Source organism: Streptomyces sp. NPDC002889 (assembly GCF_042888425.1).
GTDB lineage: Bacteria > Actinomycetota > Actinomycetes > Streptomycetales > Streptomycetaceae > Streptomyces.
In genome coordinates this window covers 167,555-281,034 of sequence record NZ_JBIAPT010000002.1, presented here as the reverse complement: position 1 = coordinate 281,034, position 113,480 = coordinate 167,555, and the positions used below count along the sequence as shown (strand labels likewise).

The following is a 113,480-nucleotide window of genomic DNA, read 5'->3' as shown; positions in this document are numbered from 1 at the left end:
CGGGATCGCGTCGCCCGCGAAGGGGTTGGCAAGGACGAGGACCAGCGCGACGGCCACCACCAGGAGTCCGCCGCCGAGCCCGTACTGCACCGGGCGGTTGCCCTGGAGCACCGGCGGCACCCACCGGCTGCCACCACCGCCCCTGGTTCCCCGGTCGCCAACGCCGTTGCCACCGAGGAGTCTCGTCGCGTCGAGCGCGCTCTGGGGCGGCCTGGCGACCGACTCCAGGGTCTGCCTGACCTCGGTGGCATCGGGCCGCATCGCCGGGTCCTTGCGCAGCAGCTGCATCACCAGCGTGCCGAAGGCGCCGGACCCGCGGGCGGGCATCTGCGGTTCGGCCGAGAGCACCGCCTGGAGCGTGGCCGGAGTGTGCGAACGGCGGTACGGGGACATGCCCTCGACCGCCGCGTACAGCACCACACCGAGCGACCACAGATCCGACTCGGGCCCCGGGCGCTGACCCAGCAGCCGCTCCGGCGCGATGAATTCGGGCGATCCGACGAAAGCCCCCGTCTCGGTCAGCCCCTGCTCGCCCTCGACCTGCGCGATGCCGAAGTCGGTGAGCACGACCCGGTCCCCGCGCCCCAGCAGGACGTTGTCCGGCTTCACGTCACGGTGCAGTACGCCCGCCTCGTGCGCCGCCGAAAGCGCTCCGAGTACGGCGAGTCCGATCCGGGCCGCCTCGCGCACATCGAGGGTGCCGTCCTGCAAGCGGTCGGCCAGCGACTGGCCGTGCACCAGCTCCATCACGATCCACGGTTTGTCGTCCTCGACGACCACGTCGTGCATGGTGACGACCGAGGGGTGGTCGATCCTGGCTGCGGCGCGCGCCTCGCGCTGCATCCGCAGATGGACGCGTTCACGGTCGCGTTCGCTCAAGTGGTCGGGCAGGCGGGGCTCCTTGACCGCGACATCCCGGTCGACGACCTGGTCCCGGGCCCGCCACACCGTGCCCATACCGCCGTGGCCGAGGCGCGCGAGAAGCCGGTAGCGGCCGCCGATGAGCCGTCCGACGGCGGGGTCGTCGGCGGCCCCGGCTCCGGCGGCCGGTGCGGAGGACCCGCCCTCACCGGCGGCTCCGGCGGCCTGTGCGGGGACATGGGGCGCGGCGACAGGGCCCGAACCGGGCAGCCCGGCCGCCTGGGTGGGCTGGTACGCCGCCGTCCGCTCGGGCATCTGCGGGGCGTCCGGCGGCCGGAGCCCGTAGCTGGTCGGCTCGTCCACCCGTCCCCCATCGTTGGTCATGCTCACATCCTCGGCCACAGCCGGTTGCGGATGCCACCGGGGCCGGGTACCGGATGCAGACCCGTGACAGTCGCCCCGGCGCCCGGCATCAGGCCGGCCGGGGCCGCCAGCCGCGCAGCATGATGTCGAACTGCTGCCGCGTCGTAGCCCAGTCCTCGGCGGGGCCGGACATGTAGAGGGCGTACTCGGTGCCGTTGTCTTCGTAGTACATCTGGTCGATCGCCCGCCGCGGCCCCGGGTGGTTCTTGCTTTCGGTCCAGGTGAACTCCCAGAGCGCGGACTGCGTCTGGTCGCGGAAGGTGTTGGGATGCAGCTGGAGTCGCTTGTACTCCGGCAGCCGCTTCTCGAGACTCTTCTGGATGTCCAGCATGTGCATGTACGGGTTCTCGAAGTCGGGCGCCGGGTCGATGCTGATCCGGATGCGGTGCTTGCCGTTGTCGGGCGTGTAGTCGATCTGGTTGCCGTCCATCTGGCGCGTCCAGCCCTTGGGGACCCACAGGCTGAAGCCTTCGGGATCATCCGCCCTGTGCCAGCCCTGAGGTATGGCCGAGGAGTTGGTCGGCCGGGTCTGGTTCTGGGGCTCCGGGTGTACGCCTGTGCCGTCGCCGCCCCCGTACCTCATGGCCAGCAGGCCGGCACCGCCGCCGACCACCGCTGCGAGCACGATGACGATGGCGGCAGTACGCAGCCGCGCACCGCGGCGCCGCCTCGGGGCGGGTACGGGTGCGGGTGCGGGTGCGGGTGCGGCAGACGGTGTGGCTGATGGTGCGCGCGCGGGTGCCGTCGCGGAACCGGCGTCCGGCCTGGGCGTGTTGCGCGGCCCCCTGCCCTGCGACGCGGCTGTCGCGCTCGTCCGACCGCCCGTCCGGGTGGCCGGCTGCGTCAGCCGCTCCGTCATCCGCCGGGTCGACTGCGAGCGCGTCGTCGCGGACCCGCTCCCGTCCATGGCCTCCGTGAGCATCCGCTCGGCCTCCGCCGCCGAGGGGCGGGCCGCCGGGTCCTTCTGCAGCAGCGCCAGGATCACGGGGGCGAGCCGGCCGGCCCGGTCGGGATGCGGCGGCTCGTCGCCCACCACGGCCTGCATGGTGGCCAGCGGCGACGAGCGGCGGAACGGCGACTCGCCCTGCAACGCCGCGAACAGCGTCGCGCCGAGAGACCAGAGGTCGGACGCGGGGCCCGGATCGTGGCCGCGCGCCCGCTCCGGGGCGAGGTAGTCGATCGACCCGACGATCTCGCCGGTCCTGGTGATCGTCGCGTCGCCCTCGATCGCGGCGATGCCGAAGTCCGTTATCAGCGCCCGGCCGTCGCCGTTGAGCAGCACGTTGGCGGGCTTGATGTCCCGGTGGAGGACTCCCGCGGAATGCGCGGCACCCAGCGCCCGCAGGATGTGCAGCCCGATCCGGGCCGCCTCCGTCTCGTCGATGCGCCCGGACTCCTTGGCGGCGTCGGCGAGCGAGGGACCATCGACGTACTGCATGACGATCCAGGGCCGGTTGTCGTGTTCGAGCACGTCATGAACGGTGACGACTCCGGGGTGGCTGATCCGGGCCGCCGCCCGGGCCTCCTTCTGCGTACGGGCGTGAAGGACGACCCGGTCGGCCTCGGAGACGTACCGTCCTGCCGTCAGTTCCTTGACGGCGACTACTCTGTGTAGCACTTCGTCGTGCGCGCGCCAGACCTTGCCCATGCCGCCGCTGCCGATGGTCTCGCTCAGCCGGTAGCGCCCGGCCAGCAGCAGACCCGCGGCCGTGCTGTGTGTGTCTTCCACGTCCCCCGCCCATTTCCTTGGGATGCCAGGTTACGGAGGGGATGTACGAACGCGGAACCGAGGGCACTCAAGTGACCTGTCTGTAATGCGTGCCCTGCTGCTGCACGGCCACGCTCCGTGACCTGCCTCGGAGTTGGCGGCACGACACCGGGACCCGGGGACCCGAACAGGGCCTAGCGGGTGGCGCGGTACGTCGTCGTCGCCTGCTCGTAGATCTCGGTCACCTTGTCGCGCTGCTCCTCGGGGCCGATCACCTGGATGACGTGGTAGACGTCGCCGACGATGAGAGCCAGGTTGCGTACGTACACCTCGCGGCCGTTGCTGTCCTCCCAGGTGAACTGGCCCTCCGCCATGGACTGCTGTCCGACGTCGATCCGGCGCAGCCCCGTCGCCCCCGCCCAGGACGAGTCCCGGAAGGGTTGCAACTCCCGCTCGTTGTCCCGCTGATAGGTCAGCGGGTCGTCGCCGTTCTCCTTCACGGTGTCACGGCCCGGCACCACGATCAGGGTGAAGTCGTCACCGGTGTAGCGGACTTGTCCGACGTCGTTGATGGGACGCCGCTGCCAGGACTTGTCGACGGCGACCTGGAAGCCTTCGGCGTCCTTGCGCAGCACATAGCCACCCGGCAGGTTGTCCGCCGGGGCGGAGGTCTGCGGCTGCTGCGATCCGGGGGTGCCGGTTCCGGTACCGGCACTCCGGGTGGGCTCCGGGCCGCCCTCGGCGGAACGCCCGGGGGCCGGGCCCGTCGCTGACGCAGGCGTACCCGCGCCGCGCTTCTGCCCCTGCGACTCGGCTCTGGGCATGAACAGCGCGGCGTAGGCAACCGCGGCCACCAGCACGAGGAGGATCAGCAGCACCAGCATCCGGCCCAGCGAACGCGGCGCGCGCCCCGCGCTGCGTACCGGGCGCTCCTTCGGCCGCTTGTGGCGATGGCGGCCGTGGACCACGTCCGACGTTCCGGAGCGGCGCCTGCGGACCAGTTCGCCCCGGCGGCGTACCACCGGCAGTCTGCTGCCGTCGACCGCGCCGGCCGGCAAGGGCACCACATCCATGCCGGCCTCGGGCTCGGGCGCGGACCGCACGAGCGAGCGCAGCCAGCCGCGCAGCTCCTCGAAGTCCGGCCGTTCCGTGGGGTCCTGGCGCAGCAGGGACTCGACGACCGGGCGCAGCGGGCCGCACTCCTCCGCGAACGCGGGCGGCTCGGAGCACACGAGCTGCACCAGTTCGGCCGCGCTCTCCTCGGGATACGGGGCATGGCCCTGCACGGCCCGGTACAGGAGCGCGCCGAGCGCCCACAGGTCGGTGGCGGGGCCGACGGGGGCCGCCAACTGCCAGTTCTCGTGGACCGGACCCGCCTGCTCGGGGGCCCAGCGCTCGGTGACGGCGCCGACGACCGCGATCCGCGCCTGGCGGGCACGCTCGGCGGCCAGCGGGGTGGCGGGCCCCCGGTAGGCGGGGCTCTCACCGGGCACGACGATCTCGTCCCAGCGCCCGGACGGGGCATCGGCATCGGCCGCAGCGGGCCGGCGCTGTGCGTCGGCACGCAGGGCGTCCCCACCGCTTGTGCCGCGGTCCCAGCTGCCGCCGGTGACGCCCGCACCCGCACCCGCGCGGGGACCGGGCAGCGCGGGCCTGGCACTGCCGTAGGGCACGCTGCCGGGGCGGTCGCTCCCGGTCCGGCGCCCGGCGCCGTAGCCGTCGTTCCGGCCGGCCGGCCGGCCGCCCTCGGCCGCCGACTGCCGCACGCCGTACGGGTCGTCCCCGTACCCCGCGCCCGGCAGTGCGGGGCGTGCCCCGCCGTGGAGGCCGCCACCGCCGCCCGCCGGTAGGGAACCAGGTCCTTCGCGGCCCGGGAGCGGGGCATCGTGCCAGGTGCCGGCCAGCCGGGCGTGGCCCGGCCCGGAGTCGTACGGTCCCTCGTCATCGAAGTCGTCATCGAAGTCGGCGCCGCCGTCGGCTTCGTCGTCGGCCTCGACCGTGACCTGGATCTCGACCTCGTCGTCGTACCGGAACAGCTCCAGATGCTGTTCGTCGGGCCGCCTGGCCCACCAGTCCGGGTCCAGGCCGTTCTGTACGGGGCCGTCGGGGATGCCACCGCCGGCCCCGCCGCCCTGCCGCTGGTCCTCGGTGACGCGTGCCCCGGCCCGGGCACCGGCGCGGTACGCGGCGATCGCGCCCGCCCTCGCGGCCCGCACATCCGGCGCCCCGCCTCCCGCGACCGGGTCCGCCGGTCCCGCGGGAGCCGGCAGCACGGGCCTTCCGGAATCGAGCGTGCCCGGGCCTTCCGGGCTCGCCTGAGGTTCGGGCTCGCCGAGCCCGTCAGGGTCCGCATCGGGCTCCGGCACGGGGGCGTACCCGCACAGCGCCTCCTCGGCCGCGCCCGACGCCAGCCCGGTCAGCACCACGCGTCCGTCGTCGCAGACGAGGACCGTGCGGGCGGTGATGTTCCGGTGGGTCCAGCCGTGCGCGTGCAGCACGCGCAGCGCCGTGAGGACGTCGGAGGCGACCTCCGCCGCCCGGTAGGGGCTCAGCGGTTTCTCGGCGAGCAGGGCCGCGAGCGGCCGGGCGGCGACGCGCTCGCTCACGATCCAGAGCGAACCGCCCTCCGCGAACACGTCGAAGACCTGGTCCAGGCGCGGGTGGTCGGGGATCTGCGCGGCGGCCTGCGCGGCCTCCAGTGCCCGGCGCACCGCCGGGTCGGCGGGCCTGCGCGTCGGACGCCCCTGGGCCTGCCGAGGCACCGCGGCTCCGGCCGGGCCGTCGCCGTCGACGACCTCCGCGTCCACGACCTCCGGCAACGGCACCTGCCGCACCAGGACTTCCTGGCCGCTGTAGGTGTCGAACGCGCGGGTCTCGACCAGCTCAAAGGCGTCGGACGGCGGCAACGGCAGGCGGTAGCGGTCGGCGAGCACCCTTCCCGCATAGTCGTCCACGACGCCTCCCCACGTGCGCGCTGTCCCCCGCTCCGTTCCGAAAGACCGCACAAAGCCGTCAATTCCGGTCGCTCAACGGCTCCTTGTGGCTGCGTACCGTCCGCGAGTTCTCACGATACGTGCCCGTGGTCAGTCCTTGGGGCTGAATGTGGCGAACGCCGTCTTGCGCAGCGTCTCGCACTCCGTGCCGTCCCACTCGCCCGCCTTGCAGCTGATCATGATCGAGTAGCCGCGCCCGGCGTCGACCCTGAAGCCCCTGTTGAGGACACGTACCCGCTGGCCGTTCGCGTTGCGCTCGAACTCCCAGTCGGCGACCGTCGGATAGCCCTTGTAGTCGACCTTCCTGATTCCGAGGTGCTTGTATCCGCTGCTGGTGGCGCGGACCCCGGCGACGGCTCCCGCCCATGCGGCTTCGGCGTCGTCCTTGGGGCTGGCGTTGAAGTCGACCTGGACCCGCGGGTATCCGCCGCTCGCGCTGAAGATGCCGCCGGAGTTCTGGCCCGCGATGCCGGTGAGCTTGAAGTTCTCGGGCATGGCCATCGTGAAGTGGAACTGGTCGTTGGAGACCGTCACATAACCGGCCGGCAGTACGTCCGCGTCCTTGGTGTCGTCGGTCTTGCCGTCACCGGACGGCCGGCCGGTGGAGTTGCCGGAGCCACTGCCCCCCCGGTCGCCCTTGCCGCTGTCCTTTTCGTCGCCTTTGCCCTGGTCCTCGTCCTGGCCCTGGGTGCTTCCGGACTCGGTGTCCTTGCCGTCCCCGCCGCCCGCGTCGGCGCCCGCCGAAGCGGACGTGTCGCCCTTGGACTTGCCCTTGTTCTCCTTGTCGTCGCCCCCAAGGGCGAAGACGAGCACGGTCGTGAGCACGACGAGCACGGCGACGACCGCGATGATCACCAGGGTGCGGCGCGGCACCACGTCGGTGAGGGGCGCCCGCGCCGGAACGGGCCGCTGCGCGGACCGGTCCGGGGTCGCCTTCGGCGCCGCCTCCACCCTGGCGGCCGCGGCGGCGTTGCGCACGGAGCGCAGCGCGCCCCGCACCCGGTCCGCCGCCGGATCCTTGGGCTTGGCCCGCTGCGCGGCCGACGAAGCGGGCGGCAGGGGCGGTAGCGGCGTGACCCTGGTGGCATCGGGCTCCGGCTCGGTCGGCAGCTCCGGGGTCTCGGGAGCGTGCAGCACGTTGGTCAGCAGCGCCCGCGCGCCCGCGTCGTCGAGCCGCTGCTCGGGGTCCTTTGCGAGCAGGCCGTAGATGACCTCCTCCAGCGGGCCCGCGTTCTTGGGCGGGTCGAGGGGCTCGGTCATCACGGCGGTCAGTGTGGCGATCGCCGATCCCTTGTCGTAGGGCGGGCAGCCCTCGACGCTCGCGTAGAGCAGTCCGCCGAGCGACCACAGGTCGGCGGCGGGGCCGGGCTTGTGGCCGCGGGCACGCTCGGGCGAGATGTACGAGGGGGCGCCGACGAGCATGCCGGTGGAGGTGATAGACGGGTCGCCCTCGACCTGCGCGATACCGAAGTCGGTGAGCACGACGCGCCCGTCCTCGGCGATCAGGACGTTGGACGGCTTCACATCGCGGTGCAGGATGCCCTCGCGGTGCGCGGAGCGCAGTACGTCGAGGATCGCGAGACCCACCTCGGCGGCGCGCCTCGGCGTCAGCGTGCCGTCCTCGCGCACGGCCTCGGCGAGGGACTTGCCCTCGACGAGCTCCATGACGATCCACGGCCGGTCGTCCTCGTCGACGACGTCGTAGACGGTCACGGCGCTGTTGTTACGGATCCGGGCGATCGCCTTGGCCTCGCGGAGGGTACGCGTGATCAGGCGGCGCTTCTCGTCCTCGTCGATGCTGCTGGGGAACCGCAGCTCCTTGACGGCGACGGTCCGCCCCAGCGTCTCGTCCACGGCACGCCAGACGGTCCCCATGCCGCCGCGCCCGAGCACGCCGCCGAGCCGGTACCGGCCGGCGAGCAACCGCCCGCCGGTGTTCCCAGCACCTGCGCCCTTCGACGCCGTGCCGCGATCCGCGTCCTCGGCCTTGGCCGGGCTCTTCGGAGCGGCCGCCTTCGCGGGCCGGCTCGCGGCGACGCCGCTGCCCGCGTCCTGCACGCGCTCACCGCCCCGCCTCGCGCGTGCGACCCCGGAGCCGTCCTTGCCTTGCCCGCCATCCGCCGCGCCGCCCGTCGCAACCGACTTGGCCTCGTCGGCCGGGGTCCGGACCTCGGACCGGGGCTTGGCGTCGGACGTGGTCCCGGCCCGGGTCTTGCCCTGGGGCCTGGACCCGTGCTCGGACGTGGCCGGGGCATCGGTCCCGCTCGCGGACCCGGACTCGGACCCGGACTCGCCGGCCCGGGTCCCGGCTTCGGACCCGGACTTGGACCCCGGCCCGGACCTGGCCCGGGCCTGGGCCTGGGTCCCGGCCTCGGACGTGCCCCCGGGCTCCGCCTTGGCCTGGGGCCTGGACCCGTGCTCGGACGTGGCCGGGGCATCGGTCCCGCTCGCGGACCTGGACTCGGACCCGGACGTGACCTCGCCGCCCCGGGTCCCGGCTTCGGCCCCGGACTTGGACCCCGGCCCGGACCTGGCCCGAGGGCCGGCCTTGGCCTTGGACTTGGACTTGGACTTGGTCCCGGACTCGATCTCGCCCTGGGCCTCGGACCCGGACTCGCCGGCCTGGGTCCGGGCTTCGGACCCGGGCTTGGCCGGGGCCTGGGGCGTGGCCCCGGGCCGGGACTTGGTCCCGGTCCCGGTCCCGGCCACGGCCTCCGCGCCATCCGCAGCGTCGCGCTGAGAAGCCGTCACGTCCTCGGTCGTGGCCGCCCCCGCCGGCTCCGTCTTCGAGTCCTCGGCGGACTCGGTGTCGGCACCCGGTCCCGCAGGTGAATCCGTGACGCGTTCCTGGGGCTCGTCCCCGTGCGCCTCGGTGGACGCCGGCCCCGCGTCCTTCCGGGGCACCTCGGACTCCAGGGACTCGCGCTCCCGCGACTGCTCAGCCTCCGACATGCGTCCCCTCTGCGATCCCTGATCTTCGCCCGCGCCCGCCGCTTCCCGCGCGATGCGGTAACCCGCCCTGGCAGAGCCCCCATTGTCGCTCACTCCGGGACCGGCATTTCTCCCGGGTCCACCGTCCGCGCGGACACACCGGGAAACGACCGGGCGACGACCGGGCGCAGCCCGCCGCCGCGCTGGTCGCGGACATGGCCGCGACCAGCGGGCTGTCCGGCCAACTACCCCACCCCTGGCCGGTTTTCGTCGTATCAGGACCGACGGAGACCGACACCGGACCCTGGAGCCCCCGGGTCAGATCGGCACGATGTCCGGCGCCCCCAGCCTCGCCGCGTCCGCCGTCTGGTCGTCCGGCTGGCGCTGCGACTCCCGTTCCGCCTCCACCCGCTTCTGGTAGTGCTGCACTTCCTTCTCCACCTGTTCCTTGTCCCACCCCAGCACCGGCGCCATCAGCTCCGCGCATTCACGCGCGCATCGGGTCCCCCGGTCGAACGTCTCGATGGAGATCCGGGTGCGCCGGGTGAGCACGTCGTCCAGGTGTCGGGCCCCTTCGTGCGACGCCGCGTACGCGACCTCGGCCCGCAGATAGTCGTCCGCGCCGGCCAGCGGTTCACCGAGGGTCGGGTCCTCGGCGATCAGCGCGAGCAGTTCCTCCGCCAGGGCGCCGAACCTGTTCAGCAGATGCTCCACGCGCACCACGTGAAGCCCCGTCCGGGCCGCGATCCGCGCCCGTGTGTTCCACAGGGCCCGGTAGCCCTCGGCCCCGAGCAGCGGAATGTCCTCGGTGACACATTCGGCCACCCGATGGTCGAGCGCATGGACCGCGGCGTCCACCGCGTCCTTGGCCATCACCCGGTATGTCGTGTACTTGCCGCCCGCGACGACCACGAGCCCCGGCACCGGGTGCGCCACCGTGTGCTCGCGCGACAGTTTGCTGGTCGCGTCCGATTCGCCGGCGAGCAGCGGGCGCAGCCCGGCGTACACGCCTTCGACGTCGTCCCGGGTCAGCGGCACCGCCAGCACGGAATTGACGTGCTCCAGCAGGTAGTCGATGTCGGCGCTCGAGGCGGCCGGGTGCGCCTTGTCGAGATCCCAGTCCGTGTCCGTGGTGCCCACGATCCAGTGCCGCCCCCAGGGGATGACGAACAGCACGGACTTCTCGGTCCGCAGGATCAGCCCGGTCGTGGAGTGGATCCGGTCCTTGGGCACCACCAGGTGGATGCCCTTGGAGGCCCGCACATGGAACTGTCCGCGTTCCCCGATCAGCGCCTGCGTGTCGTCCGTCCACACTCCCGTGGCATTGACGATCTGCTGGGCCCGGATCTCGTACTCCCGGCCGGTCTCGACGTCCTTCACCCGCGCCCCGACGACCCGCTCGCCCTCCCTCAGGAAGCCGACCACGCGTGCCCGGCTGGCGACTTGGGCCCCGTAGCTCGCGGCGGTGCGCACCAGGGTGGCCACATACCGCGCGTCGTCCATCTGCGCGTCGTAGTACTGCAACGCCCCTACCAGCGCATCCTTCTTCAGCGCGGGCGCGACCTGCAGCGCGCGGCGCCGCGAGAGATGGCGGTGGACGGGAAGCCCGCGGCCGTGGCCCGACGACACCGACATCGCGTCGTACAGTGCGACTCCCGATCCGGCGTACAGCCTCTCCCAGCCCTTGTGCTGCAACGGATAGAGGAAGGGAACGGGCTTCACCAGATGCGGAGCCAGCCGCTCCAGCAACAGCCCACGCTCCTTCAGCGCCTCCCGCACCAGAGCGAAATCCAGCATCTCCAGATACCGCAGCCCGCCGTGGATCAGCTTGCTCGACCTGCTCGAGGTTCCCGATGCCCAGTCACGGGCCTCGACGAGCCCGGTCGACAGTCCTCGTGTCGTGGCGTCCAGCGCGGTCCCCGCGCCGACGACGCCTGCGCCGATGACCAGTACGTCCAGTTCACGCTCGGCCATTGCGGCGAGCGCCTCGGCTCGCTGCGCGGGTCCCAGTGTCGCTGTCCTCACTGTTGCCTCCCGTCGCCCCCGTGATGTCCCTGCGGTCGGGCTCACAACATCGATTCTGTCCGCACTCGGCGACTTCAGCCACTGCCTGTGGATAACACTCCGCCGACCACACGCACACAATCCGACATATCGGTCATATTTACGCCTAGTCTGACATTGCGCTTGCTCGTTCTGCCCACAGGGCTTGCGTTCACTGCCCCCTCCGGTTAATGGAAGGACAGCCACCGCCATGCCCGCAGATCTCGCCGTCATCGGACTCGGTCACCTCGGCCTGCCTCTCGCCCAGGCCGCCGTCTTCGCCGGCATCGAGACCATCGGCTACGACACCGCCCCGCACCGGCTCGCCGAACCGGCAGGCGGAGTCAGCCCCGCCGACATCCGCCGGATGCTGTCCGCCGGCTTCCGGACCGTCACCGATCCCGCCGTACTGGGGCGCGTACGCACAGCCGTCATCAGCGCGCCCACCCCGCTCGCCGCCGACGGGGCCCTCGACCTCACCGCGGTCGCCGACGCCGCCCGCACCCTCGCGGCCCGGCTGCGCCCGCACACCACCGTGCTGCTCGAATCGGCCGTCCCACCCGGCACGACGGAGGACTTCCTCCGCCCGCTGCTGGAGGACGGCTCGGGCCTGCGGGCCGGGCGCGACTTCCATCTGGCGTACTCCCCCAGCCGGGTCGACCCCGGCCGCCGCTCCCACGGGTATGCCAACACCCCCAAGGTGATCGGTGGGCTCACCCCGGCCTGCACCGAATCCGCCGCCGCCTTCTACGGCCGCCTCACCGACAAGGTGGTCCGCGCCCGCGGCCCGCGCGAGGCGGAGACCGTGAAGGTCCTCGAGACGAACTTCCGGCACGTCAACATTGCCCTCGTCAACGAGATGGCCGTGCTCTGCCACGACCTCGGCGTGGACCTGTGGGACGTCATCCGCTGCGCCGAGACCAAGCCGTTCGGCTTCCAGGCCTTCCGGCCGGGCCCCGGTGTCGGCGGCCACGGCGTCCCCCTGGACCCCGGCTGTCTCCCGCACCCGGGCCGCACCCCCGGTCACCCGCTGCGCATGGTCGGCCTCGCCCAGGAAATCAACACCCGGATGCCGCAGTACGTGATCCAGCGCTGCGCCACCCTCCTCAACGAGCACGGCAAATCCGCCCGCGGCGCCCGCGTCGTGCTCCTCGGCGTCACCTACAAGCCGGACCTGGCCGACCTGGCAGGCTCCCCCGCCCACGAGATCGCCCGTCGCCTGATGGATCTGGGCGCGGTGGTCAGCTACCACGACCCCTACGTCCCGGACTGGCGCGTGGGCCGACTCCCGGTCCCCCGGGCGGACTCCCTCTACGAGGCCGCGGCGGGCGCGGACTTGACGGTGCTGCTCCAGCACCACCGCACGTACGACCTCCAGGGCCTCGCGGTCAAGGCCCAACTCCTGCTCGACACCACGGGTGCCACTCCGGGCGGAGCGGCACACCGGCTGTGAGCAGGGCCGGCCCGGCGACCGCTGCTCCGCCTCACGGCAGCCGCCGGGCCCGGCGCCGCCGGGGCAGGGCAGGGGCACAACCGCCGGTGCGGCAAGGACACAACCGGATAACCCGGTGCCGCACCGTCCGAGCGGACTGCTAGTCTCCGGGACCGCCGATCGCACGCTCGTGCGACGCGCTTCACCCTGGGGGAATTTCCACATGAGTCAGCCTGTTCCGCCGCCGTCCGGCAACCCGTTCGCCGGCGGCGACCAGTTCGCCCCGGCCCCGCCGCCGGCGCCGGTACGCGACAGGGTCGGCCTGGGCATCGTCGCCGCTGTCGTCGCCGCGCTCGTCGCCGCCGGTGCGTACGGGGCCATCGGCGGTGCCATCGAGCGCGAGATCGGCTACGCGGCCGTCGGTGTCGGCTTCCTCGTCGGCTTCGCCGCCGCCAAGGTGGGCGGCCGCAACCCCGCGCTGCCGGTCATCAGCGCGGTGCTCTCCATCGGCGCGGTGTACCTGGGCCAACTGATCGTCACCGCCGTCATGGTCACGAAGTTCGGCGGCGCCTCCTTCACGGAGGTCTTCTTCGGCCACTTCGGCGACCTGATGACGCTGTGGAAGAGGGACGCGGAGGGCATGACGTACGTCTTCCTCGGTATTGCCGCCATCACCGCGTTCGCCGGCGCCAAGAAGGCCGACGCCTGATCGACGCCACACGCACGTGGGGCCCGGCACCAGAAGGTGTCGGGCCCCACGCGTACGTATCGGGCGGTCAGCGGCGGTGCTGCGAGTCCGCCACGGTCACCTCGACCCGCTGGAACTCCTTGAGCTCGCTGTAGCCCGTCGTCGCCATCGCCCGGCGCAGCGCGCCGAAGAAGTTCATCGACCCGTCCGGGCTGTGCGAGGGACCGGCCAGCACCTCCTCGGTCGTACCGACGATGCCCAGGTCCACCAGCTTGCCGCGCGGCACGTCCTCGTGGACGGCCTCCATGCCCCAGTGGTGCCCCTTGCCCGGCGCGTCCGACGCGCGGGCCAGCGGGGAGCCGATCATCACCGAGTCCGCGCCGCAGGCGATCGCCTTGGGCAGGTCGCCGGACCAGCCCACGCCACCGTCCGCGATGACGTGCACGTACCGGCCGCCGGACTCGTCCATGTAGTCGCGGCGGGCCGCGGCCACATCGGCTACGGCGGTGGCCATCGGCACCTGGATGCCCAGCACGTTACGGGTGGTGTGCGCGGCGCCCCCACCGAAGCCGACCAGGACGCCGGCCGCGCCGGTGCGCATCAGGTGCAGGGCCGCGGTGTAGGTGGCGCAGCCGCCGACGATGACCGGGACGTCGAGCTCGTAGATGAACTGCTTGAGGTTCAGCGGCTCGGCGGCGCCGGAGACATGCTCGGCGGAGACGGTCGTGCCGCGGATGACGAAGATGTCCACACCCGCGTCGACGACGGCCTTCGAGAACTGCGCGGTGCGCTGCGGCGAGAGCGCGGCGGCGGTGACGACGCCCGAGTCGCGCACCTCCTTGATGCGCTGCCCGATCAGCTCTTCCTTGATCGGGGCTGCGTAGATCTCCTGCAGGCGGCGGGTCGCGGTCTCGCTCTCGGTGGGCAGTTCCGCGATCTCGTCGAGCAGCGGCTGCGGGTCCTCGTAGCGGGTCCACAGGCCCTCGAGGTTCAGCACGCCCAGACCGCCGAGCTCACCGATGCGGATCGCGGTCTGCGGGGAGACCACCGAGTCCATCGGGGCGGCCAGGAAGGGCAGCTCGAACCTGTAGGCGTCGATCTGCCAGGCGATCGAGACCTCCTTCGGGTCCCGCGTGCGCCGGCTCGGTACGACGGCGATGTCATCGAACGCGTACGCCCGGCGGCCGCGCTTGCCGCGCCCGATCTCGATCTCAGTCACGATGTGTGGCCTTTCCCTTTACGTCTGCGCCTACCAGTATCCCCGACACACATGCCAGGGGCGGTCCCGGTGGATCCCCGGAACCGCCCCGCGCAAAACGTCCGCGACTACTTCCTGCTGTAGTTCGGTGCCTCGACCGTCATCTGGATGTCGTGCGGGTGGCTCTCCTTGAGGCCCGCCGACGTGATCCGGACGAACCGGCCCCGCTCCTGGAGCTCGGGCACCGTACGCCCGCCGACGTAGAACATCGACTGGCGCAGACCGCCGGTCAGCTGGTGGACCACCGCGGAGAGCGGGCCGCGGTAGGGCACCTGGCCCTCGATGCCCTCGGGCACGAGCTTCTCGTCGGAGGCGACGCCCTCCTGGAAGTAGCGGTCCTTGGAGAAGGAGCGCTGCTCGCCACGGGACTGCATCGCGCCGAGCGAGCCCATGCCGCGGTAGGACTTGAACTGCTTGCCGTTGATGAACATCAGCTCACCCGGGGACTCCTCGCAGCCGGCGAGCAGCGAGCCGAGCATGACCGTGTCCGCACCCGCCACCAGCGCCTTGGCGATGTCGCCGGAGTACTGCAGACCGCCGTCGCCGATCACCGGGACACCGGCCGCCTTGGCGGCGAGGGATGCCTCGTAGATCGCGGTGACCTGCGGGACGCCGATGCCGGCGACCACGCGGGTGGTGCAGATGGAGCCGGGGCCCACGCCGACCTTGATGCCGTCGACGCCGGAGTCGATGAGCGCCTGGGCGCCGTCGCGGGTGGCGACGTTGCCGCCGATGACGTCGACGGCCGCGTTCGACTTGATCTTGGCGACCATGTCGCCGACCAGCCGGGAGTGGCCGTGCGCGGTGTCGACGACGATGAAGTCGACGCCCGCCTCGATCAGCGCCTGGGCACGCTCGTACGCGTCGCCCGCGACACCGACGGCCGCGCCGACGAGCAGGCGGCCTTCCTTGTCCTTGGCCGCGTTCGGGTACTGCTCGGCCTTGACGAAGTCCTTGACCGTGATGAGGCCCTTGAGAATGCCCGCGTCGTCGACCAGCGGAAGCTTCTCGATCTTGTGGCGCCGCAGCAGCTCCATGGCGTCCACACCGGAGATCCCGACCTTGCCGGTGACCAGCGGCATCGGGGTCATGACCTCGCGAACCTGCCGGCTGCGGTCGGACTCGAAGGCCATGTCACGGTTGGTGACGATGCCCAGCAGCTTGCCGGCGCGGTCGGTGACCGGCACACCGCTGATACGGAACTTGGCGCACAGCCGGTCGGCGTCGCCGAGCGTCGCGTCCGGGTTCACCGTGATCGGGTCGGTGACCATGCCGGACTCGGAGCGCTTGACCAGGTCGACCTGGTTGGCCTGGTCGGCGATGGAGAGATTGCGGTGCAGCACACCGGCGCCGCCCTGGCGGGCCATGGAGATGGCCATGCGCGCCTCGGTCACCTTGTCCATGGCGGCCGACAGCAGCGGGATGTTCACCCGTACGTTCTTCGAGATGTACGAGGAGGTGTCGATCTGGTCGGGCGCCATGTCCGAGGCGCCCGGCAGCAGCAGCACATCGTCGTAGGTCAGCCCGAGTGTCGCGAATTTCTCGGGCACTCCGTCGACGTTGGTCATGACACCTTCCCCAATAGCCTTGATCGGTGCGGATGTCCATGCTAACGGGCTCAGCAGCCGTCTCATTCCACGATCAAGATCGGCAAGCAGCTTTGTGCTTTTCTACGTACGCGAGGGGCATCCGGTTCACCGCCCGGTCGGCTGCTCGGCTCACCCCGCTCGATACACCGCTTGGTTCACCCGCTATCACTGCTCGGCAAGTGCCCGCAGCCTGCTGAGCGCACGGTGCTGCGCCACCCGGACCGCGCCCGGGGACATCCCCAGCATCTGACCGGTCTCCTCGGCTGTCAGCCCGACCGCGACCCGCAGCACCAGCAGCTCCCGCTGGTTCTCCGGCAGATTGGCGAGGAGCTTCTTGGCCCACTCCGCGTCGTCGCTGAGCAGCGCCCGCTCCTCGGGACCGAGCGAGTCGTCGGGGCGCTCCGGCATCTCGTCGGACGGCACGGCCGTCGATCCCGGATGCCGCATGGCCGCACGCTGCAGATCGGCGACCTTGTGGGAGGCGATGGCGAAGACGAACGCCTCGAACGGCCGTCCGGTGTCCTTGTAGCGCGGCAGAGCCATCAGCACCGCGACACAGACCTCCTGTGCGAGGTCCTCCACGAAGTGACGCGCGTCGCCGGGCAGCCGGTTGAGCCGGGCGCGGCAGTAGCGCAGTGCGAGGGGGTGGACATGCGCGAGCAGGTCGTGTGTGGCCTGCTCGTCGCCGTCGACGGCACGGTGAACGAGTGCACCGATGGCCCCCTGGGCGGTCGCCGCCTCGTCGTCACGCATCGGTCCATGGTGCCTTGGCGGCTGCTGGTCCGTGGCACTGCGTCCGTACTTGTGCACCGAAGCGTTATGAGTAGGCGCACCGGAAGTCATCTCGAACGCCCTCCCCTCCCGCTCGACCGACTCGTCCCCGAGGAACTCCACATCTCAAGGATGCGGCATCGCGCGGGAAACGGATGCCCTCCGGCATCCGTCACCCCGCCCGCGGGTGAGCGGGCGGGGTTTGCCGTACCCCCGGGGCAGCCCACTCGTTCGGTCCTATCGGACCAGGCCCCAGCGGAATCCGAGCGCCACGGCATGGGCCCGGTCCGAGGCTCCGAGCTTCTTGAACAGGCGCCTGGCATGCGTCTTGACCGTGTCCTCGGACAGGAAGAGCTCGCGTCCGATCTCCGCGTTCGACCGGCCGTGGCTCATGCCTTCGAGCACCTGGATCTCGCGCGCGGTGAGCGTGGGCGCGGCGCCCATCTCGGCCGAGCGCAGCCGCCGCGGGGCGAGCCGCCAGGTGGGGTCGGCCAGCGCCTGGGTGACCGTCGCACGCAGCTCGGCGCGCGATGCGTCCTTGTGCAGGTAGCCGCGGGCGCCGGCGGCCACCGCGAGCGCGACCCCGTCGAGGTCCTCGGCGACCGTGAGCATGATGATCCGGGCGCCGGGGTCGGCCGAGAGCAGTCGGCGGACGGTCTCTACGCCGCCCAGTCCGGGCATGCGCACGTCCATAAGAATCAAATCCGAACGATCGGCGCCCCAGCGGCGGAGTACTTCCTCGCCGTTGGCCGCGGTCGTCACGCGCTCGACACCGGGCACGGTTGCGACCGCGCGGCGGAGCGCCTCTCGGGCAAGCGGGGAGTCGTCGCAGACGAGGACGGATGTCATGGCCGCCCTCCGCAGCTGATGCGCGTCACCTTGTGCCTCCAGGCTGGGTACGTTTCGTCACCTGTGCGGTTGAACGCTCTCGGACATGTGCCCTAGAGCTTGTTCTTTCAACCGCCATCCGCACTCTCAACGATGGTCACTCGAAAGAGTTACGGGTCGGACGGACGCCTTCGGCACCTCACGCGAAGGGGCATGCGCGGGGGCAGGTGCCGCAGATCATCCACCCGTCACGCAGAGGCTATGCCCCATTCAGCGGCTTTCCTTCCCTTTTTGCAGTGTCTATGACTAGATTCGCAATGAGTCATATTTACATCTACTTACACAGTAGATGTACGGTCGTTGGCACGGTGCGGGTGCCCGACCCGGCACGCATGGGGCCGGGATCCCGTCCGCTCGACTTGTCCTGTATCCACTCAGCACGGTTTCAAGGGGACATGCGCTATGGCAGATTTCTCTCGCCTTCCCGGACCCAACGCCGATCTGTGGGACTGGCAGCTCCTTGCGGCATGCCGCGGGGTCGACAGCTCGCTCTTCTTCCACCCGGAGGGTGAGCGGGGCGCCGCGCGCAGCGCGCGCGAGAACTCGGCGAAAGAGGTCTGCATGCGGTGCCCGGTCCGGGCGGAGTGCGCGGCGCATGCGCTGGCGGTGCGCGAGCCGTACGGGGTCTGGGGCGGGCTGACGGAGGACGAGCGCGAGGAGCTGATGGGCCGCGCACGCCATCGATTGATCCCGGCCACCAGCGGGGGAGGTGCCGCGCCGGGCTGACACCGTGGCCCAACAACCGACCGAAGAAACGTTTCTGCATCGACTCCCGGCGCGTCCTGGGAGTCGATGCGGCGCCTTGGTCGCCCACCCCGGCTGCCGCGCCGCACGCGTGCGGCCTTGCGCTTCGGGCGTGCACCCCGGGCCCCTTCCCCCGCGGGCAGGTCCGGCGGCAGCCGACGCCTGACGAGCACCCAGCAGGTCGGAGCAGGCCCACGTGTCGGTGGTCGTAGCGCGTGCGACCGCGGCTCGGCCGAGACGCCCGTCAGCGGGACGCCGCGCGTGTCAGCTGGTCGAGCGTCGCCGCGACCGCCGGAACCTGGGCCAGGTCCGGGAGGGTCAGGGCCACGATGTCGCGGGCGACGGCCGGTTCCACGATGACCGTGCGCGCCCCCTTGGGGCGTACCGACTCCATCGCGAGCGCGGGCAGCACCGCGACGCCCAGGCCCGCTCCGACCAGGCCGATCACCGCCGGGTAGTCGTCGGTGGCGAAGTCGATGCGGGGAGTGAAGCCCGCGGCCTGACAGACGTCGACGAGCTGGCGGCGGCAGCGCGGGCAGCCCGCGATCCAGGGCTCGTCCGCGAGGTCGCCGATGGCGACGGTGCCCGTCTCGGCGAGGCGGTGACCCTCGGGGACCAGTCCGACGAGTCGGTCGGTGAGCAGGGGACGTACGACCAGGTCGTCCCACTCCGAGTCCGCGCCGCCCGCGCCGCCGTACCGGAACGCGAGCGCCACGTCGCAGTCGCCGTCCCGCAGCATCTCCACCGAACGCGGCGGCTCGGCGTCCACGAGTGAGACCCGGGTTCCGGGGTGAGCCGCGCGCAGGGCGGCCAGCGCGGTGGGCACCAGTGTCGAGCTGCCGCTGGAGAACGAGACCAGCCGGACCCGGCCCGCCCTCAATCCGGCGATGGCCGCGATCTCCTCCTCGGCGGCGGTGAGCCCGGCGAGGATGCCCGAGGCATGCCGTACGAGCGCCTCGCCGGCCTGGGTCAGGCGCATCTCACGGCCCGTACGGATCAGCAGAGGCGTGCCCGCCGAGGACTCCAGCGCCTTCATCTGCTGGCTGACCGCGGGCTGGGTGCAACCCAGCTCACGCGCCGCAGCGGAGAACGAACCGCCGGCTGCCACGGCGCGCAGGACTCGGAGATGACGGGCTTCGATCACGCTTCGAATATAAGGGACCCTTGGAGACGGCAGGCATATCCGGCTGGTTCCTTTGAGGTGCGGGCATTAGCGTGACCGTATGAAGCTTCTGACCGTGAACGTGGGGCGGCCGAAGGCCGTTGACTACACCGATGCCGCAGGCGGCGTGACCGGGATCGACAAGCGGCCCGCCGAGGGGGTCGTCCGGGTGGCGGATCCGGGCCCCAAGGGCCGGGGGGCGAGCGGCCTCGCGGGCGACGCCGTCTGCGATCTGCGCCATCACGGCGGCACCGACCAGGCTGTGTACGCGTTCGCCCGTGAGGACCTGGACCGCTGGGAGAAGGAGCTCGGCCGGCCCCTCACCAACGGCTCGTTCGGCGAGAACCTCACCACGAGCGGACTGGATGTGAGCGGTGCGCGGATCGGCGAGCGCTGGCGGATCGGCTCCACCCTGGTGCTCGAGGTGACGAGCGGCCGTATCCCCTGCCGCACGTTCGCGAGCTGGCTCGGTGAGAAGGGCTGGGTCAAGCGCTTCACGCAGGACTGCGCGCCCGGCGCCTATCTGCGGGTGATCGAGCCCGGTGGGATCCGCGCGGGCGACCCGGTCGAGATCGTGCACCGGCCCGACCACGATGTCACCGTCGTGCTGTCGTTCCGGGCCGGGACGGCCGAGCGGACGCTGCTGCCGCAGGTGCTGGCGGCCGGCGAGGCGCTGCATCCGAAGCAGTTGAAGGACGCCCGCGAGTACGTCGCCAAGCACGGCGGCGCGCCCGTCCCTGCGGCCGGACGGGCCGTCGCCCGGACGGCCGACGGACTCGCGTAGGGGAAATCCCCGAGAGGCCCCGGGAGTTGAATCGGGGGCGGCTGAGGGCCGTCCCCGATGTGGCCGCGAGTGCCGGTCGGGACGCTGGCTGTATGTCTCGCCTCAAGCGCGTCCTCACCCTTCTCACCACCGTCACCGTGGTCGTCGGCCTGGCGCTCGGCGGCGGTTTCCTCTGGCTGTACTCGGACGCCAAGGTGTCCACGGCCGGCACCCGGTTCAGCCAGGAGCTGGCAGTACCGCCGCTCGCGAAGTCGACGGTGAAGAGCGACGGGACCCGGGTCTTCGACCTGACGATGCGAGCCGGGAGCAAGGAGTTCAGGTCCGGTCGGCAGACGCCCACCTGGGGATTCAACGGGGACTTCCTCGGACCGACCCTGCGTGCCGAGCGCGGCGAGAAGGTCCGGGTGAGGGTCAGGAACACGCTGGGCGAGGAGTCCACCGTGCACTGGCACGGCATGCACCTGCCCGCGAAGATGGACGGCGGCCCCCACCAGATGGTCGCGCCGGGCGCGACCTGGACCCCGCACTGGACCGTGGACCAGCCCGCTGCCAGCCTCTGGTACCACCCGCATCCGCACGGCCGGACGGAGACGCATGTGCAGCGCGGACTGGCCGGGATGTTCCTGCTCGACGACGACACGTCGGCCCGGCTCGCGCTGCCGAAGCGGTACGGGGTCGACGATCTGCCGGTCATCGTGCAGGACGTCCGGTTCGACGGGGCGAAGTTCGACCACGGCCACAAGATGATGAGCGACACCGGCTTCCTGGGCGACCGGACGATGGTCAACGGCACCCTCGAGCCGTACAAGGAGGTGGGCGACGAGCTCGTACGGCTGCGACTGCTCAACGCGTCGACCGCCCGCGTCTACCACTTCGGATTCGCCGACAGCAGGCAGTTCTCGCTGATCGGGACGGACGGCGGGCTCCTGGAGAAGGCGGTCGCCATGGACCGGATCCAGCTGTCGCCGGGCGAGCGGGCCGAGGTCGTGGTGCGGATGAAGCCGGGTGAGCGCACCGTGCTGCGCAGCTACCCGCAGAAGAACTACGGGGACTTCTGGCAGAGCCGGTTCGGCGGCGGGGACGACACGTTCGACGTACTGGAGCTGCGGGCGAGGAACACGCTGCGCCCCTCCCCCGGCCTCCCGGCCGAGCTGGGCCGGCTCGAGTTGCCGAAGGGCTCGGACTCCGAGCGGACACGGTTCTTCGGACTGATGACGTCCGGGATCAACGGCCGGCGGATGGAGATGGGCCGGGTGGACGAGACCGTCACCCGCGGCACCGCCGAGACCTGGACCGTACGCAACGACGACGGCGTCCCGCACAACTTCCATGTGCACGATGTGCAGTTCCGGGTGCTGGAGGTGGACGGCAAGCAGCCGCCGCCGGAGCTGCGCGGCGCCAAGGACACGGTGTTCGTGCCGGCGGGCAGGACCGTGAAGCTGGCGATGCGCTTCACCGGACCGGCCGATCCGGACACTCCGTACATGTACCACTGTCATCTGCTGTACCACGAGGACATCGGGATGATGGGCCAGTTCGTGGTCGTGGAGAAGGGCCAGAAGGCGGGCAGCGTGCGTACACCGCACACACACCCGGGGCACTAACGTGCCGCCTATGACGACTGCACTGATTACGGGAGCGACCGCGGGCATCGGCGCCGCGTTCGCGCGGCGGCTCGCCGCCGGGAGCGCCTCCCAGGCCGGAGGCCTGGGCGGAGGACACAACCTGGTGCTGGTGGCCCGCGACACCAAGCGGCTGCAGGAGCAGGCCACCGAGCTGCACGACCGGCACGGTATCGAGGCGGAGGTGCTGACCGCGGACCTGTCGGAGGACGACGGGATCGCGGCGGTGGAGGAGCGGCTGGCCGACCGGAAGAACCCGATCGATCTGCTGGTCAACAACGCGGGGTTCGGGAACAAAGGCCGGTTCCTCGAAGTCTCGATGGCCGATGAGCTGATGATGCTCAAGGTGCACTGCGAGGCCGTCCTGCGGCTGACGGCGGCGGCGGCGGAGGCGATGCGGGAGCGCGGCCGGGGCGGTGTGGTCAATGTGGCCTCGGTCGCCGCGTTCGTGCCGCGCGGCACGTACGGCGCGTCCAAGTCGTGGGTGGTGCAGTTCACCCAGGGCGCGGCGCGGGATCTGGCGGGGTCGGGGGTGCGGCTGATGGCGCTGTGCCCGGGCTTCGTACGGACCGAGTTCCATGAGCGGGCCGGGATGGGGACGGACAACGTCCCGCGGTGGATGTGGCTCGACGCCGACAAGCTGGTGGCGGCGGCGCTGTCCGACCTGGAGCGGGGCAAGACGGTCTCGATCCCGGACCCGCGGTACAAGGCGCTGATGGGTGTGGCGAAGCTGGTGCCGCGAAGGCTGCTCGGCGGGGTCGGTTCCCGGGCGGGCCGCAAGTACGGTCCGCAGTAGGGACACCCGTAGTCGGGCGTCGCCTCCGCCCTGCCGGGTCGCCGGGAAGGTCCGCGGCGTACACCCGGACAGGGCAGCCGGACGGCAGGCCCGGGCGCCCGCGGGCCCCAGCCGCGCTCGATCACGGCCGTCCTCGATCACGGCCGTCGATCCGCGTTCGTCACCAGGCAGACGAGGAGCCCGAGTTCCGCCATGCATCACGTCACCGACGACCGCCCCGCACTGCTGCTGTCGATGGGCCCGGGCACCGCCGAGCGGCTGCTCGCCGAGCGCCATCGCGACGGCCTCGCCGCGCTCACCCGCACCGACCCCCACCTGGTCGCCCATGACCTGGCCGCCCCCGGCCCCGGCCGTCGCGGCCTCGCTCGCCGACGCCGAGGTGCTGCTGACCTGCTGCGGCGCGCCGTCGCTCACCGCTGAGGTACTGGCCGCCGCCCCCCGTCTGCGCGCGGTCGTCCACGCGGCGGGAAGCGTCAAGCACCACATCACCGAGGCCTGTTGGGAACGGGGTATCGCCGTCGCGTCGGCGGCCACCGTCAACTCCCTGCCGGTCGCCGAGTACACGCTCGCGGCGGTCCTGTTCGCCGGAAAGCGGGTGCTGCACTCGGCCCGGCGGTATGCGCGGCCGCGCGCGCCACGACTGGCATCCGGAGTTCGAGAGCGCCGGCAACTGCCTCCGGACGGTGGGGATCGTGGGGGCATCCCGGATCGGCCGGTGGGTGATCGAGCTGCTCCGTCCGTTCGACCTGCAGGTTCTGCTGTACGACCCGTATGTGGACGCTGCCGGGGCCGCCGCGCTCGTAGTCGTATGCACAAAGCTGGACGAACTGTGCGCCCGCGCGGATGTCGTGCGCCGGAGGTGCGGGCGACCCGCCACATGATCGGCGCCCGGCAGCCGGCGCTGATGCGGGACAGGGCAGCCTTGATCAACACCGCGCGCGGTTCGACGAGGACGCCCTGCTCAGGGAACTCGTCGCCGGCCGGCTGGATGCCGTACTGGATGTCACGAACCCCGAACTGCCGCCTCCCGGTTCCCCGTTGTACAGCCTGCCGAATGTGCTGTTCACCCCGCACGTCGCGGGTTCACCGGGCGGCGAGCTGCACCGGCTGGCGGACCACGCGCTGGACGAGGTGGAGCGGTTCACGGCCGGTCTGCCGTTCGCCGAGCCGGTGCGGCGGGACGCCCTGGGCCACTCGGCCTGACCCGGCAGGAGCGGCAAATCTCACTAAAATGGACGTATCCCATTCGAGCGCTGGGAGGCGCCATGAAATTCGTACAGGTGATCGACTACAAGACCAGCAAATTCGACGGTGTGAATGAGCTCATGGACAGGTGGGCCGAGCAGACCCAGGGCAAGCGGACCGCCACGCACGCGCTCACCGGCAAGGACCGCGCCGACGCCTCTCACTACATGGAAATCGTCGAATTCGAGTCGTACGACGACGCGATGAAGAACTCCCACCTTCCCGAGACCGAGCAGATTTTCCAGGAGATGGTGGCCCTCTGTGACGGCATGCCGTCCTTCACCGACCTCGACGTGGTCCGCGACGAGCAGCTGAACACCGCGGCCGTCCGCCGCTTCTTCCACGAGATCGCCGCCGGCGGCAATCTGGACGCCCTGAGCGAGGTGTTCGCCCCCGACTACAAGGACCACGACCCCCTCAGGGAAGAAGGCGAACCCGACGTCGGGCTCGACATGATGCGCGCCGATGTCACCGGATGGCGCGACGCCTTCGACTTCACCTTCGACCTCGAGCGCCAGGTGACCGAGGGCGATGACGTCGCGACGTCGTGGAGGTGGACCGGGCGGCACAAGGGCGAGTTCCAGGGCATCGCTCCCACGCGCCGGCAGTGCACGATGACCGGCACCACGATCTTCCGTTTCGAGGACGGGATGATCAAGGAAGGCTGGTGGCACTACGACATGCTGGGCCTGCTGCGCCAACTCGGCGCGCTCGGCTAGTCGTACACGGCCCCGCGCAGCCGACACGCGGCCGACACGCAGTCAGCCGCACGGACGCGGCGGTCCCACAGCCCGCACACCACGGCGAAGGCCCCCGCTCCCGCACACGGCGGGAACAGGGGCCTTACGCATATGCGCTACGGCGTCACAGCCTCACGGCGCCACGACGTCAGTGGCTGTGCCCGTGGCCGCCGTGACCGTGGTCGGCCTCTTCCTCGGCCGGCTTCTCGACGACCAGGGTCTCGGTCGTGAGCAGCAGCGAGGCGATCGACGCGGCGTTCTCCAGCGCGGAGCGGGTGACCTTGACGGGGTCGATGACACCGGCCTTCACCAGGTCGCCGTACTCGCCGGTCGCGGCGTTGAAGCCATGGCCCTGCTCCAGCTCCGCCACCTTGGAGGTGATGACGTAGCCCTCGAGGCCGGCGTTCTCGGCGATCCAGCGCAGCGGCTCGACGGCGGCACGGCGGACGACGGCGACACCGGTGGCCTCGTCGCCCTCCTTGCCCAGGTTGCCCTCGAGCACCTTCACGGCGTGGACGAGCGCGGAGCCACCACCGGAGACGATGCCCTCCTCGACCGCGGCGCGGGTCGCGGAGATGGCGTCCTCCAGACGGTGCTTCTTCTCCTTCAGCTCCACCTCGGTGGCGGCGCCGACCTTGATCACGCACACGCCGCCGGCCAGCTTCGCGAGGCGCTCCTGGAGCTTCTCGCGGTCCCAGTCGGAGTCGGTGGACTCGATCTCGGCCTTGATCTGGTTGATGCGGCCCTTGACGTCCTCGGAGTTGCCGCCACCGTCGACGATGGTGGTGTCGTCCTTGGTGATCGTCACGCGGCGGGCGGTGCCCAGCACGTCCAGGCCGGCCTGGTCGAGCTTGAGGCCGACCTCCTCGGCGATGACGGTGGCACCGGTGAGGGCGGCGATGTCGCCGAGCATCGCCTTGCGGCGGTCGCCGAAGCCGGGGGCCTTGACGGCCACCGCGTTGAAGGTGCCGCGGATCTTGTTCACGACCAGGGTCGACAGGGCCTCGCCCTCGACGTCCTCGGCGATGATCAGCAGCGGCTTGGAGGCACCCGCCTGGATGACCTTCTCCAGCAGGGGCAGCATGTCCTGGATGGAGGAGATCTTGCCCTGGTGGATCAGGATGTACGGGTCGTCGAGGACGGCCTCCATACGCTCCTGGTCGGTCACCATGTACGGGGACAGGTAGCCCTTGTCGAAGGCCATGCCCTCGGTGAAGTCGAGTTCCAGGCCGAAGGTGTTGGACTCCTCGACGGTGATGACACCGTCCTTGCCGACCTTGTCCATCGCCTCGGCGATGAGCTCGCCGACCTGCTGGTCCTGGGCGGACAGCGCGGCGACGGCGGCGATGTCGGACTTCTCGTCGATCGGACGCGCGGTGGCGATCAGCTCGTCGGAGACGGCCTTGACCGCAGCGTCGATGCCCTTCTTCAGGGCGGCCGGGGAGGCACCGGCGGCGACGTTGCGCAGACCCTCGCGGACCAGCGCCTGGGCCAGCACGGTGGCGGTGGTCGTACCGTCACCCGCGATGTCGTTGGTCTTGGTCGCCACCTCCTTCACCAGCTGGGCGCCGAGGTTCTCGTACGGGTCGTCGAGCTCGACCTCGCGGGCGATGGTGACACCGTCGTTGGTGATGGTGGGGGCGCCGAACTTCTTGTCGATGACGACGTTGCGGCCACGGGGGCCGATCGTCACCTTGACCGTGTCGGCAAGCTTGTTGACGCCGCGCTCGAGGGCGCGACGGGCGTCCTCGTCGAATTTCAGGATCTTCGCCATGGAGCTTTCAAGTCCTCTCACATGAACTGCGCCCCTCGCCGCCCGGCAATCAGCGGGGTGACCAGGGGCGCAGCTCAGAGCAATCTGGGTGAATTACTTCTCGACGATCGCGAGTACGTCGCGAGCCGAGAGGACGAGGTACTCCTCGCCGCTGTACTTCACTTCGGTGCCGCCGTACTTGCTGTACAGCACGACATCGCCGACGGTCACGTCGAGCGGAAGACGCTCGCCGTTCTCGAAGCGGCCCGGGCCCACGGCCAGGACGACGCCCTCCTGGGGCTTCTCCTTCGCGGTGTCCGGAATAACCAGGCCAGAGGCCGTGGTCTGCTCGGCGTCGAGCGGCTGGACCACAATGCGGTCCTCGAGCGGCTTGATGGCAACCTTGGAGCTGGCGGTCGTCACGATCCGACCTCCCCCTTCGGAGATCTCACGGGGTTAACTGATCTGAGGTGGCGACCAGGTCGATCCGTCGTCGCGGGTGCCGGACCTGCCTGTCGCTGTGTTGGCACTCTCACTTGGTGAGTGCCAGAAGCGAGACTATGACTGCGATTAGCACTCGGTCAAGCGGAGTGCCAATGTGACTGTGCGCGTCGATCGGATCCCGACACGGACAACGCCTCTGCGGGCCCATCGGTTCCGCACGAAAACGCTGCTGTCGAGCGCCCGTTCCGACACGGGTCCCGACGCCGGTCCCGACCTGGCGCTGATCCGAGTCGCGATCCACGCGCGCCTCGCCGCCCCCGCGGCCGGTCCCGCCCACGAAGTCGTCGCCGCCGGCTGCGCCGATGTCTTCCCGGATGCGCTTCCTCGCGGCAGCGGCACACCGCCCTGTTCTTCGTGGGCTCATCGGCATGGGGCCGGACGCACCAGGAGCCGTTACCGTACGCGCCCGCAGGGAGCGGCCGCGTCGGCTGCGCCGGGGGCCGACGGGTCCGACGGGTCCGACGCCGGGGGTCGCACCGACCGGAGCACGTGCCCGTCCCGGGAGGGACACCGACGAGGGGCGACACGCTCCGGGCCCGCACCGGGGGTCCGCGCCGCGCGAGGAGGGCCCGCCCCCGGGGCCCGCGCCGCCGGACCGGCCTTCTGCGCGGCCTTGCGACCCAGCCGTTCGATCGGGTCGACCGACTGCGCGCACCCGGCCGAGGCGAGGAGCGCACCGGCCGCAAGCGCTCCGGCGAGCAGCCGGTGCGCGCAGCTCACGCCCGGTCCCCCGTCATACGTAGTCCTCGAGCTTCGCCACCGCGTACCCCTTCGCGGTCACCGTCTTCATGACCTGCCGGATCATGTCGGGCATCGTGCCCTTCCACTCCGCACGCCCCCGGAAGTGCGTGAGGATGATGTCGCCCGGGTGCAGATCCCGGTCCCACTCGCGCCACTCCATGTGGTCGGGGAAGGCCTCGGCGGCCCACAGCGGCACGGCCTCGACCCCGCAGGACTTGGCGGCGCGCAGGGTGTCCTTGTTGTAGTTGCCGTACGGCGGACGGAACAGTGCGGGCCGCTTGCCGTAGCGCTCCTCCAGCTTGTCCTGCTGGACGCAGATCTCCCGCTGCTGCTGCGCGAACGAAAGACCGGGCAGATAGCGGTGGTTGATGGTGTGGTTGTGCAGGGCAACCCCGTTGGCCTGCATCTTCTTGAAGTAGCCGTAGTTGTCTCTGATCACGTAGTCGCTGAGGAAGGCGCTGTACGGGATCTGGAGCTCGGACATCATCTTGAGCAGTTCGGGGTCCTTCTCCGCGCCGTCGTCGATCGTCAGGAAGACGACCTTCTCCTCGGTGGGAACGGTGGTGAAGACGGGCGGCAGACCCTCCCCGTCTTCGACCTCGAAGCCCTTGCGGGTGGTGATCTTCGGCTTGACGGCGGGCGGCGGGGGCGCGGCGAGCGGGGGCTTCAGCCCCCACTTCTTTGCGGCGGCAGCGCGGACGGCCTGCTTTCGGACCTTCTCCACGTACGCGGCAAGCGCACCCGCCGCGCCGGGTTCCTGCGGCAGGGCATGCTCGGCCTGCTGGCCGGCGGCGGGCTTGGCGGGCTTGGCGGACTTGGCGGACTTGGCGGACTTGGCGGGCCGGGAGGCCCTGGCCCCCTCGGCCTTGGGTGTCCCCTCGGCCGCACAGCCGGAACCGACAGCGGCGGCGAGGAAGAGCGTCAGAATCGTATAAGCCCGTACATTTACCTTTTTTCGGACTAGCTGCATGGCGTCGCATCCTGTCAGCGCAAGTCCCGCTCACCCGGCCGACACCGCCACTGCGGGCGCACCATCCCCCGCCTGGCCCACAATGAGTCGGTGAACGACCTCGACCCCCTGGCCGCCTTCGCCTCGCTCCGCACCGAGGAGGGCCGGGCCCTGCTCGCCGGCCTGGACTCCTACGACCCCTCCCAGGAGCTGGCCGTAGCCACCCGGCTGCGCCGCGAGCACCCGGCGGAACTGGTCTCGGCGGCACTCGGACAGGCCCGGCTGCGACAGCGGGCGGTGGCGAAGTTCGGCGCGCAGGACGCCCGCCGGATGTTCTTCACCCCGAACGGCGTGGAGCAGTCCACCCGCCGCTCGGTCGCCGACCACCGCGCCGAGCGCTTCGCCGCCCTCGGCGTACGCAGCGTGGCGGACCTGTGCAGCGGCATCGGCGGCGACGCACTCGCACTCGCCCGCGCCGGCATCTCGGTCCTCGCCGTGGACCGGGACCCGCTGACGGCCGAGGTCGCGCGCGCCAACGCCGAGGCGCTGGGACTCGCGGACCTGATCGAGATCCGCTGCGCGGATGTGACGGAGATCGACACGGCGCCGTACGACGCGGTCTTCGTGGACCCCGCCCGGCGCGGGGGCCGCGGCAGGATCTTCGACCCGGAGGCCTACTCCCCGTCCCTGTCCTGGGCGATCGGCGCGGCTCACACCCGCCCGCACGCGGCCCTCAAGATCGCCCCCGGCATCCCGCACGAGATCGTCCCGGACGAGGCCGAAGCGGAGTGGATCTCGGACGGCGGCGATGTGAAGGAGGCGGTGCTCTGGTTCGGTACGGCCCCGGGCACGGTGCGGGCGACACTGCTGCCGGGCCCGCACTCCCTTACCGGCCGCGGCCTGCCGGACCCGCGGGTCCGCGCGGTCGGCCGCTATCTCTACGAGCCGGACGGCGCGGCCATCCGCGCCCACCTGGTCGCCGAGGTCGCCGAGACGCTGGACGGCGGGCTGATCGACGAGACGATCGCGTACATCACGGCGGACGAGCTGCGCCCCACGCCCTATGCGACCGCGTACGAGATCACGGACCAACTCCACTTCAACGTGAAGAAGTTGAAGGCCCTGCTGCGGGAACGCGAGGTCGGCGTCCTGACGGTCAAGAAGCGCGGCTCGGCGGTGGAGCCGGAGGAACTGCGCCGCAAGGTGAAGCCGCACGGCCCGAACGCGGCGACGGTGTTCCTGACGAGGGTGGCGGGGGCACCGACGATGCTGGTGGGCCGACCGGCGTAGCCGAGGTCCCCCGCCGTATTCACGTTCGTGTACGCGGATTCCGGCAGCACCGGAATCCCTGTGCACGACCTGGCGGAACGCACACCGATGCGCCACCGCGTGACCCCTGCCGTACCCCCTTCCCCTGCCACGCCCCCTGCCCCCGAGACCGTGAGGTGAGCACATGGCCGTCCACCCCGAAGGCATATTCACCAGCGGCCCGCTCTTCCAGCTCGTGAGCCTGGCGGCGAACGGAACCGACCCTTTGGAGTGGCAGGTTCTGCGGCTCAGACGCGCTCTGTGGACCGAGCACTGGGACGCCGCTTGGCGCTCACCGATGCAGCCCCTCGCCTCCCAACTCGACTACATGGCCACCACGTTCACCGAAGAGTTCTTCGCCGACTGCCCCGAGTACGCCCGCCGGGCCTGGCTCGCCGCCGCCGGCCCCAAGAGCGTGCCCGAGTTCATGGGAGAGCTCGCCATGCTGCTGCGGGTCGCGGACCGGGAATGGCCCGGCGACTACAGCACAGTGCCTGTGGCCCGGTGGGAGGCCGAGGCACGGTTCCCGCTGCTCCGGAGCCTGGACACGTGGGCGTATGACGGCGAGTACGACTCGTTCGAGGAAGCCTTCCAGGCCCATATCGACGGCGAACACCCGTACTGCAACGAGGAGGTCGTCCCCTTCGTCGCTCAGGCGCAGACCGCCCTGTCCCTGTGCGCCGAGTCCACGCATTTCAGGGAGGCGTTCCTGTCGTACGGCGAGAGCGTGACGCCCGCGGCGCTGAAGATCATCGCCGAGTTGGGCCATGCCCACATGAGGAGTCACCACGTCGACTGACTGGCTCGGCCTTCCCTCTGTCCACCCCGCGACCTCAGCGGAACCGGCGCACACGCGACACTCCCGGCCTGACGGTCTGGAGATCGAAAAGAAACGGGGCCGGGCCCGTCAGCGGTGCGCGCCGCCCTGGGGCGTGGCGTGCCGCTGACGCGTCACGGCCGCCGAGCCGGCACCCACCAGCCGGACTGCCCAGCGGTAGTGGCTCACCGCCTTGGCGGCGCCGAACAGGCCCGTGAGCCACATGATGAAGCCCAGGCCCATCAGCATCATGACCTCGGGGACGGTGTCCTCGCCCGGCCTCGCGCCCGCCGGGACGGCGAAGGAGAGCCACAGGCCGGACGCGCAGAGCAGGAACGAGGGGATGAACCACACCAGGCTCAGCACAGGTGAGCCGAACCGGGTGTCCCTGGCCGGGTCCCAGTCCAACGCGGTCCACTGCCAGAGCCGTTGACGGATCTTCGCGTCGCGGGCGATACCGAAGCCGACCACGAGACCGGTCGGGATCATGAACCCGACACCGAGGAGTCCGGAGATCGCGCCGAACAGGACGCTGAACACATCCGGATCCTCGGCGACCACCCGCAGCAATGTCGCGAAGAAGACCCAACCGAGCGCGAATCCCGCCGCCGTCAGCCACAGCAGCACCATCCGCTTCGGGTCGATGCTCCGCCGGTGCAGTTCCGTCATCGCCTTCGCCCGGTCGGCGAGGAGCGACTCACGGTCGGGCCAGGCCCGTATCTCGGCAGGCGGCGGAGGCGGAGGCAGCGGGATACGACGGGACATGTGTGCGACCCTATCGCCCGCTCGGTCGGCGAACTCCGTGCGCATCTCGCTCTTGACGGACGACTGCAGCAGCGCGGGCGCACCCGGGCGTCGGCCTCGCCAGAGGCGAGGAGCGATCCGCGGCGCAGCGGTGTGCGGCAGACCTCGACGACGGCGCGGCAGGCACCGGAAGCTCGTGCGGTTTCGGCACCTGCCGCGGCATGGGGGTCAGGGGTGTATCTCCTGCGGCCGTGCTACGGGGTGAGGTCCACGCACACCGCTTCGGCTTGGATCCCGATGGGGTCGTCGGTCTGATTGAACACTTGCACGGCCCAGCCCACCACCAAGAAGGGGGATACGCCGGATTCGATCGGGAAACTGGAGAGGATGCCCGGCCATGGACCGCTGATGGTGTACCCGCCGCCGGTACCGACGTCTCCGGCATCACATAGCGCGAAGGATGCCTCGGTGGTCCCTGGTTCCACTGTCTGTGGTTCTCCCTGGCGGCGGTAGGTGATCGTCGGTCCGGCTGGGCCGGTCGCGCCGGGTTCACCGGCGGACCCGGTTGCACCAGTGGGACCCGTACCGCCGGTGGGGCCGGTCGGTCCGGTGGGACCCGTACCGCCGGTGGGGCCGGTCGGGCCCCGGTCGCCCGTCGGTCCGGTGGGGCCCGTGGGCCCGGTCTTGCCCTTGCACCGGTCTCTGCCGCTGTCCGCCACCACACCGGCCGCGTGGACGCTGTAGGAATACGTGTCACATCTGTCGCCCTCTGACACTGACGCCTGGCTCGCCTCGACTGTCGTCCTGGGGCTGGGCGTGGCCAGGGCAGGGGTGGTGAGGCCGAGCATCACCAGCGCCACCGACGCCACGGAGCCGCCTGTGAGCAGTCCGGCGCGACGGGGAAGCGGACCTAGACCGGGCTCGGGACGCATAAGTGTCCTGCTTTCTGGGTGGAATGGGATGTTCCAGGGGCGACGGAGCACCCTGAGGGCCCCTGGGGGCTTCCCCGGCCATGATTCGGTGACGTCCGCGAGGGCCGTGAGAGGCACGCTCGGTTATCCACTCAAGGGCGCACAAGAGAGTCCGATGGGGCTAAGCAACGGAGTGGCCGAGGGGTGGACTCCCGTGAGGGCCGCCTTCACCGACGACGCCGGCGTCTTCAGGTTCTGGGGGAATGTCCACGTCTCAACGGGACCTCCAGGTCGCGGGCCGTCCGTGCCGGATGGTCATTTCTCGCTCCTCTCCGATGTCCGCATGGCCGCCCTCAGCTGATCCACGTGGTCGTGGACCCGGGCGGGTGGGAGGAGATCGTGGGCAGCCAGGGCAACGCCCGTGCAGGCCCGGCACAGGCCGCCCGGCAGGGACGCCGGGTCGCCCGGGGCACCGCAGTCCGTGCATTCCATGACCATCCGGGGGGCCGGGGGCTCCGGAGGGAGCTTGCCCAGCAGGCGGCGGCGGACGAATCCGTACGGGTGGGAGACCTGCCCCGGGAGCCCGGCCGTCAGCGCCGACAGCAGCTGCGTCTCGCTCGCGCCCCGCTCGAACCACGCGCCCGCCGCCGCCTCCAGCGCCGCGCACTCCGGTGCGGAGAGCGTCAGGCGCGCCTCGATACGGCCGAGGCGGGCCAGCACGTCATGCGCCGCCGAACGCGCCAGCGCCGCCGGGATGGCCGAGGTCCCGAGCTCGCCCGTCGCGAAGGCCGCCCACCAGGCGTCGTCGCGGGCCGTACGGGACCAGTAGGAGCGCCAGACCCAGTGGTTGGTGCCGGACCGGATAGTCACGCACTGGCGGATACGGCGGTAATGGCCCGCCATGGAAAGGCTCTTGAGGATCGTGCCCATCGCGCACTGGCCGTAGCCGGGCACGTGCTTCGCGAGCGTCTTCACGGAGATGTCCGCGCCCTCGGCCTGCCGGTCGATGTAGTCCGCGACCTCCGCCTCACGCCTGGGCAGATGTGCGAAGTCGTCGGCCCGACGGGGGCTCGGGGAGGGGGCGAGCCGCTTGCCGTAACCGGGATTGGCCATGGGGTGGGCGGGCGGACGCTGGGCAGGAATAAGCTGCTTGGTAGCCATGAGATCGAGTCCGATCGATCTTGTCGTTAGACCCCTGTGTGGTGCTGGTAACACCGCATGGGGGTCGTCTTGTTGCGCACGCTACACGGCCATGGCCGTCCGTCGCGACTCGATCACAAAAAGTCATCTCTCCTGGTGCGCACGCCCGTTAAGGGTGGGTGGGCGGGAACAATCCCCCCACCCAATCCTTGTTGAAGCGTCTCGAATCCCGCGTCCCGAAGCTCAAGCCCCGACGTGCACGACGAACTCGGACCAGGCGCGGGCCGGTACGGCGATTTCGGGGCTCGACGTGAGCTTCGAGTCCCGGACGTGGACGGTGTCGGGGCAGGTGGCGACCTCGACGCAGTTGCCGCCCTCGCTGTCGCTGTGGGTGGACTTGCGCCAGGCGAGGGCGACTTCGACGCACTCGCCGCCTTCACTGTCGCTGTAGCTCGACTTGAACCACACCAGTCCGGTTCTCACCACGCCTCGGCCTCCCTCTTGATGACCTCAGCGGACTCCTCGGGCCGAGAGCCTGCATACGGATCATGCCGAGCCGCTGGGTCAGTTTGCTGACCGTTTCGGGCTCGCCCGTCAGATGACTGACCGACTGCCCCTCCTCGAACACATGGTGCTCATGAGCCGGAGATTCGAGAAGCACAATCGGGCCGTCGTTGCCCGGATGTGAGCCCTGAGCCGCGGGCATCACCTGAATGTCCACATTGCGCAACCTGCCCATGGTCAAAATGTGTTCGCACTGTTCCTTCATCACCTCGGGACCACCGACGGGGCGTCGCAGTGCGCTCTCCTCGATCACGAAGCTGAAGTACGTGGTCGGCCTGCGGCCCAGCATCAATCCGCGTTCCATACGTGCGGCGATGCGATGCTCGATCGTCTCGTCATCGATCGGCGGACAGTGGGTGGCGAACAGAGCCCGCACATAGCGCTCGGTCTGGAGCAGGCCCGGGACCCGAATGGGCTCGTACGACTGGTGCGCAATCGCATGCGCCTCACGCTCCATGAACTCCGCCGCCCTCGGCGGAAACGGATCCGGCACCAGGAACTTCTCCAGCGCCTTGAGCTTCCCCCGCGCCCCGTACAGATCGTCCGCCACCGCCAGCAGCCGGGCCGTCGGCCTGCGCCGCCCGACCTCCATGGCCCGGATCGTGCCCTCGGTGTACCCGGCGGCCTCCCCCAGCGCGGCGCACGTGCCGCCCGCCTCCTGGCGCCACATCTGTAACTGCTGCCCGCAGTGCCGCCACGCGGACGGTGTCTGCTTGAGCTGTGCCGTCTCGGTCATGCACCTCAGGCTAGGGACCGGACACGGAGCGTGAGGCCCTTTCCAGGAGCAGCTCCCTCTCGCGTGCGTTGCGGGTCAGGGACGCGGCGCGTTCGAACTCGGCGCGCGCCTCGTCCCTGCGCCCCAGCCGCTCCAGCAGGTCCCCCCGGACGCTCGGCAGCAGGTGGTAGTCCTCCAGGGCGGGTTCGTCGGTGAGCGCGTCGACCAGCTCCAGCCCGGCCTCGGGCCCCTCGGCCATCGAGACCGCGACCGCCCGGTTCAGTTCCACGACCGGGGACGGGGTCATGGCCTTGAGCTGCCCGTAGAGCGCCGCGATCGTCGCCCAGCTCGTGTCCTCGTACGTCGCCGCCTGCGCGTGGCAGGCGGCGATCGCGGCCTGGAGGGCGTACGGGCCGTACGGGCCGGGTCCCACGTGGTGCAGCGCCTCGATGCCCCGGCGGATCAGCAGGCGGTTCCAGCGGGAGCGGTTCTGGTCGGCGAGCAGGACGGGCTCGCCGCCCGGTCCTGTGCGGGTCCCGATGCGCGAGGCCTGGAGCTCCAGCAGGGCGGCCAGGCCCTGCACCTCGGACTCGGCCGGCATCAGGCCCTGGAGCACCCGGGCGAGACGCAGGGCGTCCTCGCAGAGGGCGGGGCGCACGAGGTCGTCACCGACGGTGGCCGAGTACCCCTCGTTGAAAACCAGGTAGATGACCTCCAGTACCGAGTCCAGCCGCGCGGCGCGGTCGGCACCGTACGGGGCCTCGAACGGCACGCCCGCCTGCGCGAGCGTCCGCTTGGCCCGGACGATGCGCTGGGCGACCGTGGACTCGGAGGACAGGAAGGCACGGGCGATCTCCTCGGTGGTCAGACCGCCGACGAGTTTCAGCGTGAGCGCGATACGGGCGCCGGTGGTCAGCACCGGATGGCATGCGGTGAAGATCAGGCGCAGCAGGTCGTCGTCGATGTCGTCGGGCTCCGACGGCTCGGGGGGCGGCGGCGCGTCCTCCAGGGCGCGCCCGACCTCGGCGAGCTTGCGGGCGTACGTCTCCTTGCGGCGTACGAGGTCGATCGCGCGATGCTTGGCGGTGGCCATGAGCCAGGCTCCCGGCTTGTCCGGGACACCCGACTCCGGCCACTGCTCCAGCGCGGCGACCAGGGCGTCCTGCGCGAGCTCCTCGGCGATGCCCACGTCCCTCACGATGCGTGCGACACCGGCGATGATCCGCGCCGACTCGATCCTGAACACCGCTTCGACCGTTTCGGTCGCGCTTGCTGCCGTCACGGCCACCCATCAGAGCAGCCGTACCGGAGCGGGGCAAGCGCGACCGGATCAGCCCTCGGCGATCTGGCGGAGCTCGCAGGTGATGGCCCACTGCTTCGGGTGGATCTCAAGGAAGCGCTTGGTCCATTCGAGGGCCTCCGCCTTGTCCTTGCACTGCATGATGGCGTAGCCGCCGATGACTTCCTTGCTCTCGGTGAAGGGCCCGTCCGTGTACGACAGCTTGCCGCCGGACCAGGTGACACGGGTGCCCTCGGAGGTCGGGGCGAGACCGGCGGTGTCCAGCATGACCCCGGCCTTGGTGATCTCCTCGAGCAGCGCGCCCATCCGCTCGTTGAATTCCTCGGGGAATTCCTCCCCGGCGAGCTCGTTCTCGTCGACTCGGACCATCGAAAGGAAACGCGGCATGGTGACTCCTCGGGTACGGGAGAGCGGGGCCGTTCCCCGCCTCTCACCCATGCGTCGAACGGGAGACGGCCGGATCGACATCGTCGCCGGAATTCTTCCGGGGGTTTTTCGGGGAAGCCACCGGAGGCCGGGAAAGCCTGCCGACCTCAGCCGCGGCCCGTCGGGGCTTCGTGCGCGTTTGCTGTCGACGCCGGGTTCTCGAGCTCGCCGAATCCGGCAGCCAGACGCGGCTGACGCTGGATGTGCACGTAGACGGCCCAGTGCGCCGTGAAGCGCTGCAGCGGTGCGAGGTCCGAGCCGAGCCGGGCCTGGTCCGCCGTCTGATCCAGTTCCCGGGTGAACGCGGGAAGGGCAGCCGGAGCGATTTGCGCGACAGCCTGACGCAGCGCGGCGACGGTTGTCGGGGGCTGCGGAATCAGGGGCTGCTCGGATGCGCCGGCGGTCATGTGTTCTCCCACGGACGGGATTCTGTGCTTCAGTCGGCCTGCCGAGCCACAACCCGGGATCATCATCCGATCGGGCGACCCGTCATGCCGGCCCATGACCGTCGGGCCCCGAGCACCCGGCCCCCGCAACGTCAGCCGAGCGACTCGAAGCGCCAGCGGTGCACCGGCCGGGTGATCAAGTCAGCGGCCGGTTCCGGGAGTTCGGGAAGTTCGGCGCCGGCGTCCGGAGCCTCCCACCAGGTGATGACCAGCACCCTGTCCCCGCCCGCCCGGAACGTCTCGCGGCGCAGCGGCTCGCGTGCCAGTTCCTGGGCGCTGGCCCACTCCAGCAGCTCCGCGCCCCGGTCCTGCACGGCGCGGGCCTCCCACATCAGCGCGACGACCGTCATGAGTAGAGATTGTCCTTGCTGATCTCGTGCACATGGTCGTGCGAAGGGACGGCACCCGGCACATGCGGGTCCGTCACCGGCAGCGACGAGTCCGCCGACAGCTCCCAGTCGGAGGCCGGCCGGTTCCGGGCGACCATCTCCGCGCCCAGCGCCGCGACCATCGCACCGTTGTCCGTGCACAGTCCCGGCCGCGGCACCCGCAGCCGGATGCCGGCCCGCTCGCAGCGCTCCTGGGCAAGCGCCCGCAGCCGCGAGTTGGCCGCCACGCCGCCGCCGATCATCAGGTGGTCCACGCCCTGGTCCTTGCAGGCGCGCACCGCCTTCCGGGTCAGTACGTCCACGACCGCCTCCTGGAAGGAAGCCGCCACATCCCGTACCGGCACCTCCTCGCCCGCGGCGCGCTTGGCCTCGATCCAGCGGGCCACGGCCGTCTTGAGCCCGGAGAAGGAGAAGTCGTACGCCGGGTCGCGCGATCCGCTCAGGCCGCGCGGGAACGCGATCGCGCTCGGATCGCCCTCCTTGGCCAGCCGGTCGATCACCGGGCCGCCGGGGAAGCCCAGGTCCAGCACGCGCGCGATCTTGTCGAAGGCCTCGCCGGCCGCGTCGTCGATCGTGGCGCCCATGGGGCGTACGTCGGCGGTGATGTCGGGCGCGAGCAGCAGCGACGAGTGGCCTCCGGAGACCAGCAGCGCCATCGTCGGCTCGGGCAGCGGGCCGTGCTCCAGCTGGTCGACACAGATGTGCGAGGCGAGGTGGTTGACGCCGTACAGCGGCTTGTTCAGGGCGTACGCGTACGCCTTCGCCGCCGAGACGCCGACCAGCAGCGCGCCCGCGAGGCCGGGGCCGGCGGTGACCGCGATGCCGTCGAGGTCGCGCGCCGAGACGCCCGCCTGCTTCAGGGCGCGCTCGATGGTCGGCACCATCGCCTCGAGGTGGGCGCGGGAGGCGATCTCCGGCACCACACCGCCGAACCGGGCGTGTGTGTCCACGCTGGAGGCGACGGCGTCGGCGAGCAGGGTCGTACCGCGGACGATGCCGACGCCGGTCTCGTCGCAGGAGGTCTCGATGCCGAGTACGAGCGGTTCGTCAGCCATCAGTGAGTCTCTGTTCCTTGTACGTGGAGGCGCATGACGAGGGCGTCGATGTTGCCCGGCTGGTAGTAGCCGCGCCGGAATCCGATGGGCTCGAAGCCGAAGCGCTCGTACAGCTTCTGGGCCCGGGTGTTGTCCACACGCACTTCGAGGAGCACCTCGTCGCACTCGAAGGCGGTGGCGTGCTGCAGCAGATCGGTGAGCAGGCGGGAGCCGAGTCCCGTGCCCCACTGGGTGCGGTCCACGGCGATGGTCTGTACGTCCCCGAGGCCGCCGGCGGCCGCGAGGCCCGCGTATCCGACGATCCGGCGGCCCTTCTCCCCGTCCACCTCGGCGACGACGTAGCGTCGGGTGGCCTGCGGACCGCGGGCGTGGGCGAGCTCGGACCAGAACATCCCGGGCGACCAGGCGTCGTCGGGGAACAGCTCGTGCTCGAGCTCCAGCACCGGCTCGATGTCCCACCAGCGCATCTCACGCAGGGCGGCGGTGCTCACTTCGGAGTGACCACCTTGTAGTTCTTGGGCACCTGCGCGTCGGGGCGGCGCAGATAGAGCGGCTGCGGGTCCAGGAAGTCCTCCCCGGCCTCCAGCTTCCCGGCGGCGAGCGCGGCGAGGGCCCCGGCGCTGACGTGCTCGGGGCCGCGGGCGTCCGGGAACGTCTCGGGGTACAGGAGCGCGCCCGCTCCGACCGCCGGCATTCCGGCGACCTGTCCGGCGATGTCGGCGGGCCTGTCGACGGCGGCGTCGGTCACGCGGGTGCGGGGGTCCGCGTACCGCGCCCAGTAGACCTCCTTGCGGCGCGCGTCCGTCGCCACCACGAACGGCTCGTCGAGACCGCAGACGTACGCGAGCCCGTCCAGCGTGCACACGCCGTGGACGGGTACACCGAGGGCCGAGCCGAAGGTCGCGGCCGTCACCAGGCCGACGCGCAGGCCCGTGTAGGGGCCGGGGCCGACGCCCACGACGATGCCGGTGACGGCGTCGAGCTTCACACCGGCCTCGGCGAGTACGGCGTCGACGGCGGGCAGCAGCAGCTCCCCGTGACGGCGCGCGTCCACCCGGGAGGACTCGGCGACGACGGAGCTGCCGTCGTGGAGAGCGGCGGTGACGGCAGGGGTGGCGGTATCCATGGCGAGCAAGAGCACGCAAACAGCCTACGGCTCCCGCGACGGGGGCACGGCGCCCCGTCGGAGCGGACCGCTGCTGCTACCGTCACCCCACAGACGTACGTTTGAAAGGTGGGCACGGTGTCACGGAGCAGCTCGGGGATCGTGGCCGGGCTCACGGCGGCGGCGCTGACCGTCGTCGGTTTCCTCGCCTACCAGGCGTCGGCGAGCGCCCCCGACCATCTCGGCAAGCCGAGGACTCCGGTTGCCGTCCCCTCGACGCAGCCCACCGGCGGCACCCCGCAAAAGCCCAAGGACCCGCTGACGGTGCCCGCGAACTCGGGCACGGGCGTCCGTGTCGTGTACTCGCTGGGCGACCGGCGGGTGTGGCTGATCGGCGAGCAGGGCAGGCTGGAGCGCACGTTCGAGGTCATGCCGTCGACGGTCCACCCCAAGCCCGGTACGTACAAGGTGACCTCGCGCTCGGGCAAGGTGGCGGGCTCGGACGGCGTCCAGATCGAGCACGTGGTGCGCTTCGCGAGCGTCGACGACATCGTGATCGGCTTCAGCGCCGCCGTCGACGGCTCGCTGACACCCCCGGACCCGCAGCGGAAGACGGGCGGCGTCCGGATGAAGCGGGCGGACGGGGACGCGCTGTGGGTGTTCGCGGCGATCGGCTGGAAGGTCGTCGTCGTACCGTAGCGCCCCGGGCCGCGAGCGCTGAGGCCTGCGCCGGGCCCTCGGATGTCACCCGTACGAATCACGCCGCGTCGCGGTGCGGGGTCCCCTCCTCGGGCAGCTCACCCGGCCGGCGGTCCTCGCGGGGCGGGGTGGAGACCGCGGTCGCCGCGGCGCACGACGCCAGGAGATCCCGCATCGACAGGGTCGACGGCAGCGGGGTCGCGGGCTGGTGCGACTGCTGACGGGACTGCGGTACGCGCTCCGATGCCGACATGGATGCCTCCTGGGGGCTCCGGGGGCAGGCGTGCTTAGGTAGACCTAACCAGGTCTCCGTACCATGTCACCACGCGTGGCACGGCCTGCGCAACACTTTCCCGACGACTTGTCGGAACGTCTACAGTTCCCCGGCCCGCCCCTTCCCGAAACCGGGGGGCCGCGCCCCCGGGACCCGGCCATGCCCTGAAGGCGTAGAGGGGTGTCTTCCAGCCGGACGGGCGGAGAAACGGGCCCCCGGTGGTCAGGCTGTTGTCGACATCAGGTCCGACGACGCCCAGCGCGCGCCGTACCCGTACAGCGTCACCTCGCGACGCTCGTCGTCCGTGTCTCCCACCACCCGGTGGATGACCACATGCAGCCGGTCGTCCGACAGGTCCTCGACCTTGCCGTCACCCCACTCCACGACCACCACCGACTCCGGCAGCGAGACGTCGAGGTCCAGGTCCTCCATCTCGTCGAGGCCGCCGCCCAGGCGGTACGCGTCGACGTGGACGAGCGCCGGACCACCGGTCAGCGACGGATGGACGCGGGCGATCACGAAGGTCGGGGAGGTGACGGCGCCGCGGACGCCGAGGCCCTCGCCCAGGCCCCGCGTCAGCGTCGTCTTGCCCGCGCCGAGCTCGCCCGTGAGCATCACCAGGTCGCCGGGACGCAGCAGCTTCGCGAGCCGGCGTCCCAAGTCCTGCATCTGCTCCGGGGATTCGACCGTCAGGCGGGCGGAGCGGGCGGCGGCTGTCTCAGCCACCGGGCTGTGCGGTGCTTCCATACGTGCCGACGTTACCCGTTGTCGGCACCGCTCCGATCCGGGCCAGCAGGTCCGCCAGCCGGTCGGTGACCACCTCCGGGTGCTCCAGCATCACCAGGTGCCCCCCGTCCGGCACGATCACCAGTTCCGCGTCCGGCAACTCGTCCGCGATCGCCTCGCTGTGCGCACTGGGCGTGACCAGATCCTTGTCGCCGGCCAGCACCAGCACCGGCAGGTCCGCGAAGGCAGTGAGCGCCTCGGCCTTGTCGTGGTCGGCGAAGGCCGGGTAGAACTCGGCGACCACATCGATGGGCGTCGACTCGATCATCCGCTCGGCGAACCGGCCCACCGCCGGGTCCACGTCCTTCGACGAGAACGAGTAGCGCTTGATGAGCCCGGCGAACAGGTCCGCGGTCGCACGGCGGCCCCGTTCGACCAGTTCGGCCTGCGAGCCCAGTGCTCGCAGCACGCCCGGCAGGACCCGCCGCAGCGCGTTCACGCCCGCCACCGGAAGCCCGTAACTGACCTCGCCGAGCTTGCCGCACGAGGTACCGACGAACGCTGCCCCGACCACCCGGTCCCGCACCAGCTCCGGGAAGTGCGCGGCCAGCGCCATCATCGTCATGCCGCCCATGGAGTGGCCGACCAGCACCAGCGGGCCCGTGGGCGCCGCCGCGTCGATGACCGCCTTCAGATCCCGGCCCAGCTGGTCGATGGAGACCGGCACCGCGTCGGTCCCCGCCTGCGACGCACCCCGCGCCGAGCGGCCGTGGCTGCGCTGGTCCCAGTGCACGGTACGCACCAGACCGCGCAGCGCCGCCCGCTGGAAGTGCCAGGAATCCTGGTTGAGGCAGTAGCCATGGCTGAAGACCACGGTGACCGGAGCCGGCGCCTTGCGCCCGAAGAGCCGGCGGCGGCGCGGCGCGCCCACCTCCGGGTCGAGCTCGTCGGCCTCGTAGTAGAGCTCGGTGCCGTCGTCGGCGAGCGCCTTGCCTGGCACGCCGCGCAGCGCCCCGTACGGCCCGGACGCGTCCAGGGCCAGGCGCGCCTTCCTGCGCATGCCGCGGCCGACGGTGAGCCTTTCGAGCGCGACACCGGCGGCCGCGCCGGCCGCGACCACGCCTATCGCCGCGCCGGCGAAGCCCGCCCGGCGCCAGTTGCCCGTGGCCACCGCCGCAGCCATCGCCGCGGCCTCGGCCACGTCCCCCGTACTGGTCTCGCTCACCGTGCCTCTCCTACTCGTAGTCGCCGGATCCCTCGATGTCCTCGTTCACATAGACGCGCGGAACCCTCATACCGATGCGCGTGACGATCTCGTACGCGATGGTGTCCGCCGCCTGCGCCCAGTCCTCGGCGCTCGGCTCGCCCCGGTCGCCGGGTCCGAACAGCACCGCCTGGGACCCCTCGGTGATCTTCTGACCGCCGAGATCGACGACAAACTGGTCCATCGCCACCCGGCCCGCCACCCGCCGCCAGGACCCGCCGACCAGGACCGGGCCGCGGCCGGACGCATGGCGCGGAACACCGTCCGCGTAGCCGAGGGGGATGAGCCCGAGCGTCGTCTCCTCGGAGGTGACGTAGTGATGGCCGTAGCTGACGCCATGGTCCGCCGGGACATGCTTGACCAGCGCCACGGACGCGGCCAGCGTCATCACCGGACGCAGCCCGAAGTCGGCGGACGTGCCGAGCTCGGGGCTGGGCGAGATGCCGTACATCGCGATACCGGTCCGTACGAGATCGAAGTGCGCGTCGGGCAGCGTCAGCGTGGCCGGGGAGTTGGCGATGTGCCGGACCTCGGGCGCGATGCCCTCCTTCTCGGCGTACATGACCATGTCGCGGAACAGGTTCAGCTGCGCGGCGATCGAGGGATGCCCCGGCTCGTCGGCGCACGCGAAGTGCGACCACAGGCCGGTGACCTGGACCAGCCCCGCGTCCTCGGCGGCGCGGGCGGCCGCGACCAGCTCGGGCCAGTCGGCCGGCTGGCAACCGTTGCGGCCGAGGCCGGTGTCGGCCTTGAGCTGGATACGGGCGGGCCTGCCCGCCTCCCGGGCCGCCGCGGTGACCTCCGTCAGCGCCCACATGCCGCTCACGGACATGTCGAGGTCGGCCTCGATGCCCTCGCGCCAGGGGTCGCCGGGCGTCCACAGCCAGCACATGATCCGGCTCTCGATCCCGGCGGCGCGCAGCGCGAGCGCCTCATGGGGCGTGGCGGTGCCGAGCCAGGTCGCGCCGGCCGCGAGCGCCGCGCGGGCGCAGGGCACCATGCCGTGCCCGTACGCGTCCGACTTCACCACGGCCATCAGGGCGGCATGCGGCGCACGCGCACGCAGGACGCGCACGTTGGCGCGCAGAGCGGCGAGGTCGATCTCGGCACGGGCTCGAAGCGGCGAGGGCCGGGCGGCGGCGGGCGGGGTCGAACCGGGTCGGGAAGGACCTGCCGGTGCCGGGTCCGGCCGGGTCGGACCGGCCGATACCGCTTCCGGTCGGGTCGGACCTGCCGGTTCCGGTCGCGGCGCCGGTGTCGCCCCTGCCGCTGCCGGGCCGTCCGATGCGGGGTCCTGCCCCGTCGGACCTGCCGATGCCGAGTCCGGCCGCGTCGGACCTGCCGGTGCCGTCCCCGGCCCGGTCGGCTCCGGCCCAGTGCGACCGGCCGGTGTCGGATCTGCCGACGCCGCATCTGCCGGCGTCGGACCCTGTCGCGCCGACTCCGGCCGCGGCGGATCCGTCGGCGTCGACGCTGCCTGCGTCGGCCGTGCCCGCGTCCGTGATGCCTGCGTCGGTGGTGTCTGGCTCATCGCGCCCAGTGTCTCAGAGCCGTACGGCGGGAAACGTTCGCCGGGCGGTCGTCTTGGTCACTCGGACAGACCCGCACCGTGACCCCGTTCGCGGCCTATTCGCCCACGTCACGCCATGCGGACGGGAGGGCGGCCGCCACCTCGTACGCCCTGATGGGCACGCCCTGCGCGGCCGCGTGACGCGCCGCCAGGCCGTGCAGATAGGCCGCGACCGACCCGGCGTCGCGCGCGTCGAGCCCTGCGGCCAGCAGTGATCCGGCCAGGCCCGACAGCACATCACCGCTGCCGGCGGTGGCCAGCCAGGGCGTGCCCATGGGATTGACCCGGACCGGTGACCTGCCGCCGTCGGGCGCGGCGACCAGCGTCGTCGACCCCTTGAGCAGCACGGTCGCCCCGAAACGCGCGGCAAGCTCCCGTACCGACGCGAGCCTGGCCCCCTCCACCTCCGCGCGCGGCACGCCCAGCAGCGCGGCCGCCTCCCCGGCGTGCGGGGTCAGCAAGGTGGGCGCGCCCCGCTCCCCCCGCACCCGTACCGCCACCGCGTCGAGCAGCCGCAGCCCGTCCGCGTCCACGAGCACCGGCACGTCCGAGTCCAGCACCTCCCGTACTGCCTCGCCCTCCTCGCCGAGGCCCGGCCCGACGACCCACGCCTGGACCCGGCCCGCCTTGGCCGGGGGCCCTGCGTGCACCAGGGACTCCGGGAACCGGGCGATCACGGCGTCGGCGGCCGGGCCGACGTACCGCACGGCCCCCGCACCGCCGCGCAGCGCGCCCGCCACCGCGAGCACCGCCGCGCCCGGGTAGCGCGCGGATCCGGCGGCGACGCCGACGACGCCGCGCCGGTACTTGTCGCTCTCCGCTGCCGGGGCCGGCAACATCCGGGCCACGTCCACGTGTTGGAGCGCCTCGAGCTCGGGAAGCCCCGGCAGGTGGTCGTCAAGACCGATGTCGACGAGGCGGACCGTACCCGCGTACTCCTTGGCCGGGTCGATCAGAAGCGCCGGTTTGTGCGCCCCGAACGTGACCGTCACATCCGCGCGCATAGCCTCACCGCGCACCTCGCCGGTGTCCGCCTCGACGCCGCTCGGGAGGTCGACGGCGACGACGACGGCGTTGGAGCCGCGGGCGGCGCGCGCCACGGGGACGGCGTCGGGGCGCAGCCCGCCGTGCCCGCCGATGCCCGTGATCCCGTCGAGGACGAGGTCGGCGACGGCCAGCGCCTCGAACGGGTCGTCCGCGACCCGGCCGCCCGCGCGGCGGAACTCGGCGAGCCCGCCCTGGTGGGCCCGGTCGGGCACGATCAGCACCGCTTCGACGCGGGCTCCGCGGCGGGCGAGGCGGGCACCGGCGTACAGGGCGTCGCCGCCGTTGTCGCCGCTGCCGACGAGCAGGACGACGCGGGCGCCGTACACCCGGCCCAGCAGGACGGCACACGCAGCCGCCAGCCCGGCGGCGGCCCGCTGCATGAGCGCGCCTTCGGGGAGGCGGGCCATGAGCTGGACCTCGGCGTGCCGCACGGTCTCCACGCTGTACGCAGTACGCATGCCTCCGAGTCTGCCGCACGCGCGACAGGGCCGCGCGGGAGGGGCGCGGCGCAAGTGCACGATCCGGAGGCGAAGTTACGGGCGCCCGCCCCCGGGCAGGAAGCGTCCTGGCCCGCCGCCGCCTCGGACAACAGCCCGGCGGCCGACCCGAGCTCCGCCGGTCCGCTCCCCACCGGGGAGCCATCGATGCCCCCGCACCCGCGGGCAGCACGGGAGCCGCCCCTGAGGTGCCACCGACCGGCCGGCGTCGATGCCCGCCAAAGCGAGCCCGCGCGGGCACCCCGCACAAGTGGCGGGAGCCGGCTCGGGCAACGGACCGCCTGCGGCCCCGGCGGCCGGCGCCCGGTTCTGCCGGTCTGCTCCCCGCCAGGGGACCGTCGATGCCCCCGCCCCCGCAGGCAGCACCGGCGCCCGCACCGCTGACGTGCCCCCGAAGCGCGCCGGCGCTCGAAACCACCCGGGCTTGGCCGGTGCCGCCGGCAGCCGCTAGCCCTCCGCGATCACCACCGCCGAGGCCACGCCCGCGTCGTGGCTGAGCGACACGTGCCAGGACTTGACGCCCAGATCGGCCGCCCTGGCGGCCACCGTGCCCCTCACGCGGAGCCGCGGCTGACCGGTGTCCTCGACATACACCTCCGCGTCCGTCCAGAGCAGCCCGCCCGGCGCGCCGAGCGCCTTGGCCAGCGCCTCCTTCGCGGCGAACCGGGCCGCGAGCGAGGCGTAACCCCGCTGCTCGCCGCTGGGCAGCAGCAACTCCTGTCGCAGGAACAGCCGTTCGGCCATCGCCGGTGTCCGCAGCATCGACGCGGCGAACCGGTCGATCTCGGCGACGTCGATCCCCACCCCGATGATCACGCGCTCACTCCACCGTCACCGACTTCGCCAGATTCCTCGGCTGGTCCACCTCGTTGCCTCGCGCCGTCGCCAGCTCGCACGCGAAGACCTGCAACGGCACGGTCGCGACCATGGGCTGCAGCAGCGTCGGCGTGACCGGGATACGGATCAGGTGGTCCGCGTACGCCGCGACCGCCTCGTCCCCCTCCTCCGCGATCACGATGGTCCGCGCCCCGCGGGCCCGGATCTCCTGGATATTGGAGACGATCTTGTCGTGGAGCACGGAACGCCCGCGCGGCGACGGCACGACGACCACCACCGGCAGATCCTCCTCGATCAGCGCGATCGGACCGTGCTTGAGCTCCCCGGCCGCGAACCCCTCCGCGTGCATGTACGCCAGCTCCTTGAGCTTCAGCGCCCCCTCCAGCGCCACCGGATAGCCCACATGCCGTCCCAGGAACAGCACCGTGTTCTTGTCCGCCAGCGAGCGCGCCAGCTCCCGCACCGGCTCCATCGTCTCCAGCACGCGCTCGACCTCGCCGGAGATGTGCGCCAGGTCCCGGACGACGGCCCGGATCTCGTCGCCCCACTTGGTGCCGCGGACCTGCCCCAGATACAGCGCGACCAGATAGCAGGCCACCAGCTGCGTCAGGAACGCCTTCGTCGAGGCGACCGCGACCTCGGGGCCGGCGTGCGTGTACAGCACGGCGTCCGACTCCCGTGGGATCGTGGACCCGTTGGTGTTGCAGATCGCCAGAACCTTCGCGCCCTGCTCACGGGCGTGCCGCAGCGCCATCAGGGTGTCCATGGTCTCGCCGGACTGCGAGATCGCGATCACCAGCGTCCGCTGGTCCAGGATCGGGTCCCGGTAGCGGAACTCGCTCGCCAGCTCCACCTCGCACGGGATACGGGTCCAGTGCTCGATGGCGTACTTGGCGATCAGCCCCGCGTGGAACGCCGTCCCGCAGGCGACGATGACGACCTTGTCCGCCTCACGCAGCACGGACACCGGGATCCGTACCTCGTCGAGACTCAGCGACCCTGCCGCGTCGATACGGCCGAGCAACGTATCGGCGACCGCCTTGGGCTGTTCGGCGATCTCCTTGAGCATGAAGTAGTCATAACCCCCCTTTTCGGCCGCGGAAGCGTCCCAGTCCACGTGGTAGGCCCGCACATCCGCGGGCCTGCCGTCGAAGTCGGTGACCATCACGCCGTCCCGGCGGAGCTCCACCACCTGGTCCTGTCCCAGCTCTATCGCGGACCGCGTGTGGGCGATGAACGCGGCCACGTCCGAGGCGAGGAAGGACTCACCCTGGCCAACGCCCACCACCAGCGGGGAGTTCCGCCGCGCGCCCACCACCACATCCGGCTCGTCCGCATGCACGGCGACCAGCGTGAAAGCACCCTCCAGCTGCCGGCACACCTGCCGCATCGACTCCGCCAGATCCCCGGCCGACGAGAACGCCTCGGCCAGCAGATGCGCCACGACCTCGGTGTCGGTCTCCGACTCCAGATCGTGCCCGCGGTCCTCCAACTCGGCGCGCAGAACGGCGAAGTTCTCGATGATCCCGTTGTGCACGACGGCGACGCGCCCGGCGTTGTCCAGGTGAGGGTGCGCATTGGCGTCGGTCGGCGCGCCGTGCGTGGCCCATCGCGTGTGCCCGATCCCGGTGGTCCCGCTCGGCAGCGGCCGCTCCGTCAGCTCCTTCTCCAGGTTGACGAGCTTCCCCGCCTTCTTCGCCGCCGCGAGCCCGCCATCGGCGAGCACGGCGACCCCGGCCGAGTCGTAGCCGCGGTACTCGAGCCGCTTCAGCCCGGCGACGACCACATCAAGCGCCGACTGCCCGCCGACGTAACCCACGATTCCGCACATGTCCGCAGCCTACGACCCGCGACGCGGCTCGGCATGAGTGCCGACGGCTGCCGCTCCTCAGGACTCGGCGCCCCGTCCTCGGCCGTGCCCGGGCCGGAGTGCCGTCCGACCTGATGTGGGGTTTGCTGGACGTGGGCCGTGCCGATCGGAGGGTACGAGGTGAAGCGGAAGCCAATGACGGTCACGCGACAGGTGCAGCTGTCCCCTGTGGAGCGCGCGGCCAGGGGAAGAGCGGCGCGGGCGCGTGCTCCCCGGTCCTCCCACGCCGAATTCGCGCCATCCCGGCATCGGCCGGATCCGGTGGACATCATCGAGAAGCAGTCCGCGACGCGAGTGCCGGAACTCGTCCCGATCCGCTACGGGCGGATGTCGGAATCCCCCTTCCGCTTCTACCGGGGTGCTGCCGCGATCATGGCGGCCGATCTGGCCACGACCAGGGACTCGGGCTTGCGCGCCCAACTGTGCGGCGACGCCCACATGATGAACTTCCGCTTTCTGGCCTCTCCCGAGCGACATCTGCTCTTCGACATCAACGACTTCGACGAGACGCTGCCCGGCCCCTGGGAATGGGACGTGAAGCGGCTGGCAGCCAGCCTCGTCATCGCCGGCCGGGAGAACGGCTTCACGGATGCGCAACGTCGCACGATCGTCCGATCCGCCGTGCGGTCGTACCGCGAACAGATGCGCCGTTTCGCCGGAATGCGCACACTCGACGTCTGGTACGCCCGGACCGACGCCGACCAGTTGGCGTCTCTCGTGTCCGGAGAGTTGCGCAAGCGGGGCCGCGAGCAGCTGTCACGGTCACTGGCCAAGGCGCGCACCCGTGACAGCCTCCAGGCTTTCGAGAAGCTCACCCGGATCGTCGACGGGGAGCGCCGGATCGCTCCGGCTCCGCCCGTCATCACGCCTCTCTCCGATCTTCTGCCGGACGTGGAACGAGGGATGCTCGAGGAGACCATCCGGAGCCTGATCGACCGATACGGGAAGAGCCTCCAGTCGGACCGCCGGCACCTGCTCCAGGAGTTCAGCCCGGTGGACATGGCACGCAAGGTGGTGGGCGTCGGCAGCGTCGGCACCCGCTGCTGGATCGTGCTGCTGCTCGGCCGGGACGAGAACGATCCGCTGCTGCTCCAGGCCAAGGAGGCCGATGTCTCCGTCCTGGCCCCGTATGTCGGGAGCAGCGAGTTCGCCACCCAGGGCGAGAGGGTGGTGGCCGGGCAGCGCCTCATGCAGGCCTCGAGCGACATCTTTCTCGGCTGGGAACGGGTTCCAGGGATCGACGGCCGCGACCGGGACTTCTACGTACGCCAGTTGCGGGACTGGAAGTTCGTCGCCGAGCCGTCGTTGATGGTGCCACGGGGGATGCGGGTGTTCGGCGAGCAGTGCGGAGCCACCCTCGCCCGCGCCCATGCCCGATCGGGCGACCGCATCGCCATCGCCGCCTATCTGGGCAGCAACGATGTCTTCGACCGCGCGCTGGCGAAGTTCGCCGAAAGCTACGCCGACCGGAACGAGCGCGACCATCAGGCTCTCCTCGACGCGATCAAGGCCGGACGGGTCAGCGCGCAGCCGGGCTGACGCCCGCCGCCCTCCGGGCACGGCCGGACACACTGCTCGATCCGTCGCCGGATACGGCACGTACCGGTGGTGACCGGCGGACCGGACGGGGGAGGCGCGACGCGGCCGACCAGGCGACGACCGCGTTGCAGTCGGCGAAGGTGGTGGGCGTGACCGGCAGGACCACCGGGATGCCGCGCGTCTTGACGACGACCGTGCCCGTGCCCTGGAACACGCCGTCGAGGCAGCCGTATGTGTCCACGTCGGCTCAGCGGATACTCCATACGAGATGTACAGCACCGGCGACGCCCCGGCTCCACACCTCGCCCGCTGCGCGGACGGTCGACGCCCGCCTCAGCCATGACTGTGACGTACGCCACCGGCTTCCGGCCGGGCGCCGGGACCCCGGCGTGATGGATCCCACCCGCCACGCACGCCCCGCACACCCGACAATGGCCCTGTGATCTCTTCGCCGCCACGAAGTTCCCACCGCCGGGCCGAGCCTGCGTCGACGCCGTACGTCGACCTCACCCGCGCGGAGTGGAGCGCCCTGCGCGAGAGAACACCACTGCCTCTCAGCGCCGAGGAGGTCGAGCGGCTGCGCGGGCTCGGTGACGTCATCGACCTGGACGAGGTACGGGACGTCTATCTGCCGCTCTCCCGGCTGCTCAACCTGTACGTCCAGAACACGGCCGAGCTGCGGGGTGCCCTCAACACCTTCCTCGGCGACGCCGGCAACGGGCACGGCGCCCAGCGCGGCACCCCCTTCGTCATAGGGGTCGCCGGTTCCGTCGCGGTCGGCAAGTCCACCGTCGCCCGCCTGCTGCAGGCCCTGCTCGCCCGCTGGCCCGAGCACCCGCGCGTCGAGCTGGTCACCACCGACGGTTTCCTGCTGCCGATGAAGGAACTCCAGGCCCGCGGCCTGGTGTCACGCAAAGGCTTCCCGGAGTCGTACGACCGCCGGGCACTGACCCGGTTCGTCGCCGACATCAAGGCCGGAAAGGACGAGGTCACCGCACCCGTCTACTCCCACCTGATCTACGACATCGTCCCGGACGAGCGTCTGACCGTACGCCGCCCGGACATCCTCATCGTCGAGGGACTCAACGTGCTCCAGCCGGCACTGCCCGGCTCGGACGGGCGCACGCGGGTCGGGCTCGCCGACTACTTCGATTTCAGCGTGTATGTCGACGCGCGGCCCGAGGACATCGAGACCTGGTACCTCAACCGCTTCCGCAAGCTGCGCGAGACCGCGTTCCAGAACCCGTTCTCGTACTTCCGGAAGTACACCCAGGTCTCCGAGGAGGAGGCCCTGGACTACGCACGCACCATGTGGCGGACCATCAACAAGCCCAATCTGCTGGAGAATGTGGCACCCACGCGCGGCCGCGCCACACTGGTGCTGCGCAAGGGGCCCGACCACAAGGTGCAGCGCCTGTCGCTGCGCAAGCTCTGAAGCGCGACGCCCGAACACCCGAACGCCCGACAGGCCTGACGACTGCGAGGAGTCGCCCGCGTGCTGCATCTGCGGATGATCACCCCGGCCGACCGGACCGACGAGGTGGTCTCCCTCATCGAGAGGACCGTCGGCACGACGCATCTCGCCGTCGTCCCGGGTGCCGCCCGCAATCCCCAGGGCGACCTGGTGATGTGCGACGTGGCACGCGAGGCGGGCGACAAGCTGATCGGCGCGCTGCGCGACCTCGGCATCCACGAGACCGGCTCGATCGCCGTCGAGAACATCGACCTGTCGCTGTCGAAGCGTGCCGACAAGGCCGAGGACGAAGCGCCGGGCGAGGGCGTCGACGCGGTGCTCTGGGAGCACCTGGAGGAAGCGACCCACGAGGAATCGACGCTCAGCGTCACCTACCTCGCGTTCCTGACCCTGGCGACGATGATCGCGGCCTGCGGTGTCGTCCTCGACAACGCGATCCTGATCGTGGGCGCGATGGCGGTCGGCCCGGAGTTCGGCCCGCTGGCCGGGATCTGTACGGCCCTGGTCCAGCGTGCCCCGCGGCTGGCCTGGCGCTCGTGCGTGGCGCTGATCGTGGGCTTCGCCGCAGCCATGCTGCTGACTGTGGGATTCAGCAACCTCATGGACGCGCTGGATCTGTTCTCCCGGGCGAAGCTGGACGCCGATCGCCCCAACACAGCCTTCATCTACGCCCCGGACGAGTTCTCGTTCGTCGTCGCGCTGCTGGCGGGCGCCGCCGGCATGCTCTCGCTGACCTCGGCGAAGTCCGGCGCCCTGGTCGGTGTCGCGATCTCCGTGACAACCGTCCCCGCGGCGGCCAACGCCGCGGTCGCCTTCAGCTTCTCCGAGTACGAGCAGGCGTGGGGTTCCACCGAGCAACTGCTGCTGAATCTGCTCGGCATCGTGCTTGCGGGCACGCTGACGCTGCTGGCCCAGAAGGGCTTGTGGGCCCTTCAGCACCGGCGCACAGCGCAGCGCTCCGGCTAGGCCGGGCGCTCGGTCGGGCTGAACACGTCGGGCTGAACAGGTCGAGAATGCCCCGAACGTGCAACTCGTCGTGCCGCTGACGGGCATGGTGTGCGCAACGGCAGGGCTTCGGCCGTGTGCGCGCCGTGTCCCTCCCTCTGCGGGAACGGGACACGGCGCTCAGGACCGCCTCGTCAGCCCAGCGAGGACTTCACGACGTCGGCCAGCCGGCCCGCGACGCTGCGCGCCTGCTCGATGTCCGCGGCCTCGACCATCACCCGCACCAGCGGCTCGGTGCCGGACGGACGCAGCAGTACGCGACCGGTCGCGCCCAGCTCCCTCTCCGCCTCGAGGACCGCGCTCGCCAGCTCCGCCGAGGTCTCCACCCGCGACTTGTCCACGTCAGGAACGTTGACCAGCACCTGCGGCAGCCGCTCCATCACCCCGACCAGCTCGGCCAGCGAGCGGCCGGTCGCGGCGACCCGGGCCGCCAGCATCAGACCGGTGAGCGTGCCGTCGCCGGTGGTGGCGTGGTCGAGCGCGATGACGTGCCCGGACTGCTCACCGCCGAGCGCGAAGCCACGCGCCTTCATGGCCTCCAGGACGTAACGGTCGCCGACCCCGGTCTGCACCACCTCGACGCCCTCGCGCTCCATGGCCAGCTTGAAGCCGAGGTTCGACATGACGGTCGCGACCACGGTGTTCCCGCGCAGCGTGCCCGCCTCGCGCATGGCCAGCGCCAGCACGGCGAGGATCTGGTCGCCGTCGACCTCGTTGCCCGCGGCGTCCACGGCGAGGCAGCGGTCGGCGTCGCCGTCGTGGGCGACACCGAAGTCGGCTCCGTGCTCGACGACCGCGGCCTTCAGCAGGCCGAGGTGCGTCGAACCGCAGCCGTCGTTGATGTTGAGGCCGTTGGGCTCCGCGCCGATCGCGACGACCTCGGCCCCGGCACGCGCGAAGGCCTCGGGCGAGACCCGGGAGGCCGCACCGTGCGCCTCGTCGAGGACGACCTTCAGACCGTCGAGCCGGTTCGGCAGTACGCCGATCAAGTGGGCCACGTACCTCTCGAAGCCCTCGTCGTAGTCCGTCACACGGCCCACGCCGGCACCCGTCGGGCGCTCCCAGGGCTCACCGGTCCGGTGCTGCTCGTAGACCTGCTCGATACGGTCCTCGAGCTCGTCGGCGAGCTTGTGGCCGCCGCGGGCGAAGAACTTGATGCCGTTGTCGGGCATCGCGTTGTGGCTGGCGGAGAGCATCACTCCGACGTCGGCGCCGAGCGCGCCCGTCAGATGGGCCACGGCCGGGGTGGGCAGCACACCGACGCGCAGCACGTCCACGCCCGCGCTCGCGAGGCCCGCCACGACGGCCGCCTCCAGGAACTCTCCGGATGCGCGGGGGTCGCGTCCGACCACGGCGGTCGGCCGATGGCCTGCGAAGGTGCCCGCCTCGGCCAGCACGTGCGCCGCCGCGACCGACAGGCCGAGCGCGAGCTCCACCGTCAGGTCCGCGTTGGCGACACCGCGTACACCGTCCGTTCCGAAGAGTCGTCCCACTGTTGTCCTCCGAGAATGGGTGAATGCTCGAACCGTTATACGCCCGAGGTCTTCGAGCGGTAAACGAACGCCCCGGCAGCACCGAGTGCCGCCGGGGCGAACGAAAAGCCGTACAAGCTGTACAGGCCAGCGTGCGATTTAGCGCTTGCTGTACTGCGGGGCCTTACGGGCCTTCTTGAGACCGGCCTTCTTGCGCTCGACCGCACGGTCGTCGCGGGAGAGGAAGCCGGCCTTCTTCAGGGCGCCACGGTTGTTGTCCGGGTCGGCCTCGTTCAGCGCGCGGGCCACACCGAGGCGCAGGGCGCCGGCCTGGCCGGAAACGCCGCCACCCGAGATACGGGCGATGACGTCGTAGCGGTTGTCGAGCTCGAGCACCTTGAAGGGCTCGTTGACTTCCTGCTGGTGCACCTTGTTGGGGAAGTACTCCTCAAGGGTGCGACCGTTGATCTTCCACTTGCCGGTGCCCGGAACGATCCGGACGCGGGCAATGGCGTTCTTGCGACGGCCCAGGCCGGCTGCCGGCTGGGGGTCGCCGAAGCGGGACGCCAGGGACTCGCTGGTGTACTCGCCCTCGACGGGAACCTCCGACTCGAAGGTGGTCACCTCGGCGAAGGTCTCTTCAGCCTCGGTGCCCTCGACGGGGGTCTCTGCAGTGGTCTCGGCCACGATTCTCCTCAGATCTTTCTGTACGTCTTAGGGGGTGGCCGGAACTACTGCGCGACCTGGGTGATCTCGAACGGGACCGGCTGCTGAGCAGCGTGCGGGTGGTTCTCGCCCGCGTAGATCTTCAGCTTCGAGAGCATCTGACGACCCAGGGTGTTCTTGGGGATCATGCCCTTGATGGCCTTCTCCACAGCCTTCTCCGGGCTCTTGGCAAGCAGCTCGTCGTAGCGGACGGAGCGCAGACCACCCGGGTACCCGGAGTGGCGGTACGCCATCTTCTGGGTCTTCTTGTTGCCGGAGAGGTGAACCTTCTCGGCGTTGATGATGATGACGAAGTCGCCCATGTCCATGTGGGGGGCGTAAATCGGCTTGTGCTTGCCCCGGAGGAGGTTCGCTGCCGTAGTCGCCAGACGGCCCAGGACAATGTCCTGCGCGTCGATGATGTGCCACTGGCGCGTGACATCGCCGGGCTTGGGGCTGTACGTACGCACGGTCGTAGCCTTCGCTTCTTCAGTGAGTGGGTATCCCCCCGGCCCGCAAGGGCACAGGAGAACGGGTCCTGACAAGGCCACCCGGACGATCACGACAGCCTTGGCGGCCCTACGGGGACGCAACCCGAGTGCCTGCCGCTGGTCATCGGCCCGGTGAACCGGCGTAAGGGCCCCTCACGTGAGATAGAGCAAGCCAATACGCATAACGAACCAGAAGAATACCCGCGGTCCCCCTGGCGGGTCAAAACGCCGTCGTCAGGGGGCGCCGAGGGCCTGGGCAAGGAACCGGGCCTCGTTCTTCCTGAGCCTCGTGGCGAAGACCGCGGACCCCCCCGTCAGCGGGTCACGGATCGCGACGCTGGCCAGCAGGCGGTTGTCCCCCTGGACGATCGCCAGCATGCCCCCCGGGTCGTTCACCGGCAGGTCGCGTCCCGCGATCTTCCCGGTCAGCTCGGCGAACTTCGCACGGTCGGTGTCCTGGAACGTGACCTGGACAGCCCAGCCCTCCTGCCCCGGCTCCTTGTTCTCGAAGGCGCTGACCTCCTTGAAGCGGTTCACCGTCATCCCCGGGGCCGTCGAGGCGATGACGCACGTCTGGCGGTCGTCCGAAGTGAAGGACCGGCCGTCGGGTGCGGGGGTCCGCGAAGCGAAGTCCGTCGGCGAACCTGACGGGCACACCCCGGGGGACTCGCTCTCCACCTCCAGGATGCGTACGGGCCCGTCCGGCCGGCCCGCGGCCGTGTTCCCTTCACCGCCGCTCTCCCAGGGGCGTACGACCAGGACCACCGCGAGCACCACGGCAAGCGCGGTTCCGCCGCCCGCCCACCAGAGCCGTGTACGCGGTGCGGGAACCTCTGCCGGCAGGCGTGAGGTCGGCCGGGTCGGGGGCACCGCCTTCGTCACGGCGTCCGGCTCCACACGCCGCCGGGCGACCTCCACCGCGCGGGTCCGCCGCTCCCGGTGCCGTTCGATGGCCTCGATCCACGCCGGATTCAGCCAGTCCTCGCCACCACGGGCCTCCGGCCGCTCCCCCAGCCGGGAGGCGCACAGCTCGAGGACGTCGGCGGGAGCGGGCCGGTCCGCCGGGTCCAGCGCCAGACACGGCAGGACCAGCGGCTCGAACTCCGGCGGCAGGCCGGAGACGTCGAGCTCGCCCGTCGCGGCACGCACCAGCTGCTCCATCGCGGAGCCCGCGCCCCCGTCGCGGTACGGCGCACGGCCCACCGCGAGAAAGAACAGGGTCGCCCCCAGCGAGAAGACGTCCGAGGCGGCGGTGGTGGGTTCGCCCCGCGCCTGCTCGGGCGCGGCGTACGCGACCGTCCCGAGCGCGGCCTGCGTCCGGGTCACATCACCGGCCTGCGAGATGCCGAAGTCGATCACCCGGGGGCCTTCGGCCGGGAGCAGGACGTTCGACGGCTTCACATCGCGGTGCACCAGACCGGCCGCGTGGATCGAGACCAGGGCCTCCGCCATGCCGGCCGCCACCCAGTACAGGGCACTCGGCCCGAGGGTCCCGCACCCCTCGACCAGATCCCGCAGAGAAGGCGCGGGAATGTACTCGGTCGCCATCCACGGCACCGGGGCGTGCGCGTCCGCCTCGACGACGCTCGCTGTGAAGACGCCCCGGACGCGCTGCGCGAGCACCACCTCGCGAGCGAACCGGCGCCGGTCGTCCGCGCTGTCGGTGAGCAGCGTCTTGACTGCGACCGTACGCCCGCCGGGCGAGCGGGCGAGATAGATCCGCCCCATCCCACCGCTGGCCAGCTCGGCCAGCACCGTGAACGGCCCGAAACTCCGGTGCGCCGCTTCGATCGCGTCCGCCACCCCGTCACTCTGCATGCACGCCCCCGGGTCCGCCCCACCCCGCACAACGGCCGCCACTGTAATGGCGGTTGCCGCCCCTGGCATAGCGGCGCAAGGCCGCGGCCTCAGGGGCGGGGCCCCAGCCCCTGACCCTCCTGCGCCACGAAACCGCCCCCGGGGGTCCGACGCGAGGCTGCGGTCCCGAGGGCCCGGCCCCTGGCGTCCGGGCCAGACCCGGCCGCCCCGGGCCGCCCCCGGACCAGGACGGCCCCCCGCCCCCGGGAGGCCCGCGAGGCCGTGGTCCCGAGGCAGGCGCCCCCGGCGTCCAGGCCGAACCCGGCCGCCCTGAGGCACCAAACCGGCCCCGGACCAGGGCAAACCCTCGTCCCCGGAGGACCGACGCGAGGCTGCGGTCCCGGGGCAGGCCCCCGCCCCTGGCGTCCGGGCCGGACACGCCCCTCCGGCACGACGCCGCCCCCGGCCCGGGACCCCGCACCCCGCCATGCGGCTCTGCCGCGTGGGCCCGCCGTGGCGACGGTCACTGCATCCCGCGGACCGTCGGCATCCGTGCCACGCCCCCACCGACCACCCGCATCCCTGCCACGCCCCCGCGGACCGCCCGCATCCCTGCCACGCCCCCGCAGACCGCCCAAGGTCACCGCGCGCGCTCGACCCTCCGCTCGTCCCACACCGGCTCCGCCGTCTCCCGGACCACCCCGTCCGCGCCGAACACCAGGTACCGGTCGAAGGACCGGGCGAACCACCGGTCGTGCGTGACCGCGAGCACCGTGCCGTCGTACGCCTCCAGGCCCGTCTGGAGGGCCTCCGCCGACTCCAGGTCCAGGTTGTCCGTCGGCTCGTCCAGCAGCAGCGCCGTCGTGCCCGACAGCTCCAGCAGCAGAATCTGGAAGCGCGCCTGCTGGCCCCCCGACAGCTTCTCGAAGGGCTGGTCGCCCTGGCGTTCCAGCTCGTACCGCCGCAGGACCGACATCGCCCCGCCCCGGTCCTTCGCGTGTTCCTTCCACAGGATGTCCACCAGCGTCCGGCCCAGCAGTTCCGGATGGGCGTGCGTCTGCGCGAAATGGCCCGGCACCACCCGCGCGCCCAGCTTCCACTCGCCCGTGTGCGCCACGGACTCCCCCGCCAGCAGCCGCAGGAAGTGCGACTTGCCGGAGCCGTTCGAGCCGAGCACCGCCACCCGCTCCCCGTAGAAGACCTCCAGGGAGAACGGCTTCATCAGGCCCGTGAGCTCCAGGTCCGTGCACGTCAGCGCCCGAACCCCGGTGCGACCGCCCCGCAGTCGCATCCTGATGTCCTGCTCGCGCGGCGGCTCCGGCGGCGGGCCGGCCTCCTCGAACTTCTTGAAGCGTGTCTGCATCGCCCGGTAGCGCGACGCCATGTCGGGGCTGATCGCCGCCTGCTGCCGCAACCGGTGCACGAGCGCCTTCAGCCGTGCGTGCTCCTCGTCCCAGCGCCGCTTCAGTTCCTCGAAGCGCGCGAACCGATCCCGCCGCGCCTCGTGGAAGGTCGCGAAGCCCGCTCCGTGCACCCATACGTCCGACCCGGCCGGCCCCGGCTCCACGGCGACGATCCGCTCCGCCGCCCGCGCCAGCAGCTCCCGGTCGTGGGAGACGAACAGGACCGTCTTACGGGTCTCCTTCAGCCGGTCCTCCAGCCAGCGCTTCCCGGGGACGTCCAGATAGTTGTCCGGCTCGTCCAGCAGGAGCACCTCGTCGGGCCCCCTCAGCAGCGCCTCCAGCACCAGCCTCTTCTGCTCACCGCCGGAGAGCGTGCGCACCTGCCGCCACTGCGCCTTCTCGTACGGCACCCCCAGCGCCGCCATCGTGCACATGTCCCAGACGGTCTCGGCCTCGTACCCGCGCACCTCCGCCCAGTCGCTCAGTGCCTGTGCGTACCGCATCTGCGCGGCCTCGTCGTCGACGGTCATGATCGCGTGCTCCGCGGCGTCCACAGCGGCCGCCGCCTCCCGGATCCGCGGCTGGGCCACAGACACCAGGAGGTCCCGGACCGTGCGCTCGTCGCGCACCGATCCCACGAACTGCCGCATCACACCGAGTCCGCCGCTGACGCCCACCGAGCCGCCGTGCGGTTGCAGCTCGCCCGCGATCAGCCGCAGCAGGGTGGTTTTCCCGGCTCCGTTGGCTCCCACCAGCGCAGCTACCGCGCCGTCGCCGACGCGGAACGACGCATCACCGAGGAGCACCCGTCCGTCCGGCAGGTAGTACTCGAGATGCGCCGCTTCCACATGTCCCATGTCCCTAGTCTCACTGCCGAGGACGCCCCCGCCCAACAGGTTTAGGATGCGCGGCATGAGCTTTGGGCAGGGGGGACCTCACTGGGGCCCCGGAGGACAGGACCAGGATCCGTACGGAGGGCAGGACCCGTACGGAGGGCGGAGCCGGTTCGGGGGGCAGGGCGAGTACGGCGGACGCAACGCGTATCGAGGGCAGGACCCGTACAACTCGGGCCCGGGCGGCGGCGATCGGTTCGGGCACCGGGCGAACGACGACGCGAGCACGCCCGACTGGGCCGCGCTCGCCGACGCATCCGCCGCGCGCACCCGCCGCAAGCGGCTGCTGATGGTCGGCGGCGGCGCGCTCGCGACCGCGCTCATCGCCGGAGTCGTGGCAACCGCGATCGTCTCGTCCACCAAGGACGACGGCCGCAACACCGCCGACGACAGCATCAGCCAGCGGCCCGCGCCGCCCGATCTGCCGCAGAACACCACGGAGCCCGAGCCCTCGTTCTCCTCGGTGGCCCCGCTGCCCCCGCCGGACCCCAAGGACTTCATCTCGGACCGTAAGAAGGACACGGCGACGCTGAGCGCCGACACCCTCTTCCCCGGCAAGAAGCTCACGATGGGCGACCGCGTCTACGCCAAGGGCGCCACGGCCCGCACCGGCAACTGTGCGGCCGCCACCCGGGGCGCCCTCGGAGCGGCCCTCGAGAACAACGGCTGCGACCAGGTCTTCCGCGCCACCTACAGCGCTGGCGACATCGCGGTCACCGTCGGCGTCGCCACGTTCGAGAACGAGGCCAAGGCCAAGAAGGCGGTGCAGCAGGCGTCCGGCAGCATCGCGCCTCTGCCCGGCGCCGGAGTCCCCACGTTCTGCAAGGGCGGGCCGGTCTGCCGGTCCACGTACAACTCCTACGGCCGGTACGCCTTCATCACCTACACCGGCTACACCAAGGCCAAGTCCATCACCAAGGGAGACGACAAGGCCTTCCAGATCGGCGACGACCTGGGGGAGTTCACCTTCCGTCAGATCCGCAGACGCGGTGAGGCGCAGGCCTCAGCCGCAGCCACCGCACCCGCCGGCTGACCCGGGCAACGACCGCTTGTTGCGGGCCTCCCGGTTCCGGGCGGCCAGCAACCCGTCGGCGGGGTAACCGACTTCCTCGAGTGTGAGCCCGTGCGGCCGCACCACATGGACGGCCGAGTCCCGTACGCCCGCGGCCAGTACCTTCGCCGGCCAGTCCACCGGCCGGTGCCCGTCACCGACGAACAGCAGCGCTCCGACCAGCGAACGCACCATGTTGTGGCAGAAGGCGTCCGCGCGCACGGTCGCCGTGATGATCCCGGAGGCGTCCCGCTCCCAGGACAGCCGCTGGAGCGTGCGGATGGTCGTGGCGCCCTCGCGCTTCTTGCAGTAGGCCGCGAAGTCGTGCTCCCCCACCAGCTTCTGTGCGGCCGCGTTCATGGCCTCGACGTCCAACGGCCAGTCGTGCCACAGGACATGACTGCGCAGCAGCGGATCGACACCGCCCGGGTTGTCCGTCACCCGGTACGCGTAACGCCGCCAGATCGCCGAGAAGCGGGCGTTGAATCCGGCCGGGGCCTCCTCGACCTTCCAGACGCGCACGTCGTGCGCCAGCCGTCCGGCCAGCCGCCGCAGCAGCTTGTCCCGGTGCTCGGCCCACACCGACTCCGGCAGATCGACGTGCGCGACCTGACCACGGGCGTGCACACCGGCATCCGTACGCCCGGCGACCGTCAGCTCGTACGTCCGGGACGACCGGGTCACGGTACGCAGCGCGTCCTCGATCTCGCCCTGCACGGTCCGCTGCCCGCGGGCCTGCTTGGCCCAGCCGGAGAATTCCTTGCCGTCGTACGAAAGGTCCAGCCGCACCCGTACGTGCCCGGGCTCCACGTCATCGCTCACGCGATCAATCCTCTCAAGAGGAACGGGCCCGTTCCCCACGTGGGGAACGGGCCCGCTCAACCAGCCTTGAAGCAGGCTCAGGCGTCCTTCGACTCCTCGGCCGGAGCCTCGGCAGCCTCGTCGGCCTTGGTCTCCTCGACCTTGGACTCCGCGGCCTTGGCGTCGGACTCCTTGACCGCGCGCTTGGTGGCGGCCTCGGCCTCGTCGACGGTCGCCTTCTTCGCGATCTCACCCTCGACCAGCTCGATCACAGCCATCGGGGCGTTGTCGCCACGACGGTTGCCGATCTTGGTGATACGGGTGTAGCCGCCCGGGCGCTCGGCGTAACGCGGAGCGATCTCGGTGAAGAGCGTGTGGACGATGCCCTTGTCCGTGATCGTCTGCAGCACCAGGCGACGGTTGTGGATGTCGCCCTTCTTCGCCTTGGTGATCAGGCGCTCGGCGACCGGACGCAGGCGGCGGGCCTTGGCCTCGGTCGTGGTGATGCGGCCGTGCTCGAACAGCGACTTCGCCAGGTTCGCGAGAAGCAGACGCTCGTGCGCGGCGCTGCCGCCGAAACGGGCTCCCTTGGTGGGACGCGGCATGGTGTTTCTCCTTGTGATCTGCACCGGCCGTATCAGGTACCGGTGTCAGTTACCGGCGGACGGCCGCCCGCCGGAAGCTTTCACGCCCGCCGGACGGGTCCGAAGATCGGACCCGTCCGGCTTGTGAGGACAGCGCCTCAGCCGTGGCGTACGGCTCAGTACTGCTCGGTCTCCACGAAGCCCGCGTCCGCGTCGTCGTCGGCGCCGAAGGCGTCGGCGGCAGCGGTCGGGTCGAATCCGGGCGGGCTGTCCTTGAGGGCCAGGCCCATGCCGGCCAGCTTCGCCTTGACCTCGTCGATCGACTTCGCACCGAAGTTGCGGATGTCGAGCAGGTCGGCCTCGGAGCGCGCGACGAGCTCACCCACGGAGTGGATGCCCTCGCGCTTGAGGCAGTTGTACGACCGAACGGTGAGCTCGAGCTCCTCGATCGGCAGGGCCAGATCGGCGGCCAGGGCGGCGTCCGTCGGGGACGGGCCCATGTCGATGCCCTCGGCGTCGATGTTGAGCTCGCGGGCGAGACCGAACAGCTCGACCAGGGTCTTACCGGCGGACGCCATGGCGTCACGCGGGCGCATGGCCTGCTTGGTCTCGACGTCGACGATCAGCTTGTCGAAGTCGGTGCGCTGCTCGACACGGGTCGCCTCGACCTTGTACGTGACCTTGAGCACCGGCGAGTAGATCGAGTCGACCGGAATACGGCCGATCTCCTGGCCCACCTGCTTGTTCTGCACGGCGGAGACGTAGCCGCGACCGCGCTCGACGGTCAGCTCCATCTCCAGCTTGCCCTTGCCGTTCAGCGTGGCGAGGACCAGGTCGGGGTTGTGCACCTCGACACCGGCCGGAGGGGCGATGTCGGCGGCGGTGACCAGACCCGGACCCTGCTTGCGCAGGTACATCACGACCGGCTCGTCGTGCTCCGAGGAGACGACCAGCTGCTTGATGTTCAGGATCAGGTCGGTGACGTCCTCCTTGACGCCCGGCACGGTGGTGAACTCGTGCAGGACACCGTCGATGCGGATGGACGTGACCGCCGCACCCGGGATCGAGGAGAGGAGCGTACGGCGGAGGGAGTTGCCGAGCGTGTAGCCGAAGCCCGGCTCCAGCGGCTCGATCACGAACCGCGAGCGGTATTCGTCGACGACCTCTTCGGTCAGCGAGGGACGCTGAGCGATCAGCATGGTGTGTTTCCTTCAGTCGGGGGCGCCCGCTATTTGACGCCCGACTCACCGGGCGGTGGCCCGGTACTCCAAATTACTGCACTACTGCAAGGGTACGGGCGATACGACCCCGAAGGGGCGTACCGCCCGAATCCCACATCTGCCACAGATGCGTCAGCACCTGAGGTCAGACGCGCCTCCGCTTGGGGGGACGGCAGCCGTTGTGCGGCGTGGGGGTGACGTCCTGGATGGAACCGACCTCGAGGCCCGTGGCCTGGAGGGAACGGATCGCGGTCTCACGGCCGGAGCCGGGACCCTTGACGAAGACGTCGACCTTGCGCATCCCGTGCTCCTGCGCGCGGCGGGCGGCCGACTCGGCGGCCATCTGCGCGGCGAAGGGGGTGGACTTGCGCGAGCCCTTGAAGCCGACGTGGCCGGCGGAGGCCCAGGAGATCACGTTGCCGCTCGGGTCCGTGATGGACACGATCGTGTTGTTGAACGTGCTCTTGATGTGCGCGTGGCCGTGAGCGACGTTCTTCTTTTCCTTGCGGCGCACCTTCTTGGCAGCGCCCTGACGTCCCTTGGGGGGCATGTCTTAACTCCTACGGAGGTGGTCGGTCCTACAGCGAAGACCGCTGGCTGTGCGGGGGCTCGGGGGTCGCCCCCCGATATCCCGCAGCGTCCTGCTGCGGACTACTTCTTGCCCGGCTTCTTCTTGCCGGCGATGGCGCGACGCGGGCCCTTGCGGGTACGCGCGTTCGTGCTGGTGCGCTGGCCGTGGACCGGCAGGCCGCGACGGTGACGCAGACCCTGGTAGCAGCCGATCTCGACCTTGCGGCGGATGTCGGCCTGGATCTCGCGACGGAGGTCACCCTCGGTCTTGAGGTTGGCGTCCACGTACTCGCGGATCTTGACCAGGTCCTCTTCGGCCAGGTCACGAACGCGGGTGTTCGGGTTCACACCGGTCGCGGCGAGAGTCGCCTTCGACTGGGTGCGGCCGATACCGAAGACGTAGGTGAGTGCGACCTCCACACGCTTGTCGCGCGGGATGTCAACACCGGAAACGCGTGCCATTCAATGGCTCCTGTGTGTTCGGGGGTCTTCCGCAGTACCGCTCCCGACCGCCGACCTCTCCTGGATCAGGAGAGGTGGTACGCCCGGGTCCCCGGCCCCCGCCGGAGGTGTCGTCAGCCGTGGCTTGGACGGGCACTGCGTATGTACGAATTACTTACGTCGCGCGAAGAACTGCGAGGTGCAGGTCGGCGTGCGTCAGCCCTGGCGCTGCTTGTGGCGCAGGTTGTCGCAGATGACCATGACCCGGCCGTGACGGCGGATCACCTTGCACTTGTCGCAGATCTTCTTGACGCTCGGCTTGACCTTCATGGGATGTGAGGTTCTCCGGGTCAGTGCCACCACCCGCGCGGAGGCGGGTGCGGGCAAGATCTACTTGTACCGGTAGACGATCCGGCCACGCGTCAGGTCATACGGAGAGAGCTCCACCACGACCCGGTCGTCCGGGAGGATACGGATGTAGTGCATCCGCATCTTGCCGGAGATGTGCGCGAGGACCTTGTGACCGTTCTGGAGTTCCACCTTGAACATGGCGTTCGGGAGGGACTCGATCACGGTGCCCTCGATTTCGATGGCACCTTGCTTCTTGGCCACGCTTCGCCTTTCGAATCGGCTACCTTGATCGACTCTCGTCGCCGTATGCGGACACACGGGTGCACGAGAGCCGACGCATCAGTCTACGTCAGGGCATTCGAAAAGACGAATCCGGCAAGTCTGCCCATCCGCAGAGATCGTTACGCGCGGCTTCAGGCCAGAGGGTCCGGAGCAGCCGTGACGCCCAGCTCGGCGAGCTTCGCCCGGCCGCAGTCGGGGGCCGTCAGCACCAGCGGACCCGCCTCGGTCAGCGCCACCGAGTGCTCCCAGTGCGAGGACCAGGTGGCGTCCGTCGTGATGACGGTCCAGTCGTCCTTCAGCACCTCGGTGTGCGGGGTGCCGAGCGAGACCATCGGCTCGATCGCGAGGCAGAAGCCGGGGACCAGCTTCGGGCCGCGGCCGCGCTTCCTGGAGACGTAGTTCAGCAGATGCGGGTCCATGTGCATCTCGGTGCCGATGCCGTGGCCGCCGTACTCCTCGATGATCCCGTACTTGCCGCCGCCCGGCTTCGGCTGGCGGCGGATGTAGGTCTCGATGGCACGGGAGACGTCGACGAGCCGGTTGCCGTTCTTCATCGCGGCGATACCGGCCCACATCGACTCCTCGGTGACCCGGGAGAGCTCGATCAGCTCCGGCGCGTGGCCCGTGCCCACGAACGCCGTGTACGCCGCGTCCCCGTGCCAGCCGTCCACGATCGCGCCGGCGTCGATGGAGATGACGTCGCCGTCCTTGAGGACCGTCTTGTCGTCGGGGATGCCGTGGACGACAACCTCGTTGACCGAGGTGCAGATCGTCGCGGGGAACCCGCCGTAGCCGAGGAAGTTGGACTTCGCTCCGTGGTCGGAGATCACCTTGCGCGCGACCTCGTCCAGATCGCGGGTGGTGGCGCCGGGGACCGCGGCCTCACGGGTGGCCTCGTGGATGGCGGCGACGACAAGTCCCGCCTCGCGCATCTTCGCGATCTGCTCGGGGGTCTTGATCTGCACCATTGCGGCGGGCGCCTTTCTGGCTCGGGTTTCCGGCTCCGGTAGGGGCCTGTCAACAATACGGCCGCGGCATCCGATGGACACCGCGGCCGTACTCTGTGCGTTCTGTGCTGCTGCCCGCGGCTCAGGCCTGGGCGGCCTTGTCCACCTGCAGCGCCTCCATCGCCCGGGCGGTCACCTCGGCGACCGTACCCAGCGCGGAAATGGTGACCAGCAGGCCCTGGGCCTTGTAGTAGTCGATGATCGGCTCGGTCTGCGTGTGGTAGACCTCGAGCCGCTTGCGCACGGTCTCCTCGGAGTCGTCGTCGCGCTGGTACAGCTCGCCGCCGCAGACGTCGCAGACACCCTCGGTCTTCGGCGGGGCGTACGTCACGTGGAACACGTGCGCGCTGTCGTTGCGGCAGATGCGGCGGCCCGCGATCCGCTTGACGACCTCGTCCTCGGGGACCTCCAGGTCGAGCACGGAGTCCAGCTTCACCCCGTCCTCTTCCAGGGCGGCGTCGAGCGCCTCGGCCTGGGAGACGTTGCGCGGGAAGCCGTCCAGCAGAAAGCCGTTGCCGGCGTCCGGCTGGGCCATGCGCTCCCGGGCCATCGCGATGGTGATCTCGTCGGGGACCAGGTTGCCGGCGTCCATGTACGCCTTGGCCCGCTTCCCCAGCTCCGTGCCTTGGGAGATGTTGGCCCTGAAGAGGTCGCCCGTGGAGATGTGCGGGATCGACAGACTCTTGGCGAGGAACGCTGCCTGCGTTCCCTTCCCTGCACCGGGCGGTCCGACGAGGACGATTCGCATCAGCGGAGGAACCCTTCGTAATTGCGCTGCTGGAGCTGGCTCTCGATCTGCTTCACGGTCTCCAGACCCACACCCACGATGATGAGGATGCTCGTCCCGCCGAACGGGAAGTTCTGGTTCGCGCCTCCGAAGCCTGCCAACGCCATCGTCGGGACAAGAGCAATCAGACCCAGGTACAGCGAGCCCGGCCAAGTGATCCTGTTGAGCACGTAGCTCAGGTACTCGGCAGTAGGTCGACCTGCCCGGATACCCGGGATGAAGCCACCATACTTCTTCATGTTGTCCGCGACTTCCTCGGGGTTGAACGAGATCGCCACATAGAAGAAGGCGAAGAACACGATCAGAAGGAAGTACGTAGCGATGTAGTAGGGGTGGTCACCCTTGACGAAGTGGGCTTCGATCCAGGTTTTCCAGCCGGCGTTCGAGCTGGAGAACTGCGCGACGAGCGCCGGGATGTAGAGCAGCGACGAGGCGAAGATGACGGGAATCACACCCGCCTGGTTCACCTTGAGGGGGATGTATGTGGACGTACCGCCGTAGGACCTGCGGCCGATCATCCGCTTCGCGTACTGCACCGGGATACGGCGCTGGGCCTGCTCGACGAAGACGACGAGAGCCACCATCACGAAGCCGATCAGGATGACCGTGCTGAACTCGATCCAGCCCTTGGCGAGCTTGCCGCTCTCCTTGATGGCCCACAGGGCTCCGGGGAAGCCGGCGGCGATAGAGATGAACATCAGGATCGACATGCCGTTGCCGATGCCGCGGTCGGTGATCAGCTCACCGAGCCACATGACGGCCGCGGTGCCCGCGGTCATGGTGACGACCATGACGACCGTGGTGAAGATCGAGCGGTCCGGAACGATCTCGGTCGCCACCTGACAGCCGCTGAAGAGCGCACCGCTGCGGGCGGTGGCCACCAGGCCGGTGCCCTGCAGCACGGCGAGTGCCACCGTGAGGTAACGCGTGTACTGCGTGATCTTCGCGGTGCCGGACTGACCCTCCTTCTTGAGGGCCTCCAGCCGCGGGATGACCACGGTCAGCAGCTGCAGGATGATGCTCGCCGTGATGTACGGCATGATGCCGAGCGCGAAGATGGTGATCTGCAGCAGCGCGCCGCCGCTGAACATGTTCACCAGCCCGAACAGGCTGTTGTTGCCCTTCTGGGCCGCTTCCACACAGATCTGTACGTTCTGATAACTCACGCCCGGGACCGGAATATGGGACCCGAGGCGGTACAGAACGATGATGGCAAGTGTGAAGAGCAGCTTCTTGCGCAGGTCGGGCGTCTTGAACGCCCGGGCGAACGCGGTGAGCACGGTGCCTCCTGCGACCCCCGCGCTTCTGCGTCAGAGGTGACGGTCTTGAGGATCGACGAATACGTATCGGGCAAGAGCCGCACGGAACACCCCTGCGGACGTACCGCGCGGCGGGGGTCCGGGGGCATGCCCCCGGGGTGAATACAGCAACAGTGCACGCCACCTTACCGGCGACCATGCCCCCCTTGGAACGACCAACCGGGGATGCCCCTTTTGAGAGGCATCCCCGGTCGGATGTTCAAGCCATCGAGGCGTCTTCTCAGACGAGCTCGGTGACGGTGCCGCCGACGGCGGCAATCTTCTCCTTGGCGGAGCCGGAGACGGCGTCAACCGTCACCTGCAGCGCCACGGAGATCTCGCCCTGGCCCAGGACCTTGACGAGGCTGTTCTTGCGCACGGCACCCTTGTCGACCAGGTCGGCAACGGTGACCTCGCCACCCTGCGGGTACAGGGCGGCCAGCTTGTCCAGGTTCACGACCTGGTACTCGGTGCGGAACGGGTTCTTGAAGCCCTTGAGCTTCGGGAGACGCATGTGGAGGGGCATCTGCCCACCCTCGAAGCGCTCCGGAACCTGGTAACGGGCCTTGGTGCCCTTGGTACCACGACCGGCCGTCTTACCCTTCGACGCCTCACCACGACCGACACGGGTCTTCGCGGTCTTGGCACCGGGGGCGGGACGGAGGTTGTGGACCTTCAGCGGCTTCTGCTCCGCCATATCAGTCGACCTCCTCGACCGTCACGAGGTGGCGGACGGTGTGCACCATGCCGCGGAACTCGGGACGGTCCTCCTTGACGACCACGTCGTTCAGGCGCTTGAGCCCGAGCGAACGCAGGGTGTCGCGGTGGTTCTGCTTGCTGCCGATGTACGACTTCGTCTGCGTGATCTTGAGGCGGGCCATCACGCACCCGCTCCCGCACGCGCACGCAGCAGAGCCGCGGGGGCGACGTCCTCGAGCGGCAGACCACGGCGAGCCGCGATCTCCTCGGGACGCTGCAGGCCCTTCAGGGCCTCCACGGTCGCGTGCACGATGTTGATCGCGTTGGAGGAGCCGAGCGACTTCGACAGGATGTCGTGCACGCCCGCGCACTCGAGCACGGCGCGCACCGGGCCACCGGCGATAACACCGGTACCGGGGGAAGCAGGCTTGAGCAGGACGACGCCCGCGGCCTTCTCGCCCGTGATCGGGTGCGGGATGGTGCCCTGGATACGGGGGACCTTGAAGAAGTGCTTCTTGGCCTCCTCAACACCCTTGGCGATGGCGGCCGGCACCTCCTTGGCCTTGCCGTAACCGACGCCGACGGTGCCGTCACCATCGCCCACCACGACCAGCGCGGTGAAGCTGAAGCGACGACCACCCTTCACAACCTTGGCGACGCGGTTGATCGCGACAACGCGCTCAACGTACGCGGTCTTCTCGGCGGCAGCTGCGCCGCCGTCGCGACCCTTCCGGTCCCGCCGCTCGCCGCCACCGGCACCGCTTCCGCGGCGCTGGGGTCCAGCCATTGGATTTACCTCTCTCTGTTACGTCCGTTAGTCCCGGAACCGGGGCTCAGAACTTCAGCCCGGCTTCGCGGGCGGCGTCAGCCAGAGCGGCAATGCGCCCGGCGTACCTGTTGCCACCACGGTCGAACACGACGGCCTCGACGCCGGCGGCCTTGGCGCGCTCGGCGACCAGGGAACCGACCTGCTTGGCCTGGGCGCTCTTGTCGCCCTCGCCGCCACGGATCGAGGTGTCCAGGGTCGACGCCGACGCGAGCGTGTGGCCCGCGATGTCGTCGATGACCTGAGCCACGATGTGGCGGTTGGAGCGCGTCACGACCAGGCGCGGACGCTCCGGCGTACCGGAGACGTGCTTGCGGACGCGGATGTGGCGGCGCTTGATGGCGGCGCGCTTGTACGCGTCACCCTTGGCGATCTTTACACCGTATGCCATGGCTTACTTACCCGCCTTTCCGACCTTGCGGCGGATGACCTCGCCGGCATACTTCACGCCCTTGGCCTTGTACGGGTCGGGCTTGCGCAGCTTGCGGATGTTAGCGGCGACCTCGCCGACCTTCTGCTTGTCGATGCCCTCGACCGAGAACTTGGTCGGCGACTCGACCTTGAAGGAGATGCCCTCGGGCGCCTCCACCAGGATCGAGTGGCTGTAGCCGAGCTGGAACTCCAGGTTGGAGCCCTTCGCGGCGACGCGGTAACCGACACCGCTGATCTCGAGCGCCTTGACGTATCCCTGGGTCACACCGGTGATCATGTTCGCCACCAGCGTGCGGGACAGGCCGTGCAGGGCCTTGTTCTGACGCTCGTCGTTGGGGCGGGTGACGCTGAGAACGCCGTCCTCGCCCTTAACAATCTCGATCGGCGCGGCAACGGTGTGCGTGAGGGTGCCCTTGGAACCCTTCACGGTGACCGTGCGGCCATCGATGGTGACGTCCACACCGGCGGGAACCTGGATGGGGAGCTTGCCGATTCGCGACATTAGCTTTTCCTCCGTTCCCGACTACCAGACGTAGGCGAGGACTTCCCCACCCACGCCCTTCTTCTGCGCCTGCTGGCCGGTCAGGAGACCGTGGGACGTGGAGATGATCGCCACGCCCAGGCCGCCGAGCACCTTCGGCAGGTTGGTGGACTTCGCGTACACGCGCAGACCCGGCTTCGAGATGCGCTTGATGCCGGCGATCGAACGCTCACGGTTCGGGCCGAACTTCAGCTCGAGGACGAGGTTCTTGCCGACCTCGGCGTCCTCGACCTTCCAGCCGGTGATGAAACCCTCCTGCTGGAGGATCTCCGCGATGTGCGACTTGATCTTGCTGTGCGGCATCACGACGGAGTCGTGGTATGCCGAGTTCGCGTTACGCAGACGCGTCAACATGTCTGCGATCGGATCAGTCATGGTCATGAATTGGCCTTCGGCCTCTCTCGCCGGGGTTTCCTGTATGCGCCATCCCTCTCCCCACTCAGTGGCGGGACGGGTGCGGTGCGGGGACCTACGGCGTAGTAAGTCGGTCAGGGCGACGGGCGCCCAACCCCACAAGCCTACGGCATGTGAGGGAGGGCTCCCACCGACCAGATACTTACCGAGAGCTTCCGGTGATTCCCAACGAGGGAATTACCAGGAGCTCTTGGTCACGCCCGGCAGCTCGCCACGGTGAGCCATCTCACGAAGGCACACGCGGCACAGGCCGAACTTGCGGTAGACGGAGTGGGGACGACCGCAACGCTGGCAGCGCGTGTAACCACGCACGCCGAACTTGGGCTTACGGGCGGCCTTGGCAATGAGAGCCTTCTTCGCCACGGCTCACGCCTCCTTGAACGGGAAGCCGAGGTGACGGAGAAGGGCACGGCCCTCAGCGTCGTTGGTCGCCGTGGTGACCACGGTGATGTCCATACCCCGGACGCGGTCGATCTTGTCCTGGTCGATCTCGTGGAACATGACCTGCTCCGTGAGACCGAAGGTGTAGTTGCCACGGCCGTCGAACTGCTTGGGGGACAGACCACGGAAGTCGCGGATGCGCGGAAGCGCGAGCGACAGGGTGCGGTCCAGGAACTCCCACATGCGGTCGCCACGAAGAGTGACGTGGGCACCGATCGGCTGGCCCTCACGCAGCTTGAACTGCGCGATGGACTTACGGGCCTTGGTGACGGCCGGCTTCTGGCCGGTGATCGTGGTGAGGTCCTTGATGGCACCATCGATCAGCTTGGAGTCGCGGGCGGCGTCGCCCACACCCATGTTGACCACGATCTTGACGAGGCCGGGAACCTGCATGACGTTCTCGTACGAGAACTCCTCACGCAGCTTGCCCGCGATCTCCTCGCGGTACTTCGTCTTGAGACGCGGAGTGGTGGTGGTAGCCATCAGATGTCCTCACCCGTCCGCTTGGCAACGCGGATCTTGTTGCCCTCGTCGTCGAAGCGGTAACCGACGCGCGTGACGACCTTGCTGCCGTCCTTCTCCACGACGAGCTGAACGTTGCTCACGTGAATGGGGGCCTCGGTCGTCACAATGCCACCGGTCTGCGAACCGCGAGCGGTCTGGCCGGCCTTGGTGTGCTTCTTGACCCGGTTGACACCCTCGACCAGGACGCGGTCCTCGCGGGGGAAGGCCGCGATGACCTTGCCCTGCTTGCCCTTGTCCTTGCCGGTGATGACCTGAACCAGGTCGCCCTTCTTGATCTTCATGCTTACAGCACCTCCGGCGCGAGCGAGATGATCTTCATGAACTTCTTCTCGCGCAGCTCACGGCCCACCGGGCCGAAGATACGGGTGCCACGAGGATCGCCGTCGTTCTTCAGAATGACAGCGGCGTTCTCGTCGAAGCGGATGTACGAGCCGTCCTGGCGGCGGCGCTCCTTGACGGTGCGAACGATGACCGCCTTGACGACGTCACCCTTCTTCACGTTGCCACCGGGGATCGCGTCCTTGACGGTGGCGACGATGACGTCACCGATGCCCGCGTAGCGGCGACCGGAACCACCGAGAACACGGATGCAAAGGATCTCCTTGGCACCAGTGTTGTCGGCGACACGCAGTCGCGACTCCTGCTGGATCACGTCTTATCTCCTGATCGTCTGCCGGTTCCCGGCGGGATCCGATCGACCCCGCCGAGCCTGGCGGAACTAGTGCTGGGTCCCCGCCTCCCAGGCCCGAAGGCCTGGGGGCGCAGCCCCCAGCGGGGGGCATGCGGGTCCTCCCTGACGGGAGAACCCCGCAAAATTACTTGGCCTTCTCGAGGATCTCGACGACGCGCCAGCGCTTGGTCGCCGACAGCGGACGCGTCTCCATGATGAGGACGCGGTCGCCGACGCCGGCAGCGTTCTGCTCGTCGTGCGCCTTGAGCTTGTTCGTACGGCGGATGACCTTGCCGTACAGCGCGTGCTTCACACGGTCCTCGACGGCGACGACGACGGTCTTGTCCATCTTGTCGCTGACGACCAGACCCTCACGGGTCTTGCGGAAACCGCGGTCGGTCTTGTTCTCAGTCACGTTGCTCTCGCTCATCAGGCGCTCTCCACCGTTTCGATGCCCAGCTCGCGCTCACGCATCAGGGTGTAGATCCGCGCGATGTCCTTGCGGACGGCCTTCAGCCGACCGTGGTTCTCGAGCTGACCGGTCGCCGCCTGAAAGCGGAGGTTGAACAGCTCTTCCTTGGCCTCGCGGAGCTTGGCAACAAGCTCCTCGTTGCCCAGTTCGCGCAGCTCGGACGCCTTGGTACCGGTAGACATCACGACTCACCTGCCTCGCGCCGAACGATCCGGCACTTCATCGGAAGCTTGTGAGCAGCGCGGGTAAGCGCCTCACGCGCAATCTTCTCGTTCGGGTAGGACAGCTCGAACATCACCCGACCGGGCTTGACGTTCGCGATCCACCACTCCGGGGAACCCTTACCGGAACCCATGCGGGTCTCGGCAGGCTTCTTCGTCAGCGGGCGGTCCGGGTAGATGTTGATCCAGACCTTGCCGCCACGCTTGATGTGGCGGGTCATCGCGATACGAGCCGCCTCGATCTGGCGGTTGGTCACGTACGCCGGAGTGAGGGCCTGAATGCCGTACTCGCCGAACGCAACCTGCGTACCACCCTTGGACATACCGCTGCGCTTCGGGTGGTGCTGCTTGCGGTGCTTGACCCTACGGGGGATCAGCATTTCGGTCAGGCCTCCGTTCCGGTGCTCTCAGCCGGAGCGGCAGAGGCGGCGGGAGCGTCGGCCTTGGGGGCCTCGGCAGCCGGCGCGGACTGCTGCTGCGGCTTGCGGCCGCGACCGCCACGCTCGCCACCACGGCCACCGCGGGCGGCCGGGCGGTCGTTACCGCCACGGGCCGGACGGTTGCCGGCGCGGGCAGCGGCGTTCTCGGCGCGAACCTCGGCGATGTTCTTGACGTCGCCCTTGTAGATCCAGACCTTCACACCGATACGGCCGAAGGTCGTCTTGGCCTCGAAGAAGCCGTAGTCGACGTTCGCACGGAGCGTGTGCAGGGGCACGCGGCCCTCGCGGTAGAACTCCGAGCGGGACATCTCGGCGCCGCCGAGACGGCCGCCGCACTGGATCTTGATGCCCTTGGCGCCGGCCTTCATCGAGCTCTGCATGCTCTTACGCATGGCCCGACGGAAGGAGACGCGGGAGGACAGCTGCTCGGCGACGGCCTGGGCCACCAGCTGAGCGTCCACCTCGGGGTTCTTGACCTCGAGGATGTTCAGCTGGACCTGCTTGCCGGTCAGCTTCTCCAGCTCGCCGCGGATACGGTCGGCCTCGGCGCCACGGCGACCGATGACGATGCCCGGGCGGGCGGTGTGGATGTCAACGCGGACGCGGTCGCGGGTGCGCTCGATCTCAACCTTCGAGATACCGGCTCGCTCCATGCCCTTCGTCATCATGCGACGAATGGCGACGTCTTCCTTGACGTAGTCCTTGTACAGCTTGTCGGCGTACCACCGGGACTTGAAGTCCGTGGTGATGCCGAGCCGGAACCCGTGCGGGTTTACCTTCTGGCCCATTACCGGGTTCCTTCCTTGCTGCTGACGACCACGGTGATGTGGCTGGTCCGCTTACGGATCCGGTAGGCACGGCCCTGAGCACGCGGACGGAACCGCTTCAGGGTCGGGCCCTCGTCCACGTACGCCTCGCTGATGACCAGCGAAGAGGCGTCGGTGTGATCGTAGTTGTGTGCAGCGTTGGCAATGGCGCTGTCCAGCACCTTGCCAACCGGCACGCTCGCGGCCTGCGGGGCGAAACGCAGGACCGCCTGAGCCTCCGTGGCATCCATGCCACGGATGAGGTCCACCACTCGGCGGGCCTTCATGGGCGTGACGCGGATGTACCGCGCCTGGGCCCTGGCTTCCATGGTTGTCCCTTCGGTGTAAGTCATAGTCAGTCACCCCGCGTTAGCGGCGCTTCGACTTCCGGTCGTCCTTGACGTGGCCGCGGAAGGTGCGAGTCGGCGAGAACTCACCGAGCTTGTGGCCGACCATCGACTCGGTGACGAACACCGGGACGTGGATCTTGCCGTTGTGCACCGCGATCGTGTGGCCGAGCATGGCCGGGACGATCATCGAGCGACGGGACCAGGTCTTGATGACGTTCTTGGTGCCTGCTTCGTTCTGGACATCCACCTTCTTGATGAGGTGTCCGTCGACGAAGGGCCCCTTCTTGAGACTGCGCGGCATCTAAACCCGCTCCTAGCGCTTCTTGTTCGTCTTGCGGCGGCGGACGATGTACTTGCTCGATGCCTTCTTCGGCGAGCGAGTACGACCCTCCTTCTGACCCCACGGGCTGACCGGGTGGCGACCACCGGAGGTCTTGCCCTCACCACCACCGTGCGGGTGGTCAACCGGGTTCATCGCGACACCGCGGACGGTCGGGCGAACGCCCTTCCAGCGCAGACGGCCGGCCTTGCCCCAGTTGATGTTCGACTGCTCGGCGTTGCCGACCTCGCCAATGGTGGCGCGGCAGCGGGCGTCGACCAGCCGGATCTCACCGGACGGCATACGAAGGTGGGCCATCGTGCCCTCCTTCGCCAGCAGCTGCACGGAGGCACCCGCGGAGCGGGCGAACTTCGCGCCGCCGCCGGGCCGCAGCTCGATGGCGTGGATGGTCGTACCGACCGGGATGTTGCGCAGCGCCAGGTTGTTGCCGGGCTTGATGTCGGCGGCCGGGCCGTTCTCGACACGGTCGCCCTGCGTCAGGCCCTTGGGCGCGATGATGTAGCGCTTCTCGCCGTCTGCGTAGTGCAGGAGCGCGATGCGCGCGGTGCGGTTCGGGTCGTACTCGATGTGAGCGACCTTGGCCGGCACGCCGTCCTTGTCGTGACGACGGAAGTCGATCACGCGGTAGGCGCGCTTGTGGCCACCGCCCTGGTGACGGACGGTCACACGACCGGTGTTGTTACGGCCGCCCTTGCTGTGCAGGGGGCGGACCAGCGACTTCTCCGGCGTGGACCGCGTGATCTCGACGAAGTCGGCGACGGAGGAGCCACGGCGGCCCGGCGTCGTCGGCTTGTACTTGCGGATTCCCATTTCTCAGTCCTCGTCCGATTCCGGACGACTCGACCTCCGTCAGGAGGTCGGGCCGCCGAAGATGTCGATACGGTCGCCCTCGGCAAGGGTCACGATGGCGCGCTTGGTGTTGGCGCGCTTGCCGAAACCGGTGCGGGTGCGCTTGCGCTTGCCCTGGCGGTTGATCGTGTTGACCCCGGTGACCTTGACCGAGAAGACCGCCTCGACGGCCTGCTTGATCTGGGTCTTGTTGGAACCGGGCGCGACGATGAACGTGTACTTGTTCTCGTCGAGCAGCGCGTAGCTCTTCTCGGAGACAACCGGCTTGACGAGAACGTCGCGCGGGTCCGTGAAGGTCTTGCTCGTGATCTCGGCCATCAGGCCTCGCTCCCCTCGTTGTCAGCGGCCTTGGGGCCAGACACGAAGGACTCGAAGGCGGCCTGGGTGAAGACCACGTCGTCGGAGACGAGCACGTCGTACGTGTTCAGCTGGCCCGGCTCCAGGATGTGGACCTGGGGCAGGTTGCGGGCGGACAGCCACGCGGCCTCGTCGGCCCGCTCGACGACCAGGAGCACGTGCTTGCGCTCACTGATCTTGCCCAGCAGGGTCTTCGCGGCCTTGGTGGAGACCTCTCCCTCGATCACGCCGGTGACGACGTGGATGCGGGAGTTGCGGGCCCGGTCGGTGAGGGCACCGCGCAGGGCGGCGGTCTTCATCTTCTTCGGGGTCCGCTGCGAGTAGTCACGCGGCGTGGGGCCGTGGACGACGCCACCGCCGGCGAACTGCGGCGCACGGGTCGAACCCTGACGGGCGCGGCCGGTGCCCTTCTGGCGGTAAGGCTTCTTGCCACCACCACGGACCTCGCCACGGCGCTTGACCTTGTGCGTGCCCTGACGGGCAGCGGCCAGCTGCGCGACGACGACCTGGTGGATCAGCGGGATGCTGATCTTGGCGTCGAAGATCTCGGCCGGGAGCTCGACGGTCCCGGACTTGTCGCCGGCGGGCGACAGAATGTCAATGGTGCTCATAGTCCTCAGGCCCCCTTGGCCGCAGTGCGGACCAGGACCAGGCCGCCGTTGGGACCAGGAACCGCACCCTTGATCAGGAGCAGGCCCTTCTCCGCGTCAACGGCGTGAACGGTCAGGTTCTGGGTGGTGACCCGCTCGTTGCCCATGCGGCCCGCCATGCGGAGGCCCTTGAACACACGGCCCGGGGTGGCGCAGCCACCGATCGAACCGGGAGAGCGGTGCTTGCGCTGGGTACCGTGACCGGCGCCGAGGCCCTTGAAGTTGTGACGCTTCATGACACCGGCGAAGCCCTTGCCCTTGCTCTTGCCCGTGACGTCAACCTTGACGCCGGACTCGAACACCTCGGCAGTGATCTCCTGGCCCAGCGTGTACTCGCTGGCGTCAGGGGTACGGAGCTCCACCAGGTGGCGGCGGGGGGTCACGTCGGCCTTGGCGAAGTGGCCCTTGAGGGGCTTGTTCACCTTGCGCGGGTCGATCTCGCCGAAGGCGATCTGGACCGACTCGTAGCCGTCGATGTCGTTCGTGCGGACCTGGGTAACGACGCAGGGCCCGGCCTTGACAACGGTCACCGGGACGACACGGTTGTTCTCGTCCCAGACCTGGGTCATGCCGAGCTTCTCGCCCAGGACGCCCTTGATCTGCTTAGCCATCTCTTCCGCGCCTCTCAGAGCTTGATCTCGATGTCAACGCCGGCCGGAAGGTCCAGGCGCATCAACGAGTCAACGGTCTTGGGCGTCGGGTCGAGAATGTCGATCAGGCGCTTGTGCGTGCGCATCTCGAAGTGCTCGCGCGAGTCCTTGTACTTGTGCGGCGACTTGATGACGCAGTACACGTTCTTCTCAGTGGGCAGCGGCACCGGGCCTGCGACCGACGCACCAGTGCGAGTCACCGTCTCGACGATCTTCTTCGCCGAAGAGTCGATGACCTCGTGGTCGTAGGCCTTGAGCCGGATGCGGATCTTCTGTCCCGCCATGGCTACTAGTAGTCCTGTCTCTCGAAACGCTCTGGAACCTGGAAGGTTCTCGTTCTCTCTCCGACCCCCGCGGTCGGGCGTGTCGCATTCCCTCTACGAAGAATTCCCGAAGGATTTCCCAACCAAGGGGTGCGGGCCTGAAGACCGCGAGCCGGGGGAGAACACCCACCGGGCGCCTGGTTTGCACCCCGCTGACACTTCCCGAAAGATTCCCGTACGTCCGCCTCAGCGCTGCCTCACGGCAGATGGGGCGACGAGTACTGTGGGACTCGCTTCCGGTCCTCCCGACGGGAGGCGCGCAGCATCGGCACTCAACCGAGCAACCCGGACAGTCTGCCACACCGGCCCCAGCCCTGGCCAATCGAGCCGAGAAGAGTACCCCTCGGGGGTTGACCGTCAAACTGCGGCACGCGGAACGGCAGGCTCCGGGTGGCAGGGGCCCTCCGCGGCCCCGTCCCCGTTCCGCCGGCCACTGGTCGGGATCGCCCGGCGACGATCGCGAGCGCGGATCACGGCCGGCCGTCCCGTCGCCCCTTCCGGCGCGGCACCCCACGCCGCCTGCCGATGCCCTCGCGAGACAGGTGCGCCCTGCGTGAGCGGTGCCCTTCGATCGGCGGCCACCGCGCTGACTAAGATCGTCGGCTGAGCCGTGGCGGGTCCCCCGCCACAGACGATCATCACGGGGGAAGCATGCGCAAGTCACTCACCGCGACAGCGTTCGTCCTGGCCGCAGCTCTGCTGACGGGCTGCGGGAACAGCGGGGACGGCGGAGAGAGCGGAGACAAGGCAGGCGGGAAGGACTCCGCCGCGCAGCAGTCCGAGAAGCCGAAGGACTCCACCGCCGAGCGCATCACCGGCGAGGGCACCCCGCACGAGGTGACCATCGAGGTGCTGGGAACGGGGGAGGCCAACGTCATGTGGACCCTCGACGACTCGGGCTTCGAGAAGAAGACCCTGCCCTGGAAGGAAACGGCCACCATCGCGGCAGTCGGCGCGGAGCAGAAGGTCGGCCGTCTGGTGATCGTCACGCCCGGCACGATCATGGGGCCCGACAGCAAGCTGGTCGGCGCGAGGTGCTCGATCACCGTCGACGGCAAGGTGGTCGCCAAGAGCGCCGACGACTCGGGCAAGCCCTGCCGGTACATGCTGAAGTAACGCCCACTGCCGGTCGAGCCGCCGCGCCACCGCCCGGACGAGTCCCGCTCCGTGCGTGCGGCCTCCGAGGCGGCCCCTCTTCGGGATCGTGTACGCGGATTCCGGTGAGACCGGAATCCGCGTACACGACCTGATCCACAATCCCCCAACGCACCTGTCGGCGCCGACTTATTCGGTCGATCAGGACTCCTCCGCGCTCCTACAGTGACCGGGGCACGTCATCGTCACCGGGGGAATTCGATTCGCCATGCGCACGCACTATCCGCGGACACCACATCTGCCGTGGTCGCCCGGCGCCACCGCGGACGATGTACGGGTCGCCGGTCTGAGCGGTTTCCTCGGCCGCGAAGTCGTCGTCACCGAGAAGCTCGACGGCGAGAACACGACGCTCTACGCCGACGGGCTGCACGCCCGGTCGCTCGACTCCGGGCACCACCCCTCCCGCGCCTGGATCAAGGCCCTGCACGGGCGGATCGCGCACGGTATTCCGGACGGGTGGCGGCTGTGCGGGGAGAACATGTACGCCCGGCACTCGATCGCATACGAGGACCTGGACAGCCTGTTCTACGGGTTCTCGGTCTGGGACGGCGAGGGCCGGTGCCTGGACTGGGACCAAACCGTCGCGTTCTTGCGGGGGTTGGGCGTTCCCGTGCCCGCGGTGCTCTGGCGAGGGGTCTTCGACCGGCGGGCCGATCGGGCCCTGCGGGCGATGAAACTCGACACCGAGCGCCAGGAGGGGTACGTCGTACGCACCGTCGACGGCTTCGGCCCGCAGGAGTTCGCGGCGCGGATGGCCAAGTGGGTGCGGCCGGGGCACGTACGGACCGATACGCACTGGATGCACGCCACCGTCGTGGAGAACGGGCTGGGCCCGGCCGCCGCGCTGTGGGCCGTGCGGTCCGGTGCCGCGCCCGACGCGGCGGCGCTGATGCGCGCCGTAGGGGTGCCCGACGGGGACGGGGCTGCCGCGGCCGAGGTGTCCGCGCGGCTCGATGCGCTGGGGCGGTCCGGGGACCCTCGACTCGCCGGGGTGCTCGCCGCGCTGTTGCACCGCAGTCGGCGGGGCACGCTCGCGGCCCGGCTGGCCGCACCGCTGGGCATGCCGCTCGCGCGGCGCGTCGCCGATCTCGTCGGGCTGCACGCCGGGCTGCACCACCCGTATCCCGACGAGAAGCGCAGGGCCGGCCTCGTACGGATGTCGTACGCCGCCGACCTGGGAGTGGTGCACGCGGTCGCGGGGGCCGTCGCGCCGGATGCCGAAGCGCGTGAGCAGGTGGACTGGTCCGCGCTGCACGCGGAGGAGGCCGGGTCCCTGGAGGGGCTGCGGGAGGCGTTCGCCGCTCTGGACGCCGACGCGGCCGACCTGTGCCGGGCCGAGGCGCGCGAGGCGTACGCGCGAGGGCGTATCTCTACCGTCGAGGAGGCCGTCGCGGCGACCTGGCGCCGGCGCTCCGGTGAGTTCCCGAAGCTGATCCACATGGTGGGTCCATCCGGCAGCGGCAAGAGCACCTTCGCGCGCGGCCTGGAGGGCGTCGACACCTATGTGTCGCTGGACGATCTGCGTGACGCCCGCGGCTCACGCGCCGACCAGAAGGCCAACGGGGACGTGCTGCGGGCGGGCCTTGGACGGCTCGACACCGCACTGGCCGAAGGTGGGACCGTGGTGTGGGACGCCACGTCGCTCAACCCGCACCAGCGTTCCCTGGTGCACGCGGTCGCCCACCGCCGCGACGCTCTCCTCACGCACGCGGTGGTGCTGGTCGACGGGGACGAGCTGGCCCGGCGCAATGCCGGCCGGGCGCACCCGGTGCCGCCCGCGGTGCTCGACGCGCAGCTGCACCGGTTCGTCCCGCCGTACCCCGGCGAGGCGCACCGCACCTGGTACATCGGAGCGGGCGGAACCGTCGAGGAGGAGGCGTAGGTGCGTACCAGCGAGGAGATCTACCACCGGGTCCGCTGGGACGCCCGCTTCGACCCGGCCCGGTTCGTCATGGGGATCAACCAGCGGTCCGCCCCGCCCAAGCGGATCCCGCTGGACACCTTCGACCCCGGCGGCGAGATCCCCTGGCACCGGGTGCTGTTCTTCGAGGCGGACGGCGAGGTCGTCTGGGACCGGACCACGGGCGTGGACCGTATCGACGCGACGGACGCCGGGCGGATACAGGACCCGCGACGGCTGCGTGCGCCCTTCTTCGCGGCGCGGACTCCGTACGCCTGGTCCCGGGAGCAGGGCGGTTGGGTGCCCGCGGCCACGCCCCGGGGTGCGGCGGCCACGGCGGGGCTGCGCGTACTGACCTGGAACACGCTGTGGGACCGGTACGACAGCGACCGCATCGACACCGCCCGGCGCCGCCCGCTGCTGCTGGCGGCCCTCCGGGACGCCGACGCGGACGTCATCGCGCTGCAGGAGGTGGAGGCGGAACTGCTCGCCCTGCTCCTGCGGACCCCCTGGGTGCGCGACGGCTACACGCTGGGCACCGATCCCGGCGGGAAGGAGGTCGAGGACAGCGGGCTGCTGCTCCTCAGCCGGCTGCCCGTACGGGAGGCTGGCCTGCATGTCCTCGGCCCGCACAAGGCGGTCACCGCCTTCGTCGTCGACACGGCCTCCGGTCCACTCGCGGTCGCCACGACCCATCTGACCAGCGACCACTCCGAGAACGGCCCGGCACGGCGCGAGGCCGAACTGGTCCGGCTCGCGGAAGGGCTGGCCGGTGTCGAGGGCGACCTCGTGCTGGTGGGCGACTTCAACGACGGCGGCGACGCCCCCGAGACGACACTCGGCATGCGGGACGCGTGGAGCGAGGTGCACGGGGCGGACGACCGTACGCCGACCTTCGATCCGGGCGTCAATCCGCTGGCCGCCGTCTCCTCGCTGTCCGGGCGGGCCTCCCGGCTGGACAGGGTGCTGCTGCGCGCGCAGGGACTGCGGGCGGACGGCGCCCTACTGCGGGGCGACAGGCCGGAGGCGGACGGGTTGTACGTCTCCGACCACTACGGCGTCGAGGCGGATCTGAGCCTGGACGGCGTCGACGACGCTCCCGCCGGCGTCCTCGACGCCCGGCCGACGGCGCGTACGGCCGTCGCGTGGCTGCCGCCGCAGGACCAGTGGCCACCGATCCAGGACATCCGCCGCGACCACGACCCGCAGATCCGGCGCTGGCCGCCGCACGTCAATGTGCTCTTCGGTTTCGTGCCGGAGTCGGACTTCGACGCGGCGGCCCCGCTGCTCGCCGCGGCGGCCGCGGGCATCGAGCCCTTCGAGGCACGGCTCGAGGGCATCCACAGTTTCGGGCACCGGGAGGACGCGACGGTCTGGCTCGACCCGGCGGCCGCCGGGGACGAGCCGTGGGCGCAGCTGCGGCGAGCTCTGGAACAGCGGTTTCCGCGCTGCCGCGGTCACCGCAAAGGCTTTACCCCCCATCTGAGCCTGGGCCGCACCCGCGATCCGCATGGGCTCACCGCCGAGTGCACGTCCCGCCTCGGCGGCGCGCTGACCGCCCAGGTCGGCGAACTGGTGCTGCTGTCGCGCCGCGGCGACGAGCCGATGCGGGTACGGGCGACGGTGGCTCTGGGTACGGGCGAGGTACGCACATGGCCGGAAATCCCGGTCGACGATCCGGGCACGCCCGGTCCGCAGGCTGGCCCCGTCCCGGCGACCGGCGCCGGGCGGACGGGCTTCCCCCCGCCGACGGCCGGGACGGCGGCCCCCGGCCCCGAGGGCCGGGCGGCGGCCACGCGGGCCCGGCGGATCGCGCAGCGTGTTGCGGAGTCCCTCGGTGAGGGTGTCGTGTACGTGGTCGGCTCCCGGCGCATGGGGTGCGCCCTGCCCGGCGCGGACCTCGACCTGGTGGCCGCGCTGCCGGGCGCGGGCAGCCTGGACGAGGTGCGTGCCCGGGTCGCGGCGGCGGTGCCCGAGGCGACCGGGCTGCGTGCAGTGGTCGGGGCGAGGGTTCCGGGGCTGCGGTTCACCGTCGCCGCCCCGACCATCGACGCTCCTGCCCTTGATGCTCCGACCCTCGATGCTCTGAGCGTCGACCTGGTCGTCGTGGCCACCGGTGCGATGCCCCCGGCCGAGGCGGTCGCGCGACGCACCGAACTGGACGAGGCGGCCGCGGTCGCGCTCAGCGCGGTGAGCGACGCGGACGCGGTGCTCACCATGGTGGGCGACCACCGGGAGGCCTTCACCCGGCTGGCCGCGGAGGTCAAGGCATGGGCCAGGGCCCGCGGCCTGGACTCGGCCCCGTTCGGCGGGCTGCCCGGCCTGGCCTGGTGCGTCCTGGCCGCCCGTACCGTCCGCGAGTGCGGCGACCTGCCCGCCCGGGACCTGCTCCGGCAGTTCTTCGCGACCTGGGCAGCCTGGGACTGGCGCACCCCGGTCGGCGGCCCCGCCTCTCCCCTGCCGGTCACGGTGATGACTCCGACCGCACCGGTCCGCCCCTGCACCGACCAGGTCCTGGCCGGCGGCCGCGACCTTCTGGCCCAGGAGCTCTACCGCGCCTGGGAAGTCCTGGAGACAGCGGCGGACCCGTGGCCGGAGCTCCTTGGTCCGCCACCGCTGCACCGGCGCCACGCGGCCTGGGCGGTCGTGACCGTCAGCCCCGGCCCCGACGAGGGCCGCGTACGGGGCAGGATGCGCGCGCTGCTCAGTGCGCTGGAGGCGGCGGGCGCCCCGGACGCCCATGCCTGGCCCCGCCCGTTCACCACCACCCGCTACGCGATCGGGCTGGGCGCCACCCCGCCCGACCGGTCCCGTATCGCCGAGATCGCCGAGCACTGGCTGCGCGGACTGGCCGGCACCACCCTCACCCACGCGGACGGCGGCGAGGTCCCGACCCTGCGCTGAGCTGCCGCGCCTTCGGAGGAGGCCCTCAACGCCCTTGCCGCCACGACGAGTCGGGCGTCACACTCCCCCGCCCGCAGGCAACCTCCCGCCTCGAACTCCCGTCTAGTTGAGCGCAGAACGGAGGTCTGACCAGCCCGTTCGCGCATGGGGAGATCACAGTACGCAGACGGGGGCAGAACACAGCCCGCCCGCTGCGGGGGAAGCGGACGGAGCACAAGTGAACGACGGAGCTGTCCTCGCGCTGCCCACGGCCGCGCCTGCAGGGGACGAGGAGATATCCGGGGGCGGGCAGGGCGCTGCCGACACGGCACACGCCGCGCGGCGCGAGAGACGGCCCCGCCGGCGCAGCGTCGTCGCCGCGCTGACCGCCCTGATGGCGGCCGGCGCCGTCACCTCCTGCTCCGTGCCCGCCCCGCGCCGCACCGGCCCCGTCGCCGATCCCGCGCCCGGGATGCCCATCGCCAACTCCCGGCGCGCGCAGCTGATGCAGATCCTCGCGCACCCGGACGACGACCTCTACTTCATGAATCCCGACACCCAGCAGATGCTGGACTCCGGGGTTCCGCTGGTCTGTGTGTACGTCACCGCGGGCGAGGCCAACGGCGTCAACAGGCCCCCTGGGCAGCCGAGACCGCTCCCCGACAAGAACGCGTACTCCTCCGCCCGTCACCAGGGCCTGCGCCAGGCGTACGCCGCGCTGCTCGGTCTGGACAAGTTCAGCGACTGGCGCAAGGGCGTCGTCGACCTGCGCGGCGACCTGCGGGCCGAGATCAACGTCCTCGCCAACGGGCCCCGCAGAGTCGAGCTGATCTTCCTCAACCTCGCCATGCACACCCCCCGCGCGCGCCGGCTCGGCCTGCCGAGCCTGTGGCGGGACCGGTCCCTGCACCTGCCGACCGTCGTCGCCGACGACTCCCCGGTGCGCCAGGCCGACTCGTACGACTACGACCAGCTGGTCGACGTCCTCGTCGGGCTGCTGGACCGCTACCGGCCCACCGTCGTGCAGACGCTCGACCCCGACCCGGACATCCAGTACAGCGACGAGGCGACCCGGAAGAGGGACAGCGAGCAGCGCGGCTACTCCGACCACGCCGACCACACGGCCGTGGCCTCCTTCAGCTGGGCCGCGCTGGTCCGCTGGGTCGCCGAGTCCACTCAGAACGGCGGCGAGGTTCCGGCGTTCGTCGCCACCGCGTTCCGCGGCTACTACAACCGGCACTGGCCGAAGAACCTCCCCCCGGGCGTGCTCAAGCGCAAGGCCGACAATCTGGTGCCGTACGGCGGCGACGCGGGCTGGGACTGCGGCAACGCGGCCGGCTGCGGCGACTACGGCGTTGGCGGCAGCCGCCCGCTGAAGAACAGGAAGGGCTGGGTCCGTTCCACCCACTACCGCTATCCGGGCGCCCGCCCCGCGGTGGCGGCCGAACCGGACGGCCGGCTCGCCGCGTACGGAGTACTCGGGCTGCGCGCGGTGCGCTGGCGCGAGACCGAGCGCGGCAGCGGCCGGTGGGGCACCCCGGACGACCTCGGCGGGGGCCCGCTCGCGCCGGCCCTCGGCACGGCTGGACTGCAGGACGGCCGTCAGCTGGTGTTCGGGCTGCGGTTCAAAGCGATCAGCGGGCACGGTGGGGACAACGCCCGCGAGATCGTGCTGCTGGAACAGCGCTCCGCCGGCGGCCCGTTCCTCCCCTGGCGCGGGCTCGGCAATCCGGAGCGCAACGACGACCGGGGGCGGCGGATCGGTGTCCCGGTCGCGGTCACGGCTCCCGACGGCCGGGTGCATCTGTTCGTGCGCAACGCGGACAAAGGCGTGAGCAGCCGGGTCCGGGACACCGGCGGCAGCTGGGGCGGCTGGCAGCACCTCGGGGGCGGCGAGACCCAGGACGGTCTGACGGTCGTGGTGGACAGCGAGGGCCGGGTCCATGTCTTCGGCGCGGGCCACAACGGCATCCATCACTGGACGCAGGACTGGCCCGGTGGACCGCTGACGCACCGCTTCGACAGCGCGCTGCCGCTCGCTGTCGGCTCCCCCGCCGCTCTCCCGGGCAGGGACGGCACGGTCCAGCTGCTCTTCCGCACGGAGCGGCCGTGGAAGCGCGTGTCCGCCGAGGACGGCCGCGGTACGGCCTCGCCCCGTCTGATCTCGATGAGCGCCGACGGCGAGCAGGTGCCGGCCATGCGCTTCGACGGCTACGGGCCGCTCACGGCGGCCGGCAGCCGGGAGGGGACCGTACTGCTCGGCAGGGATCTGCGGGGCCGGGTCCAACTGGGTCTGGACGGAAGGCTGTTGACGCGAGCGACCGGGCCCCTGGCACTGGACCTCCCCTCCCTGCACATCACCACCGAAGGGCCGACCGTCGTCGGCCTGGGCGCGGACGGGCACCCCTGGACCTGGTCCCCCCGGGTCGGCGCCGCCGGCTGACGGGGCGGCGCAGGCCGGCGGTGCGCACCCCGGCCGGCGCGGGCCGCACATGGCGAAGGGCCCCGCACCTCTCGGTGCGGGGCCCTTCTTGCAGCTCAGCGAGCTACCAGGTCACAGCGTCAACAATTACTTGTTGATCTTGGTGACCTGGCCGGCGCCGACGGTCCGGCCACCCTCACGGATGGCGAACTTGAGGCCCTCCTCCATGGCGACGGGCTGGATCAGCTCGACGGTCATGGTGGTGTTGTCGCCCGGCATGACCATCTCGGTGCCCTCGGGGAGGGTCACGACGCCGGTCACGTCCGTGGTACGGAAGTAGAACTGCGGGCGGTAGTTGTTGAAGAACGGGGTGTGACGGCCACCCTCGTCCTTCGACAGGATGTAGGCCTGGGCCTCGAAGCTGGTGTGCGGCGTGACCGAACCCGGCTTGATGATGACCTGGCCGCGCTCGACGTCCTCGCGCTTGATGCCACGGAGGAGCAGACCGACGTTCTCACCGGCCTGGCCCTCGTCGAGCAGCTTGCGGAACATCTCGATGCCGGTGACCGTGGTGGTGGTCTTCTCGGTCTTGATACCGACGATGTCGACGGTCTCGTTGACCTTGAGGACACCACGCTCGATGCGGCCGGTGACGACCGTGCCACGACCGGTGATCGTGAAGACGTCCTCGATCGGCATCAGGAACGGCTTGTCGACGTCACGCTCGGGCTGCGGGATCGACTCGTCGACGGCCTTCATCAGGTCGAGAACGGTCTGGCCCCACTCGGCGTCGCCCTCGAGCGCCTTGAGCGCCGAGACCTTGACGACCGGCAGGTCGTCGCCCGGGAACTCGTACTCGGAGAGGAGCTCACGGACCTCGAGCTCGACGAGCTCCAGGATCTCCTCGTCGTCCACCATGTCGGCCTTGTTCAGGGCCACCACGATGTAGGGAACGCCGACCTGGCGGGCCAGGAGCACGTGCTCCTTGGTCTGCGGCATCGGGCCGTCGGTCGCGGCAACCACGAGGATCGCGCCGTCCATCTGCGCGGCACCCGTGATCATGTTCTTGATGTAGTCCGCGTGACCGGGGCAGTCGACGTGGGCGTAGTGACGCGACTCGGTCTGGTACTCGACGTGCGCGATGGAGATGGTGATACCGCGCTGGCGCTCCTCAGGAGCCTTGTCGATCTGGTCGAAGGCCGAGGCCTCGTTCAGGTCCGGGTACGCGTCATGCAGCACCTTGGTAATGGCGGCCGTGAGGGTCGTCTTACCGTGGTCGATGTGACCGATGGTGCCGATGTTGACGTGCGGCTTAGTCCGCTCGAACTTCGCCTTCGCCACTGTGGTCCTCCTGGAGTGGTTCTGTACGCCTTACTCATCGGCGCCAGGTGATCTTTGCTGGGATGCCGGCCCCCGGGGCATCCGTCGCGGTTGCGTGGATGCCCCGGAGAATCCGGTGACAAGCCTAAAGCGTGTACTCGGAAGAGTTACTCGCCCTTGGCCTTCGCGATGATCTCCTCGGCGACGTTCCGGGGAACCTCGGCGTAGGAGTCGAACTGCATCGAGTAGCTTGCGCGACCCGAGGTCTTGCTGCGGAGGTCTCCGACATAGCCGAACATCTCCGAGAGGGGCACGAGGCCCTTCACGACGCGAGCGCCGCTGCGCTCCTCCATGGCCTGGATCTGGCCACGGCGGGAGTTGATGTCGCCGATGACCTCACCCATGTAGTCCTCGGGCGTGGTGACCTCGACGGACATCATCGGCTCGAGAAGCACGGGCGAAGCCTTGCGCGCGGCCTCCTTGAACGCCTGCGAACCGGCAATCTTGAACGCCAGCTCGGAGGAGTCGACCTCGTGGTAGCCACCGTCGAGAAGAATGACGCGGACGCCCGTCATCTCGTAGCCGGCCAGGATGCCGAACTGCATGGCCTCCTGCGCACCGGCGTCCACCGAAGGGATGTACTCCTTCGGGATACGGCCACCGGTGACCTTGTTCACGAACTCGTACGAGGCGTCGCCGCCCTCGATCGGCTCGATCGCGATCTGCACCTTGGCGAACTGACCGGTACCACCGGTCTGCTTCTTGTGGGTGTAGTCGTGACGCTCGACGGCCTTGCGGATCGTCTCGCGGTACGCGACCTGCGGCTTGCCGACGTTGGCCTCGACCTTGAACTCGCGGCGCATACGGTCGACGAGGACGTCGAGGTGAAGCTCGCCCATACCACCGATGATGGTCTGGCCGGTCTCCTCGTCCGAGTGGACCTGGAAGGAGGGGTCCTCCTCCGCGAGACGCTGGATGGCCACACCCAGCTTCTCCTGGTCACCCTTGGACTTGGGCTCGATGGCGACCTGAATGACCGGCGCCGGGAAGTCCATGGACTCCAGGATCACCGGGTTCTTCTCGTCGCACAGCGTCTCACCGGTGGTGGTCTGCTTCAGGCCCATGACGGCGACGATGTCGCCGGCGCCCACGGCGTCGATCTCCTCACGCTTGTTCGCGTGCATACGGTAGATCTTGCCGATGCGCTCCTTCTTGCCCTTGACGGAGTTCAGCACCGCGGTGCCGGCCTCCAGGCGACCCGAGTAGACCCGGATGAAGGTGAGCTTGCCGAGGTGCGGGTCGCTCGCGATCTTGAAGGCGAGCGCCGACAGCGGCTCGCTCTCGGACGGCTTGCGGGAGACGACCTGCTCCGGGTCCTTGACGTCGTGGCCCTCGATGGCCTCGACGTCCAGGGGGGAGGGGAGGTAGCGCACAACGGCGTCGAGCAGGGGCTGAACGCCCTTGTTCTTGAACGCGGTACCACAGAACACCGGGGTGACCGTGGTCTCGCCGCCCTTGCCGGAGGCGATGGTGATACGACGGATCGCGGCGTACAGCTGCTCCTCGGTGGGCTCCTGGCCCTCCAGGTACAGCTCCATGATCTCTTCGTCGTTCTCCGCGACCGTCTCGACCAGCTTGCCGCGCCACTCCTCGGCGGCCTCGGCGTGCGTGGCCGGGATGTCGACGACGTCGTACATCTCGCCCTTGGTGGCCTCGGCGGACCAGACAAGAGCCTTCATACGAACGAGGTCGACGATGCCCTTGAAGTCGGCCTCGGCACCGATCGGAAGCTGCATGACGATCGGAGTGGCGCCGAGGCGGTTCACGATCATGTCGACACAGCGGTGGAACTCGGCGCCCGTGCGGTCGAGCTTGTTGACGAAGCAGATACGCGGAACGCCGTAGCGGTCCGCCTGACGCCAGACGGTCTCGGACTGGGGCTCCACACCGGCGACACCGTCGAACACGGTCACAGCGCCGTCGAGGACGCGGAGCGAACGCTCCACCTCGACGGTGAAGTCGACGTGACCCGGGGTGTCGATGATGTTGATGGTGTGGTCGACGTCCTCGAGCGGCCAGTGACAGGTTGTCGCGGCGGACGTGATGGTGATGCCGCGCTCCTGCTCCTGCTCCATCCAGTCCATCGTGGCAGCGCCGTCGTGGACCTCACCGATCTTGTAGCTCACACCGGTGTAGAACAGAATGCGCTCGGTGGTCGTCGTCTTGCCCGCGTCGATGTGGGCCATGATCCCAATGTTGCGGACCTTGGCCAGGTCAAGCGAAGTGGTGGCCATAAGGCTCAATCTTCTCTCGGTCTCGATGTGGGTAGCGACTACCAGCGGTAGTGCGCGAAGGCCTTGTTGGACTCGGCCATCTTGTGCGTGTCCTCACGCTTCTTGACCGAAGCGCCGAGGCCGTTGGAGGCGTCCAGCAGTTCGTTCATGAGGCGCTCGGTCATGGTCTTCTCACGGCGGGCGCGGGAGTAACCCACGACCCAGCGGAGTGCGAGGGTGGCGGCGCGACCGGGCTTGACCTCGATCGGCACCTGGTAGGTGGCGCCACCGACACGGCGGGACTTGACCTCGAGAGACGGCTTGACGTTCTCGAGAGCGCGCTTCAGCGTGATGACCGGGTCAGCGCCGGTCTTCTCGCGGAGGCCTTCCATGGCGCCGTAGACGATCCGCTCGGCGGTGGAACGCTTGCCGTTGAGCAGGATCTTGTTGATGAGCGAGGTCACCAGAGGAGAACCGTAGACCGGGTCGATGATGACCGGGCGCTTCGGGGCGGGGCCCTTACGAGGCATTCTTACTTCTCCTTCTTGGCGCCGTAGCGGCTGCGGGCCTGCTTGCGGTTCTTGACACCCTGGGTGTCGAGGGAACCACGGATGATCTTGTAACGAACACCCGGCAGGTCCTTCACACGGCCACCACGCACGAGCACGATGGAGTGCTCCTGCAGGTTGTGTCCCTCACCCGGAATGTAAGCCGTGACCTCGATCCCGGAGGTCAGACGCACACGCGCGACCTTCCGCAGGGCCGAGTTCGGCTTCTTCGGGGTGGTCGTGAACACACGCGTGCAGACGCCGCGGCGCTGAGGGGAACCCTCGAGTGCGGGCGTCTTGTTCTTCTCGACCTTGTCCTGCCGGCCCTTCCGGACCAGCTGCTGGATCGTAGGCACTACTTCTCCGGTTTCTGTGTGCCGTTCGTGAAGCTAACCTGGAACGTCGCCGACCCACGCGGTCGGGTGTGTCGAATACTGCAAGCCCCTCGCCGTGAAGCTGAGGAGACGCAGATTGCGGTGGCCGATCTCGGACCCGACATGCGGTTGAGGACACGCACACGAGCCCAGGCACACCCCAGGCACAAGGTCTGAGCGTACCTACCGCACCGAGTTCGGTCAAAACAAATGCAGGCACGGGCGACACGCCGGACTTCCGTCGGCGATTCGTTTCCGGAAGGTTCCGTCTGCGGCCCATCCCTGTCGTTCGCCGTCCCGCGCTACCGGTCTTTAGTAGGTTGATCGCTCGCTGTGACAACGGGGGGACTGTATGACGGCGGCGTACTTACCCGGCGACGGTGGCCTGGACGACCGGGTGCCCTTTCTCGCGCGGCTCGAAAGCGACGACCGCTCCGCGCTTCTCGCGCTCGGACACGCGCTCGACTTCGCGGCCCGTGTCCTCGTACTGCACCAGAACGAGCCCTCGTCGCACGTCCTGTTCATCCTGCGCGGCTGGACCAAGGTCACCGCGTCCGCCGCCAACGGGTACGAGGCCCTGCTCGCCCTGCGCGGTCCGGGCGACATCATCGGGGAATCCGCCGCGCTGACCGGACGGCCGCGGTCGGCGACGGTGACCGCCCTGGAGGCTGTGGGCGCCGTCGCCGTGGAGCGCGAGCGCTTCACCGACTTCCTCGGCCGGTCCCCCGCCGTGTCCTTCGCCCTGCTCGGACTCACCTCCGACCGCACCCGGGCCGCGGACCGGCGTCGGCTGGAGTTCGCGTCCATGAGCGTGCGGGAACGCTTCGCCGCACTGCTGCTCGACCTGGCACGGACCCATGGGCGGCGTACGGACGAAGGGATCGAGCTGTCCGTACCGCTCAGCAAGCAGGAGCTCGCAGGCTCCATCGGGGCCTCGCGGGAGATGGTGCAGCGCCTGCTCAAGGAGCTGCGGGCCCGCGAGGCGGTGGCGACCGGACGGCGTGCCCTGCTGATCAGGCGGCCGGACATACTGCGGCGCATCGCGCGCGCCGAGCACCCCGCCCTCTGAGGCGCGCGCCCGGGTCCCCCGCCGCTTCCGTCCCCGCACCCTCTGCACCCTCGGCACCCCTCGCTCCGCTCTCCGTCCTCCGTAGCCACGCGACCCGCACGAGTGACTCTGTGCACACGGTCACACTCCGAGTGCGTCATCCGCCCTCACCATCCCCGCCTTCCGGCCGCCACGCTTCTGCCCGATACGGCACCCCACCGGAAGGCGACCATGACCGACCCCGTGAGCCGGACGATCCTGCTGCTCGACATCGAGAGGTACAGCGACCGGGACGACATCGAGCAGGCCTATCTGCGGCGCATGCTCTACGACATCACCGACCGCACCCTGGAGTCCGCCGGCATCGACGAGACGCTGCGCCGACGGGCGGACCGCGGTGACTGTGTCATGGACCTCATCGACGCCAATGCCTCGGTGACCGCGCTGCTGCGGGCACTCCTGTCCGAAGTGCCGGCCCAATTGCGTGCTGTGAACCGGATGGCGTCGAGCTCCGCCCAGATCCGGCTGCGCGCCGTCGTCGCGACGGGATATGTCGCGGTCGACGGGCACGACGGATGGGTCGGTTCCGACCTCAACCACGCGTGCAGGCTCCTCGACACGGACATCCTGCGGGCAGCGCTGCGTGAGCGCACCGACGACTTCGCCCTGTGCGTCTCACAAAGCGTGTACGCCGGGATCGTGCGGCACAGCCATCCCGGCATCCCGGCCGAGGACTTCCGCCCCATCACCGTCAGCAGCAAGAACGGCCCACTGGAGGCGTGGCTGCACGGGCCGGTACCGAAGGAGGGCACAGGCCCGCAGAAGGACCACGGGGATACGGGGACGGGGGGCGGCCCGGTGCCGGGGCAGGAGGGGGGCTGCGGCACCGGGCCGAAGCAGGGCCCGGCTCCGGGACCGCAGCAGGGTCCGGCTCGGGGACCGCAGCAGGCCGCCGCTCCCGGGGCCGTCGTCTTCAACTTCAACGGCGGCGCCCCCGGCTTCGGCGGCTCGCTGGTCGGCGGCGACCAGCACGGGGTGTCCGGCGGGCAGGTCACGGGCGACGTTCACCTCGGCAGCTCGGGCTCCGGGGCGGACTCCGTCTCCGGCTCCCGCCGACCGGAGCAGGGTGAGCCGGCATGAACGTACCCCCGCAGGCGGACCACTTCCCCGGCGCCGTACCACCCGCTCAGCAGCAACCGCCGACCCCGGACCCGAGCCCGTCGGCGACGGAGGGGACCGAGGCGACGGAACCCGAGGAGCAGTCACAGGAGGCGCGCGCCGCGCAGCGTGAACTCTTCGCGCACGCCCCGGGGTTCATCCTCGGCGCGTCCGCGGCCTTCGGCGGCTCGCTGGTGGGTGGGGCCCAGCACGGGGTGTCCGGAGGGCAGGTCTCCGGTGACGTCTTCATGGGCGGCAAGACCGAGATTCACCACTACGGCCCGGCGGCCGGGCCCGCTCACGCCTCCGGGGAGATCCCGCGCATGCGGCTCGACCGGCTCGCCACCGTCTTCGTGGAGACCCCGGCCTTCGCGGCTGCCCTCCAACGGCTGCGCGACGAGCGGGTCCTGGTGCTGTCGGGCGCCCATGCGACCGGACGCAGCGCGGCCGCGCTGATGCTGCTGCACCGTGTGGGCGTCCCCGCCGTACGCGCCCTGCAGCCCGAGACCAGCCCGGCGGCGCTGCCCGCACAGCTCGCGCAGCCGGGCGGCCATGTGCTCCACGACATGCCCCTGAGCCGCAACAAGCCCCTGCGCGACACCCACCTGTACTCCGCCCGTGACCGGCTCAAGGCGTCCGACGGCTATCTCGTGATCACCGTCGAGAACTCGCCGTACCTGCTGGGCGTCACACCAGCGCCGTGGACGCCGCCGCAGGCCGAGGCCGTTCTGCGCGCGCATGTGGCAGCCCGGCGTACGGAGGATGACGTCGAGTCACTGCTCGCACTCGCACCGGTGCGGGAGTTCCTGGCGCACGGCCACCACCGGCCCGCCGAGGCGGCCGACTTCGCCGAAGGACTGGCCGCGTACGACGGCAGCGAGGAGGCGCTCGGGCGGCTCGCGGGGTTCGGTCTCGCCGCGGTCGAGAAGCAGTGCCGCACCTGGCTTAGCGACCCCGCGCTCGGGCTGCGGGACAAGGCCTTCCTGATCTCGCTGGCGGTCTTCGACCAGGCGCCGTACGTGCTGGCCGCGGAGCTCGCCGACAAACTCTTCGTCCACTTCCAGCGGCTCCAGCACCCCGAACAGCCCCCGGAGATCCCCGTGTTCGGTCCCGCGGTCACCGACCGGCTGGGCCTCGCGCGCGCCGGCGGCGAGCTGCGGAACGAGACGACCGACTGGGGCCCCGCCCCCCAGTACATGGCGCAGTTCGACGAGGCCGGCACCCCGCGCGCCCTGCTGACGGAGGTGTGGACGGGGCACCCCTCGGCACGGCCCGCCCTGGTCGACTGGCTCAAGCAACTGGCCCGCGACGGCCGCCCGCTGGTCCGCACCCGTGCGGCGGCCGCCACCGCCTTGCTCGCGGCGGCGGATCTGCCCTCGACGATGGCACTGCTGGTCGACGGGTGGGCGGTCTCCCGCGCCTTCGGACCCCGGGTCACCGCGGCCAACACCCTCACGCTCGCGCAGCTGCTGGACGCCCCCGTGATCGTGCGGCTGCTCTCGCAGTGGTGCACCGACGCTCACTGGGCCCGCCGCTGGACCGCGATCCGTGCCTTCGCGCTGCTTGCTCCGCTGCGGCCCGATCTGGCCGGACCGGCCCTGGACGCGCTCGCCGCCCGCGCCCGGGCCGACAACAGCAGCAACGCGGAGCGCGACAACCTCATCGAATCGACGGCCCTGCTCCTCTCCGGGGGCAGCCGCAGGGAGATGCTCTCCGAACTGGTGCGGCTGCTCTACCTCGACACCCCGGCGGTCCGCGCCCTCGCCCTCGCCTCGTTCGTGCGCGCCTGCGACAACTCCGAGGAGGGCGGGCTCGTCGAGTGGTACACGGAGTACGGCATGTACGACGCTGAATCCGCCCGTGATCTCGCCACGCTCTGGCGCACCGCCCTGGGCGACCGCGCCCACACCAAGCAGGCGATGGAAGCGCTGCGGACCTGGCTGTACGCCGCCGAGCGGCGGGCCGACACGGCGCAGGCGCTGGAGCTGCTGGTGCCCGCACTGGTCAGCACGGCCGCCGACCGCGACCGGCTGAGCCATCTGCTGCAGACCCTGCGCGCCGAGGACGGCGGCCCGCGGCCCGAGATCGCCGCCCGCCTCCTGACGGTGCTCCACCCGGCGGGCCCGACGACCCCCGCGCCCGCCGAACGCTTCGTCTGAATCTTTCCGATGCCTTCGACCCCCTGAGGAGTTGACCCCTATGGCGGACTTCCGCCGTCAGCCGGAATGGCAGCAACAGGCCGACCGGCACAGCCAGTTGATCGACCCCGTGCTCACGGTCCGACCGATCTCCCGATTCGACTACACGGCCCGCAGACCGGTCATGGCCATCGACCACGCCCTGGTCTTCGCAATGGCCAAGGGCTCGTACGACGTGTTCATCCCGCCGCACCGCCCGACGCGGGCGGACGCGGCGACCCGGCGCTACACCTCGGTGTACGAGGTCGACATGGGCAGCCATCCCGTCCAGCTGGAGCTGGAGCTGCCCAGTGACGACGATGCCTTCGCTTTCGGCGCCGTCGCCGATCTGACCTGGCGGGTCAGCGACCCGGTCGCCTATGTGGCGGGCGGCGAACGCGACGTACCGACACGGCTTGCCCGGGAGCTCCACCACCTCGCCCGGCCGGTCAGCCGCCGCTTCTCGATCGAGAACAGCCCGGCGGCCGAAGCGGCCGTCCAGCAGGCGGTCGAGACAGGGGGATTCGCCGCGGGCATCGGGCTCGCGGTGTCCTGCCTGGTGCGGATGCGGCTCGACGAAGAGGCGATCGCGCACCGCAAGCGGCAGCGGAGCCTGCGCTACAAGAACGAGATGCTCGACCCCGAACATCAGTACCGGCTGCGGCAGGCGCAGCAGGTGCACGAACTGGAGGTCCTGCGCCAGCAGCAGGCGCAGGAGCTGACGGCGCGGAAGATCGAGTTCTACCAGTACCACCTCCAGCACGGCGGGGTCGCGGCCTGGGCACTGCATCTGGCCCAGCACCCCGAGGACACCGACCTGGTGATGAACAGCATCCGACGGGACCAGCTGGCCCTCATCCAGAGTCAGCTGGAGCTGATCGGCGGGGACGGTCTGGAGGACTACCAGAAGGCCGAGTCGGCGAAGCACGCGCTGCGCGCCGTCAACGACCTGATCCGCCAGCAGGGCCCCGCCTCGCCGGCACCGCCGCCTCAGGGGAACGGTCACCAGGGGGCTCTGCCGGCCGGGGCGGAGCCGCAGCAGCCGACGTGGCAGCCCGACCCCGGGAACGCAGGCCCCGCCCCGTACGCCTCCGGAGCTCCGGCACCGGCGGCCCGGGGCAGCGCATCACCCCACGCCGCATCCGCCACCCCCTACCCGCCTCCCCCGTCGCACACCCCGCCCGCGCCCGGCGGCTACTCCCCGGCCTGGACCGACATCCCGGCACCGCCCGAGGTAGCGGCGCCGCCCCAGGACCCCTCGGGCCCGAGGGCCTCATGACCCCGCCGGACACCACCGCCACCTCTCCGCCCGCGGCCGGCTCCCCCGCCTCCGAGCGGCTCCTCACCGACGAGACCAGCAGTATCGCCGCGTGCAAGCACAGGTGGATCCGCACCGGCCCGATCGCGTTCTGCGTCGGCATGGTGCTGCTCCCGGCCTCACTGCTCATCGGCTGACGTCCCCACAGATGAAGGAAAACGACGATGACCCACCCACCGGGCGCCCAGCCGCCGGAACCCGCTTACCCGTCCACCCCGACACCGCCCGAATACCCGCAGTACCCGCAATACCCGACGAGCGCCGTACCAACGCAGTACCCGACCGTCACCGCCCCGGCCCCACCGCTGTACCCGCAGGCCGAAACGCCGCCCACCTACCCGACCACCGCCGCCCCACCGCTGTACCCGCAGGCCGAAACGCCGCCCACCTACCCGACCACCGCCGCCCCACCGCCCTATCCCCAGGCCGAAACGCCGCCCACCTACCCCACCACCACCGCCCCACCGCCCTATCCCCAGGCCGAAACGCCGCCCACCTACCCCACCACCACCGCCCCGGCGGCCCCACCGCCGTACCCGCAGGCCGAAGCACCCCCGCAGTACCCCCAGGAGCCCACGCACTCGACGCCCCCGGAACCCTCCGTCCCCTCGCCTCCGCACCCCCACCACATCGCCACAGACCAGCGTCGCGTCCACCTCGCCGCCCACCAGCGCGGCGCGGATGCCACCGCCATCGGGAACCTGCTGCTCGCGCTCCCCCACTTCCTCTGCAGTCTGCTCGTCGTCGCTCTCGTGTCCCTGTTCTTCGGCGGGTTCGGAATCCTCGTCGTCCTGGCGTGGCTGGCCAGCGGGCTTCTGATCTTCCACCGGCCGACCGAGAGCGCCGTCGCCCGTCATCTGCTGCGGCTGCGCCACCCCACTGCCCAGGAGCGGGCCAAACTCGAGCCGGTCTGGCGGGAGGTCACCGCACGGGCAGGCGTCGAGGGGCGTACCTACGAACTGTGGGTGGAGGACAGCGACAGCCTGAACGCCGTCGCCGCCGCGGGGCATATCGTCGGCGTCACCCGCTTCGCCATGAACGAGCTGCCCAACGGCGAGCTCGCCGCCGTGATGGCGCACGAGCTCGGCCACCATGTCGGCGGCCACGCCTGGTCCTCGCTCCTCGGCTACTGGTACGCCCTGCCCGGCCGCCTCGTCTGGCGTGTGCTGCGTGGCATGGGCAGGGTCGTTTTCAAGGTCTCCCGCGTCTTCTCCTGCTTCGGTGCCGGCTTCCTCCTGCTCGCCTTCGGCAGCATCGCCGCCGTCACCGTCAGCACGCTGTACGGGCTGCCGCTGCTGATCCTCGTCCTGCCCTACGCCCTCGCCGCCGTCAGCCGGCGTGCCGAGCTACGGGCCGACCAGCACGCGGCCGCTCTCGGCTTCGCTCCCATGCTGGCCGCCGTACTCGACAAGCTGCACCACGCCGAAGAGGAGCACCGCGCGGCGCTGCGGGCGCACAACGGTGGCGCCCCGGTCGAGGAGAGCCCGCTGAGCACGCTGCTCTCCTCGCACCCCGACCACCACACACGGCTGCACCACCTCCAGCCGTATCTCGAGCTCCGACGCTGAACCGTCCCGGAGCACGCCGAAGGGCGGTCACCCCGTACGAAACGGGGTGACCGCCCTTCGGTCCGACCTACGCCTTACTGGTTGTACGGACCGTAGTCGTAGTCCTCCAGCGGAACGGCCTGGCCGGAGCCCGTGCCGAACGGCGAGTAGTCGATGTCGTCGTAGCCGACGGCCGAGTACATCGCGGCCTTGGCCTCTTCGGTCGGCTCGACCCGGATGTTGCGGTAGCGGGCCAGACCCGTACCGGCCGGGATGAGCTTACCGATGATGACGTTCTCCTTGAGGCCGATCAGGGAGTCCGACTTGGCGTTGATCGCCGCGTCGGTCAGAACCCTGGTCGTCTCCTGGAAGGACGCCGCCGACAGCCACGACTCGGTCGCCAGCGAGGCCTTGGTGATACCCATCAGCTGCGGACGGCCGGAGGCGGGGTGACCGCCCTCAGTGACCACACGACGGTTCTCGGTCTCGAACTTCGAGCGCTCCACGAGCTCGCCCGGCAGCAGCTCCGCGTCGCCGGACTCGATGATCGTCACACGGCGCAGCATCTGCCGGATGATGATCTCGATGTGCTTGTCGTGGATCGACACACCCTGCGAGTTGTAGACCTTCTGGACCTCGCCGACCAGGTGGACCTGGACCGCGCGCTGACCGAGGATCCGCAGCACGTCGTGCGGGTTGGTGGCACCCACGGTGAGCTTCTGGCCCACCTCGACGTGGTCGCCCTCGCCCACCAGCAGACGGGCACGCTTCGAGATCGGGAACGCCGTCTCGTCGCTGCCGTCGTCGGGGGTGACGACGAGCTTCTTGGTCTTCTCGGTCTCCTCGATACGGACGCGGCCGGCCGCCTCCGAGATCGGGGCGACACCCTTGGGCGTACGAGCCTCGAAGAGCTCGACGACACGGGGCAGACCCTGGGTGATGTCGTCACCGGCCACACCACCGGTGTGGAAGGTACGCATCGTCAGCTGCGTGCCGGGCTCACCGATGGACTGGGCGGCGATGATGCCGACCGCCTCACCGATGTCGACCAGCTTGCCGGTGGCGAGCGAACGGCCGTAGCAGTACGCACAGGTGCCGACCGCGGACTCACAGGTCAGGACCGAGCGGGTCTTGACCTCCTCGACGCCCGCGGCGACGAGCGCGTCGATGAGCACGTCACCGAGGTCGACATTGGCAGGCGCGATGACCTTGCCGTCGACGACGACGTCCTCGGCGAGCATACGGGCGTAGACCGAGGTCTCGACGTCCTCCGCCTTGCGCAGCGCACCGTCGACGTTCTCGGCGATCCGCAGCTTGAGGCCGCGGTCGGTGCCGCAGTCCTCCTCGCGGATGATGACGTCCTGCGAGACGTCCACCAGACGACGGGTGAGGTAACCCGAGTCGGCGGTACGCAGGGCGGTGTCCGCCAGACCCTTACGGGCACCGTGCGTGGAGATGAAGTACTCCAGCACGGACAGGCCCTCACGGAACGACGCCTTGATGGGACGCGGAATCGTCTCGTTCTTGGCGTTGGACACCAGACCACGCATACCGGCGATCTGACGCATCTGCATCATGTTTCCGCGAGCACCCGAGTTGACCATCATGAAGATGGGGTTGGTCTTCGGGAAGTTCGCGTTCATCGCGTCGGCGACCTCGTTGGTCGCGCGGGTCCAGATGTTGATGAGCTCGTGCGTGCGCTCTTCCTTGGTGATCAGACCACGCTCGTACTGCTTCTGGACCTTCTCGTCCTGAGCCTCGTACGACGCGACGATCGCCTTCTTCGCCTCGGGAACGACGACGTCGGAGATGGCGACGGTGACACCGGAGCGGGTGGCCCAGAAGAAGCCGGCCGCCTTCAGGTTGTCGAGCGTCGCGGCCACGATGACCTTGGGGTAGCGCTCGGCCAGGTCGTTGACGATCTCGGAGAGCTGCTTCTTGCCCACCGAGTAGTCGACGAACGGGTAGTCCTCGGGCAGCAGCTCGTTGAAGAGCGCGCGGCCCAGGGTCGTACGCAGCCGGAAGCTGTCGCCCTGCTGCCATGCACCGGCACCGATGCCCTCGTCACCCTCGTCGTCGACCGGGGGGACCCAGCCGCGCGGCGGAATGGTGCCGACGGGGAAGCGGATGTCGACCTTCGCCTGGAGCGAGAGCTCGCGGGCGTCGAACGCCATGATCGCCTCGGCCGTGGAGCCGAAGGACCGGCCCTCGCCGATCACCTTGCGCTCTTCCTCGTCCGTGGTGAGGAAGAACAGGCCCAGCACCATGTCCTGGGTCGGCATGGTGACGGGACGGCCGTCCGCCGGCTTCAGGATGTTGTTCGAGGACAGCATCAGGATGCGGGCCTCGGCCTGCGCCTCCGCGGACAGCGGCAGGTGCACGGCCATCTGGTCACCGTCGAAGTCCGCGTTGAACGCGGTGCAGACGAGCGGGTGAATCTGGATGGCCTTGCCCTCGACCAGCTGCGGCTCGAAGGCCTGGATGCCGAGGCGGTGCAGCGTCGGTGCACGGTTCAGCAGCACCGGGTGCTCGGCGATGACCTCTTCGAGCACGTCGTACACGACCGTGCGGCCGCGCTCGACCATGCGCTTCGCCGACTTGATGTTCTGCGCGTGGTTCAGGTCCACCAGGCGCTTCATCACGAACGGCTTGAAGAGCTCCAGTGCCATGGCCTTCGGCAGACCGCACTGGTGCAGCTTGAGCTGCGGGCCGACGACGATGACGGAACGCGCGGAGTAGTCCACACGCTTACCGAGCAGGTTCTGACGGAAACGACCCTGCTTGCCCTTGAGCATGTCGCTCAGGGACTTCAGCGGGCGGTTACCGGGACCGGTCACCGGGCGACCACGGCGGCCGTTGTCGAACAGGGCGTCGACGGCCTCCTGCAGCATCCGCTTCTCGTTGTTCACGATGATCTCGGGAGCACCGAGGTCAAGGAGACGCTTGAGGCGGTTGTTGCGGTTGATCACACGGCGGTACAGGTCGTTCAGGTCGGAGGTCGCGAAGCGGCCACCGTCCAGCTGCACCATCGGACGCAGGTCCGGCGGGATCACCGGGACGCAGTCCAGCACCATGCCCTTGGGGCTGTTGCTGGTCTGCAGGAACGCGGAGACGACCTTGAGGCGCTTGAGCGCACGGGTCTTCTTCTGGCCCTTGCCGGTACGGATGATCTCGCGGAGACGCTCGGCCTCCTCCTCCAGGTCGAAGGACTCCAGGCGCTTCTGCAGCGCCGCGGCACCCATCGAACCGTCGAAGTACGTGCCGAAGCGGTCACGCAGCTCGCGGTAGAGCAGCTCGTCGCCCTCGAGGTCCTGGACCTTGAGGTTCTTGAACCGGCTCCACACCTCGTCGAGACGGTCGATCTCACGCTGCGCACGGTCGCGCAGCTGCTTCATCTCACGCTCGGCGCCCTCGCGCACCTTGCGGCGCACATCGGCCTTGGCACCCTCGGCCTCGAGCTCGGCCAGGTCGGTCTCGAGCTTCTTGGCGCGGGCCTCGAGGTCGGCGTCGCGGCGGTTCTCGATCTGCTGACGCTCGACGGAGACATGCGCCTCCAGCGACGGCAGGTCGCGCGTACGGCGCTCCTCGTCCACGAACGTGATCATGTACGCGGCGAAGTAGATGACCTTCTCGAGGTCCTTCGGGGCGAGGTCGAGCAGGTAGCCCAGCCGGGACGGAACGCCCTTGAAATACCAGATGTGGGTGACGGGAGCGGCCAGCTCAATGTGGCCCATCCGCTCACGACGCACCTTGGCGCGGGTGACCTCGACGCCACAGCGCTCACAGATGATGCCCTTGAAGCGGACACGCTTGTACTTGCCGCAGTAGCACTCCCAGTCCCGGGTCGGACCGAAGATCTTCTCGCAGAAGAGTCCGTCCTTCTCGGGCTTGAGCGTGCGGTAGTTGATGGTCTCCGGCTTCTTGACTTCGCCGTGCGACCAGGTCCGGATGTCGTCCGCGGTGGCGAGGCCGATCCGCAGCTCGTCGAAGAAGTTGACGTCGAGCACTTGTCGTCAATCCCTCTTTCGGGGTCTCGTCTCAATCATGGTCTGTACGGGTCCGGGGCAGGGCCGGGACCTCACAAGGAGGTCCCGGCCAGACCCGTCAGACCTCTTCGACGCTGCTCGGCTCACGCCGGGACAGGTCGATACCGAGCTCCTCCGCAGCGCGGAAGACGTCCTCGTCCGTGTCGCGCATCTCGATGGACATGCCGTCCGAGGACAGCACCTCCACGTTGAGGCACAGCGACTGCATTTCCTTGATGAGCACCTTGAAGGACTCGGGAATGCCGGGCTCGGGGATGTTCTCGCCCTTGACGATGGCCTCGTAGACCTTCACGCGACCGGTCACGTCGTCGGACTTGATCGTCAGGAGCTCCTGAAGTGCGTAGGCGGCGCCGTACGCCTCCAGCGCCCACACCTCCATCTCACCGAATCGCTGGCCACCGAACTGGGCCTTACCACCCAGCGGCTGCTGGGTGATCATCGAGTACGGACCGGTCGAACGGGCGTGCAGCTTGTCGTCGACCAGGTGGTGGAGCTTGAGGATGTACATGTACCCGATGGAGATCGGGTCCGGGAACGGCTCGCCGGAGCGGCCGTCGAACAGGTTGGCCTTGCCGGACGCCTGGACCAGACGGTCACCGTCGCGGTTCGGGATCGTGGCCTCGAAGAGACCGGCGATCTCGTCCTCGCGCGCACCGTCGAAGACCGGGGTCGCGACGTTGGTGCCGGGGGCGACCTGGTCGGCGCCGATGGCCTGCAGGCGCTGGGCCCAGTCGTCCGCGAGCCCGGAGACGTCCCAGCCGCGGCTGGCGAGCCAGCCGAGGTGGATCTCCAGGACCTGTCCCGGGTTCATTCGGGACGGGACACCCAGCGGGTTGAGGATGATGTCGACCGGGGTGCCGTCCTCCAGGAACGGCATGTCCTCGATCGGCAGGATCTTGGAGATGACGCCCTTGTTGCCGTGACGGCCGGCGAGCTTGTCACCGTCGGTGATCTTTCGCTTCTGCGCCACGTACACGCGCACCAGCTGGTTCACACCGGGGGGAAGCTCGTCGCCCTCCTCGCGGTCGAAGACACGCACACCGATGACCTTGCCGGTCTCGCCGTGCGGCACCTTCAGCGAGGTGTCACGGACCTCACGGGCCTTCTCGCCGAAGATCGCGCGGAGCAGACGCTCCTCCGGGGTCAGCTCGGTCTCACCCTTGGGCGTGACCTTGCCGACGAGGATGTCGCCGGCGACGACCTCGGCACCGATACGGATGATGCCGCGCTCGTCCAGGTCCGCGAGGACCTCCTCGGAGACGTTCGGGATGTCCCGGGTGATCTCCTCGGGGCCGAGCTTGGTGTCACGGGCGTCGACCTCGTGCTCCTCGATGTGGATCGAGGAGAGGACGTCGTCCTGGACGAGGCGCTGCGACAGGATGATCGCGTCCTCGTAGTTGTGACCCTCCCACGGCATGAACGCGACCAGCAGGTTCTTGCCGAGCGCCATCTCACCGTTCTCGGTGGCCGGACCGTCGGCGAGGACCTGGCCCTCGACGACCCGGTCACCCTCGGCCACGACGACCTTCTGGTTGACCGAGGTGCCCTGGTTGGAGCGGGAGAACTTCGCGACGCGGTACGTGGTGTACGTGCCGTCGTCGTTGGCGACGGTGACGTAGTCGGCCGAAACCTCCTGGACCGCACCGTCCTTCTCCGCCTTGATGACGTCACCGGCGTCGGTGGCACAGCGGTACTCCATGCCGGTGCCGACGAGCGGGGCCTCCGCCTTGATGAGCGGAACGGCCTGGCGCATCATGTTCGCGCCCATGAGGGCACGGTTGGCGTCGTCGTGCTCGAGGAACGGAATCATGGCGGTCGCGACCGACACCATCTGGCGCGGCGAGACGTCCATGTAGTCGACCTCGGTCGGCGGCACGTAGTCGACCTCACCACCACGGCGGCGGACCAGGACACGCGGCTCGGTGAAGCGCAGCTCGTCGGAGAGCGTCGCGTTCGCCTGAGCGATGACGAAGCGGTCCTCCTCGTCGGCGGTCAGGTAGTCCACCTCGTCGGTGACCTGGCCGTCGGTGACCTTGCGGTACGGAGTCTCGACGAAGCCGAACGCGTTGACCCGGCCGTAGGAGGCGAGCGAGCCGATCAGACCGATGTTCGGGCCTTCAGGCGTCTCGATCGGGCACATGCGGCCGTAGTGCGACGGGTGCACGTCACGGACCTCGAAGCCGGCCCGCTCACGGGAGAGACCACCCGGGCCGAGCGCCGACAGACGGCGCTTGTGGGTGAGACCCGACAGCGGGTTGTTCTGGTCCATGAACTGCGACAGCTGGCTGGTGCCGAAGAACTCCTTGATGGAGGCGACGACCGGCCGGATGTTGATCAGGGTCTGCGGCGTGATCGCCTCGACGTCCTGGGTGGTCATCCGCTCACGCACGACGCGCTCCATACGAGCCAGACCCGTACGGACCTGGTTCTGGATGAGCTCGCCGACGTTGCGCAGACGACGGTTGCCGAAGTGGTCGATGTCGTCGGTCTCGACGACGATCTGGGTGCCGCTCTCGCCGACCGTCTCGGTCTCGCCGGCGTGCAGCTTGACCAGGTACTTGATGGTGGCGATGACGTCGTCCGAGGTGAGCACGCCGGCGTCCAGCGGCTCGTCCGCGCCGAGCTTCTTGTTCACCTTGTAGCGGCCGACCTTGGCGAGGTCGTAGCGCTTCGGGTTGAAGTAGAGGTTCTCGAGCAGCGTCTGAGCGGCCTCACGCGTCGGGGGCTCGCCCGGGCGCAGCTTGCGGTAGATGTCGAGCAGCGCGTCGTCCTGGCCCTGGGTGTGGTCCTTCTCCAGGGTGGCGCGCATCGACTCGTACTCGCCGAACTCCTCAAGGATCTGCTCGGTGGTCCAGCCGAGCGCCTTGAGCAGGACGGTGACGGACTGCTTGCGCTTGCGGTCGATGCGGACACCGACCATGTCGCGCTTGTCGATCTCCATCTCCAGCCAGGCACCCCGGGACGGGATGATCTTGGCCGTGAAGATGTCCTTGTCGGACGTCTTGTCGATGTTGGAATCGAAGTAGACACCCGGCGAGCGGACCAGCTGCGACACCACGACACGCTCGGTGCCGTTGATGACGAAGGTGCCCTTGTTGGTCATGAGCGGGAAGTCGCCCATGAAGACCGTCTGGGACTTGATCTCGCCGGTCTCGTTGTTGGTGAACTCGGCGGTGACGAAGAGCGGGGCGGCGTACGTGAAGTCGCGCTCCTTGCACTCGTCGATGGAGTTCTTCGGAGGCTCGAAGCGGTGGTCGCGGAAAGTCAGCGACATCGACCCGGAGAAGTCCTCGATCGGCGAGATCTCCTCGAAGATCTCTTCCAGACCGGACTTGGTGGGGACGTCCTGTCCGTTCTCGAGAGCCGCCTCGACACGAGCCTTCCATGCGGCATTACCGAGCAGCCAGTCAAAGCTCTCGGTCTGCAGCGCGAGGAGGTTCGGAACCTCGAGGGGCTCCTTGATCTTTGCAAAGGAGATGCGCAGCGGGGCAGTGCTGGCGCCGTTGTTCGTATTCGCGGTCGAGGCGTTGCGCGAGGCGGCCAAGAGGGGGTCCTTCCGAGGGCTCGGACTCACTACGCGCGTACCGGTCCCATGCTGTGCACGGAGAGAGAAATCCCAGATAGGGCTGTTCAATCAACCAATGCTCATACATGGGCAGCCCCTGGTGACGGGCAGGGGGCAGCTAACAGGCAGCGCAAAGGGTCAGTGTAGCCACTTGGCACACTGATGTCCAGTGCGGGTTTTCGCAACCCTCGTTGTTCTCAACTCCGCGACCCCTGCGCCGTGAGGCGCACATCGATACTGCCCGTTCGGTCGTCGATCCATGCCTCGGATACGGATCGTTGTGACGACGCGTCCTGAGAATTGCGCGCTGCGTGCGGTTCGTCAAGGCCCCCCAACCCAAACCCTCTGCGGGGATCGTCACTGACCAGCGTGGGGAGCGCACGGCGAAGATCACCATACTCCGCAGGAGGGCCGGTGCAAGGCAGCCGCCACGGGTACGCCGAAGGGCGACCACCCGAATGGATGATCGCCCTTGGCTGTGCCCCCAGGGGGCTTGAGTCAGAGACTCAGAAGGTCACTTGACCTCGACGGACGCGCCCGCGGCCTTGAGGGACTCGGCGGCCTTCTCAGCGGCCTCCTTGGCGACCTTCTCGAGGACCGGCTTCGGGGTGCCGTCGACGAGGTCCTTGGCCTCCTTCAGGCCCAGGGAGGTCAGCTCACGCACGACCTTGATGACCTGGATCTTCTTCTCGCCGGCGCCGGTGAGGATGACGTCGAACTCGTCCTGCTCCTCAGCGGCCTCGACCGGGGCGCCCGGGGCGCCGACGGCGGCAGCGGCGACCGGGGCGGCAGCGGTGACGTCGAACTTCTCCTCGAAGGCCTTCACGAACTCGGAGAGCTCGATGAGGGTCATCTCCTCGAACTGCGCAAGCAGGTCGTCCTGGGACAGCTTCGCCATGATGGCGTCCTTCCACTCATTCGGCAGGTGCCGGTTGTCTTTGTCGGCGGGCGTACTTTCGGCCCGCTGCGACCGTCGCCTCAGGCGGCGGTCAATGCGCGAGCCGAATTACTCGGCACCGCCCTGCTCGGCCTTCTTGGCACGAAGCGCCTCCGCGGTGCGGACGAACTTCGAGGGAAGCGCCTGGAAGAGCGCGGCAGCCTGGGACTGCTTGCCCTTCATGGCGCCCGCCAGCTTGGCGAGCAGAACCTCGCGGGACTCGAGGTCCGCAAGCTTCTTGATCTCATCGGCGGACAGCGCCTTGCCATCAAGGACACCGCCCTTGATGATCAGGTTCGGGTTGTCCTTGGCGAAGTCACGAAGACCCTTCGCCGACTCCACCGGGTCACCGGTGATGAAGGCAACCGCCGTCGGACCAGTGAACTGGTCGTCGAGCGAAGTGATCCCGGCCTCGTTGGCCGCAATCTTGGTCAGCGTGTTCTTCACCACGGCGTACTGGGCGTTCTCACCGAGCGAACGACGCAGCGTCTTGAGCTGCGCCACGGTGAGACCCCGGTACTCGGTCAGCACGGCGGCGTTCGAGCTGCGGAACTGGTCCGCGAGCTCGGCTACCGCGGCAGCCTTGTCGGGCCTTGCCATAGAGCGTCGGCCTCCTTCCGGGTGATGAGGACCGCTCAGAAGGGGCTGAACAAAACGAAACGCCCCGGCGCAGGCGCACGGGGCGTAGCTCGACCGGACAAGTCCGGGAGCTTTCCACAGTCACCTGCGCAGGACGTCCGCAGCTAAGCGGATCCTTCGGCCGCCGCACTCTCGTACGAGAGCACGGCAACGACCAGCGGTCTTTGGCTTCTGTGGAAGAGTACGGGAACGGATCCCGCTCAGGCAAATCCACCCGATTGCGTCACGCGCCCTCGGCGTCCTTCATCATCGCGGCAAGGTCCAGGGTCTGGCCGGCCGGCGGGGCCTTCACGGTCACCGGCTTGTTGTAGTCCAGGAACTTGATGGTCAGGTCCAGCGCGCCCTTGTCGGTCGTGCTCCGGGTGCGGAACTGCTTGGTGTGGTCGCTGCCGTCGATCCACATGTCCATCGTGAGCTTCTCGACGCCCATCTTCTCGTACTGCTCGAAGCCCTTCTCACGGCGCTTCTTCGTCTCCGCGTCCTCGTTCTCGAGGCTCTTGCGCATGGCGTCCAGCGTGACCGTGCCGCTGTAGTGCGTGGTCCTGACACCGTCGATGGTCTGCTCGCCGACCTTCTTGAGGTCCTTGGAGGCGGTCAGCGCCGTGGAGTCCTCGGCCGGGTTCTGCTGCGCCGGGCCGGACAGACCCGCCATCGGGTCCTTTCCGCCCGCCTCCTTGAGTGCGGAGAGGTCGAACTTCATCCAGGTCTTCCCCGGCTCGATCGGCTCCCCGCCGTTCATGTACATCGCGTCGCCGACGAGGCGGATCTCGACCTCTCCGGCGTCGGCCCCCGTGCCGCCCTTCATCTTCATCTGCATGGCGAGCGGCTTCATGCTCATGGAGGCCTGCGCCTCGATGGCACCGTCACCCGGGACCTTGCCGCTCATCGAGTAGGTGAGCGAGGTGATCTTCTCGTTCTTCGCCGCCGCCCTCTTGATGGCGGCGGCCGGAGAGACCTCCACGGGCTTCTGGGCGGCAGGCGTCCTGCCCTTGCCCGACGGCTTCTCGTCCTCGCCCGTACAGGCGGCCGTGCCGCACAGCAGGGCGCCGGCCAGCATGACCCCGGCCAGCTTCTGGTACTTCGAACTCACTATCCCCCCACGGGACTTTGCTTCATTTTCAAGTGCGATGCGACTCTATCGTCCGCCACCCACGACGCGCCCCGAATAAAACCGGCCCCCGCAGCTCGAGAAGAGCTGCGGGGGCCGGTTCCAGTACGCGAGACCCGCGACTGCCGTCAGTGTCAGACGGCGGCCGGGTCCTCCTCGACGAGGAGGTTGCGGGTGCGGTTGGAGTCCAGCGGGATGCCGGGGCCCATCGTCGTGGTCAGGGTCGCCTTCTTGATGTAGCGGCCCTTCGCGGCGGACGGCTTCAGACGGAGGATCTCCTCCAGCGCCGCGGCGTAGTTCTCGACCAGCTTCGTCTCGTCGAAGGAAACCTTGCCGATGATGAAGTGGAGGTTCGAGTGCTTGTCGACGCGGAACTCGATCTTGCCGCCCTTGATGTCGTTGACAGCCTTCACGACGTCCATGGTGACGGTGCCGGTCTTCGGGTTGGGCATCAGACCACGCGGACCGAGCACGCGGCCGAGGCGGCCGACCTTGCCCATGAGGTCCGGGGTGGCGACGACGGCGTCGAAGTCCAGACGGCCCTTCGCAACCTCGTCGATCAGTTCGTCGGAGCCGACGATGTCGGCGCCCGCGGCTTCCGCGGCCGCAGCACGGTCACCGGTCGCGAAGACCAGGACCCGGGCGGTCTTGCCGGTGCCGTGCGGAAGGTTGACGGTGCCACGGACCATCTGGTCGGCCTTGCGAGGGTCGACGCCCAGGCGGAAGGCGACCTCGACGGTGCCGTCGAACTTGGTGGCTGCGGTGTCCTTGGCGAGACGGACGGCCTCGAGCGGGGCGTAGTTGCGCTCCCGGTCGATCTTGGCGTCCGCAGCGCGGAGAGTCTTGCTGCGCTTCACTTCTGCTCCTGTGGTTTCAGGTATGGAGTCGTGGTGCGGACCAGCGCGGGCCCTACCACTGAGTCGAACGGGGAGCTGATCAGCCCTCGACCGTGATGCCCATGGAACGGGCGGTGCCGGCGATGATCTTCGACGCGGCGTCCAGGTCGTTGGCGTTCAGGTCGGGCATCTTGACCGAGGCGATCTCGCGGACCTGGGCGCCGGTGAGCTTGGCAACCTTGGTCTTGTGCGGCTCGCCGGAGCCCTTGTCCACACCCGCGGCCTTGAGGATCAGCTTGGCGGCCGGCGGAGTCTTGGTGACGAAGGTGAAGGAACGGTCCTCGTAGACCGTGATCTCCACCGGCACGACCATGCCACGCTGCGACTCGGTCGCGGCGTTGTAGGCCTTGCAGAACTCCATGATGTTGACGCCGTGCTGACCCAGTGCGGGGCCGACCGGCGGAGCCGGGTTGGCCGCACCGGCCTGGATCTGGAGCTTGATAAGCCCCGTGACCTTCTTCTTCTTGGGAGGCATTGCTCTCTCCGGGTCCTAGTGAGAGTTTTTCGCCTGCCACCCGGTCATCCGGATGGAGGCATACCGCACAACGATAACGGGTATAGCTGCGCGGCCAAAAACCGAGCAGGTCAGAGCGGCAGCGAGAGCCGATCTGACCTGTTCGGAGGCGTATGTTCCAGAAGGAGCCGGAGCTAGTTCTTCTGGATCTGGTCGAAGCTCAGCTCGACCGGGGTCTCGCGGCCGAAGATCTCGACGAGGCCCTTGACCTTCTTCGAGTCGGCGTTGATCTCGTTGATCGTGGCCTGCAGCGTCGCGAACGGGCCGTCGGTGACCGTGACCGAGTCGCCGACCTCGAAGTCCAGCACCTGGACCTCGACCTTGCGCGCCGGAGCGGGCTTGCCCTCGGCCTCGGCGGCCTCGCGGGCGGCCTTCTCCTCGGCCTCCGGGGCGAGCATCTTGACGATCTCGTCCAGGGTCAGCGGGTACGGGTCGTAGGCGTTGCCGACGAAGCCGGTGACACCCGGGGTGTTGCGCACCACGCCCCAGGACTCGTTCGTCAGGTCCATGCGCACCAGGACATAGCCGGGGAGCTTGTTCTGTCGGACATTCTTGCGCTCGCCGTTCTTGATCTGGACGATCTCTTCCTCGGGCACCTCGGCCTGGTAGATGAAGTCCTCGACGTTCAGCGAGACGGCGCGCTGCTCGAGATTCGCCTTCACGCGCTTCTCGTAGCCGGCATAGGTGTGGATCACGTACCACTCGCCGGGCAGACCACGCAGCTCGTCGCGGAGCGCGGCGATCGGGTCGACCGGGGCCTCGGGCTCTTCGCCGGCACCCTCGGCGGCCTCTTCGGCCTCCTCGACGGCAGCGGCGGCGGCCTCGTCCTCGGCGACCTCGTCCTCGTCGCCCTCGGCGAGTGCGATGGCCTCGTCCTCGACGTGTACGGCAGCTACCTCGGCCGGCTCGTCGGCGGCGTCGGCAGTTTCAGCCTGGTCCGGGTCCACAGCGTCCGCCGCCTCGACGATGTCGAGCTCGTCCTCAACGGACTCGAAGCTCTCGCCGGCCTCGGCGGCGTCGTTCAGGTTCGGGTCAGACACGGTGGCTGCTTCTTCCTGGATACAGATGGGGTGGAACATGCGAAAGGGGCGCCGATTTACGGCGCCCTCCGCGGATCAGCCGAAGACGTACTTGACGGCTTCCTGGAAGCCATAGTCAATCACGGTCACAAGGCCGATCATGACGACTACGAAGACAATCACCACTGTGGTGTAGGTCGTCAGCTGGCTGCGAGTGGGCCAGACGACCTTGCGCAGCTCGGCGATGATCTGGCGGTAGAAAAGCCCGAGACGGCCGAGCGGGCCCTTTTTGCCACGCTTTCCGCCCTTGCGGGGCTTCCTCGACTCCTGCGTCTCGTTCTCGGCATCAGGCATGTCGATGGAGCCTACGGCGTCCGTCACGATCTTTCACCTGATTCCCGGGTCGTGGCCGTGCCGCGCCCGGTGGAGCCGCACGGCGATGCAGTGATGTACGTACATGCGCACACAGCCTGGCGAAGGTGTGTGTAGCAGGGCCGGAGGGACTTGAACCCCCAACCGCTGGTTTTGGAGACCAGTGCTCTACCAATTGAGCTACGACCCTTTGTGGTTTCCCCAACCTACCGCATCCGACCGGCTGCACGGAGTGTGCGTGACGGTTGCGGCTGGTGAGGCCCAACGACGAGTGAGTGTACGTGTTCCCAGGCCCGGCGTCGAACACGGCCCCGGCGGACCACTCCTGACCGGGATTGTCCGGTCCTCGAAACCTGTGTACCCGCTCCGATCGGTGTCTGGGACCATGGGCCGCATGAGCGCTGCAACCTCTCCCACCGAGCGCCGGGTCTCCGCGCGCATCGGCGCGATCTCCGAGTCCGCGACCCTCGCCGTCGACGCCAAGGCCAAGGCTCTCAAGGCCGCCGGGCGTCCGGTGATCGGCTTCGGCGCGGGTGAGCCGGACTTCCCGACCCCCGACTACATCGTCGAGGCCGCCGTCGAGGCGTGCCGCAACCCCAAGTACCACCGCTACACACCGGCCGGCGGCCTGCCCGAGCTGAAGAAGGCCATCGCCGACAAGACGCTGCGCGACTCCGGCTACCAGGTCGACCCCGCCGAGGTCCTGGTGACCAACGGCGGCAAGCAGGCGATCTACGAGGCGTTCGCTGCGATCCTGGACCCGGGCGACGAGGTCATCGTCCCCGCCCCGTACTGGACGACCTACCCGGAGTCGATCCGGCTCGCGGGCGGTGTCCCGGTCGATGTCGTCGCCGACGAGACCACCGGCTACCGGGTCTCCGTGGAGCAGCTGGAGGCCGCTCGCACGGAGAAGACCAAGGTGGTCCTCTTCGTCTCCCCGTCCAACCCGACCGGTGCCGTCTACAGCCGGGACGACGCCGAGGCGATCGGCCGCTGGGCCCTGGAGCACGGTCTGTGGGTGCTGACCGATGAGATCTACGAGCACCTGGTGTACGGCGACGCCACGTTCACCTCGCTGCCGGCCCTCGTACCCGAGCTGCGCGACAAGTGCATCGTGGTCAACGGTGTGGCCAAGACCTATGCCATGACGGGTTGGCGTGTGGGGTGGCTCATCGGCCCCAAGGACGTCGTCAAGGCCGCGACCAACCTGCAGTCGCACGCCACCTCGAACGTCTCGAACGTCGCGCAGGTCGCGGCACTGGCCGCCGTTTCCGGCAGCCTCGACGCGGTCGCCGAGATGCGTGCCGCCTTCGACCGCCGCCGCCAGACAATCGTGCGGATGCTCAACGAGATCGACGGCGTGCTCTGCCCCGAGCCCGAGGGCGCGTTCTACGTGTACCCCTCCGTGAAGCCGCTGCTCGGCAAGGAGATCCGCGGCAAGCGTCCGCAGACCTCGGTGGAACTGGCCGCCCTGATCCTGGACGAGGCCGAGGTGGCGGTCGTACCGGGCGAGGCCTTCGGTACGCCGGGCTATCTGCGGCTGTCGTACGCGCTGGGCGACGAGGACCTGGTCGAGGGCGTCTCGCGGCTGCAGAAGCTGCTGGCCGAGGCTCGCGACTGAGCCACCCGGCCGACCGAACAGGTGTGACGGGCTCCCGGCCGCGGCCGGGAGCCCGTTGCCGTTTCTTCGTTCGGGCAAGAACCCGATCGGGGAAAGGGGCTGCCGCGCGGCGGGCCGGTGCGGCAGGATCTTCGAATGCTGGCCTCTACAGGGGAAGACCCCCCGAACCCCCCGGACTCCCGCGATGTGAAGCTGCTGCCCAAGGCCCATCTGCATCTGCATTTCACCGGGTCCATGCGGCCCACCACGCTCCTCGAGCTGGCCGACAAGTACGGCGTCCATCTGCCCGAGGCACTGACCGGTGGCGAGCCGCCCAAGCTGCGCGCGACCGACGAGCGCGGCTGGTTCCGCTTCCAGCGGCTCTACGACATCGCGCGCTCCTGCCTGCGCAGTCCCGAGGACATCCAGCGCCTGGTGCGCGAGGCCGCCGAGGAGGACGTGAAGGACGGCTCGGGATGGCTGGAGATCCAGGTCGACCCGACCTCCTACGCACCGATGCTGGGCGGCCTCATCCCGGCCCTGGAGACCATCCTGGACGCCGTGGAGCGCGCCGCGCGCGACACCGGGCTCGGGATGCGGGTGCTGGTGGCGGCGAACCGCATGAAGCATCCGCTGGACGCCCGCACGCTGGCCAGACTCGCTGTGCGCTACGCGGACCGGGGCGTCGTGGGCTTCGGGCTCTCCAACGACGAGCGCCGGGGCATGGCGCGCGACTTCGACCGCGCCTTCGCCATCGCCCGCGACGGCGGCCTGCTGGCCGCGCCGCACGGCGGCGAGCTGACCGGCCCCGCCTCCGTACGCGACTGCCTGGACGATCTGCACGCCTCGCGCATCGGCCACGGGGTGCGGGCGGCCGAGGACCCGAGACTGCTGCGCAGGCTCGCCGAGAGAGGGGTCACCTGCGAAGTGTGCCCGGCGTCGAACGTGGCCCTCGGGGTGTACGAGAAGCCGGAGGACGTACCACTGCGGACGCTGTACGACGCGGGGGTGCCGATGGCACTCGGCGCGGACGACCCGCTGCTGTTCGGCTCGCGGCTCGCTGCCCAGTACGACTTCGCACGCAGGCACCACGGATTCACCGACGCGGAGCTGGCCGAGCTGGCACGGCATTCCGTGCGGGCATCGGCGGCCCCG

105 protein-coding genes, 1 tRNA gene and 3 pseudogenes (2 of these 109 running past the window's edge) are annotated in these 113,480 nt (G+C 69.8%); 27 read left to right on the top strand and 82 right to left on the bottom strand.

What is annotated here, in order from left to right; translation table 11 throughout:
- From ACFYWI_RS04160 to ACFYWI_RS04140, 5 genes are all read right to left on the bottom strand, one after another.
- Window positions 1-1,245: the 5' portion of a serine/threonine-protein kinase gene (locus tag ACFYWI_RS04160; RefSeq protein ID WP_389224899.1), read on the bottom strand. It extends 501 nt beyond the left edge of the window; 1,245 of the gene's 1,746 nt are visible here — the first part of the coding sequence; it begins with the start codon at window positions 1,243-1,245; the stop codon falls past the left edge of the window.
- An 88-nt stretch (window positions 1,246-1,333) separates the two neighbouring features.
- Entirely contained in the window at window positions 1,334-3,013 is a 1,680-nt protein-coding gene (locus ACFYWI_RS04155) for a serine/threonine-protein kinase (protein WP_389224897.1), read from the bottom strand.
- 173 nt (window positions 3,014-3,186) lie between these two features.
- Window positions 3,187-5,946 carry a protein kinase gene (locus ACFYWI_RS04150; RefSeq protein ID WP_389224895.1) on the bottom strand — a complete coding sequence of 920 codons (2,760 nt, stop codon included), beginning with the start codon at window positions 5,944-5,946 and terminating at the stop codon, window positions 3,187-3,189.
- 129 nt (window positions 5,947-6,075) lie between these two features.
- The gene (locus ACFYWI_RS04145) at window positions 6,076-8,937 is read right to left on the bottom strand and encodes a protein kinase (RefSeq protein ID WP_389224893.1); all 2,862 of its coding nucleotides are present in this window, start codon (window positions 8,935-8,937) and stop codon (window positions 6,076-6,078) included.
- 297 nt (window positions 8,938-9,234) lie between these two features.
- Window positions 9,235-10,941 carry an FAD-dependent oxidoreductase gene (locus ACFYWI_RS04140; protein WP_389224891.1) on the bottom strand — a complete coding sequence of 569 codons (1,707 nt, stop codon included), beginning with the start codon at window positions 10,939-10,941 and terminating at the stop codon, window positions 9,235-9,237.
- A 229-nt stretch (window positions 10,942-11,170) separates the two neighbouring features.
- Between ACFYWI_RS04140 and ACFYWI_RS04135 the strand changes: the two genes are divergently transcribed.
- Both ACFYWI_RS04135 and ACFYWI_RS04130 read left to right on the top strand, forming a co-directional pair.
- Complete coding sequence (locus ACFYWI_RS04135) at window positions 11,171-12,412, top strand: nucleotide sugar dehydrogenase (RefSeq protein ID WP_389224889.1); 1,242 nt, start codon at window positions 11,171-11,173, stop codon at window positions 12,410-12,412.
- Between the two features lie 202 nt (window positions 12,413-12,614).
- A complete protein-coding gene (locus tag ACFYWI_RS04130) occupies window positions 12,615-13,100 on the top strand; it encodes a hypothetical protein (protein WP_389224887.1) in 486 nt (161 codons plus the stop codon).
- A 67-nt stretch (window positions 13,101-13,167) separates the two neighbouring features.
- Here the strand turns inward: ACFYWI_RS04130 and ACFYWI_RS04125 are convergent, their stop codons facing one another.
- The 4 genes from ACFYWI_RS04125 to ACFYWI_RS04110 all read right to left on the bottom strand — a co-directional run bounded on the left by ACFYWI_RS04125 (window position 13,168) and on the right by ACFYWI_RS04110 (window position 17,546).
- Window positions 13,168-14,298 carry a GuaB3 family IMP dehydrogenase-related protein gene (locus ACFYWI_RS04125; RefSeq protein ID WP_389224885.1) on the bottom strand — a complete coding sequence of 377 codons (1,131 nt, stop codon included), beginning with the start codon at window positions 14,296-14,298 and terminating at the stop codon, window positions 13,168-13,170.
- Between the two features lie 107 nt (window positions 14,299-14,405).
- Window positions 14,406-15,905, bottom strand: a complete 1,500-nt coding sequence (gene guaB, locus ACFYWI_RS04120) for an IMP dehydrogenase (RefSeq protein WP_389224882.1) — start codon at window positions 15,903-15,905, stop codon at window positions 14,406-14,408.
- Window positions 15,906-16,091: 186 nt separating this feature from the next.
- Window positions 16,092-16,679 (bottom strand): sigma-70 family RNA polymerase sigma factor, encoded by a 588-nt coding sequence (locus tag ACFYWI_RS04115; protein WP_389224880.1) that lies wholly within the window; start codon window positions 16,677-16,679, stop codon window positions 16,092-16,094.
- Between the two features lie 255 nt (window positions 16,680-16,934).
- Window positions 16,935-17,546 carry a response regulator transcription factor gene (locus tag ACFYWI_RS04110; protein WP_003948568.1) on the bottom strand — a complete coding sequence of 204 codons (612 nt, stop codon included), beginning with the start codon at window positions 17,544-17,546 and terminating at the stop codon, window positions 16,935-16,937.
- A gap of 441 nt (window positions 17,547-17,987) precedes the next feature.
- On the opposite strand from ACFYWI_RS04110, the gene ACFYWI_RS04105 reads away from it, so the two are divergent.
- Complete coding sequence (locus ACFYWI_RS04105) at window positions 17,988-18,311, top strand: WhiB family transcriptional regulator (protein WP_389224878.1); 324 nt, start codon at window positions 17,988-17,990, stop codon at window positions 18,309-18,311.
- A 262-nt stretch (window positions 18,312-18,573) separates the two neighbouring features.
- Here the strand turns inward: ACFYWI_RS04105 and ACFYWI_RS04100 are convergent, their stop codons facing one another.
- Window positions 18,574-19,473 carry a LysR family transcriptional regulator gene (locus tag ACFYWI_RS04100; protein WP_389224876.1) on the bottom strand — a complete coding sequence of 300 codons (900 nt, stop codon included), beginning with the start codon at window positions 19,471-19,473 and terminating at the stop codon, window positions 18,574-18,576.
- Between the two features lie 79 nt (window positions 19,474-19,552).
- Here ACFYWI_RS04100 and ACFYWI_RS04095 point away from each other — a divergent pair, with 79 nt between their 5' ends.
- The 5 genes and pseudogenes from ACFYWI_RS04095 to ACFYWI_RS04075 all read left to right on the top strand — a co-directional run bounded on the left by ACFYWI_RS04095 (window position 19,553) and on the right by ACFYWI_RS04075 (window position 24,657).
- On the top strand, window positions 19,553-20,275 hold the full coding sequence (locus ACFYWI_RS04095) for an MOSC domain-containing protein (protein WP_389224874.1): 723 nt from the start codon (window positions 19,553-19,555) through the stop codon (window positions 20,273-20,275).
- 92 nt (window positions 20,276-20,367) lie between these two features.
- Complete coding sequence (locus tag ACFYWI_RS04090; protein WP_389224872.1) at window positions 20,368-21,879, top strand: multicopper oxidase family protein; 1,512 nt, start codon at window positions 20,368-20,370, stop codon at window positions 21,877-21,879.
- A 10-nt stretch (window positions 21,880-21,889) separates the two neighbouring features.
- Window positions 21,890-22,693, top strand: coding sequence for an SDR family NAD(P)-dependent oxidoreductase (locus ACFYWI_RS04085; RefSeq protein ID WP_389224870.1), 804 nt, complete (start codon window positions 21,890-21,892; stop codon window positions 22,691-22,693).
- 192 nt (window positions 22,694-22,885) lie between these two features.
- Window positions 22,886-23,896 (top strand): annotated as a pseudogene (locus ACFYWI_RS04080) (hydroxyacid dehydrogenase).
- Between the two features lie 62 nt (window positions 23,897-23,958).
- Window positions 23,959-24,657 (top strand): ester cyclase, encoded by a 699-nt coding sequence (locus tag ACFYWI_RS04075; protein WP_389224867.1) that lies wholly within the window; start codon window positions 23,959-23,961, stop codon window positions 24,655-24,657.
- A gap of 169 nt (window positions 24,658-24,826) precedes the next feature.
- Here the strand turns inward: ACFYWI_RS04075 and groL are convergent, their stop codons facing one another.
- The 3 genes from groL to ACFYWI_RS04060 form a co-directional block, all read right to left on the bottom strand.
- A complete protein-coding gene (gene groL, locus ACFYWI_RS04070; protein ID WP_389224865.1) occupies window positions 24,827-26,452 on the bottom strand; it encodes a chaperonin GroEL in 1,626 nt (541 codons plus the stop codon).
- A gap of 93 nt (window positions 26,453-26,545) precedes the next feature.
- Window positions 26,546-26,854: a co-chaperone GroES gene (gene groES, locus ACFYWI_RS04065; protein ID WP_389224863.1), complete on the bottom strand. Its 309-nt coding sequence runs from the start codon at window positions 26,852-26,854 to the stop codon at window positions 26,546-26,548.
- Between the two features lie 814 nt (window positions 26,855-27,668).
- The gene (locus tag ACFYWI_RS04060) at window positions 27,669-28,646 is read right to left on the bottom strand and encodes a polysaccharide deacetylase family protein (protein WP_389224861.1); all 978 of its coding nucleotides are present in this window, start codon (window positions 28,644-28,646) and stop codon (window positions 27,669-27,671) included.
- Here ACFYWI_RS04060 and ACFYWI_RS04055 point away from each other — a divergent pair.
- Entirely contained in the window at window positions 28,641-29,915 is a 1,275-nt protein-coding gene (locus tag ACFYWI_RS04055) for a methyltransferase domain-containing protein (RefSeq protein ID WP_389225223.1), read from the top strand. The genes ACFYWI_RS04060 and ACFYWI_RS04055 overlap by 6 nt on opposite strands.
- 163 nt (window positions 29,916-30,078) lie before the next feature.
- Window positions 30,079-30,732 (top strand): hypothetical protein, encoded by a 654-nt coding sequence (locus tag ACFYWI_RS04050; RefSeq protein WP_389224859.1) that lies wholly within the window; start codon window positions 30,079-30,081, stop codon window positions 30,730-30,732.
- 108 nt (window positions 30,733-30,840) lie between these two features.
- Here the strand turns inward: ACFYWI_RS04050 and ACFYWI_RS04045 are convergent, their stop codons facing one another.
- The 11 genes and pseudogenes from ACFYWI_RS04045 to tsaB form a co-directional block, all read right to left on the bottom strand.
- Window positions 30,841-31,515, bottom strand: coding sequence for a hypothetical protein (locus ACFYWI_RS04045; RefSeq protein ID WP_389224857.1), 675 nt, complete (start codon window positions 31,513-31,515; stop codon window positions 30,841-30,843).
- A 1,205-nt stretch (window positions 31,516-32,720) separates the two neighbouring features.
- Entirely contained in the window at window positions 32,721-33,566 is an 846-nt protein-coding gene (locus ACFYWI_RS04040) for a hypothetical protein (protein ID WP_389224855.1), read from the bottom strand.
- 222 nt (window positions 33,567-33,788) lie between these two features.
- Complete coding sequence (locus ACFYWI_RS04035; RefSeq protein ID WP_389224853.1) at window positions 33,789-34,028, bottom strand: DUF397 domain-containing protein; 240 nt, start codon at window positions 34,026-34,028, stop codon at window positions 33,789-33,791.
- Entirely contained in the window at window positions 33,982-34,845 is an 864-nt protein-coding gene (locus ACFYWI_RS04030; protein ID WP_389224851.1) for a helix-turn-helix domain-containing protein, read from the bottom strand. Before ACFYWI_RS04030 ends, ACFYWI_RS04035 begins: the two co-directional genes overlap by 47 nt.
- A 10-nt stretch (window positions 34,846-34,855) precedes the next feature.
- Window positions 34,856-36,106: an RNA polymerase sigma factor gene (locus ACFYWI_RS04025; RefSeq protein WP_389224849.1), complete on the bottom strand. Its 1,251-nt coding sequence runs from the start codon at window positions 36,104-36,106 to the stop codon at window positions 34,856-34,858.
- Window positions 36,107-36,154: 48 nt separating this feature from the next.
- The gene (locus ACFYWI_RS04020; RefSeq protein ID WP_389224847.1) at window positions 36,155-36,511 is read right to left on the bottom strand and encodes a YciI family protein; all 357 of its coding nucleotides are present in this window, start codon (window positions 36,509-36,511) and stop codon (window positions 36,155-36,157) included.
- A 43-nt stretch (window positions 36,512-36,554) separates the two neighbouring features.
- Window positions 36,555-36,957, bottom strand: a pseudogene (locus ACFYWI_RS04015) (hypothetical protein).
- A gap of 131 nt (window positions 36,958-37,088) precedes the next feature.
- The gene (locus ACFYWI_RS04010) at window positions 37,089-37,346 is read right to left on the bottom strand and encodes a hypothetical protein (RefSeq protein ID WP_389224845.1); all 258 of its coding nucleotides are present in this window, start codon (window positions 37,344-37,346) and stop codon (window positions 37,089-37,091) included.
- Window positions 37,343-38,440 carry a tRNA (adenosine(37)-N6)-threonylcarbamoyltransferase complex transferase subunit TsaD gene (gene tsaD / locus ACFYWI_RS04005; protein WP_389224843.1) on the bottom strand — a complete coding sequence of 366 codons (1,098 nt, stop codon included), beginning with the start codon at window positions 38,438-38,440 and terminating at the stop codon, window positions 37,343-37,345. Before tsaD ends, ACFYWI_RS04010 begins: the two co-directional genes overlap by 4 nt.
- Window positions 38,440-38,907, bottom strand: coding sequence for a ribosomal protein S18-alanine N-acetyltransferase (gene rimI, locus ACFYWI_RS04000; RefSeq protein WP_389225221.1), 468 nt, complete (start codon window positions 38,905-38,907; stop codon window positions 38,440-38,442). Before rimI ends, tsaD begins: the two co-directional genes overlap by 1 nt.
- 20 nt (window positions 38,908-38,927) lie before the next feature.
- Window positions 38,928-39,581 (bottom strand): tRNA (adenosine(37)-N6)-threonylcarbamoyltransferase complex dimerization subunit type 1 TsaB, encoded by a 654-nt coding sequence (gene tsaB / locus ACFYWI_RS03995; protein WP_389224841.1) that lies wholly within the window; start codon window positions 39,579-39,581, stop codon window positions 38,928-38,930.
- A gap of 102 nt (window positions 39,582-39,683) precedes the next feature.
- Here tsaB and ACFYWI_RS03990 point away from each other — a divergent pair, with 102 nt between their 5' ends.
- Window positions 39,684-40,244, top strand: coding sequence for a hypothetical protein (locus ACFYWI_RS03990; RefSeq protein WP_389224839.1), 561 nt, complete (start codon window positions 39,684-39,686; stop codon window positions 40,242-40,244).
- Between the two features lie 58 nt (window positions 40,245-40,302).
- Here ACFYWI_RS03990 and ACFYWI_RS03985 read toward each other — a convergent pair whose 3' ends face one another.
- The 7 genes from ACFYWI_RS03985 to glmS all read right to left on the bottom strand — a co-directional run bounded on the left by ACFYWI_RS03985 (window position 40,303) and on the right by glmS (window position 48,290).
- Complete coding sequence (locus tag ACFYWI_RS03985) at window positions 40,303-40,497, bottom strand: hypothetical protein (protein ID WP_389224837.1); 195 nt, start codon at window positions 40,495-40,497, stop codon at window positions 40,303-40,305.
- 243 nt (window positions 40,498-40,740) lie between these two features.
- A complete protein-coding gene (tsaE, locus tag ACFYWI_RS03980) occupies window positions 40,741-41,265 on the bottom strand; it encodes a tRNA (adenosine(37)-N6)-threonylcarbamoyltransferase complex ATPase subunit type 1 TsaE (RefSeq protein WP_389224835.1) in 525 nt (174 codons plus the stop codon).
- Window positions 41,237-42,469: an alpha/beta fold hydrolase gene (locus tag ACFYWI_RS03975; protein WP_389224833.1), complete on the bottom strand. Its 1,233-nt coding sequence runs from the start codon at window positions 42,467-42,469 to the stop codon at window positions 41,237-41,239. Before ACFYWI_RS03975 ends, tsaE begins: the two co-directional genes overlap by 29 nt.
- 10 nt (window positions 42,470-42,479) lie before the next feature.
- Complete coding sequence (alr, locus tag ACFYWI_RS03970; protein WP_389225219.1) at window positions 42,480-43,610, bottom strand: alanine racemase; 1,131 nt, start codon at window positions 43,608-43,610, stop codon at window positions 42,480-42,482.
- A 524-nt stretch (window positions 43,611-44,134) separates the two neighbouring features.
- Window positions 44,135-45,583 (bottom strand): NAD(P)H-hydrate dehydratase, encoded by a 1,449-nt coding sequence (locus ACFYWI_RS03965; RefSeq protein WP_389224831.1) that lies wholly within the window; start codon window positions 45,581-45,583, stop codon window positions 44,135-44,137.
- Window positions 45,584-46,069: 486 nt separating this feature from the next.
- A complete protein-coding gene (locus ACFYWI_RS03960) occupies window positions 46,070-46,438 on the bottom strand; it encodes a holo-ACP synthase (protein WP_389224829.1) in 369 nt (122 codons plus the stop codon).
- 4 nt (window positions 46,439-46,442) lie between these two features.
- Window positions 46,443-48,290, bottom strand: a complete 1,848-nt coding sequence (gene glmS, locus ACFYWI_RS03955) for a glutamine--fructose-6-phosphate transaminase (isomerizing) (RefSeq protein WP_389224827.1) — start codon at window positions 48,288-48,290, stop codon at window positions 46,443-46,445.
- Window positions 48,291-48,464: 174 nt separating this feature from the next.
- Between glmS and ACFYWI_RS03950 the strand changes: the two genes are divergently transcribed.
- Entirely contained in the window at window positions 48,465-49,868 is a 1,404-nt protein-coding gene (locus ACFYWI_RS03950; protein WP_389224825.1) for a DUF2252 domain-containing protein, read from the top strand.
- Window positions 49,869-49,964: 96 nt separating this feature from the next.
- Here ACFYWI_RS03950 and ACFYWI_RS03945 read toward each other — a convergent pair.
- A pseudogene (locus ACFYWI_RS03945) lies at window positions 49,965-50,079 on the bottom strand (AIM24 family protein); the annotation flags it as partial.
- A gap of 228 nt (window positions 50,080-50,307) precedes the next feature.
- On the opposite strand from ACFYWI_RS03945, the gene coaA reads away from it, so the two are divergent.
- Both coaA and ACFYWI_RS03935 read left to right on the top strand, forming a co-directional pair.
- Entirely contained in the window at window positions 50,308-51,303 is a 996-nt protein-coding gene (gene coaA, locus ACFYWI_RS03940) for a type I pantothenate kinase (RefSeq protein WP_389224823.1), read from the top strand.
- 60 nt (window positions 51,304-51,363) lie between these two features.
- A complete protein-coding gene (locus ACFYWI_RS03935; RefSeq protein ID WP_389224821.1) occupies window positions 51,364-52,308 on the top strand; it encodes a DUF389 domain-containing protein in 945 nt (314 codons plus the stop codon).
- A 173-nt stretch (window positions 52,309-52,481) separates the two neighbouring features.
- Here ACFYWI_RS03935 and glmM read toward each other — a convergent pair whose 3' ends face one another.
- The 5 genes from glmM to ACFYWI_RS03910 all read right to left on the bottom strand — a co-directional run bounded on the left by glmM (window position 52,482) and on the right by ACFYWI_RS03910 (window position 59,072).
- Window positions 52,482-53,840: a phosphoglucosamine mutase gene (gene glmM, locus ACFYWI_RS03930; protein WP_389224819.1), complete on the bottom strand. Its 1,359-nt coding sequence runs from the start codon at window positions 53,838-53,840 to the stop codon at window positions 52,482-52,484.
- A gap of 138 nt (window positions 53,841-53,978) precedes the next feature.
- Window positions 53,979-54,506 carry a 30S ribosomal protein S9 gene (rpsI, locus tag ACFYWI_RS03925; RefSeq protein ID WP_389224817.1) on the bottom strand — a complete coding sequence of 176 codons (528 nt, stop codon included), beginning with the start codon at window positions 54,504-54,506 and terminating at the stop codon, window positions 53,979-53,981.
- Between the two features lie 44 nt (window positions 54,507-54,550).
- Window positions 54,551-54,994, bottom strand: coding sequence for a 50S ribosomal protein L13 (rplM, locus tag ACFYWI_RS03920; RefSeq protein WP_266381617.1), 444 nt, complete (start codon window positions 54,992-54,994; stop codon window positions 54,551-54,553).
- A 255-nt stretch (window positions 54,995-55,249) separates the two neighbouring features.
- Entirely contained in the window at window positions 55,250-56,833 is a 1,584-nt protein-coding gene (locus ACFYWI_RS03915; RefSeq protein WP_389224815.1) for a protein kinase, read from the bottom strand.
- Window positions 56,834-57,452: 619 nt separating this feature from the next.
- Entirely contained in the window at window positions 57,453-59,072 is a 1,620-nt protein-coding gene (locus ACFYWI_RS03910; RefSeq protein WP_389224813.1) for an ATP-binding cassette domain-containing protein, read from the bottom strand.
- A gap of 55 nt (window positions 59,073-59,127) precedes the next feature.
- Between ACFYWI_RS03910 and ACFYWI_RS03905 the strand changes: the two genes are divergently transcribed.
- Window positions 59,128-60,141 carry a hypothetical protein gene (locus ACFYWI_RS03905; protein ID WP_389224811.1) on the top strand — a complete coding sequence of 338 codons (1,014 nt, stop codon included), beginning with the start codon at window positions 59,128-59,130 and terminating at the stop codon, window positions 60,139-60,141.
- Here ACFYWI_RS03905 and truA read toward each other — a convergent pair.
- The 31 genes from truA to rpsJ form a co-directional block, all read right to left on the bottom strand.
- Window positions 60,112-60,981 (bottom strand): tRNA pseudouridine(38-40) synthase TruA, encoded by an 870-nt coding sequence (gene truA, locus ACFYWI_RS03900; RefSeq protein WP_389224809.1) that lies wholly within the window; start codon window positions 60,979-60,981, stop codon window positions 60,112-60,114. The genes ACFYWI_RS03905 and truA overlap by 30 nt on opposite strands.
- Window positions 60,982-61,058: 77 nt before the next feature.
- Window positions 61,059-61,565 (bottom strand): 50S ribosomal protein L17, encoded by a 507-nt coding sequence (gene rplQ, locus ACFYWI_RS03895; RefSeq protein ID WP_389224807.1) that lies wholly within the window; start codon window positions 61,563-61,565, stop codon window positions 61,059-61,061.
- Window positions 61,566-61,720: 155 nt separating this feature from the next.
- On the bottom strand, window positions 61,721-62,743 hold the full coding sequence (locus ACFYWI_RS03890; protein WP_003956430.1) for a DNA-directed RNA polymerase subunit alpha: 1,023 nt from the start codon (window positions 62,741-62,743) through the stop codon (window positions 61,721-61,723).
- 166 nt (window positions 62,744-62,909) lie between these two features.
- Window positions 62,910-63,314, bottom strand: coding sequence for a 30S ribosomal protein S11 (gene rpsK, locus ACFYWI_RS03885; protein ID WP_003956432.1), 405 nt, complete (start codon window positions 63,312-63,314; stop codon window positions 62,910-62,912).
- Between the two features lie 101 nt (window positions 63,315-63,415).
- On the bottom strand, window positions 63,416-63,796 hold the full coding sequence (gene rpsM, locus ACFYWI_RS03880) for a 30S ribosomal protein S13 (RefSeq protein ID WP_004946638.1): 381 nt from the start codon (window positions 63,794-63,796) through the stop codon (window positions 63,416-63,418).
- A gap of 195 nt (window positions 63,797-63,991) precedes the next feature.
- Window positions 63,992-64,105 carry a 50S ribosomal protein L36 gene (gene rpmJ, locus ACFYWI_RS03875; RefSeq protein ID WP_003956441.1) on the bottom strand — a complete coding sequence of 38 codons (114 nt, stop codon included), beginning with the start codon at window positions 64,103-64,105 and terminating at the stop codon, window positions 63,992-63,994.
- A gap of 60 nt (window positions 64,106-64,165) precedes the next feature.
- The gene (gene infA, locus ACFYWI_RS03870; protein WP_003956442.1) at window positions 64,166-64,387 is read right to left on the bottom strand and encodes a translation initiation factor IF-1; all 222 of its coding nucleotides are present in this window, start codon (window positions 64,385-64,387) and stop codon (window positions 64,166-64,168) included.
- Window positions 64,388-64,539: 152 nt separating this feature from the next.
- On the bottom strand, window positions 64,540-65,376 hold the full coding sequence (map, locus tag ACFYWI_RS03865; RefSeq protein WP_389224805.1) for a type I methionyl aminopeptidase: 837 nt from the start codon (window positions 65,374-65,376) through the stop codon (window positions 64,540-64,542).
- A gap of 121 nt (window positions 65,377-65,497) precedes the next feature.
- Window positions 65,498-66,163, bottom strand: a complete 666-nt coding sequence (locus tag ACFYWI_RS03860) for an adenylate kinase (protein ID WP_389224803.1) — start codon at window positions 66,161-66,163, stop codon at window positions 65,498-65,500.
- Complete coding sequence (gene secY, locus ACFYWI_RS03855; protein WP_389224801.1) at window positions 66,163-67,482, bottom strand: preprotein translocase subunit SecY; 1,320 nt, start codon at window positions 67,480-67,482, stop codon at window positions 66,163-66,165. Before secY ends, ACFYWI_RS03860 begins: the two co-directional genes overlap by 1 nt.
- Window positions 67,483-67,741: 259 nt before the next feature.
- Window positions 67,742-68,197 carry a 50S ribosomal protein L15 gene (rplO, locus tag ACFYWI_RS03850; protein ID WP_389224799.1) on the bottom strand — a complete coding sequence of 152 codons (456 nt, stop codon included), beginning with the start codon at window positions 68,195-68,197 and terminating at the stop codon, window positions 67,742-67,744.
- A 1-nt stretch (window position 68,198) separates the two neighbouring features.
- A complete protein-coding gene (gene rpmD / locus ACFYWI_RS03845; protein WP_005313525.1) occupies window positions 68,199-68,381 on the bottom strand; it encodes a 50S ribosomal protein L30 in 183 nt (60 codons plus the stop codon).
- Window positions 68,381-68,986, bottom strand: coding sequence for a 30S ribosomal protein S5 (gene rpsE, locus ACFYWI_RS03840; protein WP_020132624.1), 606 nt, complete (start codon window positions 68,984-68,986; stop codon window positions 68,381-68,383). Before rpsE ends, rpmD begins: the two co-directional genes overlap by 1 nt.
- Before the next feature lie 46 nt (window positions 68,987-69,032).
- Window positions 69,033-69,416, bottom strand: a complete 384-nt coding sequence (gene rplR / locus ACFYWI_RS03835; protein ID WP_100108608.1) for a 50S ribosomal protein L18 — start codon at window positions 69,414-69,416, stop codon at window positions 69,033-69,035.
- A gap of 3 nt (window positions 69,417-69,419) precedes the next feature.
- Window positions 69,420-69,959, bottom strand: coding sequence for a 50S ribosomal protein L6 (gene rplF, locus ACFYWI_RS03830; RefSeq protein ID WP_389224797.1), 540 nt, complete (start codon window positions 69,957-69,959; stop codon window positions 69,420-69,422).
- A 21-nt stretch (window positions 69,960-69,980) separates the two neighbouring features.
- A complete protein-coding gene (gene rpsH / locus ACFYWI_RS03825; protein ID WP_005313538.1) occupies window positions 69,981-70,379 on the bottom strand; it encodes a 30S ribosomal protein S8 in 399 nt (132 codons plus the stop codon).
- A gap of 210 nt (window positions 70,380-70,589) precedes the next feature.
- Complete coding sequence (locus tag ACFYWI_RS03820) at window positions 70,590-70,775, bottom strand: type Z 30S ribosomal protein S14 (protein ID WP_003948630.1); 186 nt, start codon at window positions 70,773-70,775, stop codon at window positions 70,590-70,592.
- Window positions 70,776-70,778: 3 nt separating this feature from the next.
- Window positions 70,779-71,336, bottom strand: a complete 558-nt coding sequence (rplE, locus tag ACFYWI_RS03815) for a 50S ribosomal protein L5 (RefSeq protein ID WP_347727997.1) — start codon at window positions 71,334-71,336, stop codon at window positions 70,779-70,781.
- On the bottom strand, window positions 71,336-71,659 hold the full coding sequence (rplX, locus tag ACFYWI_RS03810) for a 50S ribosomal protein L24 (protein ID WP_389224794.1): 324 nt from the start codon (window positions 71,657-71,659) through the stop codon (window positions 71,336-71,338). Before rplX ends, rplE begins: the two co-directional genes overlap by 1 nt.
- 2 nt (window positions 71,660-71,661) lie before the next feature.
- Window positions 71,662-72,030, bottom strand: a complete 369-nt coding sequence (gene rplN, locus ACFYWI_RS03805) for a 50S ribosomal protein L14 (RefSeq protein WP_003956455.1) — start codon at window positions 72,028-72,030, stop codon at window positions 71,662-71,664.
- A 163-nt stretch (window positions 72,031-72,193) separates the two neighbouring features.
- A complete protein-coding gene (gene rpsQ / locus ACFYWI_RS03800; RefSeq protein WP_389224792.1) occupies window positions 72,194-72,478 on the bottom strand; it encodes a 30S ribosomal protein S17 in 285 nt (94 codons plus the stop codon).
- On the bottom strand, window positions 72,478-72,702 hold the full coding sequence (rpmC, locus tag ACFYWI_RS03795) for a 50S ribosomal protein L29 (RefSeq protein ID WP_142214203.1): 225 nt from the start codon (window positions 72,700-72,702) through the stop codon (window positions 72,478-72,480). The genes rpsQ and rpmC overlap by 1 nt, the downstream gene beginning before the upstream one ends.
- Complete coding sequence (rplP, locus tag ACFYWI_RS03790; RefSeq protein ID WP_014047785.1) at window positions 72,702-73,121, bottom strand: 50S ribosomal protein L16; 420 nt, start codon at window positions 73,119-73,121, stop codon at window positions 72,702-72,704. The genes rpmC and rplP overlap by 1 nt, the downstream gene beginning before the upstream one ends.
- Before the next feature lie 5 nt (window positions 73,122-73,126).
- On the bottom strand, window positions 73,127-73,969 hold the full coding sequence (gene rpsC / locus ACFYWI_RS03785) for a 30S ribosomal protein S3 (RefSeq protein ID WP_389224790.1): 843 nt from the start codon (window positions 73,967-73,969) through the stop codon (window positions 73,127-73,129).
- On the bottom strand, window positions 73,969-74,316 hold the full coding sequence (rplV, locus tag ACFYWI_RS03780; RefSeq protein ID WP_004571827.1) for a 50S ribosomal protein L22: 348 nt from the start codon (window positions 74,314-74,316) through the stop codon (window positions 73,969-73,971). Before rplV ends, rpsC begins: the two co-directional genes overlap by 1 nt.
- 40 nt (window positions 74,317-74,356) lie before the next feature.
- On the bottom strand, window positions 74,357-74,638 hold the full coding sequence (rpsS, locus tag ACFYWI_RS03775) for a 30S ribosomal protein S19 (RefSeq protein ID WP_003966956.1): 282 nt from the start codon (window positions 74,636-74,638) through the stop codon (window positions 74,357-74,359).
- Between the two features lie 12 nt (window positions 74,639-74,650).
- Window positions 74,651-75,487: a 50S ribosomal protein L2 gene (gene rplB, locus ACFYWI_RS03770; protein WP_108151510.1), complete on the bottom strand. Its 837-nt coding sequence runs from the start codon at window positions 75,485-75,487 to the stop codon at window positions 74,651-74,653.
- A 39-nt stretch (window positions 75,488-75,526) separates the two neighbouring features.
- Complete coding sequence (gene rplW / locus ACFYWI_RS03765) at window positions 75,527-75,844, bottom strand: 50S ribosomal protein L23 (protein WP_389224788.1); 318 nt, start codon at window positions 75,842-75,844, stop codon at window positions 75,527-75,529.
- Window positions 75,844-76,494 (bottom strand): 50S ribosomal protein L4, encoded by a 651-nt coding sequence (gene rplD, locus ACFYWI_RS03760; protein ID WP_389224786.1) that lies wholly within the window; start codon window positions 76,492-76,494, stop codon window positions 75,844-75,846. Before rplD ends, rplW begins: the two co-directional genes overlap by 1 nt.
- A gap of 5 nt (window positions 76,495-76,499) precedes the next feature.
- The gene (gene rplC, locus ACFYWI_RS03755; protein ID WP_005313592.1) at window positions 76,500-77,144 is read right to left on the bottom strand and encodes a 50S ribosomal protein L3; all 645 of its coding nucleotides are present in this window, start codon (window positions 77,142-77,144) and stop codon (window positions 76,500-76,502) included.
- 14 nt (window positions 77,145-77,158) lie between these two features.
- Complete coding sequence (gene rpsJ / locus ACFYWI_RS03750; RefSeq protein ID WP_003948644.1) at window positions 77,159-77,467, bottom strand: 30S ribosomal protein S10; 309 nt, start codon at window positions 77,465-77,467, stop codon at window positions 77,159-77,161.
- A gap of 690 nt (window positions 77,468-78,157) precedes the next feature.
- Between rpsJ and ACFYWI_RS03745 the strand changes: the two genes are divergently transcribed.
- The 4 genes from ACFYWI_RS03745 to ACFYWI_RS03730 all read left to right on the top strand — a co-directional run bounded on the left by ACFYWI_RS03745 (window position 78,158) and on the right by ACFYWI_RS03730 (window position 85,887).
- Window positions 78,158-78,622 (top strand): hypothetical protein, encoded by a 465-nt coding sequence (locus ACFYWI_RS03745; protein WP_389224783.1) that lies wholly within the window; start codon window positions 78,158-78,160, stop codon window positions 78,620-78,622.
- Between the two features lie 247 nt (window positions 78,623-78,869).
- Window positions 78,870-80,543 (top strand): RNA ligase family protein, encoded by a 1,674-nt coding sequence (locus ACFYWI_RS03740; protein ID WP_389224781.1) that lies wholly within the window; start codon window positions 78,870-78,872, stop codon window positions 80,541-80,543.
- Window positions 80,544-83,465 carry a poly(A) polymerase gene (locus tag ACFYWI_RS03735; RefSeq protein WP_389224779.1) on the top strand — a complete coding sequence of 974 codons (2,922 nt, stop codon included), beginning with the start codon at window positions 80,544-80,546 and terminating at the stop codon, window positions 83,463-83,465.
- A gap of 373 nt (window positions 83,466-83,838) precedes the next feature.
- Window positions 83,839-85,887, top strand: coding sequence for a PIG-L family deacetylase (locus tag ACFYWI_RS03730; protein WP_389225217.1), 2,049 nt, complete (start codon window positions 83,839-83,841; stop codon window positions 85,885-85,887).
- Between the two features lie 126 nt (window positions 85,888-86,013).
- Here ACFYWI_RS03730 and tuf read toward each other — a convergent pair whose 3' ends face one another.
- From tuf to rpsL, 4 genes are all read right to left on the bottom strand, one after another.
- Window positions 86,014-87,207 carry an elongation factor Tu gene (gene tuf, locus ACFYWI_RS03725; protein WP_189886878.1) on the bottom strand — a complete coding sequence of 398 codons (1,194 nt, stop codon included), beginning with the start codon at window positions 87,205-87,207 and terminating at the stop codon, window positions 86,014-86,016.
- Between the two features lie 146 nt (window positions 87,208-87,353).
- Window positions 87,354-89,480: an elongation factor G gene (fusA, locus tag ACFYWI_RS03720; protein WP_389224777.1), complete on the bottom strand. Its 2,127-nt coding sequence runs from the start codon at window positions 89,478-89,480 to the stop codon at window positions 87,354-87,356.
- 38 nt (window positions 89,481-89,518) lie between these two features.
- Window positions 89,519-89,989: a 30S ribosomal protein S7 gene (gene rpsG, locus ACFYWI_RS03715; RefSeq protein WP_147987673.1), complete on the bottom strand. Its 471-nt coding sequence runs from the start codon at window positions 89,987-89,989 to the stop codon at window positions 89,519-89,521.
- Window positions 89,990-89,991: 2 nt separating this feature from the next.
- On the bottom strand, window positions 89,992-90,363 hold the full coding sequence (gene rpsL / locus ACFYWI_RS03710) for a 30S ribosomal protein S12 (RefSeq protein WP_003948652.1): 372 nt from the start codon (window positions 90,361-90,363) through the stop codon (window positions 89,992-89,994).
- A gap of 370 nt (window positions 90,364-90,733) precedes the next feature.
- Between rpsL and ACFYWI_RS03705 the strand changes: the two genes are divergently transcribed.
- From ACFYWI_RS03705 to ACFYWI_RS03680, 6 genes are all read left to right on the top strand, one after another.
- On the top strand, window positions 90,734-91,450 hold the full coding sequence (locus ACFYWI_RS03705; RefSeq protein WP_389224775.1) for a Crp/Fnr family transcriptional regulator: 717 nt from the start codon (window positions 90,734-90,736) through the stop codon (window positions 91,448-91,450).
- Window positions 91,451-91,660: 210 nt separating this feature from the next.
- Entirely contained in the window at window positions 91,661-92,569 is a 909-nt protein-coding gene (locus ACFYWI_RS03700; RefSeq protein WP_389224773.1) for a hypothetical protein, read from the top strand.
- On the top strand, window positions 92,566-94,746 hold the full coding sequence (locus ACFYWI_RS03695) for a hypothetical protein (RefSeq protein ID WP_389224771.1): 2,181 nt from the start codon (window positions 92,566-92,568) through the stop codon (window positions 94,744-94,746). Before ACFYWI_RS03700 ends, ACFYWI_RS03695 begins: the two co-directional genes overlap by 4 nt.
- A 40-nt stretch (window positions 94,747-94,786) precedes the next feature.
- Window positions 94,787-96,043, top strand: coding sequence for a PE-PGRS family protein (locus tag ACFYWI_RS03690; RefSeq protein ID WP_389224769.1), 1,257 nt, complete (start codon window positions 94,787-94,789; stop codon window positions 96,041-96,043).
- Entirely contained in the window at window positions 96,040-96,219 is a 180-nt protein-coding gene (locus ACFYWI_RS03685) for a hypothetical protein (protein ID WP_389224767.1), read from the top strand. Before ACFYWI_RS03690 ends, ACFYWI_RS03685 begins: the two co-directional genes overlap by 4 nt.
- 27 nt (window positions 96,220-96,246) lie before the next feature.
- Complete coding sequence (locus tag ACFYWI_RS03680; protein WP_389224765.1) at window positions 96,247-97,650, top strand: M48 family metalloprotease; 1,404 nt, start codon at window positions 96,247-96,249, stop codon at window positions 97,648-97,650.
- Between the two features lie 74 nt (window positions 97,651-97,724).
- Here the strand turns inward: ACFYWI_RS03680 and ACFYWI_RS03675 are convergent, their stop codons facing one another.
- The 10 genes from ACFYWI_RS03675 to ACFYWI_RS03630 all read right to left on the bottom strand — a co-directional run bounded on the left by ACFYWI_RS03675 (window position 97,725) and on the right by ACFYWI_RS03630 (window position 110,915).
- Window positions 97,725-101,636 carry a DNA-directed RNA polymerase subunit beta' gene (locus tag ACFYWI_RS03675; RefSeq protein ID WP_389224762.1) on the bottom strand — a complete coding sequence of 1,304 codons (3,912 nt, stop codon included), beginning with the start codon at window positions 101,634-101,636 and terminating at the stop codon, window positions 97,725-97,727.
- A gap of 97 nt (window positions 101,637-101,733) precedes the next feature.
- Window positions 101,734-105,219 (bottom strand): DNA-directed RNA polymerase subunit beta, encoded by a 3,486-nt coding sequence (gene rpoB, locus ACFYWI_RS03670; RefSeq protein ID WP_389224760.1) that lies wholly within the window; start codon window positions 105,217-105,219, stop codon window positions 101,734-101,736.
- 535 nt (window positions 105,220-105,754) lie between these two features.
- On the bottom strand, window positions 105,755-106,138 hold the full coding sequence (gene rplL, locus ACFYWI_RS03665; protein WP_389224758.1) for a 50S ribosomal protein L7/L12: 384 nt from the start codon (window positions 106,136-106,138) through the stop codon (window positions 105,755-105,757).
- 108 nt (window positions 106,139-106,246) lie between these two features.
- On the bottom strand, window positions 106,247-106,777 hold the full coding sequence (gene rplJ / locus ACFYWI_RS03660) for a 50S ribosomal protein L10 (protein WP_389224756.1): 531 nt from the start codon (window positions 106,775-106,777) through the stop codon (window positions 106,247-106,249).
- A gap of 262 nt (window positions 106,778-107,039) precedes the next feature.
- A complete protein-coding gene (locus ACFYWI_RS03655) occupies window positions 107,040-107,873 on the bottom strand; it encodes a DUF6612 family protein (protein WP_389225215.1) in 834 nt (277 codons plus the stop codon).
- A gap of 185 nt (window positions 107,874-108,058) precedes the next feature.
- Complete coding sequence (rplA, locus tag ACFYWI_RS03650) at window positions 108,059-108,781, bottom strand: 50S ribosomal protein L1 (RefSeq protein WP_389224754.1); 723 nt, start codon at window positions 108,779-108,781, stop codon at window positions 108,059-108,061.
- 79 nt (window positions 108,782-108,860) lie between these two features.
- Complete coding sequence (gene rplK, locus ACFYWI_RS03645; protein ID WP_389224752.1) at window positions 108,861-109,295, bottom strand: 50S ribosomal protein L11; 435 nt, start codon at window positions 109,293-109,295, stop codon at window positions 108,861-108,863.
- 173 nt (window positions 109,296-109,468) lie between these two features.
- Entirely contained in the window at window positions 109,469-110,374 is a 906-nt protein-coding gene (gene nusG, locus ACFYWI_RS03640; protein ID WP_389224750.1) for a transcription termination/antitermination protein NusG, read from the bottom strand.
- A 75-nt stretch (window positions 110,375-110,449) separates the two neighbouring features.
- On the bottom strand, window positions 110,450-110,734 hold the full coding sequence (secE, locus tag ACFYWI_RS03635) for a preprotein translocase subunit SecE (RefSeq protein WP_389224748.1): 285 nt from the start codon (window positions 110,732-110,734) through the stop codon (window positions 110,450-110,452).
- Window positions 110,735-110,842: 108 nt separating this feature from the next.
- A tRNA-Trp gene (locus ACFYWI_RS03630) sits at window positions 110,843-110,915 on the bottom strand.
- A 204-nt stretch (window positions 110,916-111,119) separates the two neighbouring features.
- Here ACFYWI_RS03630 and ACFYWI_RS03625 point away from each other — a divergent pair.
- Window positions 111,120-112,346 carry a pyridoxal phosphate-dependent aminotransferase gene (locus tag ACFYWI_RS03625; RefSeq protein ID WP_389224746.1) on the top strand — a complete coding sequence of 409 codons (1,227 nt, stop codon included), beginning with the start codon at window positions 111,120-111,122 and terminating at the stop codon, window positions 112,344-112,346.
- 135 nt (window positions 112,347-112,481) lie between these two features.
- Window positions 112,482-113,480 carry the 5' portion of an adenosine deaminase gene (locus tag ACFYWI_RS03620; protein WP_389224744.1) on the top strand. Its footprint extends 63 nt past the window's final position, so the window shows 999 of its 1,062 coding nt (coding positions 1-999); it begins with the start codon at window positions 112,482-112,484; its stop codon lies off the right edge, out of view.

What these genes read in the sequence shown, in the direction of transcription:
- ACFYWI_RS04145 (WP_389224893.1), bottom strand. Translation starts at nt 8,937, where the DNA reads ATGTCGGAGGCTGAGCAGTCGCGGGAGCGCGAGTCCCTGGAGTCCGAG.
- ACFYWI_RS04135 (WP_389224889.1), top strand. Translation starts at nt 11,171, where the DNA reads ATGCCCGCAGATCTCGCCGTCATCGGACTCGGTCACCTCGGCCTGCCT.
- ACFYWI_RS04130 (WP_389224887.1), top strand. Translation starts at nt 12,615, where the DNA reads ATGAGTCAGCCTGTTCCGCCGCCGTCCGGCAACCCGTTCGCCGGCGGC.
- guaB (WP_389224882.1), bottom strand. Translation starts at nt 15,905, where the DNA reads ATGACCAACGTCGACGGAGTGCCCGAGAAATTCGCGACACTCGGGCTG.
- ACFYWI_RS04115 (WP_389224880.1), bottom strand. Translation starts at nt 16,679, where the DNA reads ATGCGTGACGACGAGGCGGCGACCGCCCAGGGGGCCATCGGTGCACTC.
- ACFYWI_RS04110 (WP_003948568.1), bottom strand. Translation starts at nt 17,546, where the DNA reads ATGACATCCGTCCTCGTCTGCGACGACTCCCCGCTTGCCCGAGAGGCG.
- ACFYWI_RS04105 (WP_389224878.1), top strand. Translation starts at nt 17,988, where the DNA reads ATGGCAGATTTCTCTCGCCTTCCCGGACCCAACGCCGATCTGTGGGAC.
- ACFYWI_RS04095 (WP_389224874.1), top strand. Translation starts at nt 19,553, where the DNA reads ATGAAGCTTCTGACCGTGAACGTGGGGCGGCCGAAGGCCGTTGACTAC.
- ACFYWI_RS04090 (WP_389224872.1), top strand. Translation starts at nt 20,368, where the DNA reads ATGTCTCGCCTCAAGCGCGTCCTCACCCTTCTCACCACCGTCACCGTG.
- ACFYWI_RS04085 (WP_389224870.1), top strand. Translation starts at nt 21,890, where the DNA reads ATGACGACTGCACTGATTACGGGAGCGACCGCGGGCATCGGCGCCGCG.
- ACFYWI_RS04075 (WP_389224867.1), top strand. Translation starts at nt 23,959, where the DNA reads ATGAAATTCGTACAGGTGATCGACTACAAGACCAGCAAATTCGACGGT.
- groL (WP_389224865.1), bottom strand. Translation starts at nt 26,452, where the DNA reads ATGGCGAAGATCCTGAAATTCGACGAGGACGCCCGTCGCGCCCTCGAG.
- ACFYWI_RS04060 (WP_389224861.1), bottom strand. Translation starts at nt 28,646, where the DNA reads ATGCAGCTAGTCCGAAAAAAGGTAAATGTACGGGCTTATACGATTCTG.
- ACFYWI_RS04050 (WP_389224859.1), top strand. Translation starts at nt 30,079, where the DNA reads ATGGCCGTCCACCCCGAAGGCATATTCACCAGCGGCCCGCTCTTCCAG.
- ACFYWI_RS04045 (WP_389224857.1), bottom strand. Translation starts at nt 31,515, where the DNA reads ATGTCCCGTCGTATCCCGCTGCCTCCGCCTCCGCCGCCTGCCGAGATA.
- ACFYWI_RS04040 (WP_389224855.1), bottom strand. Translation starts at nt 33,566, where the DNA reads ATGGCTACCAAGCAGCTTATTCCTGCCCAGCGTCCGCCCGCCCACCCC.
- ACFYWI_RS04030 (WP_389224851.1), bottom strand. Translation starts at nt 34,845, where the DNA reads ATGACCGAGACGGCACAGCTCAAGCAGACACCGTCCGCGTGGCGGCAC.
- ACFYWI_RS04020 (WP_389224847.1), bottom strand. Translation starts at nt 36,511, where the DNA reads ATGCCGCGTTTCCTTTCGATGGTCCGAGTCGACGAGAACGAGCTCGCC.
- ACFYWI_RS04010 (WP_389224845.1), bottom strand. Translation starts at nt 37,346, where the DNA reads ATGACGGTCGTCGCGCTGATGTGGGAGGCCCGCGCCGTGCAGGACCGG.
- tsaD (WP_389224843.1), bottom strand. Translation starts at nt 38,440, where the DNA reads ATGGCTGACGAACCGCTCGTACTCGGCATCGAGACCTCCTGCGACGAG.
- rimI (WP_389225221.1), bottom strand. Translation starts at nt 38,907, where the DNA reads ATGCGCTGGTGGGACATCGAGCCGGTGCTGGAGCTCGAGCACGAGCTG.
- ACFYWI_RS03985 (WP_389224837.1), bottom strand. Translation starts at nt 40,497, where the DNA reads ATGTCGGCATCGGAGCGCGTACCGCAGTCCCGTCAGCAGTCGCACCAG.
- tsaE (WP_389224835.1), bottom strand. Translation starts at nt 41,265, where the DNA reads ATGGAAGCACCGCACAGCCCGGTGGCTGAGACAGCCGCCGCCCGCTCC.
- ACFYWI_RS03965 (WP_389224831.1), bottom strand. Translation starts at nt 45,583, where the DNA reads ATGCGTACTGCGTACAGCGTGGAGACCGTGCGGCACGCCGAGGTCCAG.
- glmS (WP_389224827.1), bottom strand. Translation starts at nt 48,290, where the DNA reads ATGTGCGGAATCGTGGGTTACGTCGGCGGGCAGTCGGCGCTTGATGTG.
- ACFYWI_RS03950 (WP_389224825.1), top strand. Translation starts at nt 48,465, where the DNA reads ATGACGGTCACGCGACAGGTGCAGCTGTCCCCTGTGGAGCGCGCGGCC.
- ACFYWI_RS03915 (WP_389224815.1), bottom strand. Translation starts at nt 56,833, where the DNA reads ATGCAGAGTGACGGGGTGGCGGACGCGATCGAAGCGGCGCACCGGAGT.
- ACFYWI_RS03910 (WP_389224813.1), bottom strand. Translation starts at nt 59,072, where the DNA reads ATGGGACATGTGGAAGCGGCGCATCTCGAGTACTACCTGCCGGACGGA.
- ACFYWI_RS03905 (WP_389224811.1), top strand. Translation starts at nt 59,128, where the DNA reads ATGAGCTTTGGGCAGGGGGGACCTCACTGGGGCCCCGGAGGACAGGAC.
- rplQ (WP_389224807.1), bottom strand. Translation starts at nt 61,565, where the DNA reads ATGCCGCGTCCCACCAAGGGAGCCCGTTTCGGCGGCAGCGCCGCGCAC.
- ACFYWI_RS03890 (WP_003956430.1), bottom strand. Translation starts at nt 62,743, where the DNA reads ATGCTGATCGCTCAGCGTCCCTCGCTGACCGAAGAGGTCGTCGACGAA.
- rpsK (WP_003956432.1), bottom strand. Translation starts at nt 63,314, where the DNA reads ATGCCCCCCAAGGGACGTCAGGGCGCTGCCAAGAAGGTGCGCCGCAAG.
- rpsM (WP_004946638.1), bottom strand. Translation starts at nt 63,796, where the DNA reads ATGGCACGCGTTTCCGGTGTTGACATCCCGCGCGACAAGCGTGTGGAG.
- rpmJ (WP_003956441.1), bottom strand. Translation starts at nt 64,105, where the DNA reads ATGAAGGTCAAGCCGAGCGTCAAGAAGATCTGCGACAAGTGCAAGGTG.
- map (WP_389224805.1), bottom strand. Translation starts at nt 65,376, where the DNA reads ATGGTGCAGATCAAGACCCCCGAGCAGATCGCGAAGATGCGCGAGGCG.
- ACFYWI_RS03860 (WP_389224803.1), bottom strand. Translation starts at nt 66,163, where the DNA reads ATGCGAATCGTCCTCGTCGGACCGCCCGGTGCAGGGAAGGGAACGCAG.
- rplO (WP_389224799.1), bottom strand. Translation starts at nt 68,197, where the DNA reads ATGGCGGAGCAGAAGCCGCTGAAGGTCCACAACCTCCGTCCCGCCCCC.
- rpmD (WP_005313525.1), bottom strand. Translation starts at nt 68,381, where the DNA reads ATGGCCCGCCTCAAGATCACGCAGACGAAGTCGTACATCGGCAGCAAG.
- rpsE (WP_020132624.1), bottom strand. Translation starts at nt 68,986, where the DNA reads ATGGCTGGACCCCAGCGCCGCGGAAGCGGTGCCGGTGGCGGCGAGCGG.
- rplR (WP_100108608.1), bottom strand. Translation starts at nt 69,416, where the DNA reads ATGGCATACGGTGTAAAGATCGCCAAGGGTGACGCGTACAAGCGCGCC.
- rplF (WP_389224797.1), bottom strand. Translation starts at nt 69,959, where the DNA reads ATGTCGCGAATCGGCAAGCTCCCCATCCAGGTTCCCGCCGGTGTGGAC.
- rpsH (WP_005313538.1), bottom strand. Translation starts at nt 70,379, where the DNA reads ATGACCATGACTGATCCGATCGCAGACATGTTGACGCGTCTGCGTAAC.
- rplE (WP_347727997.1), bottom strand. Translation starts at nt 71,336, where the DNA reads ATGGCTACCACCACCACTCCGCGTCTCAAGACGAAGTACCGCGAGGAG.
- rplX (WP_389224794.1), bottom strand. Translation starts at nt 71,659, where the DNA reads ATGAAGATCAAGAAGGGCGACCTGGTTCAGGTCATCACCGGCAAGGAC.
- rpsQ (WP_389224792.1), bottom strand. Translation starts at nt 72,478, where the DNA reads ATGAGCGAGAGCAACGTGACTGAGAACAAGACCGACCGCGGTTTCCGC.
- rpmC (WP_142214203.1), bottom strand. Translation starts at nt 72,702, where the DNA reads ATGTCTACCGGTACCAAGGCGTCCGAGCTGCGCGAACTGGGCAACGAG.
- rplP (WP_014047785.1), bottom strand. Translation starts at nt 73,121, where the DNA reads ATGCTGATCCCCCGTAGGGTCAAGCACCGCAAGCAGCACCACCCGAAG.
- rpsC (WP_389224790.1), bottom strand. Translation starts at nt 73,969, where the DNA reads ATGGGCCAGAAGGTAAACCCGCACGGGTTCCGGCTCGGCATCACCACG.
- rplV (WP_004571827.1), bottom strand. Translation starts at nt 74,316, where the DNA reads ATGGAAGCCAGGGCCCAGGCGCGGTACATCCGCGTCACGCCCATGAAG.
- rpsS (WP_003966956.1), bottom strand. Translation starts at nt 74,638, where the DNA reads ATGCCGCGCAGTCTCAAGAAGGGGCCCTTCGTCGACGGACACCTCATC.
- rplB (WP_108151510.1), bottom strand. Translation starts at nt 75,487, where the DNA reads ATGGGAATCCGCAAGTACAAGCCGACGACGCCGGGCCGCCGTGGCTCC.
- rplW (WP_389224788.1), bottom strand. Translation starts at nt 75,844, where the DNA reads ATGGCCGAGATCACGAGCAAGACCTTCACGGACCCGCGCGACGTTCTC.
- rplD (WP_389224786.1), bottom strand. Translation starts at nt 76,494, where the DNA reads ATGAGCACCATTGACATTCTGTCGCCCGCCGGCGACAAGTCCGGGACC.
- rplC (WP_005313592.1), bottom strand. Translation starts at nt 77,144, where the DNA reads ATGGCTAAGCAGATCAAGGGCGTCCTGGGCGAGAAGCTCGGCATGACC.
- rpsJ (WP_003948644.1), bottom strand. Translation starts at nt 77,467, where the DNA reads ATGGCGGGACAGAAGATCCGCATCCGGCTCAAGGCCTACGACCACGAG.
- ACFYWI_RS03745 (WP_389224783.1), top strand. Translation starts at nt 78,158, where the DNA reads ATGCGCAAGTCACTCACCGCGACAGCGTTCGTCCTGGCCGCAGCTCTG.
- ACFYWI_RS03740 (WP_389224781.1), top strand. Translation starts at nt 78,870, where the DNA reads ATGCGCACGCACTATCCGCGGACACCACATCTGCCGTGGTCGCCCGGC.
- ACFYWI_RS03730 (WP_389225217.1), top strand. Translation starts at nt 83,839, where the DNA reads ATGGCGGCCGGCGCCGTCACCTCCTGCTCCGTGCCCGCCCCGCGCCGC.
- fusA (WP_389224777.1), bottom strand. Translation starts at nt 89,480, where the DNA reads ATGGCCACCACTTCGCTTGACCTGGCCAAGGTCCGCAACATTGGGATC.
- rpsG (WP_147987673.1), bottom strand. Translation starts at nt 89,989, where the DNA reads ATGCCTCGTAAGGGCCCCGCCCCGAAGCGCCCGGTCATCATCGACCCG.
- ACFYWI_RS03705 (WP_389224775.1), top strand. Translation starts at nt 90,734, where the DNA reads ATGACGGCGGCGTACTTACCCGGCGACGGTGGCCTGGACGACCGGGTG.
- ACFYWI_RS03700 (WP_389224773.1), top strand. Translation starts at nt 91,661, where the DNA reads ATGACCGACCCCGTGAGCCGGACGATCCTGCTGCTCGACATCGAGAGG.
- ACFYWI_RS03695 (WP_389224771.1), top strand. Translation starts at nt 92,566, where the DNA reads ATGAACGTACCCCCGCAGGCGGACCACTTCCCCGGCGCCGTACCACCC.
- ACFYWI_RS03690 (WP_389224769.1), top strand. Translation starts at nt 94,787, where the DNA reads ATGGCGGACTTCCGCCGTCAGCCGGAATGGCAGCAACAGGCCGACCGG.
- ACFYWI_RS03685 (WP_389224767.1), top strand. Translation starts at nt 96,040, where the DNA reads ATGACCCCGCCGGACACCACCGCCACCTCTCCGCCCGCGGCCGGCTCC.
- ACFYWI_RS03680 (WP_389224765.1), top strand. Translation starts at nt 96,247, where the DNA reads ATGACCCACCCACCGGGCGCCCAGCCGCCGGAACCCGCTTACCCGTCC.
- rplL (WP_389224758.1), bottom strand. Translation starts at nt 106,138, where the DNA reads ATGGCGAAGCTGTCCCAGGACGACCTGCTTGCGCAGTTCGAGGAGATG.
- rplJ (WP_389224756.1), bottom strand. Translation starts at nt 106,777, where the DNA reads ATGGCAAGGCCCGACAAGGCTGCCGCGGTAGCCGAGCTCGCGGACCAG.
- ACFYWI_RS03655 (WP_389225215.1), bottom strand. Translation starts at nt 107,873, where the DNA reads ATGCTGGCCGGCGCCCTGCTGTGCGGCACGGCCGCCTGTACGGGCGAG.
- rplK (WP_389224752.1), bottom strand. Translation starts at nt 109,295, where the DNA reads ATGCCTCCCAAGAAGAAGAAGGTCACGGGGCTTATCAAGCTCCAGATC.
- ACFYWI_RS03625 (WP_389224746.1), top strand. Translation starts at nt 111,120, where the DNA reads ATGAGCGCTGCAACCTCTCCCACCGAGCGCCGGGTCTCCGCGCGCATC.